This window comes from Candidatus Palauibacter soopunensis (assembly GCF_947581735.1).
Lineage (GTDB): Bacteria > Gemmatimonadota > Gemmatimonadetes > Palauibacterales > Palauibacteraceae > Palauibacter > Palauibacter soopunensis.
Map to the genome: position 1 here is coordinate 1 of NZ_CANPVT010000024.1, position 113,870 is coordinate 113,870.

General features: G+C 68.9%; 111 protein-coding genes, 1 tRNA gene, 1 other RNA gene and 2 pseudogenes (1 of these 115 running past the window's edge). 21 read left to right on the forward strand and 94 right to left on the reverse strand.

What is annotated here, in order from left to right:
- The 3 genes from RN901_RS07180 to RN901_RS07190 form a co-directional block, all read right to left on the reverse strand.
- A partial coding sequence (locus RN901_RS07180; protein ID WP_310757430.1) for a thioredoxin domain-containing protein occupies positions 1–514 on the reverse strand: 514 nt, incomplete at its 3' end.
- Positions 511–1,770, reverse strand: a complete 1,260-nt coding sequence (locus tag RN901_RS07185) for a hypothetical protein (protein WP_310757432.1) — start codon at positions 1,768–1,770, stop codon at positions 511–513. The genes RN901_RS07185 and RN901_RS07180, both read right to left, overlap by 4 nt.
- A gap of 30 nt (positions 1,771–1,800) precedes the next feature.
- Positions 1,801–2,049 (reverse strand): hypothetical protein, encoded by a 249-nt coding sequence (locus RN901_RS07190; protein ID WP_310757434.1) that lies wholly within the window; start codon positions 2,047–2,049, stop codon positions 1,801–1,803.
- Positions 2,050–2,372: 323 nt separating this feature from the next.
- Between RN901_RS07190 and RN901_RS07195 the strand changes: the two genes are divergently transcribed.
- The 4 genes from RN901_RS07195 to RN901_RS07210 are packed head-to-tail and all read left to right on the forward strand — an operon-like array spanning position 2,373 to position 6,033.
- Complete coding sequence (locus RN901_RS07195; protein ID WP_310757436.1) at positions 2,373–3,245, forward strand: NmrA family NAD(P)-binding protein; 873 nt, start codon at positions 2,373–2,375, stop codon at positions 3,243–3,245.
- Between the two features lie 4 nt (positions 3,246–3,249).
- The gene (locus RN901_RS07200; RefSeq protein ID WP_310757438.1) at positions 3,250–3,819 is read left to right on the forward strand and encodes a hypothetical protein; all 570 of its coding nucleotides are present in this window, start codon (positions 3,250–3,252) and stop codon (positions 3,817–3,819) included.
- A gap of 7 nt (positions 3,820–3,826) precedes the next feature.
- Entirely contained in the window at positions 3,827–5,152 is a 1,326-nt protein-coding gene (locus RN901_RS07205; RefSeq protein WP_310757440.1) for an SPFH domain-containing protein, read from the forward strand.
- A complete protein-coding gene (locus RN901_RS07210; protein WP_310757443.1) occupies positions 5,149–6,033 on the forward strand; it encodes an outer membrane beta-barrel protein in 885 nt (294 codons plus the stop codon). Before RN901_RS07205 ends, RN901_RS07210 begins: the two co-directional genes overlap by 4 nt.
- Positions 6,034–6,219: 186 nt before the next feature.
- Here the strand turns inward: RN901_RS07210 and RN901_RS07215 are convergent, their stop codons facing one another.
- From RN901_RS07215 to RN901_RS07240, 6 genes are all read right to left on the reverse strand, one after another.
- Positions 6,220–6,603, reverse strand: coding sequence for a hypothetical protein (locus RN901_RS07215; RefSeq protein ID WP_310757445.1), 384 nt, complete (start codon positions 6,601–6,603; stop codon positions 6,220–6,222).
- 533 nt (positions 6,604–7,136) lie between these two features.
- Positions 7,137–7,982 carry a hypothetical protein gene (locus RN901_RS07220; RefSeq protein ID WP_310757447.1) on the reverse strand — a complete coding sequence of 282 codons (846 nt, stop codon included), beginning with the start codon at positions 7,980–7,982 and terminating at the stop codon, positions 7,137–7,139.
- Positions 7,983–7,987: 5 nt separating this feature from the next.
- Positions 7,988–8,224: a hypothetical protein gene (locus tag RN901_RS07225; RefSeq protein ID WP_310757449.1), complete on the reverse strand. Its 237-nt coding sequence runs from the start codon at positions 8,222–8,224 to the stop codon at positions 7,988–7,990.
- Between the two features lie 12 nt (positions 8,225–8,236).
- Positions 8,237–8,770, reverse strand: a complete 534-nt coding sequence (locus RN901_RS07230; protein WP_310757451.1) for a hypothetical protein — start codon at positions 8,768–8,770, stop codon at positions 8,237–8,239.
- A 14-nt stretch (positions 8,771–8,784) separates the two neighbouring features.
- Entirely contained in the window at positions 8,785–10,158 is a 1,374-nt protein-coding gene (locus RN901_RS07235) for a DNA methyltransferase (protein WP_310757453.1), read from the reverse strand.
- A gap of 223 nt (positions 10,159–10,381) precedes the next feature.
- On the reverse strand, positions 10,382–11,374 hold the full coding sequence (locus tag RN901_RS07240) for an IS1595 family transposase (RefSeq protein WP_310757455.1): 993 nt from the start codon (positions 11,372–11,374) through the stop codon (positions 10,382–10,384).
- Between the two features lie 128 nt (positions 11,375–11,502).
- On the opposite strand from RN901_RS07240, the gene RN901_RS07245 reads away from it, so the two are divergent.
- Positions 11,503–12,054 (forward strand): hypothetical protein, encoded by a 552-nt coding sequence (locus tag RN901_RS07245; protein ID WP_310757456.1) that lies wholly within the window; start codon positions 11,503–11,505, stop codon positions 12,052–12,054.
- A 94-nt stretch (positions 12,055–12,148) separates the two neighbouring features.
- On the opposite strand, the gene RN901_RS07250 is transcribed toward RN901_RS07245, so the two are convergent.
- The 8 genes from RN901_RS07250 to RN901_RS07285 form a co-directional block, all read right to left on the reverse strand.
- Positions 12,149–12,556: a hypothetical protein gene (locus RN901_RS07250; RefSeq protein WP_310757458.1), complete on the reverse strand. Its 408-nt coding sequence runs from the start codon at positions 12,554–12,556 to the stop codon at positions 12,149–12,151.
- A gap of 144 nt (positions 12,557–12,700) precedes the next feature.
- Positions 12,701–13,204 carry a sigma-70 family RNA polymerase sigma factor gene (locus tag RN901_RS07255; protein ID WP_310757460.1) on the reverse strand — a complete coding sequence of 168 codons (504 nt, stop codon included), beginning with the start codon at positions 13,202–13,204 and terminating at the stop codon, positions 12,701–12,703.
- Positions 13,205–13,737: 533 nt separating this feature from the next.
- Positions 13,738–14,943: a carboxypeptidase regulatory-like domain-containing protein gene (locus tag RN901_RS07260; RefSeq protein WP_310757462.1), complete on the reverse strand. Its 1,206-nt coding sequence runs from the start codon at positions 14,941–14,943 to the stop codon at positions 13,738–13,740.
- A gap of 98 nt (positions 14,944–15,041) precedes the next feature.
- A complete protein-coding gene (locus RN901_RS07265) occupies positions 15,042–16,007 on the reverse strand; it encodes a carboxypeptidase regulatory-like domain-containing protein (protein WP_310757463.1) in 966 nt (321 codons plus the stop codon).
- Between the two features lie 229 nt (positions 16,008–16,236).
- The gene (locus RN901_RS07270; RefSeq protein ID WP_310757466.1) at positions 16,237–17,520 is read right to left on the reverse strand and encodes a TRAP transporter large permease; all 1,284 of its coding nucleotides are present in this window, start codon (positions 17,518–17,520) and stop codon (positions 16,237–16,239) included.
- Positions 17,517–17,984 carry a TRAP transporter small permease subunit gene (locus RN901_RS07275; RefSeq protein WP_310757468.1) on the reverse strand — a complete coding sequence of 156 codons (468 nt, stop codon included), beginning with the start codon at positions 17,982–17,984 and terminating at the stop codon, positions 17,517–17,519. The genes RN901_RS07270 and RN901_RS07275 overlap by 4 nt, the downstream gene beginning before the upstream one ends.
- A gap of 28 nt (positions 17,985–18,012) precedes the next feature.
- A complete protein-coding gene (locus RN901_RS07280) occupies positions 18,013–19,050 on the reverse strand; it encodes a TRAP transporter substrate-binding protein (protein WP_310757470.1) in 1,038 nt (345 codons plus the stop codon).
- Positions 19,047–20,225, reverse strand: coding sequence for an aminotransferase class V-fold PLP-dependent enzyme (locus tag RN901_RS07285; RefSeq protein WP_310757472.1), 1,179 nt, complete (start codon positions 20,223–20,225; stop codon positions 19,047–19,049). The genes RN901_RS07280 and RN901_RS07285 overlap by 4 nt, the downstream gene beginning before the upstream one ends.
- A 50-nt stretch (positions 20,226–20,275) precedes the next feature.
- Between RN901_RS07285 and RN901_RS07290 the strand changes: the two genes are divergently transcribed.
- Positions 20,276–23,242 carry an FAD-linked oxidase C-terminal domain-containing protein gene (locus RN901_RS07290; RefSeq protein ID WP_310757474.1) on the forward strand — a complete coding sequence of 989 codons (2,967 nt, stop codon included), beginning with the start codon at positions 20,276–20,278 and terminating at the stop codon, positions 23,240–23,242.
- Between the two features lie 95 nt (positions 23,243–23,337).
- Here RN901_RS07290 and RN901_RS07295 read toward each other — a convergent pair whose 3' ends face one another.
- Positions 23,338–23,781: a thioesterase family protein gene (locus tag RN901_RS07295; RefSeq protein WP_310757475.1), complete on the reverse strand. Its 444-nt coding sequence runs from the start codon at positions 23,779–23,781 to the stop codon at positions 23,338–23,340.
- 78 nt (positions 23,782–23,859) lie between these two features.
- On the opposite strand from RN901_RS07295, the gene RN901_RS07300 reads away from it, so the two are divergent.
- Positions 23,860–24,543: a hypothetical protein gene (locus RN901_RS07300; RefSeq protein ID WP_310757477.1), complete on the forward strand. Its 684-nt coding sequence runs from the start codon at positions 23,860–23,862 to the stop codon at positions 24,541–24,543.
- A gap of 25 nt (positions 24,544–24,568) precedes the next feature.
- Here the strand turns inward: RN901_RS07300 and RN901_RS07305 are convergent, their stop codons facing one another.
- From RN901_RS07305 to RN901_RS07420, 24 genes are all read right to left on the reverse strand, one after another.
- Positions 24,569–24,796 (reverse strand): hypothetical protein, encoded by a 228-nt coding sequence (locus tag RN901_RS07305; RefSeq protein WP_310757479.1) that lies wholly within the window; start codon positions 24,794–24,796, stop codon positions 24,569–24,571.
- 39 nt (positions 24,797–24,835) lie between these two features.
- Positions 24,836–25,360, reverse strand: coding sequence for a RidA family protein (locus RN901_RS07310; RefSeq protein ID WP_310757481.1), 525 nt, complete (start codon positions 25,358–25,360; stop codon positions 24,836–24,838).
- A 43-nt stretch (positions 25,361–25,403) separates the two neighbouring features.
- Positions 25,404–26,705: an asparagine--tRNA ligase gene (asnS, locus tag RN901_RS07315; protein WP_310789912.1), complete on the reverse strand. Its 1,302-nt coding sequence runs from the start codon at positions 26,703–26,705 to the stop codon at positions 25,404–25,406.
- Between the two features lie 81 nt (positions 26,706–26,786).
- The gene (gene recG / locus RN901_RS07320; RefSeq protein WP_310757485.1) at positions 26,787–28,916 is read right to left on the reverse strand and encodes an ATP-dependent DNA helicase RecG; all 2,130 of its coding nucleotides are present in this window, start codon (positions 28,914–28,916) and stop codon (positions 26,787–26,789) included.
- 4 nt (positions 28,917–28,920) lie between these two features.
- A complete protein-coding gene (gene ftsY, locus RN901_RS07325) occupies positions 28,921–29,862 on the reverse strand; it encodes a signal recognition particle-docking protein FtsY (protein WP_310757487.1) in 942 nt (313 codons plus the stop codon).
- The gene (locus RN901_RS07330; protein WP_310757489.1) at positions 29,859–31,814 is read right to left on the reverse strand and encodes a hypothetical protein; all 1,956 of its coding nucleotides are present in this window, start codon (positions 31,812–31,814) and stop codon (positions 29,859–29,861) included. The genes ftsY and RN901_RS07330 overlap by 4 nt, the downstream gene beginning before the upstream one ends.
- A complete protein-coding gene (locus RN901_RS07335; protein WP_310757491.1) occupies positions 31,811–33,094 on the reverse strand; it encodes a M23 family metallopeptidase in 1,284 nt (427 codons plus the stop codon). Before RN901_RS07335 ends, RN901_RS07330 begins: the two co-directional genes overlap by 4 nt.
- A 6-nt stretch (positions 33,095–33,100) precedes the next feature.
- On the reverse strand, positions 33,101–34,537 hold the full coding sequence (ftsZ, locus tag RN901_RS07340) for a cell division protein FtsZ (protein ID WP_310757493.1): 1,437 nt from the start codon (positions 34,535–34,537) through the stop codon (positions 33,101–33,103).
- 44 nt (positions 34,538–34,581) lie between these two features.
- Positions 34,582–35,808 carry a cell division protein FtsA gene (gene ftsA / locus RN901_RS07345; RefSeq protein WP_310757495.1) on the reverse strand — a complete coding sequence of 409 codons (1,227 nt, stop codon included), beginning with the start codon at positions 35,806–35,808 and terminating at the stop codon, positions 34,582–34,584.
- Positions 35,805–36,569 carry an FtsQ-type POTRA domain-containing protein gene (locus RN901_RS07350; protein ID WP_310757497.1) on the reverse strand — a complete coding sequence of 255 codons (765 nt, stop codon included), beginning with the start codon at positions 36,567–36,569 and terminating at the stop codon, positions 35,805–35,807. The genes ftsA and RN901_RS07350 overlap by 4 nt, the downstream gene beginning before the upstream one ends.
- Positions 36,566–37,459: an FAD-binding protein gene (locus RN901_RS07355; RefSeq protein ID WP_310757499.1), complete on the reverse strand. Its 894-nt coding sequence runs from the start codon at positions 37,457–37,459 to the stop codon at positions 36,566–36,568. The genes RN901_RS07350 and RN901_RS07355 overlap by 4 nt, the downstream gene beginning before the upstream one ends.
- Complete coding sequence (gene murC / locus RN901_RS07360; RefSeq protein ID WP_310757501.1) at positions 37,443–38,861, reverse strand: UDP-N-acetylmuramate--L-alanine ligase; 1,419 nt, start codon at positions 38,859–38,861, stop codon at positions 37,443–37,445. Before murC ends, RN901_RS07355 begins: the two co-directional genes overlap by 17 nt.
- Positions 38,858–40,009: a UDP-N-acetylglucosamine--N-acetylmuramyl-(pentapeptide) pyrophosphoryl-undecaprenol N-acetylglucosamine transferase gene (locus RN901_RS07365; protein ID WP_310757502.1), complete on the reverse strand. Its 1,152-nt coding sequence runs from the start codon at positions 40,007–40,009 to the stop codon at positions 38,858–38,860. The genes murC and RN901_RS07365 overlap by 4 nt, the downstream gene beginning before the upstream one ends.
- A gap of 3 nt (positions 40,010–40,012) precedes the next feature.
- A complete protein-coding gene (locus tag RN901_RS07370) occupies positions 40,013–41,167 on the reverse strand; it encodes a putative peptidoglycan glycosyltransferase FtsW (RefSeq protein WP_310757504.1) in 1,155 nt (384 codons plus the stop codon).
- Positions 41,164–42,573 carry a UDP-N-acetylmuramoyl-L-alanine--D-glutamate ligase gene (gene murD / locus RN901_RS07375; RefSeq protein WP_310757506.1) on the reverse strand — a complete coding sequence of 470 codons (1,410 nt, stop codon included), beginning with the start codon at positions 42,571–42,573 and terminating at the stop codon, positions 41,164–41,166. Before murD ends, RN901_RS07370 begins: the two co-directional genes overlap by 4 nt.
- Positions 42,573–43,679 (reverse strand): phospho-N-acetylmuramoyl-pentapeptide-transferase, encoded by a 1,107-nt coding sequence (gene mraY / locus RN901_RS07380; protein WP_310757508.1) that lies wholly within the window; start codon positions 43,677–43,679, stop codon positions 42,573–42,575. The genes murD and mraY overlap by 1 nt, the downstream gene beginning before the upstream one ends.
- Positions 43,679–45,076 carry a UDP-N-acetylmuramoyl-tripeptide--D-alanyl-D-alanine ligase gene (gene murF, locus RN901_RS07385; protein WP_310757511.1) on the reverse strand — a complete coding sequence of 466 codons (1,398 nt, stop codon included), beginning with the start codon at positions 45,074–45,076 and terminating at the stop codon, positions 43,679–43,681. The genes mraY and murF overlap by 1 nt, the downstream gene beginning before the upstream one ends.
- Positions 45,073–46,467: a UDP-N-acetylmuramoyl-L-alanyl-D-glutamate--2,6-diaminopimelate ligase gene (locus RN901_RS07390; protein WP_310757514.1), complete on the reverse strand. Its 1,395-nt coding sequence runs from the start codon at positions 46,465–46,467 to the stop codon at positions 45,073–45,075. Before RN901_RS07390 ends, murF begins: the two co-directional genes overlap by 4 nt.
- Before the next feature lie 173 nt (positions 46,468–46,640).
- Positions 46,641–48,665: a penicillin-binding transpeptidase domain-containing protein gene (locus RN901_RS07395; protein ID WP_310757516.1), complete on the reverse strand. Its 2,025-nt coding sequence runs from the start codon at positions 48,663–48,665 to the stop codon at positions 46,641–46,643.
- Positions 48,662–48,886, reverse strand: coding sequence for a hypothetical protein (locus RN901_RS07400; protein WP_310757518.1), 225 nt, complete (start codon positions 48,884–48,886; stop codon positions 48,662–48,664). The genes RN901_RS07395 and RN901_RS07400 overlap by 4 nt, the downstream gene beginning before the upstream one ends.
- A gap of 134 nt (positions 48,887–49,020) precedes the next feature.
- Positions 49,021–49,983: a 16S rRNA (cytosine(1402)-N(4))-methyltransferase RsmH gene (gene rsmH, locus RN901_RS07405; RefSeq protein WP_310757520.1), complete on the reverse strand. Its 963-nt coding sequence runs from the start codon at positions 49,981–49,983 to the stop codon at positions 49,021–49,023.
- A 49-nt stretch (positions 49,984–50,032) separates the two neighbouring features.
- Positions 50,033–50,464, reverse strand: coding sequence for a hypothetical protein (locus RN901_RS07410; RefSeq protein WP_310757522.1), 432 nt, complete (start codon positions 50,462–50,464; stop codon positions 50,033–50,035).
- A gap of 177 nt (positions 50,465–50,641) precedes the next feature.
- Positions 50,642–52,432, reverse strand: a complete 1,791-nt coding sequence (locus RN901_RS07415; protein WP_310757524.1) for a tetratricopeptide repeat protein — start codon at positions 52,430–52,432, stop codon at positions 50,642–50,644.
- Between the two features lie 142 nt (positions 52,433–52,574).
- Positions 52,575–53,042 (reverse strand): SRPBCC family protein, encoded by a 468-nt coding sequence (locus tag RN901_RS07420; RefSeq protein ID WP_310757526.1) that lies wholly within the window; start codon positions 53,040–53,042, stop codon positions 52,575–52,577.
- A gap of 175 nt (positions 53,043–53,217) precedes the next feature.
- Here RN901_RS07420 and RN901_RS07425 point away from each other — a divergent pair, with 175 nt between their 5' ends.
- Together RN901_RS07425 and RN901_RS07430 are read left to right on the forward strand one after the other, a co-directional pair.
- On the forward strand, positions 53,218–54,102 hold the full coding sequence (locus RN901_RS07425) for a MoxR family ATPase (RefSeq protein ID WP_310757528.1): 885 nt from the start codon (positions 53,218–53,220) through the stop codon (positions 54,100–54,102).
- Positions 54,099–55,238, forward strand: a complete 1,140-nt coding sequence (locus RN901_RS07430) for a VWA domain-containing protein (protein WP_310757530.1) — start codon at positions 54,099–54,101, stop codon at positions 55,236–55,238. The genes RN901_RS07425 and RN901_RS07430 overlap by 4 nt, the downstream gene beginning before the upstream one ends.
- A gap of 76 nt (positions 55,239–55,314) precedes the next feature.
- Here the strand turns inward: RN901_RS07430 and RN901_RS07435 are convergent, their stop codons facing one another.
- Together RN901_RS07435 and RN901_RS07440 are read right to left on the reverse strand one after the other, a co-directional pair.
- Positions 55,315–55,608, reverse strand: a complete 294-nt coding sequence (locus tag RN901_RS07435) for an HU family DNA-binding protein (RefSeq protein WP_310757532.1) — start codon at positions 55,606–55,608, stop codon at positions 55,315–55,317.
- Positions 55,609–55,720: 112 nt separating this feature from the next.
- A complete protein-coding gene (locus tag RN901_RS07440; protein WP_310757534.1) occupies positions 55,721–56,044 on the reverse strand; it encodes a hypothetical protein in 324 nt (107 codons plus the stop codon).
- A gap of 124 nt (positions 56,045–56,168) precedes the next feature.
- Between RN901_RS07440 and RN901_RS07445 the strand changes: the two genes are divergently transcribed.
- A complete protein-coding gene (locus RN901_RS07445) occupies positions 56,169–57,272 on the forward strand; it encodes a carboxylate-amine ligase (RefSeq protein WP_310757536.1) in 1,104 nt (367 codons plus the stop codon).
- Positions 57,273–57,295: 23 nt separating this feature from the next.
- On the opposite strand, the gene RN901_RS07450 is transcribed toward RN901_RS07445, so the two are convergent.
- The 33 genes from RN901_RS07450 to thpR all read right to left on the reverse strand — a co-directional run bounded on the left by RN901_RS07450 (position 57,296) and on the right by thpR (position 85,503).
- Positions 57,296–57,718, reverse strand: coding sequence for a hypothetical protein (locus RN901_RS07450; protein WP_310757538.1), 423 nt, complete (start codon positions 57,716–57,718; stop codon positions 57,296–57,298).
- Positions 57,718–59,133 carry an aspartate aminotransferase family protein gene (locus tag RN901_RS07455; protein ID WP_310757540.1) on the reverse strand — a complete coding sequence of 472 codons (1,416 nt, stop codon included), beginning with the start codon at positions 59,131–59,133 and terminating at the stop codon, positions 57,718–57,720. The genes RN901_RS07450 and RN901_RS07455 overlap by 1 nt, the downstream gene beginning before the upstream one ends.
- A complete protein-coding gene (locus tag RN901_RS07460) occupies positions 59,130–60,431 on the reverse strand; it encodes a Zn-dependent hydrolase (RefSeq protein ID WP_310757542.1) in 1,302 nt (433 codons plus the stop codon). The genes RN901_RS07455 and RN901_RS07460 overlap by 4 nt, the downstream gene beginning before the upstream one ends.
- Positions 60,428–61,357, reverse strand: coding sequence for a CopD family protein (locus tag RN901_RS07465; protein WP_310757544.1), 930 nt, complete (start codon positions 61,355–61,357; stop codon positions 60,428–60,430). Before RN901_RS07465 ends, RN901_RS07460 begins: the two co-directional genes overlap by 4 nt.
- A 13-nt stretch (positions 61,358–61,370) precedes the next feature.
- Positions 61,371–61,445: transfer RNA gene (locus tag RN901_RS07470), tRNA-Val, on the reverse strand.
- Between the two features lie 11 nt (positions 61,446–61,456).
- Positions 61,457–61,681 (reverse strand): hypothetical protein, encoded by a 225-nt coding sequence (locus tag RN901_RS07475; protein ID WP_310757546.1) that lies wholly within the window; start codon positions 61,679–61,681, stop codon positions 61,457–61,459.
- A 73-nt stretch (positions 61,682–61,754) separates the two neighbouring features.
- Positions 61,755–62,747, reverse strand: a complete 993-nt coding sequence (locus RN901_RS07480; protein ID WP_310757548.1) for an RluA family pseudouridine synthase — start codon at positions 62,745–62,747, stop codon at positions 61,755–61,757.
- Position 62,748: 1 nt separating this feature from the next.
- Positions 62,749–63,306, reverse strand: a complete 558-nt coding sequence (lspA, locus tag RN901_RS07485; protein ID WP_310757550.1) for a signal peptidase II — start codon at positions 63,304–63,306, stop codon at positions 62,749–62,751.
- Entirely contained in the window at positions 63,299–63,676 is a 378-nt protein-coding gene (locus RN901_RS07490; protein WP_310757552.1) for a TraR/DksA family transcriptional regulator, read from the reverse strand. The genes lspA and RN901_RS07490 overlap by 8 nt, the downstream gene beginning before the upstream one ends.
- Positions 63,677–63,681: 5 nt before the next feature.
- Positions 63,682–66,909, reverse strand: a complete 3,228-nt coding sequence (gene ileS / locus RN901_RS07495; protein WP_310757554.1) for an isoleucine--tRNA ligase — start codon at positions 66,907–66,909, stop codon at positions 63,682–63,684.
- A gap of 78 nt (positions 66,910–66,987) precedes the next feature.
- The gene (locus RN901_RS07500) at positions 66,988–67,614 is read right to left on the reverse strand and encodes a DivIVA domain-containing protein (protein WP_310757555.1); all 627 of its coding nucleotides are present in this window, start codon (positions 67,612–67,614) and stop codon (positions 66,988–66,990) included.
- On the reverse strand, positions 67,611–68,273 hold the full coding sequence (locus RN901_RS07505; protein ID WP_310757557.1) for a YggS family pyridoxal phosphate-dependent enzyme: 663 nt from the start codon (positions 68,271–68,273) through the stop codon (positions 67,611–67,613). Before RN901_RS07505 ends, RN901_RS07500 begins: the two co-directional genes overlap by 4 nt.
- 89 nt (positions 68,274–68,362) lie before the next feature.
- Positions 68,363–69,025, reverse strand: a complete 663-nt coding sequence (locus RN901_RS07510) for an energy transducer TonB (protein WP_310757560.1) — start codon at positions 69,023–69,025, stop codon at positions 68,363–68,365.
- A 41-nt stretch (positions 69,026–69,066) separates the two neighbouring features.
- Entirely contained in the window at positions 69,067–69,513 is a 447-nt protein-coding gene (locus RN901_RS07515) for a biopolymer transporter ExbD (RefSeq protein WP_310757561.1), read from the reverse strand.
- Positions 69,514–69,936 carry a biopolymer transporter ExbD gene (locus RN901_RS07520; protein WP_310757563.1) on the reverse strand — a complete coding sequence of 141 codons (423 nt, stop codon included), beginning with the start codon at positions 69,934–69,936 and terminating at the stop codon, positions 69,514–69,516. It abuts the gene before it with no gap.
- A gap of 48 nt (positions 69,937–69,984) precedes the next feature.
- Positions 69,985–70,650 (reverse strand): MotA/TolQ/ExbB proton channel family protein, encoded by a 666-nt coding sequence (locus RN901_RS07525; RefSeq protein ID WP_310757565.1) that lies wholly within the window; start codon positions 70,648–70,650, stop codon positions 69,985–69,987.
- A gap of 61 nt (positions 70,651–70,711) precedes the next feature.
- A complete protein-coding gene (gene cdaA / locus RN901_RS07530; RefSeq protein ID WP_310757567.1) occupies positions 70,712–71,581 on the reverse strand; it encodes a diadenylate cyclase CdaA in 870 nt (289 codons plus the stop codon).
- A complete protein-coding gene (folP, locus tag RN901_RS07535) occupies positions 71,581–72,426 on the reverse strand; it encodes a dihydropteroate synthase (protein ID WP_310757569.1) in 846 nt (281 codons plus the stop codon). The genes cdaA and folP overlap by 1 nt, the downstream gene beginning before the upstream one ends.
- A gap of 87 nt (positions 72,427–72,513) precedes the next feature.
- Complete coding sequence (gene ftsH / locus RN901_RS07540; RefSeq protein ID WP_310757571.1) at positions 72,514–74,514, reverse strand: ATP-dependent zinc metalloprotease FtsH; 2,001 nt, start codon at positions 74,512–74,514, stop codon at positions 72,514–72,516.
- 61 nt (positions 74,515–74,575) lie between these two features.
- Positions 74,576–75,139, reverse strand: coding sequence for a hypoxanthine phosphoribosyltransferase (gene hpt / locus RN901_RS07545; RefSeq protein WP_310757573.1), 564 nt, complete (start codon positions 75,137–75,139; stop codon positions 74,576–74,578).
- Positions 75,120–76,493 (reverse strand): tRNA lysidine(34) synthetase TilS, encoded by a 1,374-nt coding sequence (tilS, locus tag RN901_RS07550; protein WP_310757575.1) that lies wholly within the window; start codon positions 76,491–76,493, stop codon positions 75,120–75,122. The genes hpt and tilS overlap by 20 nt, the downstream gene beginning before the upstream one ends.
- Before the next feature lie 38 nt (positions 76,494–76,531).
- Positions 76,532–76,783 carry a hypothetical protein gene (locus RN901_RS07555; protein WP_310757577.1) on the reverse strand — a complete coding sequence of 84 codons (252 nt, stop codon included), beginning with the start codon at positions 76,781–76,783 and terminating at the stop codon, positions 76,532–76,534.
- Positions 76,780–77,337: a ribosome recycling factor gene (frr, locus tag RN901_RS07560; RefSeq protein ID WP_310757579.1), complete on the reverse strand. Its 558-nt coding sequence runs from the start codon at positions 77,335–77,337 to the stop codon at positions 76,780–76,782. Before frr ends, RN901_RS07555 begins: the two co-directional genes overlap by 4 nt.
- A gap of 22 nt (positions 77,338–77,359) precedes the next feature.
- Entirely contained in the window at positions 77,360–78,064 is a 705-nt protein-coding gene (pyrH, locus tag RN901_RS07565; RefSeq protein ID WP_345782368.1) for a UMP kinase, read from the reverse strand.
- 35 nt (positions 78,065–78,099) lie between these two features.
- The gene (tsf, locus tag RN901_RS07570) at positions 78,100–78,948 is read right to left on the reverse strand and encodes a translation elongation factor Ts (RefSeq protein ID WP_310757581.1); all 849 of its coding nucleotides are present in this window, start codon (positions 78,946–78,948) and stop codon (positions 78,100–78,102) included.
- 53 nt (positions 78,949–79,001) lie between these two features.
- Positions 79,002–80,057, reverse strand: a complete 1,056-nt coding sequence (gene rpsB, locus RN901_RS07575; RefSeq protein ID WP_310757583.1) for a 30S ribosomal protein S2 — start codon at positions 80,055–80,057, stop codon at positions 79,002–79,004.
- Positions 80,058–80,080: 23 nt separating this feature from the next.
- The gene (gene rpsI, locus RN901_RS07580) at positions 80,081–80,476 is read right to left on the reverse strand and encodes a 30S ribosomal protein S9 (RefSeq protein WP_310757585.1); all 396 of its coding nucleotides are present in this window, start codon (positions 80,474–80,476) and stop codon (positions 80,081–80,083) included.
- Positions 80,477–80,512: 36 nt separating this feature from the next.
- A complete protein-coding gene (gene rplM / locus RN901_RS07585; protein ID WP_310757587.1) occupies positions 80,513–80,950 on the reverse strand; it encodes a 50S ribosomal protein L13 in 438 nt (145 codons plus the stop codon).
- Between the two features lie 72 nt (positions 80,951–81,022).
- The gene (locus RN901_RS07590) at positions 81,023–81,778 is read right to left on the reverse strand and encodes a sigma-70 family RNA polymerase sigma factor (protein WP_310757589.1); all 756 of its coding nucleotides are present in this window, start codon (positions 81,776–81,778) and stop codon (positions 81,023–81,025) included.
- Between the two features lie 11 nt (positions 81,779–81,789).
- Complete coding sequence (lepB, locus tag RN901_RS07595) at positions 81,790–82,482, reverse strand: signal peptidase I (RefSeq protein WP_310757591.1); 693 nt, start codon at positions 82,480–82,482, stop codon at positions 81,790–81,792.
- Between the two features lie 186 nt (positions 82,483–82,668).
- On the reverse strand, positions 82,669–84,159 hold the full coding sequence (locus RN901_RS07600) for an aldehyde dehydrogenase family protein (RefSeq protein ID WP_310757593.1): 1,491 nt from the start codon (positions 84,157–84,159) through the stop codon (positions 82,669–82,671).
- A 24-nt stretch (positions 84,160–84,183) separates the two neighbouring features.
- Positions 84,184–84,831, reverse strand: a complete 648-nt coding sequence (locus RN901_RS07605) for a hypothetical protein (RefSeq protein ID WP_310757595.1) — start codon at positions 84,829–84,831, stop codon at positions 84,184–84,186.
- Positions 84,832–84,870: 39 nt separating this feature from the next.
- Complete coding sequence (thpR, locus tag RN901_RS07610) at positions 84,871–85,503, reverse strand: RNA 2',3'-cyclic phosphodiesterase (protein ID WP_310757598.1); 633 nt, start codon at positions 85,501–85,503, stop codon at positions 84,871–84,873.
- On the opposite strand from thpR, the gene RN901_RS07615 reads away from it, so the two are divergent.
- Positions 85,502–86,140: an aminodeoxychorismate/anthranilate synthase component II gene (locus RN901_RS07615; RefSeq protein WP_310757600.1), complete on the forward strand. Its 639-nt coding sequence runs from the start codon at positions 85,502–85,504 to the stop codon at positions 86,138–86,140. The two genes, thpR and RN901_RS07615, sit on opposite strands and share 2 nt — an antisense overlap.
- Here RN901_RS07615 and RN901_RS07620 read toward each other — a convergent pair.
- A complete protein-coding gene (locus tag RN901_RS07620) occupies positions 86,137–87,672 on the reverse strand; it encodes a YifB family Mg chelatase-like AAA ATPase (protein ID WP_310757602.1) in 1,536 nt (511 codons plus the stop codon). The genes RN901_RS07615 and RN901_RS07620 overlap by 4 nt on opposite strands.
- Positions 87,673–87,788: 116 nt before the next feature.
- On the opposite strand from RN901_RS07620, the gene RN901_RS07625 reads away from it, so the two are divergent.
- The 8 genes and pseudogenes from RN901_RS07625 to bshB1 all read left to right on the forward strand — a co-directional run bounded on the left by RN901_RS07625 (position 87,789) and on the right by bshB1 (position 96,406).
- Complete coding sequence (locus RN901_RS07625; protein WP_310757603.1) at positions 87,789–88,496, forward strand: DUF6134 family protein; 708 nt, start codon at positions 87,789–87,791, stop codon at positions 88,494–88,496.
- A gap of 38 nt (positions 88,497–88,534) precedes the next feature.
- Positions 88,535–89,281, forward strand: a complete 747-nt coding sequence (locus RN901_RS07630; RefSeq protein ID WP_310757605.1) for a YIP1 family protein — start codon at positions 88,535–88,537, stop codon at positions 89,279–89,281.
- Between the two features lie 122 nt (positions 89,282–89,403).
- On the forward strand, positions 89,404–90,717 hold the full coding sequence (locus RN901_RS07635; protein WP_310757607.1) for an efflux RND transporter periplasmic adaptor subunit: 1,314 nt from the start codon (positions 89,404–89,406) through the stop codon (positions 90,715–90,717).
- A gap of 14 nt (positions 90,718–90,731) precedes the next feature.
- Positions 90,732–91,397 (forward strand): annotated as a pseudogene (locus RN901_RS07640) (ABC transporter ATP-binding protein); the annotation flags it as partial.
- 327 nt (positions 91,398–91,724) lie between these two features.
- Positions 91,725–92,969 carry an ABC transporter permease gene (locus RN901_RS07645; RefSeq protein ID WP_310757611.1) on the forward strand — a complete coding sequence of 415 codons (1,245 nt, stop codon included), beginning with the start codon at positions 91,725–91,727 and terminating at the stop codon, positions 92,967–92,969.
- A 28-nt stretch (positions 92,970–92,997) separates the two neighbouring features.
- Positions 92,998–94,272, forward strand: coding sequence for an ABC transporter permease (locus RN901_RS07650; RefSeq protein ID WP_310757613.1), 1,275 nt, complete (start codon positions 92,998–93,000; stop codon positions 94,270–94,272).
- A 74-nt stretch (positions 94,273–94,346) separates the two neighbouring features.
- Positions 94,347–95,651: an ABC transporter permease gene (locus tag RN901_RS07655; RefSeq protein ID WP_310757615.1), complete on the forward strand. Its 1,305-nt coding sequence runs from the start codon at positions 94,347–94,349 to the stop codon at positions 95,649–95,651.
- Between the two features lie 29 nt (positions 95,652–95,680).
- Positions 95,681–96,406 (forward strand): bacillithiol biosynthesis deacetylase BshB1, encoded by a 726-nt coding sequence (bshB1, locus tag RN901_RS07660; protein WP_310757617.1) that lies wholly within the window; start codon positions 95,681–95,683, stop codon positions 96,404–96,406.
- A gap of 38 nt (positions 96,407–96,444) precedes the next feature.
- On the opposite strand, the gene RN901_RS07665 is transcribed toward bshB1, so the two are convergent.
- On the reverse strand, positions 96,445–96,738 hold the full coding sequence (locus RN901_RS07665) for a hypothetical protein (RefSeq protein WP_310757619.1): 294 nt from the start codon (positions 96,736–96,738) through the stop codon (positions 96,445–96,447).
- A gap of 188 nt (positions 96,739–96,926) precedes the next feature.
- Here RN901_RS07665 and RN901_RS07670 point away from each other — a divergent pair, with 188 nt between their 5' ends.
- Both RN901_RS07670 and mnmA read left to right on the forward strand, forming a co-directional pair.
- A complete protein-coding gene (locus RN901_RS07670; protein ID WP_310757621.1) occupies positions 96,927–98,099 on the forward strand; it encodes a cysteine desulfurase family protein in 1,173 nt (390 codons plus the stop codon).
- Positions 98,100–98,111: 12 nt separating this feature from the next.
- Entirely contained in the window at positions 98,112–99,209 is a 1,098-nt protein-coding gene (gene mnmA / locus RN901_RS07675) for a tRNA 2-thiouridine(34) synthase MnmA (RefSeq protein WP_310757623.1), read from the forward strand.
- A 30-nt stretch (positions 99,210–99,239) separates the two neighbouring features.
- Here mnmA and dnaJ read toward each other — a convergent pair whose 3' ends face one another.
- From dnaJ to RN901_RS07750, 15 genes and pseudogenes are all read right to left on the reverse strand, one after another.
- On the reverse strand, positions 99,240–100,340 hold the full coding sequence (gene dnaJ / locus RN901_RS07680; protein ID WP_310757625.1) for a molecular chaperone DnaJ: 1,101 nt from the start codon (positions 100,338–100,340) through the stop codon (positions 99,240–99,242).
- Positions 100,341–100,344: 4 nt separating this feature from the next.
- The gene (locus RN901_RS07685; protein ID WP_310757627.1) at positions 100,345–100,992 is read right to left on the reverse strand and encodes a nucleotide exchange factor GrpE; all 648 of its coding nucleotides are present in this window, start codon (positions 100,990–100,992) and stop codon (positions 100,345–100,347) included.
- Between the two features lie 22 nt (positions 100,993–101,014).
- Positions 101,015–101,500, reverse strand: a complete 486-nt coding sequence (locus RN901_RS07690) for a CinA family protein (protein ID WP_310757714.1) — start codon at positions 101,498–101,500, stop codon at positions 101,015–101,017.
- Positions 101,493–102,071, reverse strand: a complete 579-nt coding sequence (locus RN901_RS07695) for a CDP-alcohol phosphatidyltransferase family protein (RefSeq protein WP_345782364.1) — start codon at positions 102,069–102,071, stop codon at positions 101,493–101,495. Before RN901_RS07695 ends, RN901_RS07690 begins: the two co-directional genes overlap by 8 nt.
- A gap of 47 nt (positions 102,072–102,118) precedes the next feature.
- A complete protein-coding gene (locus RN901_RS07700; RefSeq protein WP_310757631.1) occupies positions 102,119–102,469 on the reverse strand; it encodes a hypothetical protein in 351 nt (116 codons plus the stop codon).
- A gap of 5 nt (positions 102,470–102,474) precedes the next feature.
- Positions 102,475–103,062, reverse strand: a complete 588-nt coding sequence (gene recR / locus RN901_RS07705; protein WP_310757633.1) for a recombination mediator RecR — start codon at positions 103,060–103,062, stop codon at positions 102,475–102,477.
- Positions 103,059–103,394, reverse strand: a complete 336-nt coding sequence (locus tag RN901_RS07710; RefSeq protein WP_310757635.1) for a YbaB/EbfC family nucleoid-associated protein — start codon at positions 103,392–103,394, stop codon at positions 103,059–103,061. Before RN901_RS07710 ends, recR begins: the two co-directional genes overlap by 4 nt.
- Positions 103,395–103,404: 10 nt before the next feature.
- The gene (gene dnaX, locus RN901_RS07715) at positions 103,405–105,114 is read right to left on the reverse strand and encodes a DNA polymerase III subunit gamma/tau (RefSeq protein WP_310757637.1); all 1,710 of its coding nucleotides are present in this window, start codon (positions 105,112–105,114) and stop codon (positions 103,405–103,407) included.
- 98 nt (positions 105,115–105,212) lie between these two features.
- Positions 105,213–105,308: signal recognition particle sRNA small type (gene ffs, locus RN901_RS07720), an RNA gene on the reverse strand.
- A 28-nt stretch (positions 105,309–105,336) separates the two neighbouring features.
- A pseudogene (locus RN901_RS07725) lies at positions 105,337–105,687 on the reverse strand (YraN family protein); the annotation flags it as partial.
- A gap of 7 nt (positions 105,688–105,694) precedes the next feature.
- The gene (gene aroF / locus RN901_RS07730; RefSeq protein ID WP_310789925.1) at positions 105,695–106,738 is read right to left on the reverse strand and encodes a 3-deoxy-7-phosphoheptulonate synthase; all 1,044 of its coding nucleotides are present in this window, start codon (positions 106,736–106,738) and stop codon (positions 105,695–105,697) included.
- A 111-nt stretch (positions 106,739–106,849) separates the two neighbouring features.
- A complete protein-coding gene (locus RN901_RS07735) occupies positions 106,850–107,650 on the reverse strand; it encodes a ribonuclease Z (protein ID WP_310757641.1) in 801 nt (266 codons plus the stop codon).
- A complete protein-coding gene (gene smc, locus RN901_RS07740; RefSeq protein WP_310757644.1) occupies positions 107,647–111,162 on the reverse strand; it encodes a chromosome segregation protein SMC in 3,516 nt (1,171 codons plus the stop codon). The genes RN901_RS07735 and smc overlap by 4 nt, the downstream gene beginning before the upstream one ends.
- A 6-nt stretch (positions 111,163–111,168) precedes the next feature.
- Positions 111,169–112,728, reverse strand: coding sequence for an SPOR domain-containing protein (locus tag RN901_RS07745; protein ID WP_310757646.1), 1,560 nt, complete (start codon positions 112,726–112,728; stop codon positions 111,169–111,171).
- Positions 112,725–113,870, reverse strand: partial view of an SPOR domain-containing protein gene (locus tag RN901_RS07750; RefSeq protein ID WP_310757648.1) — the 3' portion only. It continues 447 nt past the right edge of the window; the window shows 1,146 of its 1,593 coding nt (coding positions 448–1,593); its start codon lies off the right edge, out of view; it ends in the stop codon at positions 112,725–112,727. Before RN901_RS07750 ends, RN901_RS07745 begins: the two co-directional genes overlap by 4 nt.

Genomic DNA, 113,870 nt, shown 5'->3' on the forward strand with positions numbered 1-113,870 from the left:
GGGACTCGACTGGAAGACACGAGCGTTCTGTGGAATACAGCCCCGCGGGAACGTCCGCGGCCAGCGCGGAGGATTCCCAGTCCAGTTCTCCCGTCGTCCAGTCCTCGTTCGTCATCAGGTAGTCGTGCATGGGCGCGAACGCGCCCTGCTTCTGCGCGCAGATCGCCGCGCGCGCCGCCTGTGCGGAACGTTCCGAGAGGGGCACGTGCACCAGCACGACCCGGGCGTCACCCGACGCCACCCACGCGTTCACGGTCTCGTGCGACGAGCGGCAGAAGGGGCACAGGTAGTCGCTGAATTCGAAGATCACGTGCGGGGCCGCGTCCTCCCCGAGCACGCTTCTCCGGTCCGCGGCGGCCTCCTTCCACCCCTCCCGGTAGAGCGCGAGCACCTGCCGCTCGGCCTTCCACTCCCGCAGGCGGGCGCCGACGACGCCCGACGGACGGAACGCGATCACCGCCAGCAGGATGAAGCACACGGCGAGACCGATGTCCTGGATCCGGGGCGGCTTCATCTCCCCGGTGCCCTCGCGCCCGCGGGCAGCGGGACGATCAGGATGTGTTCGATATCGAGTTCATCCCGCACCACTCCGACCGCCTCCGTTTCGTCGGCCCACAGCAGATCGAAGCCGCCGGGAAACTCGACGTCGCGGGCGGGGCTTCCCGGCCCGGCGTACACGCTCCAGATCGTGGCCTCTTCTCCGCCGCGCGCGGCGTCCGTTCGCGGCCGGTAACCCGTTACCCAGACGCGGCCGTCGTCGCCCGCAACCACGCTTCCCAGAGGCGGGAAGGAATCGGGAACCGCCCACACATCGAGCGTGGCCGTCATGCGGGTCCGCAGTTGGGCCGGCAGGAGACGGTTCATCTCGGCGCGGAGGGGAGCCAGCGCCACCTCGCGGTCCTCCGCGGTCACGGGAATCGATGGGAGGGAGAACTCGATCGGGGCCAGCGGCATGCCGCCAGGCGTCACCCGCTCCGCGCGCGGACGTCCCGTGGACCCGTAGAGAAGGACCGAATCGCGGGGCAGCACGAACGGCTGAGGCGAGAACGCAATGCGGCCCGAGATGTAGGAGTCTCCGGGATAGCGGAAGACCCGTATCCCCGTGGTCTCCGCGACGGGGTCGAAACCGGTTCCCTCGGCCGACGTGAGGAAGATGACGATCTGCAGGGGATGAGACTCGCCGATCTCGTCGACGCTTCGGTCAGGCCTTTCGACGGCCCACACGAGCCGACCGTCAACCATGGAACCCTGCAATCGCGGGGACTGCAGGGTGTCCCCCGGAAGGATCGGAATCCGGACGCGCCGCACCTCCCCGCCGGCGTACGACCACACGGACACGTCGCCGCGCTCGTCATCGAATACGACCACGGAATCGCCCCGATATCCGAAGAGCGCCGTCAGTTCCCCGAGTTCACGCGGCCCGCCGCCCGCGCCGCCCCGGGTGTCACGCCACGCGCCGTCGAGCGCGAACGTGCGCAGCGTGGCATCGCCCCGGTTCGCCACGATCAGCGCATCGGCCGCCCGGTCCACGACGACACCGGCGATGTCGTGAAAATCCGTCTGCCCCTCCCCGGACGCGCCTCCGAGCCGCACGCGGGGCGGCCCCGCGCGAAGGTGCGCGGGGTCCGCTCCGAAGTCCGTCCTCGGCTCCGCCGAGTCGACCGTGTCGGTCCGGTTTTCGCCGTCCAGACATGCGGCAGCCAGCATCGCGGCCGCACATGTCGTCCAGTACCGGGGCCGCGCGCCGGCCCTCGTCGTCTCGAGCCTCATGTGGTCACCGTCAGAAGAGAGTGGTCGCCGTCAGAAGAGATAGGGATCCGAAGGCGGACCCCACGTGGGGAAGTAGCATTCCCGCACGCACTCGCTGACTTCGTAGTTGCAGCCCCACTCGCCGTCCAGGACGCACTCCGACCATCCTCGATAACACTCCGTCACGCAGTCGTCGCCGCCTCGCGAGGACGCGGCCCGGCCGGGTTGCGCCAGGATGGCCGTGGCCAGCACGAGGTTGAAACCAAGGAGTACCCAGCGTCCCGCTTTCGTCGTCTTCATCGTCCCCTCCCATTCCCGGGTCGTCGGGAGGCCGGGTCGCGGCCGCCGTCGTGCCTGACGCGCTCGTCGCGACCCCTCGGGACGGACCCTCCGTCCCGTGCCTTCCGAGATTCGCCCTCCAGAGTCCGGCCGGCCATCAACGGGCTATCAACTCGCTCGCCGCAGACGGCGGCAAGGTCGCGGCTGGCGACGGCGGGGTCGCGCCGGACGGCACTCGCCTGCCCTTCGCACGCCACGTATCGTCGGAACCTCACGGAATCGCGGGAGTCGGATCGGAGCCGCGGGGAGCCGGACCGGAACCACGGGGATGACAGGAGGCATGGATGGCGGATGTGCTCTGCGTAGGCGGGACGGGGACCGTCGGGAGTCGGGTCGCCGAGGGCCTGGTGGCCCGCGGCGTATCCGTCCGGTGCCTGACGCGCTCGGCGGACCGGGACGGGACGTCCGACGAAGGGGTCGAATTCGTGCGGGGCGACCTGGAGCAGCCCGACACGCTCGGGCCGGCGCTCGAGGGCGTGTCGCGCATGCACCTCCTCACGGCGCTCCACCCGCGCGAGGCGCAACTCGGCATCGCGGCGGTCGATGCGGCCGCGGCGGCCGGCGTCGAGCGGATCGTCTTCCATTCCGCGCACCGCGCGCACGCGGCGCCTCACATCCCCCACTTCGCGAGCAAGATGGAGATCCTGGCCGCGCTCGAAGCTTCCGGCGTGCCGTGGGCGACGATCGAGCCGAACCACTATTTCCAGAACGACCTGTGGCTGCGGCGGTCGCTCGAAGCCGGGATCTATCCCGCGCCGCTCGGGGGCGTGGGGCTGCACCGGGTCGATGTCCGCGACATCGCCGACGCCACCGTGAACGCGCTCCTCGACGATGGCCACGAGGGGATCCGGCATCCCGTGGTCGGGCCCGAACTCCTGACTGGCGCCGATGTCGTCCGCACGTGGAGCGAACGTCTCGACTGCGAGATCGAGTACGCGGGTGACGACCTCGACGCGTGGGAGGCGCGCGCGGGCCGACACCTGCCGGACTGGCTCGTGCGGGACCTGCGGGCCATGTCGGAGCACTTCCTGTCCGACGGGCTCATCGCCACGGAGGAAGACTTCGCGACGATGAGCCACGTGCTGGGGCACGCGCCGCGCGTGTTCGAGGATTTCGTGCGGGAGACGGTCGCGGCATGGTCCGACGGAGGCGCATGAAGCCATGTTCACGGTATACATCTTCAGTCTTCTCGTAGGCGGCGGCTTCCTCGCGCTATCCGTGTTCGGCGACTTCCTGGACGGCATGGACATCGACGTGGATGTCGACGCGGATCTGGACGCGGGGGGCGCGGCCGACGTGGCGAGACTCCTTTCGCTGCGGACGATCGTCTACGCCATGTTCGGGTTCGGCGCGACCGGGGCCATCCTGCACTGGTTCACGGCACCGGCCGTCACGGCCGTCATCGCCGGCGTCACGGGACTGGCCTCCGGGGCGTTCATCGGCGCCGCCTTCCGGTACATCAAGCGCTCGGGGTCCGGCACCGCACTCGGTGAGCGTTCGCTGGCCGGGTTGACCGGCGAAGTCACGATGGAAATAGCGCCGGACAGCGCGGGTACGGTGAAGGTGTCGCGCGGCGAGCGCCGTTTCAGGGTGCGGGCCCGCATGGACTCGACCTGCCCGGACGACCTGCCGCTGCGCGCCGGACAGTCGGTCGTCGTCGTGCGCATGACGGACGGCATCGCGGATGTCGTGCCCGTGGATCCCGAAGACATGAAGCTGCTCGAGGAATGAGGTTGAAATGCAAGACTTTCTGAATCTCCTGGCCGCCCCCGTCGTGATGGCGGGCGTCTTCTTCGTCGTCGTACTCGTGGCGATCATCACGATCAAGAACCTGATCGTGATCGTTCCCCCCAACCGCGCGGCCGTGATCACGGGCCGGAACCGCATGCTGACCGATGGCCAGGCCGTCGGCTACCGCTCCATCTCGGGCGGGCGCACGCTCCGGATCCCGATCATCGAGACGGTCCAGCACATGAACCTCGAGACCATCCCCATCGAGGTCTCCGTCAGCAACGCCTTCTCGAAGGGGAACATCCCGCTCAGCGTGGAGGCGATCGCCAACGTGAAGATCGCCTCGGAGCCCGAGTGGGTGTTCAACAACTCGGTCGAGCGCCTGCTCGGGAAGACGGAGGAGGAAGTTCGGGAACTCGCCCAGGACACGCTCACGGGGAACCTGCGGGGCGTGCTCGCCACGCTCACGCCCGAAGCCGTGAACGAGGACCGGCTGGGCTTCGCCAAGGCGCTGGCGGAGGATGCGGGTGAGGACCTGGCGTCGCTCGGCTTCCACCTCGACGTGCTCAAGATCCAGAACGTGAGCGACGAGCGCGGCTACCTCGACGCGATCGGGCGGGAGAAGTCGGCCGAGGCGATCCGGCAGGCCGAGATCGCCGAAGCGCAGGCGGAGGCCGACACGCGCGAGGCTCAGGCCGAGGCGAGGCGGCGCGCCGAGGTGCGGGAGGCCGCGGCCTCGATCAAGATCGCCGAGGCCCAGAACGAGTTGCGGGTGCGCAAGGCCGAACTGCACCGCGAGGGCGACACGGCCGAGAAGATCGCGCGCGTGAAGGCGCAGGAGGCCGAGGTCGAGGCCGAGAAGATCCTCGAGATGAAGCGCGTGGAGCGCGAGGAGCAGCGCCTGCGGGCGGACGTGATCGAGCCCGCCAAGGCCGACAAGATGGCCGCGTTCGCGCGGGCGGAGGCCGAGGCGGCCCCGATCCTGGAGCGCGGGAAGGCCCAGGTCGAGGTCCTGAAGCGGCTTTATGCCGAGGTCCAGACCGGAGGCGAGGCCGCGTTCGCCGTGTTCATGGCCGAGAAGCTCCCCGAGCTGCTCGAGATCGCCGTTGGCGCCGTGGAAGGCGTGGACATCGACCGCGTCGTCGTGATGGACGGCGGCCAGGGCGAGGGTGTGTCCAACGCGCTCAACCAGCGCGTGAGAGGCGCCTACGGGACCATGGAGGGACTCGCGTCGGTGCTGGGCCTCGACATCCAGGAGGTGCTGCAGCGGGCCGTGGGCTCGGCGGCTGCGGACGGCGGTGAAGCCGCAGCTCCCGAGCTTCCGCCCGCATGACACGAATCGTTCTCGCGCTGGCGCTCGCGTTGGCGGCCAGCGAGGTCACTGCGCAGCCGTACGTCGGGTCGGAGTTGGGGTTCACGCTCGCTCCGGCCATGCGGCTCGTGGGCACGGACAACGACTGGGGCACGCGTTGCGACCTGCTCATCAACCCCGACGGGGTGGAGACGGGATCGGAGTGCGACACGCCACCGCCCCCGACCGAGTGGGCGAACGAATCCGGCCGCACGAGGGGGACCGCGACGGGAATCTCGGCGGGTTACCGGTTCGGCAGATTCCGGGTCGAGGCCGAGTACCGGTACCGCGCCGCGCCGTATCACGACTACGCGCCGACGGAGATCGGCGACGTGGTGACCGCCCAGAAGGCCGACCAGGAACTGGAGAGGGCGATCGGCGGCGCCGGGGACGTGAGCGTACACGGCGTGTTCACGAACCTCGCGGTCGATCTCGGCCCGGGCGGTGCGCGGCTGATGCCGTACGTGGGAGTCGGCGCGGGCGTGCAGCGCATGGCCGTCGACTATCTCAGCCTGTGGAAGCGAAACAACGATCCGGCGCGGATCGCCACCTTCGAGGACCCCCTGCTCCGCGCGAAGCTGGCCGGGACCACGACGCTCGGCACGGCGGTGCTCCACGACACCATGTTCGGCGCCCAGGCGCTGGCGGGCCTCGACTACCGCGTCGCCGACCGGTTCACAGTCGGAACCCGGATACGCTACGCGAAGGCGCTTGGCCCGTTCGAGAGCGAACCTCGCGAGTGGGATCAGCTACGCAGCCACGACTCTACCGTAGGCCGCGGCTCCCGCATCCTGTACACCGTGGAAACGCGCGACACGAGCGCCTTCACGGTGACCCTCAGCCTGAGATACGATCTCGAATAGCGCTCCCTAGTGCATGATTTCGTAGGCGCACGACGTACGGGATGTCGAGCGCGTCCCTTTCCACACTCAAGCTTCGTTAGGCTCGGCAGACCTGCCGAGGCACGCCTAGCTTGACGAGTGCTACGACGAATGCGTGGAGGGCGAGTGCGAACAGCAGTAAATCTACGTTGTTGTTTTTTGGGGGGCTTATATACGTGTCTTGATCCCTTCGCCAACTCGCGGGATCATCAGTGCTGATTCTCTTGGAACTTCGCCATCCATCGAAGGAATCAACTCACCAGCGAACTTGTCTAACCACGGACCCAGTACAAAGTTCGTTATCCACAACCCACAAAACTGACTGCTTGCTTGCTCGTACCATACATCTTGAATCGCATTATACTCACCACCGGGGGAAAAACCTCCACCAAAACCAACGGCCAAATATACCGGCACGTCCAGATTCCACTTGCTTACTTGATGTGCCTTTGCTTTGAGCTTGCGCTGGAATCCATCCTGCCATTGCGAACCCGCGAAAGATATCGCTGGCCATGAACCAATACCACCGTGGGCATTATTCGTCTTGGTCATCCAACTGATCCATAGACCCCAATCCTCAGATTCACATAGGTATCTCGCTACAGGTCCAGTGTAACCCCATCGATTTCGCCACTCTTCATCGGGTCGATGATAACCTTGTTGCTTTTCTCCAGTAGCCAAAAACGTTGCCGCCTGCTCACGTACCGCCCTTTCCATTTTCTTTGGCGAAATGCCGTCGCTGTTCCTTAAGTTACCCTTAGAACTCAAACTGAACCACACACCTAGTGGGTCACCTTCATCAAGACGATCTCTCAACTCATCAAGAAGCGCCGTTTCGCTACCGGACGGCTTGTACTTAGGGGGATTATCACGAATACTTGAAGCATCGCACTTCTACTTATCTTCCAACGGCTTACGAGTACGAAGCAACCGCCGCGCCAACTCTGGCGGGGTAATGCCGCCCAATTCGGGGTTAGGCGACGGCGCGTCCCACCGCTCGTGCCATGCCGTTATTTCTTCGTCCGTCATATGACCCGGCGAGCCGTCTACCCGCTCGTTCTTATCTGTTTCTTTGCTCATCCGTATCACCCTGCAATTTCTTGTCTAATGCGCAACACATCTTTAACGTTATCCTCTACCCGCCCTGTGTCTCTTCTTGAACGATCCCAGATCGCATCGCTCCACTCGTTCAACTCATCAACAGATGGAAGACTCCAGCTTCCTTGATGTCCTAAAGAATAAAACGGGCTCCAGCGCGATCCGTTTAATGACCTTTCACGGTCAAAGGGGAACTGGTGGACATTGTGCGAAAGCAACTCATCCATTTTCTCCGTGTTTTCCCTGTCCCATTCACCGTTCTCATCACGCGTGGCTTCGTACACGCCCCGCTGCACACGCAGCAGGTCGGCGCAATGAAGCGCCGCGTTTATGATAGGATGTAGAGCATTATGCACAAAATTGTCCTGTATCGAATCTTCCGTGCTCTTTCCCACTACGTTCAACACCATAGCGGTTTTTTCGGATATGTTCTTCAGAGCGTCGGAAATCTCCCCGTACGTAACTGAATCCGGGTTCATGTCCCTGTGCGCCACAACCTGATTACGCCACTTCTTGACACGCTCCACAGCCTGAGATGCTTCCTCTAGCAACTCACGTTCCCTAGCATGGCTGTCTTCGCGCAGAAGTCGATACAAGGATGCCGCGTTTTCGCCATCGCGCCACTTCTTCACCAACAACTCCGACGCAGCTAGCGCCGCTTCCTTGTACGCAGACACTACCAAGTCATCGTAGAGCGATGGTCCTATGACGTGTATGAGCAAAGAACGGACGGCAGTACTTTTCAGGAGCATGTCGCCGCGTTGTCTATGCTGATCTAACACGCCCCACTCCTGAAACGATCTCTCTCGCTGCAACTCCGCCTCGTTGCTCATCTTCCTTACTCCACCTTATCGTCTTCCGGCACAAAGTCAGCCGCTTTCGGGCCGCTCTTCCAGACCACCACAAACAGCAACAAGCTGATCGGCAGCGTCATAACCATCTCCGCATCGCCTGTCACCAACGCACCGAGTACCGACCCAACCCCGCCCAACCCGAACAACCACAACAACACTACCTTCGTCAGATACCGCCACGCAGCCTTCTCACGGGTGGTCATCCGGCGCTTTTCGGTCACTTCGCGTCTGCTTCAATTTCTCGGCTCATCGCCGATCTCACGATCTAGGTCCAGCGACTCCAACACATCGGAAATCGCTGCCATGTCAGCGTTCCAAACGCTACCATCATCCAGCCGCGCCCGTGCAACATAGGTTACTGTTATGAGATGCTCGTTGCTATCGTTTTGCGACAACATATTCCATGTCCCATCAAGTGTATGAGGACCGGGAAGCATACCTCGAACTTCCACGTTCGATAGGTTTGACATATGATCCCCAAACACATCGTACAAGACGTGTCGCACTTCAAGTGCCTGCACTGACGTTCCGACTTCAATGTCCGTTGACACTTCATATCGATAACGACGGTCTCGGAAGCGGATGCTCAACTCCGCCGCTTCAACCCTTATCGGACTCGAAGTAATGTTCAACGCGATGCTTTCTCTTTGCAATCTCGAACGATCATTGATCCGATCATGCGACACGCGAGATATCTCATACTCCTGCGCCGTACCTGCCCCCGCCGCAAGAAACATCATAACACACACCAGCCGAAAGACTCTCATCGGGTTACTCCTTGTCAGTTGGACTTGGCCATGTACCCGCGCTTTGCGTTCTCTCGCCGCAACCCGCTCAGCGTGTAGGTATGACTCTTGAGACGATTGCACGGCGAGCACAGCAGAATGCGATTGCTGATATGGTTCAACCCGCCGTCCGCTCGTGGCGTGTTATGGTCCAACTCCAGATAGCGCCTATCATCGAACGTCGGGTCACAGCCCTCGCAGACCTTGCCTCGCTTGCTCAGCAGTACTTCGTACATCGCGGCGCGGCTCATGTACGGCCCTGGCTCCTTCACACGCATCCGCGTACGCAACTTCGGCGCGGCTGTCTCACCGAAGTCTGTCCGCTCGGGTGGTTCGGTCTCGTAGTGTACCTCCCCCGCCGTGAACAACGTGTCTGCCACACCATCCGCACTTAACCATGCCTCTCGGCGTAGGCGGTCGATTACTACTTCATGTGCCCTGTCCCACAAATCTATCGCCACCCACTGCCGATCCATCTGCTCGGCGGCGATTGGCGTTGTAGCACAACCTGCGAAGGGGTCCAATACTATGTCGCCCTCGTTGCTGCTTGCCTCGATCATTCGCTTGTACAACTTCAAGGGCTTCTGAGTCGCAGCACCTGTTTTCTCGGCTGGACTCATGTGCATGGCATCGGGAATATCGTCCCACACATTACCCCATTTCTTACTTTCCCACACATATTCGCCGTCCCACTTCTCGGCAAAATACTTGATCCGTATGTTGTTGTTGCGCGTCACGTAAACACGGTTTTCAGCCCTGAGCCGTTCAATGCTTTCGTCAGTGTAATCGCCCCGTGGTGCCGTCTTAAAACACTCTCCGTCCACAACTCGATATGGCGACTCCTTTAGCGGAACTTTTACTGTGCGGGCGGGATAGTTCCAGCACCGCGTCTTAGCGTGTTTGCTGTAGAACAAGATGCTGTCATTGTTGCGAGCAAATTGCTTAGCAATAGCCTTAGCGCCACGAGCGGTTGTACCGTATACCCACAGAATCTCATTGCGGAAACTCTTCCACCCAAAGATCGCATCCATGCAGGCTTTCAAGTAATGGCTTGCTGTGTAATCGCAGTGTAAGTATATGCTGCCATCGCTCCGCAGTATGCGGTGCATCTCCATCAATCGGACGCTCATAAAGCACATGAACGCGCCCATGCCATCCGAGTGGGCATGACGAGCCGATTCAATGGCCTCCATCAACGGCGGGTTGTCGTCGCTGATCTGGTCCACCCACTCCTGATGAACGTCCCGTTCCCAACTCCATCGATCTTGGAAGCTCCCTCCTGATGCAAGGCTGTCGGGCGTAGCGTGGAAATCGCGGCCTTTGTTGAACGGTGGATCGGTCGCGATAAGGTGAACCGTGTTGCTATTCATGGCGCGGAGGAACTTCAGGTTGTCCCCGTGAAACAGTGTCCGGTTCTCCCAGTTCGGCTCGCCGGGTGCGCCCGGCGGAGCCATCACGAAGCACCTGAAAGGCTAGCATCGACACTGAACTCGGCGACTCGGCGACTCGGCGACTCGGCGACTCGGCGACTCGGCGACTCGGCCCCTGTCGCGAGCCTACGCCGCAACACTTCCCACGTCAACGCTGTACCCGTCATGCCGTCGCCTCCGCTTCCTCGTTGAACGTCAACTCCCTGAACAGGAGCCGCTTGCCTACCATGCCAGCCGCAATGTGCGCCATCTGGTCGATGGTGTCCATGTCCCTGATGTTGTGCCGTCCGGCGAACTCGTAGACGTACCGCTGAAGATGCTTCCAACTCACATGGTGGAACGTTCCGTGATACCCACGCTTCATCATGCTCCAGAAGCTCTCAACGCCGTTCACATGTGCCATGCCGTCCACGTACTCACCAACGCTATGCTTCACTGACTCCCTGTCGGCCAAGCCCTCGTACACCCGCGCTTCGTCCGTGTAGACCTTCGCGCCCTTCTGGCGGCTCGACTCGACCAGCGGGTGTACCGTCGCCTTGTCTACGCTGTCCACCACGACCGCCTTGATCCGCTTCGTCTTCCGGTCCTTCACGGCCACGACCTTCGCCATGTCTACCGGACCCCTGCCGCTCAACGTACGGCGGATCGCCAGCGGCTTGTTCTCACGCCTGCCACCGAAGTAACCCTCGTCTACTTCGATATCGCCAGCGAACCGGTCCAACTCCGCAGCTTCCGCAGCCAACCCCTCGCGAATGCGGTGGAACATGAACCACGCCGCCTGATAGCTGATCTTGAGATCACGATGCAGCTTCATCGCGCTCACGCCCTTCAGACTGGTCGCGCTCAAATAGATCGCCCATGCCCACTTCCTGAGCGGCAAGTTACTGGCTTCCATAGCGCTGCCCGTCTTGAGCGAGAAATATCGCTTGCAATCGCGACAGCGATACGGCATCGGTTTGCCGGACTTCACTCTGTATGCGTTCACTGAACCGCACCGAAGGCAGCACATCTCGCCATCGGGCCAGTAAAGACTCTCGAACCACTTCTCGGCAGCCGCTTCGTCGGGAAACCGCTCAGCCAACTCTATCAGGCTAATACCCTTACGATGCGACCGTCCAACACTTCCCATCCCGCTTGACTTTCTTCCCGTCGCCATCGTACCTTCGTTCTGTCTCCCGTTCGTTTGTTGTGTTGGGAACTGTTCCCGTCCACACATTCAAACTAACGGATAACTAACGAAAATCAATATGTTGACAGACCAACCGAAACCAAGGGATCATTCAAATGCAACAAGAAACTCTGAATCTTGGCGCACTTATCCTTATCTCTATTTCTGGTCCCGTAACTGCCGGACTACTCGCCGGGTTCGTTACTCTTATCCTGAACAAACGAACAACAAAATCCCAACAGGAACGCGACGAAGCACAAGCTCTTCACGATAAGACGCTTGAAGCTGAACAGCGTCTTGCTGCCATCCGTGCACCGCTTTATCGAGATTTACTCAAGCCGTGGGCGCTCTTATGGGCTGGAATCAAGACCGGTCAACAAGACCTGAATAAAGCCCTAAAGCTGATGCAATCATCCGAGTACCTAGAAACACTATTTGCATTCAATACCACAGCACCTGACGAGCTAGTAGAAAGCTACAATGACCTGATGACTACGTTATTCTCTTTGAACGAAGCTACTTCTACCGACGAAGAGAAGAAACAAGCCATTCTCAAAACAGGTGAACTCTTACTCGCTATCCGTCGCGGTTTTGGGATGACCGATACAAAGCTGGACGCCAAGGACATGCTTCGCGCAAAGATTCAAGATATCGACACCATACTCTGACGTACCACGTACATTACGCCACGAACAAAAGCAAGCCAATCACATGTAATACAAAACACAGCGTGTCCTACTGTTCCTACATTTCGACAGTTATTCATGGCAACTTCCCTCCCGATAAGACCACTCGTCCCATCATCAAGTATTCGTGATAATCCCCGTACTTAGGGCTGTGACAAACCGTAGCCTCAACAGCAAACTCACCGGGAACATAGACATCGGGTCCATCATGATCGGCAACGGCAAATCCGCAATCAATGACGTGAGAGAAAATAAATAACTCAAAAAGAACATCAACAAACTGGTGATGTCTACGTGACTTCATGCGTTGTACGGCGTCCAATCTCCTTGCTTCAGTCGGAAGTTGGTGAAGAGTCACATCAACGAAGTTACGCACATCGTTCATCTCGGGATGCCGTTGAACGAATTCAAACGTCGTTTCCTTCGACTCGATTCGCCGGTCACTTTGCTCCACATCTTGCCAAATAGATGTTTGAAATACCAATCTACGTGCTCCTTATCAATCCTATTGCTTCACCGAAGCGGTGCCCAGCGATTTCTGATACCCTCATCAATGATCCTGTTCAACTGCGAACGCGTGATGCTATATGCGCGCTCAGCCGTCTGCATGCGAGCCACGTCATGCGCGTTACCGCCCGGCACGGAAGTCAGGAACTCGCCCTTGCGGCTGTGTGGCCAGGGCCCGCTCGAGCGCGATGATGTCCAGAACAAGGGGCGGACTGCTCGTCAGCTCAGGGTCGATGGGAACCTCGCGACGCCGCTGGCGCGCCCGGACCAACTTCAGGGCCGTTCGAGCCGCGACGATGCGCAGCCACGTTCCGAGCGAACTTCTTCGATCAAAGCGCTTGAGGGCGGTGGGCAGTTTGGCGAAGACTTCCTGCAACACGTCCTTTGCGTCGGGCGACGAGTCGGTAAGGCGGTACGCGACGGCGAACACCGTATCCGAGTGCTCTTCATACAACGCCTGAAGAGCCTCGCGGTCTCCGGTGGCAGCCCGACGGGCGAGTCGCGCTTCCTGACTTGCCTCAATCACTCGATCAACAGTCTTGCTGAGCCCAGCTCGACCTCCACGGCATCGGACGACTCCTGCGGGGAACTTCGACGCGCACCGGCGCTCCTCGCGTCCGGACACTTCACCGGCCCTACCATCTTAGATGCCACGAAACGGCGAAACCTTACATGCGCCGTTCGAACAGCCTTGATCAGCGCGCCGGGGGGCGGTTCGAGGTCGTCCCGTAACATGCGTTATGGCAACAGACTAGGAGATGTTCCGTGCAGGATGGCAGAGTCCGAGGCCGCTGGCCGCCGAGTGCCGGATCGCCAGCAGGGTGTGGGAGGAGATTAACAACGGCTGGCCTGCCCCAGGCTACTGGAGCAGGCCGGCCGTATGCTTCGCGTGGCTCCTCACGGAGCCAACGTGCGCGCGTCTAGTCGAGCCGGATGACGCCGCGGCCGTGGTTGGGTCGCATCTCTTCTCCTTTGGGGTGTGTCGTTCGTTGCCGGGAAAACGCGCCGGAAAACGGCGCTCCCGATGATGTAGACGCCTCGGGTCCGAAAAATCTTACATCGCGTCGGGAGCCGCCGGAGAAAACGCGCCGCCGATAGCGGCGTCTCGGACGCCGCGGCTGCCGGCCTGCGCGCGAGGCGTCGGTCGCGGAGTCGAGCCTACTTCGTCCAGATCATGACGGCGCCGCAGCGGGAGTCGGGCCCGCCGAACTCGGCGGGGAGCGACGCGGCGCCCGTGTACACTTCGATCCCGGCGATCTCCGTCGGGAGGACGAGGTCGTTGATGGATTCCCGGGGCTGCGTTTGGCCGAAAGGTCCCCCCGCTGTGAGGCTCCAGCGCTCACTGCTCCCGCGGATCGCGAGGATGCCGTCGAGGTAGATGTTCAGCTTGCAGCCCTGGTCCGAGAACCCTCGTGAGTGCGTCGTGCTGTAGAGCTTACAGCCGTGCCCCCACACGTCGCAGTTCGCGAGCCGCACGCCGGGAGCGTCCGCGATCATGTGCGTGATACGGGAAGGGTTGCGGCGCTCGATGTCCTCGGCCGTGAAGAACTCGCCGCCTCCCAGCAACTCGCCCCAATACCTGCGTTCATAGAACCCCTTGATCTCCAGGCGCCTGGGTCTCGTGGCCGTGGCGACGATGGGTTCAAGCTCGACGGGGTCCGGCGGGAGGCTCACCTCGACCTGGGTCGTGTGGCCCAGGGTCACGGTCACTGGGTGCGCCAGGGGGGCGTATCCGATGTGACGCACCGACAGTTCGTATTCGCCGATGGGCAGCCCGCTGAAGATGAACCGGCCCCTTCGGTTGGTCTGGACTTCCTGCGCCCGCCCCGCGACTGAGACGGCGGCCGCCACGACAGGCTGGTCAGTCCGGGCGTCGCTTATTTCGCCGATGATGCGTCCCGTCCGCGTCTCTCCGAACAGGAGCCCGAGTTCCAATTCGTGCGCCGCGCCCGCTTCGAGAGCGACGGTCGCCTCCTCGCTGGAAGCGTCGCCGAACTCCGCCCACAACGTGGCCTGTCCCGCGTCCCGGGGCACGCAGAGGAAGAGCCGCCCCTCCGCATCCGCCTCCTCGCGCACGGGTCGGCGGACCGCATCCGTCCAGCGCAGCACGACCGTGGCGCCGGGAATCGCAATCAGCCCCGACTCGTCGGTCACCGCGACGGCAAGCGAGGCCCGCCCGCCGCAGCCGGTGGCTTCCGGCAGCGCCTGCGCCTGCGGAACCTGCCATGCGGCGGCGTCGTCGCTCGTGGCGAAGAGAGTGGCGAGGAGAAGAGAGAGGATGAGAGCCGCCCGGTGAAGCGCGAAGGAGGGCAACGGAGCGGCGCAGGAGCGGGGAGTCCGAGACCGTCCTCGCAGGTCGTGCATGGGCCTTCTCCCTCCCCCGGCGGGGCGCGCGGATGGAGCTACGTTCTCAACCTGTCATATGCGCGGAGCGCACGAAAGTTCACGCGCTACTTCGCCCGCTACTTCGTCCAGATCACGACGGCGCCGCAGCGGGCGTCGGAGCCGGAGAACTCCGCCGGGAGCGACGCCGCGCCCCGGTAGATCTCGATGCCGGCGATCTCGATGGGCAGGACGAAATCGTTGATCGATTCGGGCGGGCGAACCCAGCGTGCCTCGCTCTCACGAATCACGAGGTTGCCGTCCAGATACACGTTCATGAGACACCCGCCGGACGCGAACCCCGTCGACCCCCTGGAGCTGTACAGCTTGCAGCCGTACCCGCGGAGCGTGCAGTTCGCGAGTCGGACCCCGGGTGCATCCGCGATCATGTGCGTGATTCGCACGGGGTTTCGGCGCTCGATGTCTTCGGCCGTGAAGAAGGTGCCGCCGGCGACCTGCTCTCCCCAGTACTTGCGTTCGTAGAACCCCTTGATCTCCAGGCGTCGCGGCCTCGTCGCCGTGGCCACGAGCGGCTCGAGTTCCACCGGGTCCGGCGACAGACGCGCGTCGACCTCGGTCGTGTGGCCGCGGGTCACGGTCACCGAGTGCGTCAGCGGCGAGAATCCGATGTGCCGGAACGAGAGTTCGTGCTCGCCGACGGGCAGCCCGCTGAGCACGAACCGGCCCGTCCGGTTGCTCTGCACGACGGCCGCGCGGCTCCCGACCGAAATCTCGGCCGCAACCACGGGCCGGTGGGTCCGGGCATCGCGCACCTGGCCGACCACGCGGCCCGTCGTCGTCTCTCCGAACAGGAGTCCGAGTTGGACCTCATGTGCCGCCCCCGGTTCGAGGGCAACCACGGTCTCCTCGCTGGAAGCGTCGCCGAACTCCGCCCACAGCGTAGCTTGTCCCGCGTCCGTGGGTACACAGAGGATGAGCCGCCCCTCGCCATCCGCCTCCTCGCGCACGGGCTGGCGGACCGCGTCCGTCCAGCGCAGGACGACCGTGGCGCCGGGAATCGCAATCAGCCCCGAATCGTCGGTCACGGTAATCGCCAGTGAGGCCCGCCCGCCGCATTCTCCGCCCTGCGATGGCGCGGCCTGAAATGCAGCGACTGGATCGGCACCGAAGGCCAGGAATACCGCTATCGAGGTAGCGATCAGGAGCGAGCGACGGGTCGTCGGCGGCATGGTCTTCCTCTCTCTGTCCCGCGTTACACCGACCGAAGCGGATGCCTCCATCCTTGTTGATGGCGCCAGCGCGCAAAACGTCACATCAGTGGTAGAAGACGTTCACGAGGGCGAGGGGGATCGCGGGGACGTACGTCACGAGGAGGAGGACGGCGACGAGGACGGCGACGAAGCGGACGTTGACCTTGCTCACCTCCCAGATGTCCGCCTTGGCGACGGAGCAGGCGGTCACGAGCACGCTCGCCACCGGCGGCGTCTGCTGGCCGATGCCCAGGTTGAGGGTGACGATGAGGCCGAAGTGGACCGGGTCGATGCCCGCCGCGCGCACGAGCGGCATCACGATGGGGACGACGAGGATGATCGCCGCTGCCGAGTGCAGGAAGAGGCCGATGACGAGGAAGAAGACGTTGAGCAGCGCGAGGATGAGCCACTTGTTCTCCGTGAGCCCCATGATCCCGGCCGCGACCTGCTGCGGGAGCCGCTGTTCCGTGAGGTAGTCGCCGAGCAGGGCGGAGGTCGCGACGAGGAGCATGACGACGGCGGTCTGCACGCCGCCCTCGAGCATCGCCTCGCGCAGGTGGGCGAGGTCGAGTTCGCGGTAGATGAGCCCGCCCACGACGAGCGATGCGACGACGGCGAGCCCCGCCCCCTCGGTCGCCGTCACCCAGCCGCTGAAGATCCCGCCGAGGATGATCGCGGGCAGGAGGAGCGCCCAGCCCGCCTCGCGCGCGGTCGTCCACACGCGGCGGAGCTCGAACCGTCCCTCCACTGGGAAGTCGTGGCGGCGGGCGTAGAGCCAGGCCACGAACATCAGAAGCAGGCCGCCGAGCACCCCGGGCACGATGCCGGCGACGAACAGCTCGACGACCGACGCCTCGGCCATGACGCCGTACAGGATCATGGGGATGGACGGGGGGATGATGACGGCGAGCGTGGCCGACGAGGACGTCACGGCCGCGGCGAAGGGCGTCCGGTAGCCGCGTTTCTTCATGGCGGGGATGAGGATGGAGCCGAGCGCGGCGACATCGGCCACGGCGGAGCCCGAGATCTCCGCGAAGAAGAGCGAGGCGGAGATGCCGACCATCGCGAGGCCGCCGCGGATGAACCCGACGATCGCGGAGGCGAAGGCGATGAGCCGGCGCGAGATCCCGGTCGCGTTCATGATCGCGCCGGCGAGGATGAAGAGCGGGATCGCGATGAGCGGGAACGAGGTCGCCCCGTCGAACAGCACGAGGCCGGCGTTGGGGAGCATGGCGACGCCGCCTGAGGCGAGCATGGCGACGAGCGCAACGATGCCGAGCGCGACCGCGATGGGGACGCCGACGGCGATGAGAAGGAGCAGACCGAGGAAGAGAACGAGGAGCGTCACGGCTCCTCCTCCGGGGAAAGGGCGTCCCTCAGCCCCAGAAGTTGCGCGACGATGAAGAGGACGGCCCCGATCGGGATCACGGACTGCGCCAGCGCCGCGGGGACGGAGGGCAGGCTCACGAGCGTCGTCCCCTCGAGCACGCGGACGACCTGCCAGCCCGCCCACGCGACCGCGGCGAAGAAGGCGATGATGGCGCCCTCGGCCGCGAGCACGACGGCGACCCGCGCGCGCCCCGTCAGGCGCTGGGCCAGCGTGGGCACGCCGATGTGCGCCCGGCGCAGCGCGGCGAGCGCGGCCCCGTAGTAGGTGAGCCACGCGAGGAGGATCGACGCGACCTCGTCGTACCACACGAGCGCCGCCCCCGCCTTCCGGAACCCGACGCCCACGACGACGACGATCGCCAGCGCCGCGAGCAGGACGAGCACCGCCCCCTCGAGGAAGCGTCGGACGCCCGTCCTCAGCATGCGAACGGCGACCCGGCGGTCGGGCCGGTTATGAGCCCGCCTCCGCCGACCCAGCCTCCGGAGCGGCCGCGGCCCGCGCCCGATCGATGAGGGACTGTCCGCCTTCGACCGTCGCCGCGAACTCGTCGTACACGGGCTCGCTGGCGGACTCGAAGCGCGCCGGATCCGCCGTGTTGATCTCCATCTCCGTGGCCTCGAGCTCGGCGAGCAACTCCTCGTCCATGCGCGCGGCCGTCTCGTACACGAACGCCTGCATCTCCCGCGCGATCGCCTCCACCTCGGCGCGCACGTCCTCCGGGTGACGCTCCCAGCGCCCGGCGCCCGTCGTGACGAAGGCGGGGCTGTACACGTGTCCCGTGAGGGAGAGGTAGTCCTGCACCTCGTGTAGCTTGGAACTCGTCACCTGAGTGAGCGGGTTCTCCTGTCCGTCCATCACCCCCGTCTGGAGCGCGACGAAGACCTCCGAGAACGGCATCGGCGTCGGGTTCGCGCCCAGCGCCTGGAAGAGCTTCACACGCCACACGCCGCGCGGCGTCCGCAGCTTGATCCCGTCCAGGTCCTCCGGCCCGTGGATGGGCCGGCGGGAGTTGGTGATGTGACGGAATCCGTTCTCCCACACCGCGAGGACCCGGTAACCGGCCTCCTCCGCGCGGGGGGCGAGGTCGGGCCACACCACGGCCTCCTCGATCCGCTTCATGTGCTCGCGGTCTTGGACGAGGTACGGCATCTCGAACAGCCCGAACGCGTCGACCATCGAAGACATGATCGTGGAGGGGATGGACATGTCGAGCGTGCCGAGCCGCAGCCGCTGCAGCATCGCGTCGTCGCCGCCGAGCTGGCTCGCGCCGTAGACGTGGAGTTCGGCCCGGCCGGCGAGCCGTTCGTTCACGCGGCGCGCGAACTCGCTGGCCGTCACGTCGTAGAGCGAGCCGGGGGAGCCGACGTGGCCCAGGGAGAGTTCGACGACCCCCGCTTCCCCGCCCTCTCCTCCGCACCCGAAGCCGGTGAGCGCCGCGGCGACCGACGCGACGGCGAGCAGCGGAGTCCGTCCCGCGGGCCGCTTCATGCCCGGGCCAGGAAGTCGGCGGCGGCCGCCAGGCCGCCGGGTTCGTGCGCGATTCCGCTCAGCTTCAGTCCCATCTCCACCCCGGCCAGCGCTCCCATCAGCGTGAGTTCGTTGAGGTCCCCGAGGTGCCCGATCCGGAACACCTTCCCCCTGAGGGGCCCGAGACCCGTCCCCAGCGACATGTCGAAGCGTTCGAGCACGGCGAGACGGAACGCATCGGCGTCCTCGCCGTCTCCCACCATCACGGTCGTCCCGGCGCTCGACACCGCCGTCGGATCCTGACAGTAGTTGCGCAGACCCCAGGCGGCGACGGCCCGGCGCGTGGCCTCCGCGTGGCGGGCGTGGCGGGCGAAGGTGGCGTCGGCCCCTTCTTCCCGCAGCATCGCGAGCGACGCCTCGAGTCCGTAGAAGAGCGTCGTGGGCGGGGTGTAGGGAAAGTAGCCGCCCTCGTTGTCGCTCAACATCGCCGTCCAGTCGAAGTAGGCGCGCGGCGTCCCGGGGCCGGCGCGGTGGCGGGCGAGCGCCTTCTCGCTCACGGCGCAGAACCCGAGGCCCGGCGGGAGCATCAAGCCCTTCTGGGAGCCGCAGACGGTGACGTCCACGCCCCACTCGGCCTGCCGGAATGGCGTGGCGGCGAGGGAGGAGACGGCGTCGACCATGAGGAGGGCGGGATGGCCGGCTTCGTCGAGCGCCCTCCGCACGGCGGCAATGTCGCTCGTGACACCCGTGGAGGTCTCGTTGTGGACGATGAGCACGGCCTGGATGGCTCGCTCTCCGTCCTCCACATCCTCCGCCAGACGCGCGGCGATGCGGGCGGGGTCCGCCGGTCGCCGCCAGTCTCCGGCCAGGACCTCGACGTCGAACCCGAGGTCGTGGGCGAAGTCTCCCCACTTCGAAGCGAAGAAGCCGTTGTTCCAGAGGAGGACCCGGTCGCCGGGGGAGAGCGCGTTCACGAGGGCGGTCTCCCAGCAGCCGCTGGCGGAGGAGGGAAAGATGAAGACGTGTGCGGGGTCTCCGAACACCCATTTCAACCCGTCGAACAGTCCGAGCACCATCTCCCCGAACTCGGGTCCGCGGTGGTCGATGACGGAGCGGTTCATGGCCCGGAAGACGCGCTCGGGCACGGGGGTCGGGCCCGGAAGCTGGAGGAAGTGTCTGCCGCTGCGGTAGGTCAAGGGTGGCTCGCTCTTGTCAGGTCGGGGCTTCCGCCGATACAACTTGGCTCGTGACCCGCCCAATCTCTCACGACCGCGCCGGTTCGCAACGGCCCCGGCCCGGACCCGACGCTCGACGCGAGGCCCGGCTCGAAGCTCGACTTCGGGCGGGGCTCCGGGGAGAGGTCCGGTTCGACCGCTTCACGCGCGGGCTGTACAGCACGGACGCGTCGATCTACCAGGTGGAGCCGCTGGGGGTCGTGTTCCCGGAATCCGCCGCCGACGTGCGGCGGGCGGTGGAACTCGCGGGGGACCACGGGACTTCGGTCATCGTGCGCGGGGCGGGGACGTCGCAGAGCGGGCAGTCGATCGGGCGGGGCGTGATCCTCGACACGAGCCGGGGGCTGGACGAGGTGCTCGACTTCGAGCCGGCGGCCCGGCGCGTCGTGGTCGAGCCGGGGGTCGTGCTGGACCGGCTGAACGCGTTCCTGCGGCCGCACGGGCTCTTCTTTCCCATCGACGTGGCCACGGCGAGCCGCGCCACGCTCGGGGGCATGGCGGGGAACAACAGCGCGGGGTCGCGCTCGGTGCGCTACGGCCACATGGTCGAGCACGTCCGGGGCATCGAGGCGGTGCTGGCGGACGGCCGGCGGGCCGAATTCCGCCGCGACGCCCCGCCGGGAGGGGCGCCCGGGGCGCCCGGGGGCGGCCTCAGGGCCGACATGCGGGCTCTCTACCGGCGCGAGGCCGACGAACTGGCGCGGCGGGTGCCGGACGTCCCCCGGCACGTGGCCGGCTATGCGCTGCACCGTCTGGGGCGGGAGGGCGCGGGGCTGTCGGACCTGCTCGTGGGTTCGGAGGGGACGCTGGCGCTCTTCACCGCGCTCGAACTCGACCTTCAGCCCATTCCCGCCGTGCGCGCGCTCGGCGTGTGCCGCTTCGACGGTACCGGCGAGGCGCTGGCCGCGGTGCCGGCGATCGTCGCGCTCGAACCGACGGCGGTGGAGCTGTTCGACGCGACCGTGCTCGGGCTGGCCGCGCAGATGCCGAGTTTCGAGCGGGTGCTCCGTCAGCTCGGGGAGGACGGGAGCGGTCCGCCGCGCGATATCCTCGTCGTCGAGTTCGCCGGCGACGATCCGGAGCGGGTCTCGGCCTCCCTCTCGGCGCTCGAGTCCGTGCTGGGCGGGATCGCCGTGGGCGTCACCCGCGCGGAATCCCCCGCCTTCCAGGCCCGCATCTGGGCGATGCGCAAGGCGGGGTTGAGCATTTCCATGTCCCAGCCCGCCGCCCGCAAACCGCTCGCCTTCATCGAGGACTGCGCGGTCCCGCTCGAACGGCTGCCGGAGTGGTATCGCCGGCTCACGGAGATCATCGACCGCCACGCCACCCACGCTGTGTGGTACGCGCACGCGTCGGTGGGCTGTCTCCACGTGCGGCCGGCGCTGGATCTGCGCGACGGGGACGATGTGGAGCGATTGCGCGCGATCGCGGTGGACGCCTTCTCGCTCGCGGGCGAGCTGGGCGGATCCCATTCCGGCGAGCACGGGGACGGCTGGATCCGGTCGGAGTTCCTCGAGCCGATGCTGGGCGCGCGCCTCGTCTCGGCCTTCGGAGAGATCAAGCGCCGCTTCGACCCGGAGGACCGCCTGAACCCCGGGAAGATCGTCGACCCGCCCCGCATGAACGAGCCCTCGCTGCTGCGGGCCCGATATGGGCTGGAGACCCGAAGACTGCCGACGGCGCTCGACTGGGGGGCGTGGGGAGGGTTCTCGCCGGCCGTCGACATGTGCAACAACAACGGCACCTGCCTGAAGCGGAGTCCCGGCGTGATGTGCCCGTCCTTCCGCGCCACGAGCGACGAACGGCATTCCACGCGGGGGCGCGCCAACGCCCTGCGCCTGGCGCTGTCGGGCCAGTTGGGGGAAGACCCGTGGACATCGCCGGAACTGTACGAGGCGATGGACCTCTGCCTGGGCTGCAAGGGCTGCCGCCGCGAGTGTCCGACGGGGGTCGACATGGCGCGCATGAAGGTGGAGTTCCTGCACCGCCTGCACGCCGAGCAACCGCTCTCGCCGCGGGACCGGGCGCTCGCCTATCTGCCCCGCTACGCGCCGCTCGTTTCGCGCCTCGCCCCGCTCGTGAACCTGCGGAACCGGGTCCCCGCGCTCGCCAGGCTCGGAGAGCGCATGGCGGGTTTGGCGGCCGACCGGCCTCTTCCCCGCTGGTCGTCGCGGCCGTTTTCCATGCCCTCCCGGCCGTTTTCCCTGCGCGGCCGGGTCTCCCCTCGGGAGAATGGCGGGTCGCGGATCGCGCTCTTCGTCGACACGTTCACGCGCTACTTCGAGCCGGAGAACGCCCGCGCCGCCGTTCGGGTGCTGTCGCGGGCAGGCTACCAGGTGGAGGAGGCCGTCACGGCGGGGCGACCGCTCTGCTGCGGGCGCACCTTCCTCAACGCCGGCCTGGTCGAGGAGGCGCGGGTCGAACTCGACCGCACCGTCCGGGCGCTGAGCGGCTTCGTGGCGCGCGGGATACCCGTGGTGGGACTCGAACCGTCGTGCCTCCTCACGCTGCGCGACGAACTGCCCGCGCTGGACTCCGGGCCCGACGCCGCGGCGGTCGCGGACCGGGCCCGGCTGCTGACCGAATGGCTCGTCGAAGCGGCGGCGCTCGACCGGCTCGACCTCGCTCCGCTTCCCATCCGGCGCGTCCGCGTCCACGGCCACTGCCACGAGAAGGCCTTCGGCGCGGATGGCCCCACGCTGGACGTCCTCCGCGCGATCCCCGACCTGGAGGTCGAACCCATCCCCGCCGGCTGCTGCGGCATGGCCGGCTCGTTCGGCTACGAGGCGGAACACGCGGAGATCTCCCGCCGCGTCGCCGAACTGGAACTCCTCCCCACCGTCCGCGCCCTCGCCGACGACGAATGGCTCGTCGCCAACGGCACAAGCTGCCGCCACCAGGTCGCCGACCTCGCCGACGCCACGGGCCGCCACGTCGTCACGGTACTCGACGCCGCCGCGGATTTGCGGCGGCAGTAGGTGGACGCGGCGGTTGGAAGGCTGAGGGCGTTGCGCGACCGATACGGCACGCTCTCGATCTCGGAGATTCTCGCGTTTCGCGACGAAGGCCGCCGTTAGCGGCTGGAAGTCAGCATCACCTCCAGCCGGGCCTTGAGCGGGGGAGGGATCTCGATGCCCCGCCAGTCGCGGCTGCCGTGCTCGCGGCGGGCGCAGACGACGGTCCAGTCGCTGCGGGCCACGACTTCCCTCCCCGCGGAGCGGTCGACGGTGAACTCGGCGGCGTAGCGGATCGCCTTGCGGCGCACCTCGCGCACGCGAAGTCTCACGTCGACCTCGTCGCCGTAGCGGACGGCGCCCAGGTAATCGCACGAGACGGAGACGCGCGGCATCCCGAACACGGAATCCTCGCCCCAGCGGAAGCCGACGAGGTCGAACGACCGGTAGAGGGCGTGCTCGGCCTCCTCCATGAACTTCAGGAGCGCCGTGAAGTGGATGAGGTTCGCGGTGTCCGTATCCGCGAACTCCACGCGCCGCGTGTAGACGAACTCGGAAGCCATGCGGCAATCTATCACCCTTCGAACCCTGGCAGCCCGCGACCTGGTCACGACACCAGGGTCGGCGGGCCGGGAGGCGCGGTGTCGGTTGAACCGAGGCACATCACGATCGAACGGCGGGTGCGCTTCGCCGTGCTCGAGCCGCACGAGCGGCCGGTGACCGAAATCTGGTTCGCCCTGCACGGGTACCACCAGCTCGCCCACCGCTTCCTGCGCCCTTTCCAGCCGATTCACGAGGGCGCGCGGTGCATCGTCGCCCCCGAGGGCCTGCACCGTCACTACATCGACCACGATTCGAGGAAGGTGGGCGCCTCTTGGATGACGAGCGAAGACCGTCTCACGGACATCGAGGACTACGTCGGCTACCTCGACCGGCTCCACGCGCACATCCTCGCCGAGGAGTCGCGGCAGACGTCAGGCGGCTCGGCGCCCCCGAGGATCGTCGGACTCGGGTTCTCGCAGGGGGTTCACACGCTGTGCCGCTGGCTCGCGTTCGGCCGCGCCCGCATCGACCGCGCCATCCTGTGGGGCTCCACCGTCCCGCCCGACCTCGACCTGAGCGAGCACGGCGCCACGCTCTCCGCCGCCGACCTCCATCTCGTCGTGGGCGATGAGGACGAATACTTCGACCGGGCCGCCATCGAAGCTCATGAAGCGCGGCTGGGCGCGGCTGGCATCGCCTTCACCTCCCACACATATCCCGGCGGACACCGCCTCGACGTCGGCACGCTGCGGCGCCTCGCCGAGCCCGGAGAGATCGGATAGGACGTTCCCGCGGGAACGTCTCCGGCTAGCGTTCCGGGTCGCGGTCCCCCCGGCGGCGACGGCGGCGGGCCTCGAGGCAGCGGAGGAGGAGGGGGCTCACGAGAGCTGACGTCGTGCCGCCGATGAGGGCGAGGATGCCGACGGGGCCGGGGTTGGAGAACATCGGCGAGCTGATCTGCGTGTTCATCCACATCCCGAGCGCCGCGAACACAACCGCGCCGACGACGAAGCCGAGCCAGGTGAGCCGGATCACGGGGCAGTACGCCGGATCACGGGGCGGTGCGCCGGGCGCCTATGAGCCGCCGTCCCCGTCGCCGCCGCCGGGGAGGCCGATGGTCGCGATGCACTCGATCTCCACGCGCGCGTTCAGCACGAGGCCGCCCACCGCCAGCGCGCTGCGCGCGGGCCGGTCGTTGGGGAAGAACTCCATGTACGTGCGGCTCATGTCTCCGAAGTCCGCGATGTCGGCCAGGAAGACGGTGCACTTCACGACCTCGTCCAGCGACGAGCCGTAGCGCTCGAGCGCGTCCGCGATGTTTCGCATCGTCTGCTGCGTCTCGGGGATGATTCCGCCCTCCACGAGCCCCTCGCCGGGCACGGTGCCGAGCTTGCCGGCGAGGTAGAGTACGTTCCCCACCCGGACGGCCTCGGAGAAGGGCGAGTTGGGCCGTCCGCCCAGGTACTCGACGGAGTGCATCATCTCGGCCATCTGGTTGTGTTCCTGCGCGGCGGGCGCCTCCGCGCATGCCAGGGCGCCGCCGAGCGCCAGAGCCGGTCCGAGACCCAGCGCCGTCATGAGAAGCTGTTTCCGAGTCATACATCCTCCTTCCGGGGCCGGATGCCGGCCCTGCCTAGCGAGATCACGGCGTAATGCGGGTCATCATCCGGGGGAACGCGATCGTCTCGCGCAGGTGGTCGATCCCGCACATCCACGTCACCGTGCGCTCGATCCCGAGCCCGAACCCGCTGTGTGTGAAGGTCCCGTATTTCCGGAGATCCAGATACCAGTCGTAGGACGCCTCCGGGAGCCCTTCCTCGCGAATGCGCGCGAGAAGCTTGTCGTGGTCGTCCTCCCGCTGGCTGCCGCCGATCACCTCGCCGTATCCCTCCGGCGCGAGCATGTCGTTGCACTTCACCGTGCGGGGATCCTCCGGGTTCTCCTTCATGTAGAAGGCCTTGACCCCCTTCGGATAGTCGAACACGAAGAGCGGCTTGTCCCGGCCCTCGACGAGCAGCGTCTCTGCCGTCGCGCCGAGATCCGAACCCCATTCGATGTCGCTGCCCTTCGACTGCAGGAAGGCGACGGCGTCGGTGTAGCTCATCCGGTCGAACGGCGGCTGGATGGCCTCAAGTTTGGAGATGTCGCGGCCCAGCGCCTCGAGCTGGTCGCGCTGGTTGTAGAGGACGCGCTTCACGATCCAGCAGATGAAGCGCTCCTGGAGCGCCATGTTCCCGTCGGAGTCGATCCAGGCGGCCTCGGGTTCCACCATCCAGAACTCGGTCAGGTGCCGGCGCGTCTTCGATTTCTCGGCCCGGAAGGTGGGGCCGAAGCAGTACACCTTGCCGAGCGCCGCGGCCGCGGCCTCCACGTAGAGCTGGCCCGTCTGCGCGAGGTACGCGGTGCCGAGATCGAAGTACTCCGTCTCGAACAGGGTGCCCGCCGACTCGCCGATGGCGCCGGTGAGGATGGGGGTGTCGACGTGAACGAAGCCCTCGTGATGGAGAAAGTCGTGGATCGCGCGGATGACTTCGTCCCGGATGCGCATGATCGCGATCTGCCGCGCGCTCCGGAGCCAGAGGTGGCGGTTCTCCAGGAGAAAGTCGACGCCGTGCTCCTTGGGCTGGATCGGGAAGTCCGTCGACGGGCCCAGCACCTCGAAGCCGGACCCGGTGAGTTCCACGCCGGAGGGGGCGCGGGCATCGGCGCGCACGACGCCCGTTACGGCGACGCAGGCCTCGTGCCCCACCGCGGTCAGCGGTTCCCATATCTCGGGCGGAACCTCGTTGCGGACGAAGACGCACTGGACCTCGTCCGTGCCGTCGCGCAGCACGAGAAACGAGATCTTGCCGCTGGAGCGGAGGCGCCGGACCCAGCCGCGGAGACGGACTTCCTCCCCGATGCGGGCGGGCAACTCGCTGATGGTGACGGTGTGTTCGGACATGTGCGGCGACAAGTTGCGGCTCCCTTCCGGACGGGGCAAACGCAGGACGGGGCGAACGCAGCCGCCGGGGTGCCGGCCGGGTCAGCCGACGTGGTAGAGGGCCTCCCGGCGGGCGTAGCGGAGATCGAGTTCGTGGCGGAACCGGCGGTGGGCTGGCTTTGAGAGCCCCGGGTCCGCGTCGACGATGGCGCGGGCTCTTCGGCGCGCGGCTTCAAGCAGGTCGAAGTCGCGGTCGAGTTGCGCGAACCTGAGGAGCACGGCGCCGTGCTGTTCCTTGCCGAAGAGGTCGCCCTGGCCGCGGATCCTGAGATCCTCCTCGGCGAGTTCGAAGCCGTCGGTCTTCTTCTCGAAGGCGACGAGCCTTTCCGATGGCGTCTCGGAGGCGTGGAAGACGATGCAGTAGGACTGCTCGGCGCCGCGCCCGACGCGTCCCCGCAGCTGATGGAGCTGGGCGAGGCCGAAACGCTCGGCGTCCTCGATCACCATCACGGTCGCGTTGGGGACGTCGATGCCCACCTCGATGACGGTGGTCGCGACGAGGAGGCTCGTGTCGCCCGCGAGGAAGCTCCGCATCGCGTCGTCCTTCTCCGCGGAGGAGAGGCGTCCGTGCAGGAGCCGCACCGTGACGTCCGGAAAACGGGCCTGGAGTTGCTCGAACATGACCGTGGCGGCGCGGGCCTCGAGGACCTCGGACTCCTCGACGAGAGGATAGATGACGTACGCCTGGCGGCCCGCCGCGAGTTGGTCGCCGAGGAAGTCGAACGCGGCATCGCGGCTTTCGGGGCCGCGCACGGCGGTGCGGATCGGCTGTCGGCCGGGGGGGAGTTCGTCGATGATCGAGAGATCGAGGTCGCCGTAGAGGACGAGGGCGAGGCTGCGGGGGATCGGCGTCGCGGACATCACGAGGGCGTCGGGGGCCTCGCCGCTCTCGCGGAGCCGGCGGCGCTGTTCGACGCCGAAGCGGTGCTGTTCGTCGATGACGACGAGCCCCGGGGCCGCGAAATCCACGCCTTCCTGGATCAGGGCGTGCGTCCCGACGATGAGACGGGCGTCGCCGGCGGCGATCCCCTCCAGGGCCTGCCGTCGCGCCTTCCCCGTGACGGCGCCGGTCAGGAGTTCGGGCTCCACGCCGAGCGGGCCGAGCATCTTCTCGAACGTGCGCCGGTGCTGCTCCGCCAGCAGTTCCGTCGGGGCCATGATCGCCGCCTGCCGCCCCGCCTCGATCGCCTTGAGCATGGCGAGCGCGGCCACGACCGTCTTCCCGCTTCCCACATCTCCCTGCAGCAAGCGGTTCATCGGCGAAGGCCGGGCCATGTCGGCTTCGATCTCGGACCAGGCGCGACGCTGGGCCGCGGTGAGTTCGAAGGGGAGCGTCTCCAGGAGAGAGCGGCTGAGCGTGGCCGGGGCGTCGAAGGCCACCCCCCGGACCTCGTGGCGGAGACGCGCCCGGGCGCGGGCGTGGAGAAGCTGGAGAAAGAAGAGTTCCTCGAAGGCGAGGCGCCGCTGGCAGCGCTCGACCCGGGCGACTGCGGGCGGCCGGTGCAGCGTGCGAAGGGCCTCCGCGAGCGGGGGGAGGGAGAGTTCCTCGAGCCAGTCGCCCGGAATCGGGTCTTCGTCCCCCAGGTCGGAGAGAAGACGGGAGAGGTTCAGTTGGATGACGGCGCGGATCTGCCGGTGCGTGAGCCCCTCGGTGGCGGGATAGACGGGAAACACCCGCCCCGTGGCGGGACGCTCTTCGGGGGGTGCGGACGGTTCGGCGGACCTGTCTCCGGGGGCACCGCTCTCGTCGGAGGCGCGGGCCAGCACGATGTGTTCGCGCGGCTGGAGCTGCCGGCCGTGGTAGAAGCGCACGGGTCCGGAGGCGAGCAACAGGTCGCCCTTGTCGATCGTGCGGTCGAGCCACGGGCGTCCCGGCCAGGCACATTCGACGTGGCCGCTCCCGTCCCGGAGCACGGCCCGGAACACGCGCAGCCGGCGGCGCGTGGGGATGACGCCCTTCGAGACGACGCGGCCGATGACCGTCGCATCCTGGCCGACCTTCAACTCGGAGATCGCGTCGACCGTGGTCGCGTCCTCGTACCGGTACGGGAGGTGGTAGAGCAGGTCCTGCCCCGTATGAACGTCGAGTTTCGCGAAGCGCTCCGCCCGCCGGGGGCCCACGCCCTTCAGGTACTGCACGGATCCCCGCAGGATGGAGCGCCCGGCCGTCACGCGATCACGGCTCCGGCGCGAGGATCTTGTCGAGATACCGGTCGGGCGAGAACTCCTCCAGGTCTTCCGGGGACTCCCCGACTCCGAGGAAGCGGACCGGGACGGAGAGTTCGCGCGCGACGGAGATGACCGTGCCGGCGCGCGCCGTGCTGTCGAACTTCGCGAGCACGAGGCCCGTGAGGTCGAGCGACGCCCCGAACTGTCGCGCCTGGTTCATCACGTTCTGTCCGGAGGTGGCGTCGACGACCAGCAGCCGCTCGTACGGCGCGCCCTCCACCTGTCGCCCGAGCACTCGATCGATCTTGACCAGTTCGCGCATCAGATCGTCCTGCGTATGGAGCCGGCCGGCGGTGTCGACCAGCACCCAGGCGGCGTCCCGCGCGCGCGCCGCCGCCACCGCGTCGAACGCCACGGAGGCCGGGTCCGCTCCGGGCGTTCCCCCGACGAAATCGGTCTGCAGCCGTTCCGCCCACGCCCGGAGCTGCTCCTGCGCCCCCGCCCGGAACGTGTCCGCCGCCGCGAGCAGCACGCGGCCGCCGCCGGCCTGCAGGCGTTTGGCCAGCTTCGCCGCCGTCGTCGTCTTCCCCACGCCGTTCACGCCGACGAGGAGGAGGACGCCCGGCCCGTCGCCGCGCGGAGGCGGGCCGGCGAGCGACCCGCCGGCGGGAGGCCCGGCGGCGGCCAGCGTCTCGGCGAGCCGGGCCCTCAGCGTGTCGCGCAGGTCGTCCTCCGTCGCGACCGCGCCGCGGCTCGCCGCCCGCTCGAGCGCTTCGACGAGTTCGAGCGTGGCGTCGACCCCGAAGTCCGCCTCGAGCAGGACTTCCTCCAGGCGCTCGATGGCGGCGCCGTCGAGCCCTCCGTCGACGAGCGTGTTCACGTCCGTGAGCGCGAAGTCGACGATCCGCCGCCACAGGCCGCGTTTCGGGCGGCGGAGAGTTCCGGTCACCGGAGGCCGATCCGGTGCCGCCACACCCACTCCCCGCACAGCAGCAGAACCGCGAGGAGGAACGGCCACACGGGCCGGGGCGAGCGGACCTCGGCCGGCGCGCGGGGAGAGGGCTGCGCTCCGATGGCCATGGGTTCGGACGGCGGCCCGGGGAGAAACTCGCGCGGATCGGGCTCGACATCGACGGGCCGGCGGAGTTCGACGGACCCCTCCGGGCCGGTCGCCGTCACGATCGCGTCGTAGCGACCGGGGGGGAGACCGGAACCGACGAGTTCGGCGGGCGGATCCGCCACGGCTTCGCTCCACACCTCCGCGCCCGTCTCATCGAGCACCTGGATCGTGAGGTCGGAGGATCCGGGACGGATGCGCCACACCTGCGGTTCGCCGGGCGCCGGCGTCCGCGCGAGCGAGGCGAGCCGGGGCGTCGCGTCCTCGACGAGCCAGCCGACGATGCCGCTGAACACGCCCTCGTAGACCCGGCGCGGCTCGTTCCCCCGCAGCGACCAGCGCCACCAGTCGGAAGCCGCGGAAAGCGCCCACCGGCGCGTCCCATCTTCGCCCGCCGTGAGGAGCGGCCTTCCCTCGCCGCGCCGGTTCCGGCTCGCGTTGATCACCGACCATCTCCCCGCGGGCTCCACGGCATAGAGTTCGCGGACCGGGGGCAGAAGATCCAAGTCGGCCTCGGCGAGGAGCGCCGCCGAAGGGCTCGCGGGCACCGGCCCGGCGGGATACCACTCCCCTGGCAGGGGACCCGTGACGCGCGCCCCCACCCCCGGTACGTCACCCGGCCCCCCGGCGAAGAAGAGCGTCCGCGCGTGCGTCCTCAGCGCGCCGGCCAGCCACGGCGGGAGATCGTCCGGCGAGGCCTGGACGGCGAGCAGGCGCGCGCCCCGTACCGCTTCGCGCACCCGCGATGCCTCGACGATGCGGGGACCGGCGCCCATCTCCAGAAAACGGTCATCCGCCAGGCGCAGGTAGCCGCGCGCTCCCCCCAGGACGAGCCGGTCGAGGGCGGGGACGATGAAACGCGCCTCCCAATCGGCGGCCAGCGACACGAGCACGGCCCCGGCGGAGGACTCGGAGACCTCGATCCACGCGCCGGTCCGGTCGGAGACGCCGAAGGGATCCGGCGGATCGACGAGCACGGCTTCATAGCGGCGCCAGGCGGGCTGGGCGCCTTCGTCCCGCGGCACGAAGGCGATTTCGGCGCGACCCGTCCGTCCGGCGGCGGGGCGGGGCGCCCGCACGGTCGCGACGACGGTTCCTTCGCGTTCGAGCTGGAAGCTCACACTGTCGGGCAGCTCGCCCCCGCCGCCCGATCCCCCACCGGCATGGAACTCGAGCGTGGCGCGGACGGTATCGCCGGCTCGGGCCCGCTCGGGCGCCCGCAGCGCCGCGAGCGCCACCCGGGGCTCGACGGCGGCGACGCGGAGTTCACGGACCCCGAGACCCAGACCGGCGGCCGCCTCACGGGCGGCGTCACGATCCGTCAGCTCGCCGTCGGTGAGCACCCAGACGCTGTCGGCTCCACCCAGGCGCGCGGCCTGCAGGGCCGGTTCGAGCCGGCTCGCGTCGTGCGTCGCGCCGAGCGTGTCCAGTGAATCGAGTCGGGCGGGGACGGGGCCGTCTCCAAACAGATAGATCCGGTCGGGGGCGAGTGCGGGCAGAAGCGCCAGGGCCGAGTCGAGCCGCGTTGCCCCTCCGGGTCCTCCGGCGCGGACCGGGAGCGTCATGCTGCGCGAGATGTCGAGTAGCACGACGCGTTCGGGCACTCCGACGCCGCTGCCGCGCAACGCGGGCAGCGCGAGCGCGCCCAGAATGAGGAAGAGGGCCGCCGCCCGGACGGCGGCGGGACCGGTGCGCCCCGCGACACGTTCCTCGCGCGTGCCATAGGCCCAGCCGGCGAGCGCGACTGCGCCAAGCGCGACGAGAAGCCAGAGGCCGGGGCTCAATCCTGTGTGCGGCGAGCGCGCTGCGTGGGATGGACAGGCATCGGAAGGCTTCGCAACTGCGCGAGCATGACATTCCGACCCGCCGCAAACCGCTCGCGCAGTTCAGCGGGGATCGGCTCGGCCCTGGGCAGCTGCAGACGGGCCGGGTTCACCTGCGCGCCGTTCCGCAGAAACTCGTAGTGAAGATGGGGCGCGGTCGCGAGACCGGTGTCGCCCACATACCCGACGACCTGCCCCTGTTCCACCTGGGTCCCGGTCGCGACGCCGCGCGCGACGTTGGTCAGATGCGCATATCGCGTGCGGATATTGTTCGCGTGACGAATCTCGACGGCGTTTCCGTAGTTCCCCCACCACCCTGCCCGAGTCACGCGTCCGGCTCCCGTCGCGCGCACGGGCGTGCCTCTCGGCGCTCCGTAGTCGACGCCGAGATGCGGTCGAGTACGCCGAAGCACCGGGTGGAACCGCCTGAGGTTGAACGCGCTCGTCACACGGACGATGTCCAGCGGCGCGAGCAGAAACTGGCCCCTGAGAGCTTCGCCCGCTTCGTCGTAGTACTCCACGCGATCGGCCGCGGCATGCTCGAATCGCACTCCCGTGAGGACCCGCCGGTCGTTCCGGAAATCCACGGCGAGTACCCTCGCGTCGCGCACGGAGCCATCCGGCCGCACGTCGCGCTCGATGAGAAGCCGGTACGCATCGTTCCGCCGCAGGTCCCGCCAGAAGTCGATCTGCCACGCGAAGACCTGCGCGATCCGGTACGCCACGTCGAAGCGTCCCGCGTCGTCCAGCGCCTCCACGTCGCCCGACAACTCCGCGTCGAACAGGTTCGACTGGATGAGACCCGCGAGGAGAAGCGTGTCTCGTACGACCTGTACGGAGTCCAGCCGGGCCGACCACAACGGCGCAGCTTCGCGGTCGGACCACAGGTGGAGGACGCGGTCGGGGTCGAGGTCGACGCGGATGCGCGCCGGAGACTCACCGGGTCGGCGCACGAAATGAATCGCGACCCCGGGCCGCAGCCGGCGCGGACTCTCGAATTCGCCCATCGCCTCCGCGATGGCATGCGTCGCCGCGGGACCCAGGCCATGGTCCTCGAATACGTCCCCCAGCGTCTCGCCCCGCCGCAGACGATGCACCAGCGTGATGGGCGCAGGCGGCGTCGGCACTTCGACGACCTTGACGTCCTCCGTCCGCTCGGCCCGGGGGCCGAACGCGGCCCAACCGAGGACGAGAACTCCCGCGAGAGCGAATCCCGCCGCAGCAGCAAGTCTTGTTCTCAAGCGTGCTCAGTCCATCTGTCGCCGAATGAAGGTCGGGATCTCGAGATCCTCGAACTCGACGCGTGCATCGGTCCACGAATCGCTGTCCGGCACTTCGGACTCCACGTCGGGCGTCGCTTCTTCCGCCGCGGGATCCGGTGTCGCCGGTTCGGCTTCGTACCCCGGCCCTTCGCGCATCGATCCCTCCGACGCCGGCGGTTCGAGCGCCGGTGCCGGCTCCGGCTCCGGTTCCGGCGCGGATTCGGCCGCGGCCTCGGGCGGCGGCTCGAGCACGGGCTCGGCCGTCGGCTTCTCGGCCGCGAGCGCTTCGAACGCGATGCCCGCCTGCTTCACTTCCAGGTGGGGTTCGACGGGTTCGGGCTCCGGTTGCGCCGACGGCGCCGAACGATCGTCGAAGGCGCCCGGGCGCTCGTACTTCGAGCCGATGACGACCGGGGTCGCGCGAGGCACGGGCGACGGCTTGCGCGCGGGGATCACCCTCTCCGCCACCGGCGCCGGCCCATCTTCCTCCATGTCTCCGAAGCCCGTCGCAATCACCGTCACGCGGATCTTGCCTTCGAGCTGAGGATCGTGCACGACTCCGAAGATCATCTCGCCCTCGTCGCCGGCAGCCTCCTGAATGATCGAGTTGGCCGTCGTGACCTCATCGATCGTCAGGTCCGGACCGCCGCTGATGTTGACGAGAACCCCCGTCGCGCCGTTGATGGATACGTTGTCGAGGAGGGGCGAGCAAATGGCCTGCTGCGCCGCCTCCACAGCGCGGTCTTCGCCCGTCGCGGTACCGGTTCCCATGAGGGCGGCCCCGCGGTTCGACATGACCGTGCGGACGTCCGCGAAGTCCACGTTCACCTCGCCGGTCACGGAGATCAGGTCGGAGATCCCCTGGGTCGCCTGGAGGAGTACCTCGTCCGCCTTCTTCAGCGCCTGGCGGAACGTCATCTCCTTTCCCACGACCGCGAGCAGACGCTCGTTCGGCACGACGATCATCGTGTCCACCGAGCGCCGAAGCTCCCTCAGCCCGATCTCGGCGTACCGCATCCTCTTCTTGCCCTCGAAGTGGAACGGGCGGGTCACGATCGCAATGCAGAGCGACCCCATTTCCCGCGCCATGCCGCCGATGATCGGGGCCGCGCCCGTGCCCGTGCCTCCGCCCATCCCCGCCGTGACGAAGACGAGATCCGCGCCCTCGATCGCCGATCGTATCTCCTCGGCACTCTCGGACATCGCCTGCCGACCGATCTCGGGACGGGCGCCGGCCCCCAGGCCTCGCGTGAGTTCCTTCCCGATCTGGACTCGCAGGTGGGCGCCGGATTCCTTGAGCGCCTGGGCGTCGGTATTGACCGCGATGAACTCCACGCCATCGAGTTCCTCGTCGATCATGCGGTTGACCGCATTGCCGCCGGCGCCACCCACGCCGACGACCTTCATTTTCGCGTTACGCACGCCGTTTTCGTCAAACGCAAAGACCATGTGTCCCCTCCCTCCCATCAGAAAAACTCCCGTAGCCACCCGCCGACTCTTGCGAAGGCGCGGGTCGCTCCCACCAACCCCCCGGCCGAGGCCCGCGATGCGCCGTACAGCGCCAATCCCGCGGCGGTGCTGTAAGAGGGGCGCGCGACGCCCTCCGCCATGCCCCCGAGGCCGAGTGAAGGAATACCGGTGCGAACAGACAGGTTGAAGACCGAACGCGCGAGGTCTTCCGTGTGCGCGAGCGAAACCCCGCCGCCACTCAACACGATTCCCGCCTCAAGTTCGCGCAGCGTTCCGCTCGTCTCCAGTTCCTCGTACACCAGTCCAAGGATTTCGTCCAGCCGTTGTTCGATAATGTGCAGCAGCAACTCGCGTGACACACGTCGAGCGCGCCCGTGCCGAGCCCCCGAGACGTCGAGCAGCTCCTGCGAATCGGCTCGGTCGCGCAGCGCTCCGCCGTGTCGCTCCTTGAGTTGCGCGGCCTCGTCTTCGTGAACGCCCAGGCCGCGAGCGATATCCCGTGTCACGATCGATCCGCCCCACGGCAGCGTCGCCGCGTGAAGGATGCTGTGTCCGCCGTACACGAGCACATCGGTCGTCGCGCCCCCTATCTCGACCAGGGCCACGCCGGCCTCGCGCTCGGCATCCTCAAGCACGGCGAGCGCCGTGGCAAGCGGCGCCATGACCAGCTCGTCCGGACGGTACCCCGCGCGGTCGACGATCTTCGAGATGTCGTGGCAGATCGCCACATCCGCCGTCACGATGCAGAGGTCCGCCTCGAGACGGGTTCCGGCCATGCCGACCGGATCCCGGATCCCGTCACGATGGTCGACGGTGTACCGCTGGGACAGGGCGTGCATCAACTCGTGGCCGGGCGGGATCGGAACGGCCCGGCCCACCTCCTGCACGCGCTTGACGTCGGCGGGCGTGATCTCCGAGCCGGAGACCTGAAGCAGACCCTTCGATCGGGACGTCCGGACACTTCCGCTCGGCACGCTCACGTAGGCGGCTTCGACTTCGCGGCCGGCCGTGGCTTCCGCCTGTCTGACGGCCGTGCGAACGGCCCGGGTCGCCGCCTCGATATCCCCTACGTTCGGGCCGTTCATGCCCTCGGAACGCGTGACCCCCAGGCCGAGAATCTCGAGCGGATCGGTGGGCTGGCGGCCCGGATGCACCGCGGCGACGACCGCACAGGTTTTGGTCGACCCCACATCCACCCCGACAATGCCCGCCCCCTGAATCATCGCTCCTCCACGCGCGTCAGTACAACTTGGCCTCTGAAACGCGCGTCCGCACGTGCGACGCGCCGGTCTTCGATCTGCCCGAGCGCGATCGACACCCGGTCGAGGGCGCACAGGGGCTGATCGCGGGGCAGAAGCACGACCTCCGCCCCGGCGCCCGGCAGGAGCAGGAAACGGTATCCCCCCTCCGCCGCGGGCCCGACCTCGGAGACGAGTGACATGAAGTCGCTCCGCGTCCGATCCATGCGCGCCAGCGCGAAGATGAGTTCCCGCACTCCCGGGTCCGTCACGAAACCGTTCTCCATCTCGACCGGGCCCCGGACGATCGGCAGGTCGAGCGACACGGAGGAGGGTTCGAGCGGCAGCACGTAGCCATCCCCGCTCACGGGACGCAGTTCGGGCGTCGCCACGAGCGCGACCGCGCGTCGCTCCACGACGGCGATTTCGAAGGTGCGGAAGCCCTCTCGGCGGGCGGTGGCCTCGCGAACCATGGGATGGGTGCGGACGCGCTCCTCCCATGTCGCGGGATCGTCCCACACGGACGCGTCCGGCGTGACGGCGAGCGTCCTGATCTCGTCGGGCGGGATGTGATCGGTCCCGGTCACGCGAAGTTCCGATATCTGAAACGCGGGCAGCGTCGCGAGGAGGCGCGGCACCCAGATGGGGACGGAAAGACCGATCGAGGCGACCATCAGGGCGAGGAGGAGCCTGCGGCGTCCGCGGCGCGTGATGCGCCTCGAGCGTGACGTCCCGCGCCTGATCATGCGGCCCCCACCCGGGCGAGTTGCGCGGGATCGAACCCCCACAGGTGGATCTCCGGCTCGAGTGCCACGCGGAGACGCGCCAGCGCGCGGCGGCGAGTTTCCGTCATGAGTCCGATGACGTCGGCCGCGCGGGCGCCACCGAGGTTGACGATGAAGTTCGCGTGCCGTTCGTGGACCTGGGCGCCCCCCGCCCGAACCCCTCTCATTTCCACCTGGTCGACGATCTTCCAGGCCGGGGGATGCGGCGGACCCGGGTTCTTCCACGTCGATCCGACCGAGGGCAGGTCGTACACCTGATCCCGGACCTTTCGCTCGCGGAAACTCAGGTGTGCCTCGCGGACGGCGTCCGCCTCGGCCGGCGTCGCGTCGAGGCGCGCGCGCACGAACACCCAGTCGGCCGGGACGCTCACATGACGGTACTCGGGCTGCGCCTCCTCGGGCCGGACCCGCACGAGTTCGCCTTCCGGCGTCACGGCTTCCGCCCACTCGACCCGATCCCACAGCCCCTCGTCTCGCGATCCGGCGTTCATCCGCAAGCCTCCGCCGAGGGTGCCGGGGACGGCCTCCAGGAAATGGAATCCGGACCGTCCGTGGCGGCGCGCGGCCTGCGCGAGAGCGGGCAGCCGGGCGCCGGCCCCGGCTTCGATGGCGGTCGCTCCGACCCGGACGGTCCCGAAATCGCCCTCGAGAACGAGGACGGGCTCCGCCACCCCGCCGTCCCCGATGAGGAGGTTCGCACCGGTCCCCAGCACGCGGCAGCCGCGGCCCGACGTTTCACGCAGCGCGGCGTCCAGTTCCGCGATCGACCGCGGTCGCGCGAGCCGCGCGGCCGGCCCGCCGATCCGGTAGCGGACCAGGGGCGCGAGCGGGACGTCACGTTCCCACCGCATCGCCCGTCCGCCGCTGGACCGCCGCCTGCGCGAGGTCGGTGACATCGCCGGCGCCCATGAAGACGAGCACCGCTTCTCCGGCGCCGGCCTTCGGCGAAACGAGGTCCAGCGCGCCCTTCCGGTCGATCGACGCCGCGGTCGCGCCGGCCCCGTCGATGATCAACTCCGACGTGACGCCCGGAAGCGGCGCTTCACGCGCGGGATAGATGGGAAGCACGCGCGCTTCGTCCGCGGTCATCAGGGCGCGGGTGAACGCGTCCGCAAAGTCGCGCGTCCGGGTGAACAGATGCGGCTGAAAGACCACCGTCAGCCGGGCGTCGGGATACGCCTCCCGCAGGGCGGCAAGCGACGCCGCGACCTCGGTCGGATGGTGCGCGTAGTCGTCGAAGACCGTGAGGTCGGGCCACGCCGCGATCATCTCGAGTCGGCGCGCCACGCCGCGGAACTCGCTGAGCCCGCGCGCCGCCGCCCGCGGATCGCCGCCGAGCCGGAACGTGGCGAGGAAGGCCGCCGCGGCATTGAGCTGGTTGTGGCGCCCCGGCACGCGGAGCGTGAGATCAACCGTTCCGTCCGGCCAGGAAAGGCGCAGCCCGCGCCGGCCCGCCGCTTCGAGCCGGCACCAGGCTCCGTCCCCGAAGCCGTACCCGAAACCGTGCTCCCCGTCGGAGAACCCGCACGCCTCCGCGAGTCGGCGGGCGCCCTCGTCATCGTGGCAGTAGATAAGACCTTCGGCGCGCCGCGTCCGCCGGGCGAACTCGACGAACGCGGCACGGAGACGCTCCCAGCTTCCGTAGGTGTCGAGATGTTCAGGCTCGAGCGAGCTGATCACGGCGAGAGTGGGATGAAGTTCGAGGAAGGAGCGGTCGAACTCGTCGGCTTCCACGATGGCGGGACCATCTCCCAGCCGTGTGAACCCGTTCCACGCGTCGACCCGGCCGCCGACGAGGACGAGGGGATCGAGCCCGGCCGCGGCCGCCGCGTGTCCGGCCATCGCGGTGATCGTCGTCTTCCCGTGCGTCCCCGCAACCCCGACCATCGCCTGCCCGTTGAGGAGGGCGCCGAGCGCCCGGGCCCTGCGCATCACCGGAATGCCGGCGACCTCCGCCCCGACGACCTCCGGCTGGTCTGCCGGCACGGCCGAACTTCGAACCAGCAGATCGGTCCCCGACAAGTGGGCGGGGGCGTGCTCCCGCTCGACCCGGATCTCGTTCGCGGCTAGGTCGCCGAGGGCATCCGCCGGGGCGCGGTCGCACCCGCTCACGACGTAGCCCGCCCGGTCGAGGAGAAGGGCGAGTCCGCGCATGCCGGCGCCGCCAATCCCCATCAGATGGACGTGTGCCCCCGGCGCCGGGAGGTCCGCGGTCCCCGCCGTGCGGGGCGCCCCCGCCGCCACCCCGCTCATGCGGCGCGCCGGCCCATGAGCGTGAGCATCTCGCGGGCGATGTCGAGGGCCGCATGCGGCCGGCCACGGCTCGCGGCGGCCGCCGACATCCGGGTCAGGCGCGCGTCGTCGGTGAGGATATCGCGACACAGCGACCACAGCTCGCCGGCCTCGAGTCCCTCCTCCTCGCGAACTTCCGCGGCGCCCGCCGCCGCCAGCGCCCGCGCGTTCGTCAGCTGGTGCCCCCCGGCCGAGGTCGGAAGCGGCACGAGCACGGCCGGTCGGCCCGCGGCGCACAATTCGGCCAGCGACATCGCGCCCGCCCGGCACAGCGCAAGCGTCACCCTGTCCAGTTGTCGGCCCAGGTCGTCGATGTAGGAGACGACGCGCACCCGGTCCGCGAAGGGAAGCTCCGACGTGCGCGCGGAGAGTTCGGCCGCGTGCGCGGGTCCGGCGATCCACACGACCGAGACGCCGTCCGGCCACGCGGAGGCGTCCCGCGCCGCCCATTCCAGATCCCGCAGAAAGGCCCGGTTGAGGCCGAGCGCGCCCTGGCTTCCGCCGAAGACGAGGAGGTTGCGGCCCGCGGGCCAATCGAAGCGGGCTGCAGCCGAGCCGCCGGAACTGCCGGCGTCCGTCGCGCCGTCCAGCGAGGGGGCGACCGGGTTCCCCAGCGCGCTCAGGCGCGTGCGCCCCCCGACCCGGAGCCGGTCCTCGGCCTCGGGGTATCCGAGGTGGATCTGATCGACGCCCGGCGCGAACAGGCGCGTCACGAGCCCGGGAGCCGCGTTCTGCTCCTGAATCGCCGTGGGAACTCCGTGCAGGCGGGCTCCCGCAAGCGCGGGCCCCGCCACGTATCCCCCCGTGCCCACGACGAGCCGCGGATCAAAATCCCGGAACGCACGCCGCACGCCGGCGAGGACGGTCGGAGCCGACGCGAACAGACGCCAGTTTCGCCACGGCCGCTGCCGGTACAGCGGTTGGAGCGGCAGGAGCCGGAACTCGTACCCGGCGTCAGGCAGCACGCGGGCCTCCAACCCCCGCCGTCCGCCCAGGAACACGCATTCGACGTCGGGGGCCAGCCGACCGAAGGCCGCCGCCAGGTTCAGGGCGGGGTACAGGTGGCCGCCCGTGCCGCCTCCCGCGAGCAGGATACGAGGCGACGCCATGCGTCAGCATCTCCGCCGTGAAGCCACGTTGATCAGGATGCCCGTGACGCCGAGCGCGATGACGAGCCCCGTGCCGCCGGAACTGATGAAGGGGAGGCTCACCCCCGTCGTGGGCAGCAGCCCCATCGTGATCCCGATGTGTCCGAACGCTCCGATGGCGACGATCGCCGTAAGCCCGATCGCAATCAGGCGCCCGAACAGGTCCGGGGCGGACTTCGCGATCCGGAATCCGAGGTGCGTCCACGCAAGGAAAAGGACGAGCATCGTGACCGCGCCCACGAATCCCCATTCCTCCGCGATAATCGGATAGATGAAGTCGTTCTGCGCTTCGGGCAGGTAGTGAAGCTTCTGTGTGCTTTCGCCGTAGCCCGCGCCGAGGATCCCGCCCGAGCCGATCGCAATCTGCGCCTGCTGCAACTGGTAGCCGGCGCCCGAGGTGTCCGCCTCCGGATTGAGAAACGCGAGGATCCGTGTGAGCTGGTAGCTGTTCGAGCGCACGAGCCACCACACCCCCGCGCCGATGGGCAGCGCGAGGAGGAGGAAGTGCCGGATGCGCATCCCGGCGGCGAAGAGCACGGTCGCGGCCAGCGCAGCCGTGATCAGCGTCGCCGAGAGGTGCGGCTCCGCCGCGATGAGGACGAGGAGGGGGCTCAGGACGAGGAGGAACGGGAGCACTCCGCTCAGGAAGCTGCCGAAGTTCCGTTGCTTGCGAACGGCGAGCGCGGCCGTCCAGAAGACGACCGCGACCTTGGCCAGTTCCGAGGGCTGGAAGGTCGCGGGCCCGAGCATCAGCCAGCGGCGGGATCCGTTCCGGACAGGCGCGATGTCCGTCGTGAACGGGAGGATCATGACGACGAGGAGGGCGGCTACCGCCCCGAGGATCGGCCACGCGAACCGCCGGTAGGTGCGATAGTCGATGAAGGCGGCCACGATCAGCGCCACGAAACCGACGGCGGCGCGAGCCAGCTGGCCCATGAGGACGTGGTTCCCCGGCAGTCCGCTCTGCTGCGCCGCGAAGGAGCTCGCGGAATAGACGGAGAGGAGCCCGAACACGACGAGGACGAGCGTGATCCCGATGAGCGCATTCCGCACCCACGCCGGCGAGCCGGCGAACTCCTGCACGCGCGGGAGTTCCCGTGAGATGGCGTGATCCGTCACGTCGCCCGCTCCGAGTCCGGGCCTTCGTACGATTCGCGGACGCACCGTTCGAATGTCCGGCCCCGCTTCCGGTAGTCCGGGAACATGTCGTAGCTCGAGCAGGCCGGAGAGAAGAGGACGACATCGCCGGGATGGGCGGCTGCGCGAGCACGGCGCACGAGCTGCGGGACTCCGCCGGCGACCTCGATCGGCGCCACGTCGCCCAGTTCCCGGACGATCTGCGGCGCGGCTTCTCCGAACGCGATCAGGGCCCGTGCGTTCTCGCGCAGCGCGGGCGCGAGCGACCGGTACGACTCGCCCTTGTGCCGGCCTCCGAGGAGCGCCACGAGGGGCCGGTCGAACGCGTTGAGCGCGACGCGGGTCGCGGAGACGTTCGTTCCCTTGGAATCGTTGATCCACAGGACGTCCTCGAACTCGCCCACCCTCTGGAGGCGATGGGGAAGTCCCTGGAAGGAAGCGAGTCCGGCTCCGATCGCCGCGGCCTCGCAACCGGCGAGCGCCGCTCCAAGACCCGCCATGAGCGCGTTCATGACATTGTGGACGCCGACGAGTTGCAGTTCGCCGGCCGCGATCCACGGCTGCGGCGCCCCCCCTGCCTCGAGACGCTGGACCAGTCTCCCGGCTTCGTCCAGCCACGCTCCGGGTTCCTCGTGCGGCTCGATCGAGGCGATGTAGCGGCGCCCGGCGGCCGGTTCCGCCATGGCGAGCACATCGTCGTCATCCCCGTTCAGGACCCAGCGGCTGTCCTCGTCGGCGTTCGCGAACAGGCGCGCCTTGTCCTCGTAGTAGCGCTCGATGCTCGAATACCAGTCGAGGTGGTCCGCGGCGAGGTTCACGAGCAGGCCGATCTCGGGCCTGAACGCCTGGAGATCGGCGAGCTGGAAGGAACTCAGCTCGACCACGAGCCAGTCCGGCTGCTGTTTCATCAACGGAATCTCGGAGAGGGGACGGCCGATGTTCCCCGCGGTGAGCGCGTCCACGCCGGCCTGCTGCAGCAGGTGCCCGCAGAGCGCGGTCGTCGTCGTCTTGCCGTTCGTGCCCGTGATGCCGATGACCCTTGAGCGGAGGTGGCGGTAGGCGACCTCGATTTCGGCCACGGTGGGCACCCCCGCGTCCGCCACCGTCCGCCGGATTTCGGCGGTCGGCGATATTCCCGGACTGGTGACGACGAGGTCGGCGTTGAGGATTCTCTCCACGTCGTGCTGTCCCACTTCCGCGTCGATGCCCTCCGCGGTGAGGGCTTCCACGGCCTCGCGCTGCCGGGGACCCTCGAAGGCGTCGCTCGCATATACGTCCGCTCCGAGCGCGTGCAGGAGGCGCGCCGCGGCGGTTCCCGACACTCCGAGTCCGAGAACGGCCACGGGCTCGCCGGGCCCGAAGAGCGGAGGGCGACGGTCGTCCGCCATCAGCGGATCTTGAGCGTCGCGAGGCCGACGAGCGCGCAGATGACGCCGACGATATAGAACCGCGTGACGACCTGCGTCTCGGGCCAGCCGAGTTTCTCGAAGTGGTGATGCAGCGGGGCCATGCGCAGGAGCCGGCGGCCCTCCCCCCACCGACGGCGGCTGAACTTGAACCATCCGGTCTGGAAGATCACGGACAGCCCTTCGAGGACGAACACGCCCCCGACGATGACGAGGAGGAATTCGGACTTCAGGAGCACGGCGACGGCGCCGATCGCGCCTCCGAGCGCGAGGGAACCCGTGTCGCCCATGAAGACCTGCGCCGGATGAGCGTTGAACCAGAGGAAGCCGATCGCCGCCCCCGCCAGCGCGGCGCAGAACACCGACAGCTCCCCGGCCCCGTTCAGGTACAGGACGCCGAGATAGGCCGACGTGTCCACCCGGCCGATCGCGTAGGCGAAGGCGCCGAACGTGAGGGCGGCAATCGCGGCGAGTCCCGTGGCCAGCCCGTCGAGGCCATCCGTCAGGTTCACCGTGTTCGCGCTTCCCGCCACGACGATGGCGACGAACAGCGGGAAGATCGCCGGGGTGAGGACGACGGTCAGATCCTTGAAGAACGGGAGCATCGTCTGCGTCGCCCCGTAGGAGGACAGGGGCTGCCAGAGAAGGAACCCGCCGAGCACCAGGCCCAGCACGAACTGCCAGATGAACTTGTACCGCGCGATCAGGCCCCGCGAATGGCGGCGCACGATCTTCAGGTAGTCGTCCATGAAGCCGATCGCGCCCATCCAGGCGGTGACGACGAGGGCGACCCACACGTAGGTGTTGTCCAGGCGTGCCCAGAGAAGCGTGGGCAGGAGACAGGCGGCGAGGATGATGATGCCGCCCATGGTCGGGGTACCCGCCTTCGCGAGGTGCGCGGCCGGCCCCTCGGCCCGCACGACCTGTCCGATCCCGTGCTTCCGGAGTCTGCGAATCACTCCCGGTCCGATGATGAACGCGGTGAGAAGGGCGGTCACCATGGCGCCGGCCGCGCGGAACGAGATGTACTGGAACACGTTGAACAGGATGTGCTGGTCCGCGAGCGGGAAGAGGAAGTGGTAGAGCATCAGGCGCCCCCTCCGAAACGGGCTTCCAGTTCGTCGATGACCCGCTCGAGCCGGACGCCGCGCGAACCCTTCACGAGCACGACCTCATCTCCTTCCAGCGCGTCCGCGAACGGTCGCACGGCCGCTTCGGGATCCTCCGCCCGGATCAGGGCAGAACCGTGCACGCCGTCGAATGGCGCGTCGCAGAAGAGGCCTGTGGCCGCGATGACGTCGAACCCCGCGGCCCGCATCTCGTCGCCGATCTCGCGGTGCGCCCTGGTCTCCTGGGGGCCGAGTTCGAGCATCGAGCCCGCGAACACGGCGCGGCGGCGGCCCGGGAGCAGATCGCGAGTCTGGGCGATCGCCGCGCGAAACGAATCCGGGTTGGCGTTGTAGCAGTCGGCCAGCACCGTCAGGCGCCCGATGCGGCGCAACGCACCGCGCAGGCCGAGTGGTTCGTAGCGCGACAGCCCTCGGGCGACCGCGTCGCACGGCACCTCCAGCGACTCCGCCAGCGCCGCCGCGATCAGCGCGTCCCGCAGGTGATGCTCGCCGCCCACGCCGAGCGCGACGCGAGCGCCGCCGCGGCGGAACTCGATCCGGTCCGCTTCGACCGTGTACGCCTCGGGTGCGAAGTCGGCCTCCGGTCCGAAGCCGGCCACGATCGCGTCGGGCCGGTGGGCCCGGGCGGCGTCCGCGAGGATGGCGGGTTCCTCTCCCACGACGAGCACGCCGCGGCCCGAGGCGCCGTGCGCCAGCCCCATCTTTTCCCGCAGCACGCCGTCCACATCCCCGAAACACTCGAGGTGCGCGGCGCCGACGGTCGTGATGACGACGTGGTCGGGCCAGGCGATCTCCGCCAGTCGGGCGATCTCACCGGGCTCGCTCGCCCCCACTTCCAGAACCCAGGCGTCCGCGTCGGGAGGGGCGCGCAGGATCGTGAGCGGGAGCCCCACCTGGCTGTTGTAGTTCCCTTCCGTGCGGTACACGCGGCGGGATTCGGAGAGGGCGCAGGCGATCATCTCCTTCACGGTCGTCTTGCCCGAACTGCCCGTGATCGCCACGACGGCGGCGCCGGATTCGCGACGGGCGCGTGCGGCGAGATCGCCGAGCGCCCTCAGAGGGTCGGCGACGGCAAAGTACTCCAGCCCCAGCGCGGGATCTTCCCGTCCGGCACGAACGATCGCGCCCGGCGCGCCCCGGGACGCCGCCTGGGGCAGGAAGTCGGCCGCATCGTGCCGTGCCCCCGTGAGCGCGACGAACAACTCGCCGGGCTTCAGCGTCCTCGAATCGCAGGATACGCCGGTGTACGCCCGCTCTCCGGCGTCGCGGGGGCTCGCGGCGCCGCCGGCGTCCAGGCGGAGCGCCGCCCGAATCCAGCCCGAGCGCAACGGCGGAGCCTGCGTGGCCGCCGTCACGCCGTTTCTCCGGGTAGCCCGGATGTGCCGGGACGTACCGGGAGGAGATCCTCCACGATCCGACGCTCGTCGAAGGGCAGTCGCTCTTCGCCGATGACCTGGACCGTCTCGTGTCCCTTGCCGAGGAGCGCGACCGCATCGGCCGGGCCGGCCTCGGCGAGTCCCCGCGCAATCGCCTCCCGTCGGTCGACGACGATCTCGTAGCTGTCCGGCGGGAGCCCGACGACCATCTGACGGCAGATCTCCGACGGGTCCTCCGACCGGGGATTGTCGCTCGTGACGATCGCGACATCCGCCAGGCGGGCGAGGATGCTCCCCATCTGCGGCCGCTTGCCGGGGTCCCGGTCGCCGCCACAGCCGAGGAGAGCGATGACCCGACCCGGCACGATCGCCCGCAACGAGGAGAGCGCCCGCTCGCACGAATCCGGGTTGTGCGCGAAATCGCGGACGACGAAGACCGGCTCTCGCGACAACACTTCCATGCGCCCCGGCACGGACGGCGCCGCGGAGAGCCGGGCAGCGATCCGTTCGAGCGGCATGCCGAAGCCCCACGCGACGGCGGCGGCCGCGAGGGCGTTCCGCACGTTGAAATCGGCGGGAAGCGGCAGCGACACGGCGGCTGCCTCGCCGGGCGCCCGCAACGTGAAGCGCGCGCCCCCCGCGTAGAGGTCGAGTTCATCCGGCCACAGATCGGCGGTCGACTCGAAGCCGTAGCGGAGCGTCGTGGCGTTCGCCGGCGCGATCTCCTTCCACGCGGGCTCATCGTCGTTCACCGCGCAGACGCCACCCGGCACCAGCAGCTCGAGCAGGCGCAGCTTGGCCTCCCGATACGCCTCGATATCCGGATGATATTCGAGGTGTTCGCGGCTGAAGCTCGTGAAGCCCACGGCATCGAAGGAGAAGCCATCCGCGCGGCGCTGGTCGAGCGCGTGCGACGAAACCTCGAGGACCGCCGCCTCGGCGCCACTCGCCCGCAACGCGGCGAGTTCGAGGGCCAGGTCGATCGGATCGGGGGTCGTCAGCCCCGGGTCCCCGACTTCACCGTCGGTGGATACGGTGCCCAGGGTGCCCAATGCCGCGGCAGGTCCCATGTCGTCCAGGATCCAGCGCGTGAGCCAGGCGGTCGTCGACTTTCCGTTGGTTCCCGTGATGCCGACGAGGCGGAGCGCCTCGCCGGGGTCGCCGGCGAAGAGCGCGGCGAGATGAGATACGGCCGCCCGAGCGTCGCGGACGGCCAGTTGCGGGAGGTCGATACGCGCGACGCGCTCGACTACGGCGGCGCCGGCCCCCGCACGCTTGACCGCGTCCAGGAAGGCGTGGCCATCGACACGCGTCCCCGGAATCGCGCAGAAGAGGTCGCCGGCGCCGACCAGGCGGGAGTCCGAACGCAACGCGGGGAACTCCGCGGGAGGAACGCCTCTCCACCGTGGTTCGAGGCCCGCCTCGTCAAGCCTGCGCTCAACCTGTCGGTTCGTTGTTGGCTGTTGCGGCAAAGTCCAGTGGTTAACCTCCCTCCAGTCTTGTATTCCCGAGACCCGTCTTCGTTCGCGAGAGGCCCTCTCGGCTATCTCAGGACGACGGTCCCACCCCGGAGCAACTCACTCCCGGGCGCGGGGCTCTGTCCCACGACGGCCCCCTGTCCGCGCCACTCCACGCGGAGACCGAGCGCGTGCAGGCGCGCGGCCGCCGCCCGCGCGGACAGTCCGGCCAGGTCCGGCAGCGCGACGACGCCCCTCCCGCTCGTGTCGGTCCCGTCGGGCGTACCGTCCACGCCCGTACCGCTCGAGGCGAAGATGACGGCACCCTCCGGCGAGCCGGCCGCAGGCCCGCCGGACCACGGCCGGGGACGAGCGTCGGAGACGACGAGACGTGGATCCACCTGCACGCCATCAGCCGCGAGCGCCGCCTTGAGGGTCGCCTGGCTTGTAGGCGCCGCGATCGCGCCCCCGTAGTAGACACCGCCCTTCGGGTCTTCGAGTCGCGTGAGGATGACGATTCGCGGGTCATCCGCCGGCGCGAAGCCGACGAAGGAGGCGCGGTACCGTCCCGGTGCGTAGCGGCCGTCCACGGCGAGGCGGGCCGTTCCCGTCTTTCCGGCGACCGCGAACCGCGCCATGCTCGCGAGCGTTCCGGTGCCGTCCCGGACGACCTCCTCCAGCACCCCGCGAACCGCCGCCGCCACTTCCTCGGAAATGACGCGCCTCACCGGAGTCGGGTCGAAGCGGCGCACCAGGTGCCCGGACGGATCCCGTATCTCCCGGACGAGGCTCGGCCGCATCAGCACGCCGCCGTTCGCGATGGCCCCATAGGCCAGGGCGAGTTGCAGGGATGTGGCGGAGATCTCGTACCCGATCGCGTGCGAAGCGGGGCTGAGCGAGGTCCACGACTCGGGCCGGCGGAGGCGCCCCGGCGATTCGGCGAGGTGCCCCAACTGTGTCCGGATGCCGAAACCGAAGTCACGCAGGTAGCGATGCTGGACTGCGGGCGTCAGGCGGGCGGACAGCTTCGCGGCCCCCACGTTGCTCGATTTGGAGATGATCCTTCGCACGCTGAGCGTGTCGTAGCCGTGGACGTCCGAGATCACCCTCGAGCCGATCCGCAGCCGGCCATCCTCGACATCCACGATCTCGTCCAGATCGACGAGATCTTCGCTGAGGAGGGACGCGAGAAGGAACGGCTTCAGCGTGGAGCCGGGTTCGTACGGATCGCTGAGACCCGAGATCCGGTCGGCCGCTCCGTCGGTGCGCTCGCTCGCCAGCGCGAGAATCTCGCCGGTACGCGGATCGAGGAGGACGATGTCGCCCCCGCCCGCCCCCGTCTTCGCGAGCGCGCGCGCAAGTTCGTTCTCGGCGATCCGCTGCAGTTCGGCGTCGAGCGTGAGCACGACATCGTGTCCGGGCACCGCCTCGACGACCTGTCCGCCGGGCGGACGGTAGGCGTTGCGATGGCCATCGAGTCGAACCTCCGCGCGGCCGGGCTGGCCGACGAGCCAGAAGTCGAGATCGGCCTCGAGGCCCGTTCCGCCCCGGCCATCGGACCCCACGGCGCCGATGAGACGGCGGCCCATGCTGCGGGGGTATTCTCTCGCGGACCGGCTCTCGAAGTAGATCCCACGTCCGATCGTCCGCTGTAGCCGAACACGTTCCTCGTCACTCACGTCGCTCGCGACGAGGGACCAACCGCCCGCGGCTTCCGCGATGGCGCTCCGGCGCTCCGGCGCCACCGGCACGACCGAGGCAACCGTCTCGATGGCCTCGGCCCGGTCGACGCGCAGTTCGTCTACGGCCAGAAAGACCTGGTATCGCGTGTCCGGCGCCGCGAGGACGCGGCCGCGACGATCCAGAATCCGCCCGCGTACCGCGGGCAACAACTCCCATTCGGCGCTCTGTGCGACCTGCCTCGCGCGATGCGCCTCGCCTTCGAGGATCTGGAGGTCGCCCAGGCGCACGGCATACGCCAACGCGACGAGGGTGAACGCGACGCCCAGCGCACGATGCCGGGTGCGCTGCGTGCGTGCGAGCGCCGCCTCGCGCGCGTCGCCCGCAAAGCCCTCGAGCTGCGTCGTGCTGTGAATGCCGAAACGCGTCACCTGTCCGCTCCCCTGCCGGAGGCCTCCACTTCTTCTTCAGCCGGCGAGTATCCGGCATCGACCTGCAGCAGTTGCTCTTCCCCTGCCCTCTGCAGTCCAAGTGCTTCCGCCGCGGGTTCTATCCGCGCCGGCGCCGCGAGTGAATCGACCCGCGCCCGCGCCGCGTCGATCCGGTCCGTGACGACCCGATCCTCCGCCTCGATTCCTCGAAGCTCGGCCATCAACCTCCGCCCTTCCTCGCCCCGACGGACCACGCGCGCCAACGAAGCTGCCAGCGCGATGACTGCCACCCCGACAGCCATCCACCGCAGGAGCGTTCTGCGACGGACCCTCCGTACGCTCCCGCTCCCCTGGTTCATGCGCCGCCCGCCTGCTCGTCCGTACCGCGCTTCTCCCACACTCGGAGTCGCGCGCTGCGTGCCCGCGGATTCCGGGCTACCTCCTCGGCCGAGGGGCGCGAAGGCCGGCGCGTCAGCGTCCGACCCAGCGACTGTCCCCGGCACCGGCACTCCGGAAGACCCGGAGGGCAGCGGCAGTCGGCAGACCAGTTTCGAAACGCATCCTTCACCAACCGGTCCTCCAGCGAGTGGTACGACAGCACCGCCAACCGCCCACCCGGAGCGAGCCGGCCCCGTATCCCTTCGAGCCCCTCGCTCAGCGCGGACAACTCGTCGTTGACCGCGATCCGCAGAGCCTGGAACAGCCTGGCTTTCTGCTTCTCCTGCGCCGACCGACCCAGCACCGCCGACAACGCGGCTACGAGGTCGTCACTCGTGCTGAAGGGCCGGATCTTCCTCCGCCGCACCACCTCACGTGAGAGCGTCCGCCACCTACGCTCTTCCCCATCACGGAAGACCCGGCCCAACTCGCGTTCGTCCGCCCGATTCAGCAACTCGGCGGCGGACCTTGTGTCGCGCGCCCTCTCGTCCATCCGCATGCGCAACGGCGTGCCCGGACGGAACGAAAAACCGCGCCTCTGTGTGTCGATCTGGTGCGACGAGACGCCCAGGTCCATCAGGGCTCCCGCCAGACCGTCCATCTCCGCGGCGAACTCCGGACGGGCCACGTCCCTGAAGTTCGCCCGTATCAGCTTCACCCGTTCGCCTGCCGAGGCGAGCCGCCGTTTCGCGGCCTCGATCGCCTCCGCATCCTGATCGATCCCGATCACGCGCACGGCCGATCCGGTCTCCAGCAGCCGGATCGCATGCCCCGCACCGCCGACCGTCGCATCCAGGAAAACGCCTCCGCACTCCGGGCGAAGCCACCGCAGCACCTCATCCGGCATGACCGGAGTGTGCCGAAACGTCTCCTCTGTCACTCCGTCGGCTTCCTCGACTCCCCCCACCGTGCCGTGATCGGAAAACCCGTCATGCGAACACCGTCTCTATCAATCGATCGAAGTCCTCGTCCGTCTCACTCGTCACGCTCTCGAACGTCTCCGGATTCCAGATCTGGACGTGGCTGATCGCGCCCACGACCAGAGCTTCACTTCCGAGCGCGACCGCTTTTCGCATCCTCTCCGGTATCAGGATCCGTCCCTGCGCGTCCGGCGAGACCTGCACGGCGTCCGCCGTCACGCGAAGCACCTGGGGGCGAAAGTGCGGTTGCCGTCTCGACATCTCCCGGAGTTCGTCCTGCACGTCTGCCCAGGCGTCTTCCGGATAGAGCGACAGCGCGTCGGGTTGCGTCTTGAGGAGGACGAACGGCTCCCGTTCCCGGCCCTTTCGAAAAGGCGCCGGTAGGCTGACCCGACCCTGCGAGTCGAGTTGATGTCGATAACTCCCCAGAAAGCCTGGCAAATCGTGCCTTCGACATTCTTCGAGGGTGTCCCTCCCAGAACGACCCGTTTCCACCCACCGAAACCCACCTTATAGGGCATGGCGATGGGTGTCAACCCCTTTTCTCCCCATCTCATACCATCGCGAGGACAAAAAAAGAGCCCGGCCCGCAGCGCAGCGGGCCGGGCTCCTCGGAGTTTATCGGCTGCAGGACGCCTCGATAATCGACTCCTGGCGGTACAGCTGGACATCGATCGCCTCGCGGATCTGCTGCTGGCTGCCGGCCTGGTGGCTCCCCGCCTGTGCCAGGTGCGTGCTCACCCGCTGGAAGGCGTTCAGGGCGCTCCGCGCGGGCGCGCAGGCCTCATCGTCTTCGTTGCGGCTGTCGTAGGCGCTTCCCTGCAGGTAGTAGCCGAACGCGATGAAGAAGTGCATCTGCTCCGACGCGGCCGGATCCTGGACGAACTCCGCGGCGACGGCGAACAGTTCGAGCGCCGTGGCGACCTCACGCACATCGATCGTGGCCGGGTTGGACAGCGCCCTGGACTGCGCCTCGAAGTGATTCGTGTAGGCCAGGCTGAAGATCGCGTTCGCGATCTGATTCGGGTCCGCCCCGTTTTCCACAGCGGCACGGAAGTCCGCGACCGCCCCCTCGACGTCGCCCGTCTGCAGCTTGAGCGCCGCGAGGCGCTGCCGGCCGTTCGGCACGTCCGGGTTGTACGCCAGCGCCTGCTCGAGCTCCGCGACGCCCATCTCCGGATTCTCCATCCGATCGTAGATCGTCGCGCGGGAAGAGTGCACCTGGGCGAGCAATTCCTCGCGGGACATCTCGCCTTCGCCGCTGCCGTCGGAACTTGAAATGGACTCGAGCGCCTGATCCGAGAACGCGAGCGCGGCGTCGTACTCCTCGAGGAGCATGTACGCGTTCGTCGCGTTGGAGAGCGTCGAGGGGTTCACGGCGTCGCCCTGCAGATCCACGAGCTTGCCGGAAGCGTCGACGGCGACCCGGATCATGGCGGCGTCGGTCACGGCCCCGTCGGTCTGTCCGGCCTGCAGAGCCGCGCCCGTCAGGTACTCGAGGAGGTCCACGTTGTCCGGCGCGCGCTCCACGCCGTCCTGGAGGAGTTGCACCGTCTCGGCCCAACTCCCGGCCTGCGTGAGGTCGTAGGCGATCCGCAACCGGATGTCCACTTCGTCCGGCCGGAAGTCGAGATACCGCTGGTAGTAGCGAAGCGACGCGGCGCCGTCGCCCAGCTGCGCGTACGTGAACGCGAGGGATTCCAGGGCTTCGGTGTCCGACGCGTTGTTGTCGACTACGCCCTGCAGGTCGGTGGCCGCGTCGCCCCACGCCTCGTTGAGCATGTGCGCGCGGCCCCGCAGATAGTGCGCCCGGTCGCTGTCGGGGTTGAGCGCCAGGGCCGCGTTGCAGTTGGAGATCGCCTCCATGGGCTGTTCGGAGGCGAGGTAGTCGCCGCAGAACGCAAGCGAACGGAGGTACTCGACGCCCCGCCCGAGCTGTCCCATGATCTGGGCGCCCGCCTCTTCGTGGGAGTCGTCGTCCGCCACCGTGAACGCCGTCATCGGGAGTTCGTCCCCGCTGCGGGGCTCGATGAAGTTGACGTCGACCTCAACCCCTCCGCCGGTCGCGACCGCCGTCCCGACCATGACGAGGGCGGCCTCCATCTGCAGCCCGAGCTGCCGCCAGTCGATCGCGGTCATCGTTCTCTCGTCGAGATCGTAGTCGTCGATCAGATCACGCGCATCATCGCGTTCGATGGCGATGTAGCCGGGGAAAATCTTGAGCCCATCCCGGATTTCTTCGGCGATGCGCTCCCCGAAACGGCGGTCGACCGGCTCGGTCGCCGCGACGGGCGCGACAAGGATCGTCAGGTCGCTCGTCTGCGCTTCGAGCGCCCGAGGCGCCGCCGGAAGGGAGAGGACGGCGACCCCGGCCGCCACCCACGGGAGAATGTTCCGCGTGCTTCTCATCGATTACCTCGGACCGTTCGTGCAACAGACAGCGCACGGATCACAGGGCCGTGCGACACACCAAAACCGGCATTACTTCGAAACAAGGGTATCAAGGTCGATTAATGCAAGCCGCCGCCGCGCGCAAGTCGCGATCCGAGGATCACTGCGCCAGCTTCTCACGCACACAGCCCGTGAAGCGATTGAACATAACATTCGAGACCGATTGAATCACGCCGCCGCGCCCGAACGACGCCAGCCGTCCGGTCAGCGCGATGGACTGCGACACCCATATCCGGGTTCCTCCGACCCCCTCCTCTTCTACAGACCGGAGTTGACTCAACATCGTCATTCTCACGTTGCCGCTGCCGCGGCGATCCCGTCCCTCTCCCGTCATCTTCATGTGATGCCGCCGGGCATCGAGTTCGTCGAAGCGGATCTCGCCCAGGAAGCGGGTCCCGATGGGGCCGAGCTTGAGCCCGATCTCGCCCCGGTACGTACGCTCGTCAACGGCTTCGAGCAGTGTCGCGCCCGGCAGGCACTCGACGATGCGCTCGGGATCCGTCAGAAAGCTCCAGACCTCGTCCACGCTCTGCGGGACATCGAAACTCTTTTCTATCTCGATCGCCATCGTCGTTCCTCGGAGGTTTGCGTGTGCGTGGAGCGAAGCCGGACGGGAACGGATCGCGGGTCGGGCGTCGTCTCCGGGGGAGCGGTTATATTGCCGGGAGCGGCTCTACCGCGGATCGGCTTCCACCGGAAGCTGAGATCGCCGCGTCGCACCCGCAACCGGGGAGGTCGTCGCCTTGCAACCGGACATCGCGAAGATCATCGAGGAACTCGAAGCGGTGGGCTACATCGCCGACCGCGGGATCGCGACGGCCGTCCATCTCGGCCTCGCCATGGAGAAACCGCTCCTCGTCGAGGGGGCCGCCGGCGTCGGCAAGACCGAGATCGCCAAGGCGGTCTCCATGTGGCTCGGGGCGGAACTCATTCGTCTCCAGTGCTACGAGGGGCTCGACCTTCCCACGGCCCTCTACGAGTGGAACTACCAGAAGCAGCTCCTCCACATCCGCCTTCAGGACGGCGACGGCGATGCCGAGGCGGTCCAGCGTACGATCTTCGGGCCGGACTTTCTTCTCGAGCGGCCGCTCCTGCGCGCGATTCGCTGCGAGACGCGTCCGGTCCTTCTCATCGATGAGGTGGACCGGGCGGACGAGGAGTTCGAGGCGTTCCTGCTCGAGTTGCTGTCGGACTTCCAGGTCTCGATTCCGGAACTGGGCACGGTCGAGGCGCGGACGCGGCCCGTCGTCGTGCTCACATCGAACGGGACGCGCGAGCTGTCCGACGCGCTGCGGCGGCGCTGTCTCTATCTGTGGATCGATTATCCGGAGCCGAAGCGAGAGGTCGAGATCCTGCGGCGGCGACGCCCGGACATCGCGGCCGCCCGGGCGCGGGAGGCCGTGAAGCTGGCCCAGCGGCTGCGGCGCGAACGGCTCGCGAAGCCCCCCGGTGTGGCGGAGACGCTGGATTTCGCCGCGGCTCTGGAGCACCTGGGGCCGGACCCCCTGCGCCCGGCGACGGCGCGCGACGCGATCGGGGCGCTCGTGAAGGACCCGAACGACCTCGCCGGGCTGACGGAGGAGCGGCTGGAGGAATTGCTCGCCCCGCCGGGGGACGGGGGGCGTTGACGCCGGAGCGCGTCGTCGACCTGGGCCGGCGACTGCGCGGCGAAGGCGTGGCCTGCGCGCTCTCCGAGTCCACGGCGGCCATCGCCGCGCTCCCGCATATCGACACGGAGGACATGGAGGACGTCAGAGCGGGCCTCCGCGCGGCCTTCTGCTCGAGCGCCGCGGACCTCGAGATCTTCGAGCGCTGCTTCCCCGCGTGGTGGCGGGGAGGGCAACCGTCATCCGCTGTCGAGGATCTCCTGTCGAAGGCCGCGGCGGACCGGGGGGACCGGCCAGCGGCCAGCGCGCTTTCCGTGCCGGACGGGCCCATGGCGGTGGCCCGCGACGATTTCGGGGAGCAGATGCGCGACGAGCCGGACTCCCGGGAGCGCCCGATCGGCGCCGTGTACAGCGCCGCCCACTCGCTCGCGCGGCGCTCCTTCGCCTCGATCGGCGACGAGGAACTGCGCGAGGTCGACGCCTGGCTCGAGCGGCTGATGGTGCGGCTGTCCACGCGACGCAGCCGCCGACTGGAGCCCGGAGGCCGCCGGGGGCCGATCGACGTGCGGAGAACGCTGAGGTCGCTCGTCGCGCACGAGGGCGAGCTCGTTCGCCTGGCGCGGCGGCGACGACGGCACGTACCACCGCAACTGGTCGTCCTGTGCGACGTGAGCGGCTCGATGGAGCGCTACAGTCGCTTCCTGCTGCGTTTCCTTCTGGGGTGCGGCCGAGCGCGAGACATCCAGACCTTCGCGTTCAGCACCCGTCTCACGCACCTCACGCCGTGGCTGGCCGGCGAAGAGATCGATCCCGCGCTGGATCGCCTGCGGGCCCGCGGCTGGTCGAGCGGGACCCGGATCGGCGAGTGCCTGGAGACGTTCGTGACCCGGCACGGCCAGCGGATGCTCAGCCGGCGGACGCTCGTCATCATCCTCTCCGACGGACTCGACCAGGGCGAGGTCGAACCCCTCCGGCGCGCCTTGGGTTGGATTCCGCGGCGCGCGCGCCGGGTGATCTGGCTCAATCCCCTGCTCGAGAGTTCGCGCTACGCGCCCGAAGCCAGGGGCATGCGCACCGCGCTCCCGTACGTGGACTACTTCCAGTCAGGGCACAGCCTCGAAGCGCTGAGGACGCTCCCGGGGCTGCTCAGATTGTGACTGGAGAAGGAAGGAACGGAGTTGGAGACGATCGCGACGGGACCCGGACGACTCCGAGTCCCGTCGCGATGCCGTTCTAGGCTCGGACGCGGTCCTTGAGCCCCTTGCCCGCCTTGAACGTGGGAACGTTCATGGCCGCGATCTGAATCGACGCGCCGGTCTGAGGGTTCCGACCCATGCGCGCCTTGCGGTGCCGGGTCCCGAACGTGCCGAAGCCTGTGACCGTGAAGTCGCGGCCGGCGTCAAGCTCGCCTGCGATGATCCCCTTGCCTGCATCCGTCGAGAAAATGCAGTCGATCACATCCCGCGCGCTGGCTTTGCTCAGGCCGGCCTGCGAGGCGAGCTTCGCCGCGAAATCGTCTTTGGTCATCCTGGGTTCTCCCTGTTGAAAGTAAGCTCCGACCAGCGATCCGGGCGCATAATTCGCCCACCATGGCCGGATTGCAAGTGCGGCGCGCGATTCCGCCCGCGGAAGGGTCCGGCTAGTGGGCGTCCGCCGAGAACACTTTCCGCGTCATCGTGACGCCCGCGAGCTTGAAGACCACCTTCCCGATCCGGCCCAGCAGCATTGTCGGCAGGGCCGTGGGCACGACGGTCCCCCACACCGTGCGCAGGAATCCACTCTCTCCTCCCAGGCCGCCGAGGGCGAGCCGCAGCACCGCGAAGATGCCGAGGAACACGACGAAATTGAGCAGAAGCCCCAGCACCTGGCGGCCGGGTGATCCGGTCTCCGCGTCGTAGAGGCCGCCGAAGAAGACCGCAGCCACAAGCCAGAAGATGCAGATTGCCAAGAGCCAGTCGATCAATGGTGCCTCCGTGTCGGAAAAACAGGTCGGATCGGATCGGGGACGGAGGAACATACATGGCTTCCGGCGATCCTCGAAAGTAGCTTGCCCCCGCGGCTCCGAAACGCTCTCTCGAGAGGGTCACATGAAAGCGCCTTCACTTACGCTCGGGATCGAAGAGGAATACCAGGTCGTCCATCCGGAGACCGGCGAACTCACGTCGTTCATCACCGAGATTCTCGAAGGTGATGAGGAGACGCGCGAGCAGATTCACCCGGAGCTTCATCAGGCCTGCGTGGAGACGGCGAGCGAGGTCTGCCGGGATGTGGCGGAGGCGCGCGAGGAGGTGCTGCGCATGCGCCGCCTCGTCAGCGGCACGGTCGCCGAAAAGGGGCTCGCCATCGTGGCCGCGGGCACCCATCCCTTCTCGACCTGGGAGCAGCAGGACATCACGCCGCTCGCGCGCTACGTCGGGTTGCGCGAGGACCTGCAGCAGGTCGCCGAGCGGAACCTGATCTTCGGCACCCACATCCATGTGGGCATCGAGGACCGGGACTTCATGGTCGACGCGATGAACGTCTCGCGGTACTTCCTCCCCCACGTGCTCGCGCTCTCCACGAGTTCCCCCTTCTGGGAAGGGTCGAAGACGGGGCTGCACTCCTACCGCAGCATCATCTGGCGGAACTTTCCGCGCACGGGCATCCCGATGAGCTTCGGAAGCTGGAACGAGTACGAGCACTTCATCGAGACGATGGTCCGCTCGAACACGATCCCGGATTCGAGCAAGATCTGGTGGGACGTCCGTCCCAATCACAAGTTCCCGACCCTCGAGTTCCGCGTGTGCGACATGTGCACGCGCGTGGAGGAAGTCGTGTGCATCGCCGCCATCTTCCAGGGGATCGTGGCGAAGCTGTGGAAGCTGCGGCGGGACAACCTCACCTTCCGCCAGTACCCCGAAGTCCTGCTCGCGGAGAACAAGTGGCGCGCGGCCAGGTACGGGCTGACCGGCAAGCTCATCGATTTCGGGCGGCAGAGCGAGCATCCGGCGGCGGATCTGATCATCGAGATCATCGAGTGGTTCCTCGACGACGTGGTCGACGAACTCGGCACCCGGGCGGAGGTGGAATACGCGCTCCGGATCCTCCGGGAAGGGTCGAGTTCGCAGCGGCAGATCGCCGTGTACGAGGAGACCGGCGACGTGCGGGCCGTGGTCCGACACCTGATCGCGGAGACCGCCGAAGGCGTCTAGCGGGCCGCCCGCCAGACGCCGGATCAGGGGACGCGGAACTCCGCCTCGGCAAGGATCCAGCTGCAGCGGGAACCCGACGGCGGGCGCTCGACGTGCTCGGCCACGATGTCCGCCCCCATCCGGATCTCGACCCTCACGGCCTTCGGGGGACAACCGCCGGCGCCGGCGCGCACCCAGAGCCGCGCCCCCCGGTTCGCGCCCAGATCCAGTTCCCACTCGCCGACGATGTCGCGGGCGCGGAGTGCGCCTGTCTCGTCGATGTACTGGACGCGGCAGTCGTCGCTCACGCTGCACGAGACGTGGTAGCCGAGCCGGAAGTCATGGCCCGCCGTCTCCGGCCGCGGTCCGCCCTCCGGCCGGTCGCCCCCGCCGGCGCAGGCGGCCGAAATCGCGCACAGCACCGCTCCGAGGGCGGCCCGATGCGCCCGCCGGCCGTGCAGTCCCATCACATCATGCCGAGATCCCGCGCCGTCCGATCGATGCCCGCACGGGCCTTGGTCACGAGCTCGTCGATCTCGTCGCGCGTGATCGTGAGCGGCGGACTCGTGCAGATGACGTCGCGCATGGCGCGGAATACGACCCCCTCGTCATAGAGATGCTCGTGACAGAGGGCTCCCACCTCGCCCATGGGCTCGAACAGCTCCCGGGCCGTCTTGTCCTTCGAGAGTTCGACGCTGGCCACGAGTCCGACGCCCCGCACTTCGCCCACGAGCGGGTGGTCGTTCAATTCCCTCAACCGCGCCTGGAAGTAGGGGCCGGTGTCATCTCTCACGCGGTCGACGACGCCTTCCTCCTGCATGAGCCGGAGATTCTCCAGGGCCACGGCGGCGGAGACCGGATGGCCCGAATAGGTGTACCCGTGCGGGATCACCCCCCCTTCGGCCAGAACGTCGAACACCGCATCGGTCATGAGCACGGCGGACATCGGGAGATAGCCGGAGGTGAGTCCCTTGGCGATCGTCATGAGATCCGCCTCGATCCCGAACTTCTGGGCGCCGAACCACTCGCCCGTGCGGCCGAAGCCGGTGATCACCTCGTCGCAGACCACGAGCACATCGTTCTCGCGGCAGATGCGCTGCACCTCGGGCCAGTAGTTGTCCGGCGGCACGATGACGCCTCCGGCGCCGATGACGGGCTCGCCGATGAACGCCGCCACGCGATCCGCGCCGAGTTCCGCAATCTTCTCCTCCACCGCCCGCGCCGCCCGCGCCCCGGTCTCCTCCGGCGTCTCGTCCTGCGCTCCCATGGCGAACCAGTAAGGGGGCATGACGTGCTCGAAGCCGGGCAGCGGCAGGTCGCCCACCGCGTGCATGGCCTCGAAGCCGCCCAGGCTGGCGGCCGCCATCGTGCTGCCGTGATACGCGTAGGTGCGGCTGATGAACGTCTTCTTTTCGGGTTTCCCGCGGAGGTCCCAGTATCGGCGGACGAGGCGGACGATGGTGTCGTTCGCCTCGGAGCCGGAACTCGAGAAGAAGGTGTGCGCGATCGCGCCGGGCGTGAGTTTCGCGAGGACCCGCGACAGCTCGATCGTGGCCGGGGGCGCCGAACGGAAGAACGTGTTGTAGTAGGGAAGCTCGACCATCTGGTCGTACGCGGCCCTCGCCAGTTCCTCCCGTCCGTAGCCGAGATTCACGCACCACAGGCCACCCATGCCATCGAGGATGCGCCGGCCGTCGGAGTCGATGAGGTGGCGACCCTCGGCGCCCACGATCACGCGCGTCCCCTTCTCGGCCACGATCCGGGGGTCGATGAAGGGGTGGACGTGATGGCGTCGGTCGAGGTCCTGCCATTGAGCCGTGGCGGTCCCGGCGGGGGTCGCCGCGGCAGGGCTCTTCGTGGCGGTGTTCGTCGTGGCGGTCACGCGGCGCCTCCTGGTTGGTTTGTCGGCGCGGACAACATATCAGCCGGCGTCGGCTCCACGAGTCCGAGCGCCGCGTGGAGGAGGACGTTGGCGCCCGCCTCCGCCTGCGCGGGCGTGATGTTCTCCGCCTCGTTGTGACTGATGCCGCCTTCGCAGGGGACGAAGATCATCCCCGTCGGCGCGACGTCGTTCGTGTGCACGGAGTCGTGGCCGGCGCCGGCCACCATCGGCATGGAGGAATAACCGCACAGATCCGCCGCCGCGCGGACTGCGTCGATGCACCGGCCGGAAAACTGGACGGGAGGCGAGCGCCAGACGTCATCGAGCCGCCACGCCGCCCCGCGTTCGAGGCAGGCGTGGTTCGCCGTCTCGCGCAGACACTCTTCCATGTCGTCGAGGGTCGGATCATCGGGGTGACGGAGGTCCACGCTGACGGTGACGCTCCCGGGCACCGTGTTCCGCGACGCCGGCTCTGCCGCCATAACGCCGAAGGTCAGCCGTCCGTGCGGCGCGAAGTCGCGTTCGATGCGGCGATACGCGTCGACGAGGAACCGCCCGAGCACGGCCGCCGGATCCGTCCGCCGGGACATCGGCGTCGACCCCGCGTGCGCCTCTTCTCCCACGATCGTCAGGTCGAACCAGCGGGCGCCCTGTACGCCCGTCACCACGCCGATCTCGCATCCGCTCTCCTCGAGGATCGGGCCCTGCTCGATGTGCAGCTCAAGCGCGGCGGCGATCGGGCGGCCCCCGACGGGAACCGCGCCGCGATAGCCGATGCGGTCGATGGCGTCGGACACCGTGACCCCGTCCGGGTCCGTAGCGCCGAGGGCGTCCGCGAGGTCGAAGCGGGCCGAAAACACGCCCGAGCCCATCATGGCGGGCGGAAAACGGGCGCCTTCCTCGTTCGTCCAGTTCACCACCTCGATCGGACGAGCCGTCCGGACCCCGTGCTCCTCGAGCGTTTCCGCGACCTCCAGCGCCGCGAGGACGCCGAGCGGCCCGTCGAACCGGCCCCCCGTAGGCTGGCTGTCGAGGTGGCTCCCGAGCACGAGAGGGGGTCGGCTCTCGGCCGCCCCGGCGCCGCTTGCTTCCCGGCGGGCGAACATGTTGCCGATCCCGTCGACGGACACCGCGAGGCCCAGCGACTCGGCCCACGACCGGAAGAGATCGCGGGCTCGACGGTCCTCGTCGCTCAGCGCGAGGCGGTGGACGCCCCCGGCAGGAGTGGCTCCGATGCGCGCCATCTCCTCGAGGCGTCCCCAGAGCCGGTCTCCGTTCACCCGGAGTGAGGAGATCAATGGGCGGGGGGTGTCGTACCGGTGAGGATGGCCGTGACGAGGAGAAGCAGGCCCGCCGCGCTCAACTCGACCGTTACGGTCGGCGGGAGGCGGGGCGGATCCCCGGCGTCCGCGACTCGGCCGCGAGCGCGCCGCCAGTTGTACGCGCCGCAACCCACGATCGCGAGGAGGACGAGGAGCTTCAGACTCAGCGTCCGGCCGTAGGGTTCGGTCCAGAGCGCCGAGACCGCCCCGAGATGGAGCCACGCCGCGAAGAGTCCGGTGACCGCGATGACCGCCGCCGAGCCCAGCGCGAGCGGCGAGAAGGCCGAGATCCAGTCGACGACGCGTCGCTTCGATACCGAACCCCCCCGGCGCCGGCCGAAATAAAGGACTCCTGCCATCACGGCCAACGTGCCCAGCCACGCGCCTCCCGCCACCATGTGGAAGATGTCGGCGGTAATCGCGGGAGTGACGAAGTGTTCGGCACCCGCTGCATGCCCGGCCAACGCCGGCGTGTACGCGAGAAGAGCCACACACGCCGTCGCCGCGATCCAGCCGAATTCCGCTCGCGCGCCCCGCGTGGCGGCGAGCGCGAAAGCCAGCCCGGAGAGAACGACCGCGGCGACCTGTGTGAGCCACGCCCGACCCCAGGAAGTCCCGGCCACGAGCAGCCGAACCTCCGCCACCAGGGGTTCGAACGGATCGCGAAAGATGCTCGCCTCCGCCGCGAGGCGACCCAGGGCGCCCGCGCCGGCGAGCAGGACCGCGAGGGCGCCGATCCGCGCGGCCAGCCTTTCGGGCGCCACGCCGCCGGCTTCATCCTCCTCCGGCGCGAACCCGGGGAAACGCCGGAGGACGACCAGCTTGAAGGCCACCGCTCCGACCGCGACGAGGAGGCCCGCGAACAGCGCCCAACGCGAGAGCGTGCCGATCAGAAACCACATGTCGGTAACCAAATGGGCGAAGAGGGATTCGAACCCCCGACCTCCTGCTTGTAAGGCAGGCGCTCTGAACCGGCTGAGCTATTCGCCCCGAATCGCCCGCTAGCTGAGCTTGCGCCAGCCGAGGATCAATCCGGCGGGCAGGAACACCACATAGCCCAGGACGAGCAGGAGCGGTGCGGCCGTCACGGACCCCCGGTCGAGCAGCACGTACCCGGCGGCGATCGACGTGAGGCCGAGCGCGAACGCCACGTAGTTGGCCACTCCGAACTGGAGGCCTCGGGCGGGGGCGTCCCCGCTCCGCCGGTCGCGTCTTCCCTGATTCATGTGCGGACGCTAGACGTCCCTCCGACATGCGTCAACCGCCACGGAGGCGCGTTCCCGGCCCGCCGGGAGCACGTCACGAACTCGCCCGGGCCCATTCCGCGGCCTCCCGGAGCGGCGAAGGCAACGGCGAGGCGAAGGACAGCGCCTCGCCGGTTCCGGGGTGCTCGAACGCGAGGTGCGCGGCGTGCAGGAAGAGCCGCCCGGCCCGGCGCCGGAGCGCGGTGGCCCAGCGGCCGCCCGCGCCGCCGAACCCCCGTTCCCAGTCCGGCCCGTAGATGGGATCCGCGACGACCGGGTGTCCGAGCGATCCGAGGTGTACCCGAATCTGGTGCGTCCTCCCCGTGGCGAGCCGCACGGCGAGCAGTTCCGCGGCGTTCCAGCGTTCCAAGCGCTTGAAGTGCGTCACCGCGGGCCGTCCGGCCTCGCGCACGGCCATCCGCTTCCGGTCGCGCGGGTCGCGCCCGATCGGGCGATCCACCGTGAAGCGTTCTTCGTCGAGGTGTCCCCAGGCCGCCGCGACGTACCCGCGCTCGACCTCGCGGCGCCGGAGCGCGGCGGACAGCGCCCGATGCGCCTCGTCCCGGCGCGCGACGAGCATGAGCCCGCTCGTGTCCTTGTCCAGCCGGTGCACGATCCCGGGCCGGCGGTCTCCCCCGATGCTCGACAGGCCGCCGAGGTGAAAGAGGAGGGCGTTCACGAGCGTGCCTCCCGGATGACCGGGCGCGGGGTGGACGACGAGTCCGGCGGGTTTCTCGACGACCGCGAGGTCGTCGTCCGCGTATCGGATCGCGACGGGGATGTCCTCGGGCTCCAGCCGGGTGGAGACCGGGGGCGGCAGTTCGATCTCGATTCGATCTCCCGCCCGCGGCCGGTACCGCTTCCGCATGACCTGTCCACCGACGGTCACGTGGCCGTCGGCGATGAGTTGCGCGACCCGGGCCCGGCTCAGGGAGAGACGTTCGGCCAGCAGGCGGTCGAGCCGGTCGGGGGCCGCGTCCTCGCCCTCGCCGATCTCGATGAGCCGCCGCCCGCCCGCGCCCTCCGCATCGGATTCGGGCGGACTCACTTCACTCGGGGGTCGCCTCCGCCGCCGCAGCCGCCACTTCCCTCTCGCGCCGGCCCTCGAGCCAGAACGAGATCAGCAGCAGCACCGCGCCGACCGTCACGGCGGAATCCGCGATGTTGAAGATGGGGAAACGGCTGGCCCCGATGCCGAAGTCGAGGAAGTCCACGACCCCCGCTTCCAGCCGGATGCGATCCCAGATGTTGCCGAGCGCGCCGGCCGATACGAGCGAGATGGCGAGGACGCGAAGCCGATCGGAGGACGGGGTGCCGCGATAGAGGACGCCGAGCACGCCGAGCGCGATCAGGGAGAGGATGAGAAAGAAGATCCGGGAATGTTCGCCGATGTCGAGCCCGAAGGCGGCGCCGCGGTTGTGCGTGTAGGTGAAGCGGAAGAAGTCGCCGATCACCGGCGTCCGTTCGTACAGTTCGAACGTGTTCATGACCCACGCCTTGGTCGCGATGTCCAGCGCGAGGATGACCACGATCGGGACGAGCGTCAGCCAGAGGCGGGCGGCGAGATCGCCGTTGCCCGGCAGAGCGGACGACTCCTGGTCACGCACCCGTCTCCTCCTTCTCCTTGCACCGGATACAGAGCCGCGCGTGCGGGAGGGCGTCGAGCCGCTCGAAGCTGATCTCGTCGCCGCAGTGCTCGCACTGGCCGAATTGCTCCGGGTTCCGATAGAGCCGCCTCAGCGCCTCGTCGATGTGGTAGAGCAGCCGACCCTCCTTGCTCGCGAACAGGAACGCCTTCTCCCGCTCCATGGCGTCCGTCCCCTGGTCCGCCATATGGAAGCTGTAGGCGGCCAGATCGCTATCCGCGCCCTGGAGGGAACTCGTGAACGAGTCGTCGTACTGGCCGAGCTCCCGCGTCGCGCGCGACCGGGCCGCCAGCAGTCTCTTCTCGATGTGTTTCCGTTGTTCCGCGTTCATCCTTCTCAAGCGCGTTCGCCGACCCCGCCGATTCCGATGCGGACCTCGACGTCGTCGATCTTCACCACGGCCGTATTCAGGCCTTCCCCGGGGGCCGACCCGGTCTGCACTTCCACAGCCAGCGTCTCGCCGGCGATGTAGTCCGCATGAGTCGAAACGGCCCGTTCCAGATCCCGCGGACCCGCCACGCCGAGGCGGATGCGGTCGGCGACCTCGAGCCCCGCATCGCGCCGCAGCCGCTGGACGCGGTTCACGATCTCCCGCGCGTAACCTTCGTCGCGCAGCGCGTCATCGATATCGGTATCCAGGGCCGCGAGGTAACCGCCTCCGGTCGCCACGGCGAGGTCGGTGAGCGTTTCCTCCTGAATCACGAGGTCTTCGGGCGTCACCCGAACCCGCGCGCCTCCGATCTCGATGTCGAGCGTTCCCCCGTCCCTGAGCCGTCTCAGGGCAGCCGCATCCAGGTTCGCGATCCCGGCCGCGACCGCCGGCGTACGCGCTCCGTGTTTCGGACCCAGCGCCCCGAACCGCGGCTTCGCGTATAGCCGGGTAAGATCTTCGCTGTCCCCCAGCGACACAACCTTTTTTACGTTGAGTTCTTCCATCGCCAGCGCCGCCATCGGGTCCGTGAGCACCCGCCCCTCCGGCAAAACCGCGTGCAAGGTGCGCAGCGGCTGCCGAATCCGGACCCCCGCCTTTTCCCGCGCGGCGCGGCCCAGCGCCACCAGGCGCCGAACGTCGTCCATCGCCTGTTCGAGTTCGGGCTCCGAATGCCCCTCGGGCTTCGGGAAATCCGCCAGGTGGACGGACGTTTCGTCCGTGAGCGCCCGATACAGCCAGTCGGACATGAACGGGGCGTACGGGGCGAGCAGCCGCGCGGTCGTGGCGAGACAATCGTGGAGCGTCGCGAAGGCATCGGCGCTCGCGGCCGCCACCCCCGGCTGCGTCGCCCAAAAGCGGTCGCGGCTCCGGCGCACGTACCAGTTCGACACGTCGTCGAGCACGAACTCCTGGATGGTGCGCGCGCCGGCCGTGAGATCGAACGACTCCAGCGCCTCCCCCACGAGCCGCACGACCCGGTCGAGGCGGGCGAGCACCCAGCGGTCGAGGTCGCCGCGGTCGGAAACGGGGACCGCCGCGGACGCGGCGTGGGACCAGCCCTCCTCGTTCGCATAGAGGGCGAAGAAGCGATACGTGTGACGAAGCGTGGCGAACAGCTTGCGGTCGGTTTCACGCAGCGCCGAAGGGTCCCACCGTTTCGGTACCCACGGGTTGGACCCCGAGAGAAAGTAGAAGCGCGTGACGTCGGCCCCGTAGGTGTCGAGCGCGTCACGCGGATCCACGGCGTTGCCCCGCGACTTCGACATCTTGCGTCCCTTTGCGTCGAGCACCTGGTCGTTGACGACGACGGCCCGGAACGGCGCGCGGTCGAAGAGGATCGTGGACAGCGCGATGAGCGAGTAGAACCAGCCGCGTGTCTGGTCGACGCCCTCGGCGATGTAGTCGGCCGGGAAGTAGCGCTCGAAGGTGTCCCGGTTCTCGAACGGATAGTGCCACTGGGCGTAGGGCATGGATCCGGAGTCGAACCACGCGTCGGCGACTTCCGGCACGCGCCGCATCGTGCCGCCGCACGCGTCGGCCGTGCAGCTCCACTCGTATCCGTCGATCCCCGGGCGGTGGGGATCGAAGTCCTCGGGGAGGCCGCCGACGCGGCGTCCCAGTTCCGCAAAGGACCCGAGCACCTCGCGGTGTCCGTCATCCTCGGAGCAGAGCCAGATGGGGAGGGGGGTTCCCCAGTACCGCTCGCGCGAGAGCGCCCAGTCGACGTTGTTCTGCAACCACTCGCCCATGCGGCCGGATCCCGTCTCGGGCGGATGCCAGTCGATGGACGCGTTGTGCTCGAGCAGGCGCGACTTCACGGCGGTCGTCCGGATGTACCACGAGTCGCGCGCCATGTAGAGAAGCGCGCTGTCGCAGCGCCAACAGTGGGGATAGCTGTGCTCGTACATCTCGCGCAGGTACAGCTGGTCATGCGCGACGGCCCAGTCGCGGAGCGCGCGTTCGGTCTCTCGATCCTTCACGTGCATGCCGGCGAGTCCGCCCGGCACGGCGTCGAGAAAGCGCCCATCTTCGCCGACCGTGTGCTGCATCGGCAGTCCCGCCGCCTCGCCCAGCCGAAAGTCGTCCTCCCCGTACATCACCGCGGTGTGGACGACACCCGTCCCTTCGTCGACCGTGACGAAGTCCGCCTCGAGCACCGTCCACGCGGTATCGGAGCCGGCCCCGTCCACCGCTCCCGGGAAGAGCGGGCGGTAGCGTCGCCCGGCGAGTTCACCGGCGCGCACTTCCCCGACGATCTCGTACGGGTGCCGCAGCACCGCGGAGACGCGGTCGCGGGCCAGGATGAGTACTTCTCCCGGCGACGCCCCGCCGGGCCCGTCGTGCGCCCGCGCGGGAGTCGTGCCACCGTCCGCGCCCTCGGGCAGGACGCGTACGCGGACATAGGGGATGTCGAGCCCCACCGCGAGGCCGAGGTTGCCCGGAAGCGTCCACGGGGTCGTGGTCCAGCTCAGGATCCGCGCGCCGTCCGGGTCGTCCACGAGATGGAACTTGATGAAGACCGCGGGCTCGGTGACGTCCCGGTAGCCCTGAGCCACCTCGTGGCTCGAGAGGCCCGTGCCGCAGCGCGGACACGTCGGGATGACGCGGTATCCTCGGTACAGCAGACCCCGCTTCTCGATCTCCGAGAGCGCCCACCAGCCCGACTCGATGAACTCGCTCGAGTACGTGACGTAGGGGTCGCCGTAGTCCAGCCAGTAGCCGATGTCCCGCGACAGCCGCTCCCAGGCGTCCTGGTAGCGGAACACGTTGTTCCGGCACTTGTCGTTGAACTTTCGGATGCCGTAGCGCTCGATGTCCGGCTTGCCGGAGATGCCGAGCGAACGCTCGACCTCGAGCTCCACCGGCAGCCCATGGGTGTCCCAGCCCGCCTTCCGCGGCACGTGGTAACCGGACATGGTGCGGTATCGCGCCACCGTGTCCTTGATCGTGCGGGCCAGGATGTGATGGACGCCGGGCGCGGCGTTCGCGGTCGGCGGCCCCTCGTAGAACACGAAGTCCGGCGCCTCCGCTCGGGCCGCGAGGCTGCGCTCGAAGGTCTTCTCTTCCTCCCAGCGTCCGAGGACTTCGGCTTCGAGCCCGCGTACGGACTCCGGTATCGGCCGGTAGGCCATGGAGGTGCTCCGTCTGGTTATTCCTGGATCGTCGACGTAGTCGTCGGAACGGCGGGCGCGCGCAGCGGGGCGCTGCGGTCAGGTCGACGCGGCGCCCGAACCGCCGACGTCGACCCGGCTAATCGATGGCGGCGGGGGTTCGGGATTGGATTCCGGAGCCACGGACTCGGCGGCAACGTCGCGGGCCCCGTCTCCTATCGCTCGCAGCCGTTCGATGAACCCATCGAGATCGCTCGATCCCTCCCCGAACCGTTCATCTTCGAAGTCGAGGTATTCGTCGAAGCGCTCGAACAGTTTCCGCAGCGAGGCGAGAAAGCGGCCCCGGGTCGCCTTCAGGTCTTCGACCTTCTCGTGGCAGAGGCGGACGGCGCGCTCCGCGTCGGCGAGAACCGCACCCGCGCGAATCTCGGCCTCGCGGACCCGCACGCCCGCATCGCGCTCGGACTGCAGGCGGGCTTCCTCGCGCAGCTCCTGTGCGGCCAGAAGCGCTTCGTTGAGCGCCCTCTCGCGGGCCCTGTAGCTCTCCAACTGGTGTTTCTGCTGCTCGATCCGGTCGCTGAGTACGACCTGCTCGCGCACGTACCGTTCGAGGCAATCCGCCACGACCGCGAGAAACGCATCGACCTGCTGTGCGTCGTATCCGCGCACGGAACGCCTGAAGTCGTCCTTCTTCTTGCGGACGTCGAGCGGTGTCAGGTCGATCATCTCTCCCCCAGTAGCACCGTGCCGAGCCGCACCCGCGTGCTCCCCTCCTCGATCGCGATCTCGAAGTCGTTGCTCATCCCCATCGAGAGCGCCCGGCCCTCGAAGCCCGGGATCTCCGCCCGGCAGCGCTCCAGCAGCCGCGCGGCGCCACGAAACGCGGGCCGGACCACGGCTTCGTCCGCCGTGAAGGGCGCCATCGTCATCAGTCCGGCCACGCGCAGACCGGGCAGCTCACAGATCTCGGCCGCGGCGTCGAGCGCCGCATCCGGGCCCAGGCCGGCCTTCGCGGCCTCCCCCGACGTGTTCACCTGCACGAGCACTTCGACCGGCTTGCAACCCTCCTCCTCGATGATCCGGCTCAGCGCGCCCGCGAGCCGCACGCTGTCCACGGACTCGACGACATCGAACAGCCGGACCGCGCGCCGCGCCTTGTTGCGCTGCAGCCGACCGATCAGGTGCCACGCGACGCCGGGCGTCGGCCCCAGCTCCGACCGCTTGGCTTCGGCCTCCTGCACCCGGTTTTCGCCGATCCGGCCCACGCCGAGCGCCTTCACGATCTCGATCCCCCGAGCGGGATGTCCCTTCGTCACGGGGAGGATCTCGACGTCGCTCGCGCGCCGTCCGGCCCGACTCGCCGCGGCCTCGATGCGCTCCGTCACCCTGGCCAGCCGGGCCTCGACCTGAGAGCGCCCGGCGTCGCGTTGGCGTCGCCGGGCGCTCTGTCGTCGCCTCGAGTCCGCGGGACGGGCTAGATCACCTGGAACGTCACCCACTGCGAGACCCAGACCGCCGTGACCTTGTCGCGGTTCTTTGCAGGCGTGAATCGCATCTGCTGCACGACTTTCCCCGCGGCCTCGTCGAGCAGGCCGTTACCGGAGGAGGTTTTGACCTCGAAGTTCTCGACGGCCCCGCCCTCCGTCACGTAGAGCCAGAGTTCGACGCGACCGCCGATGCCGGCATCCTTCAGCGTGCGCGGATACTCCCGCTGCAGAATCTGCTGAATCTCACCCCCGTTCAGCATCACCGGAGGCGTATCGTACGCGATGAAGGACGGCCGGTCCGCCGGGCTCCCGGTCTCGGGAGGCGGAGGCAGGGCGTTGTCCGTCGTGAACGACTCGAACGTCGTTTCCGCGATCGTGATGTCCTCGGAGATGTCGACCGAGGCGACCCGCGGGGTGGCCGGACGGGCGATCTGCTCCGGCGGCGGCGGGATCTTCACCTCGGGCGGCAACGCCACCGCCTCGATTTCATCGACCACGACGCCCAGGTCCGCGGCCTCGAACGGACGTACGAGGACGAACAGCCCGAAGTGGAGCGTGACGGCAACCATCAGGCCGATCTGTGTCCAGTTGGTGCTCGCTCGCTTGAACTGATCGTTCGCGGTGAGCCGAATGCCGGTCTCTTCCATCATTTCTCTCCCGGTCTCCAGAAGCCCGTGGTGTGCCGCTACCGCTAGCGCCGTGCCCGCATGGCGCGCTGCTCGAGTCGCGTGGCGAAGGTGACGCGAACCGCGCCGGACGCCTGCAATTCTTCCGTAATCGTATTGATCTGCTGATAAGGTACCTCGGAGTCGCCGCGAATCGCGATCACGAGTTCACGGTTCTCCGCGTAGATCGGCCGAACGGTTTCCGAGATGTCCTCGAACGGCGTCAGCACGTCGTTGATCCAGACCGACCCGTCGCGCTGAACCCAGAGGTGGAGGATGTTCTGCCGTTTCTCGTCGATCTTCTCCGTGGCCTCGGCGGTCGTCCACTCGATCTGCCGGTTCCGGTCCTTCCGGAAGACGGTCGTGACCATGAAGAAGATGAGCAGGAGGAACGCGATGTCGGCCATGGACGAGGTGGGGATCGACCCGTCCGACCCGGACTTTTTCTTGAAGCCGCTGTCCTTGATGGCCATCTAGTTCTCCATCTCCTGTAGCGAGATTCGCTCGGCGCCCGCCAGCTTCACCTCATCGAGCACGTTGACCATGTGACGGTAGGGCGCGTTGGGGTGCGTCTGAATGGCGGCGATGAGGTTCTCGTTGCCCGCCAGTTCGGTGCGCAGGATGTTCGCCACCTGCGTGTGCGCCACGACCTGTTCCTGTTCGCTCTCGCCCCGGCGCACGATGACGCGGCCGTCAGGCTGCACGATGAAGAAGATCAGGTTCCGCCCCGACACATCCTGCTCCTCGGACTGTTCCGGGAGCACGATCGGCAGTCCCCGCTCCTCGTTGAACACCGTCGTCGTGAGGAAGAAGACCAGGAGGAGGAACGCGATGTCCGCCATCGAAGAGGTCGGGATCTCGTCCGACACCTTCTGCTTGCGTTTCATGATCGCCATTGTGGACTTCTTTCTCCGTTTGTCGCCCCGGGGTACGACCCGGGCTCGTCAGCTCGCCCGCGCGCCCCGGTCCTCGAGGTCCCAGATGAGCCCGAGCACCTCCTGCGCCCCTTCCTCCATGTCGAGGATGAGACGATCGATGCGGGTGACGAAAAAGTTGTAGCCGATGTTGACGGGGATCGCGATCGAAAGCCCCGTCGCGGTCGTAATGAGCGCCACCTTGATGCCGCCGGCGACGAGGCCCGGCTCGACCTGTCCCGCGATCTCGATGGCCTGGAAGGCGAGAATCATCCCGATCACGGTTCCGAGGAACCCCAGCATGGGGGCGACGTTGGCGATCGTGCCCAGGACCGTGAGGCCGCGTTCGAGGAAGTCGAGCTCGATCACGCCCGTCGTGGCGATCGCCTTCTGGATGTCCTTTCCATCGGAGCGCGCATCGCCGCCGCGGTCGCGGAGCCGGCGCAGACCGGCGAGGAGGATGGCCGCGACGGGTCCCCGTGTTTCTTCAGCCGTCGTGATCGCTTCGCCGAGGCGGCCGCTCACGCCGAGGTTCTCGATCTCCTGGAGCAGCTTCTTCGAGTCGCGGTGGGCAATCGTGAGGGTCCACGCCTTGGCCAGCATCACGCCGATCGCGATCAGCGAGCAGAGGACGAGGGGGTACATCATGAACCCGCCATCGGTGAACAGAGTCAGCAGCTCGTACTGATTGCCCATATCGCCTGCCCGTGAGGGATTTGTCGCCCGATTCCCGGCCTGGTCGTAACTCGCAAAAAGTTTAGGGGACGGACGGAGCCTCGTCAAACCGTTTGGGACCATCCGGCCGATCCGCGGACTCCGCGTCGAGATCGGCGCCGGGGCGGCTCAGTTCGGGCGCCGGGACGTCGGCGGCCAGGTGGTCCCGGAGCTGGTGCGCCGCGAGGTTCCGGCGCAGGACGCCGCGACGGGCGAGCGAAATCTGGCTTGTCTCCTCGGACACCACGACAACGTACGCGTCGGTCTCCTCGGAAAGGCCGAGCGTGGCGCGGTGCCGGGTCCCCAGCGTCCGGTCGCTGAGGGGATACTGCGTGAGCGGGAGATGGACGCCGGCGGCGACGATCTGCCCGTCGCGCACGACGACCGCCCCATCGTGGAGGGGCGACTTGGGCGTGAACAGAGACACGAGCAGGCTGGACGACACGTCGGCCCGGAGGCGCGTCCCCGTCTTCTCTATATACTCTTCGAGAGACAGTTCGCGTTCGATCGCGATGATCGCCCCCGTCCGGGTGCGGGACAGTTCGGCGGCCGCCTTCGCGATCTCATCCGCGACCGCCTCGCTCCGCTCCTGCAGGCGCGTGAGCGCGCTCAGCACGCGGCTGCGGCCGAGCCGGGCGAGCGCGTTCCGCAGTTCGGGGTGAAAGACGACGATGAGCGCGAAGGCGCCGTAGGTGAAGGCCTGCGAGAGAATCGACCGGATGAGGTCGAGGCTCAGCCAGCCCGCCGCCGCGTATACCGCCGCGAGCAGGACGAGGCCGAACAGCATCTGGAACGCCCTCGTGCCGGACCAGAGGATGAGCACCCGGTAGATGAGGACCGCGACGACGGTGATCTCGAAGACGTCCAGAAGATCGATCTGAAGGAGGCCCAGGTAGTTCCAGAAGGCATCCATCAGTTGCGGCCTCCAGCCGCGCGCGGACGGGCGGACGGACGGGCGCCGCGAACGTCGCCGGCGCGACGGGCATCGATCGCTCCCTCGACGTCGAGCGCCTGACGCATTTCACGCACATCGTGCACGCGGAGCACATCGGCGCCGCGCCGCGCCGCGGCCAGACACGCCGTGACGGAGGCGGTCACGCGCTCGGCCGGCCCCACATCGAGCAGCGCTCCGAGAAAGGACTTGCGCGACGGGCCGACCCACACCGCCGCTCCGAGCGATGCGATCTCGTCGAGCCGCGCCAGCAGCTCGAGATTGCCGCCCAGGGACTTGCCGAAGCCGATCCCCGGGTCGACCGCGATCTGATCCGGCTCGCAGCCGGCCTCGAGCGCCGTCCGCCGGGCCTCGGCGAGGGCGCCGCGGACCTCCGCCGCGACGTCGCCGTAGGCGGTGTCGAGCTGCATGGTGCGTGGCGTGCCGCGCATGTGCATGAGAACGAGCCCGACGCCCGTCCGGGCCGCGAGCCTCGCCAACGCCGGATCGGCGCGCAGGGCCGTCACGTCGTTGATCGCCGCGGCGCCCGCGTCCACCGCCCGCTCCGCCACCTCGAGCTTGTGCGTATCCACGGAAACGGGGATCGGGAGGTCACGCAGTCCGCGGAGTACCGGTTCGAGCCTGGCCCACTCCTCGTCCGCCGGCACCGGATCGGCGCCGGGGCGGGTGGACTCGGCTCCGATATCGAGGATCGCCGCTCCCTCTTCCGCGATTTGCCGGCCTCTCGCAATCGCCTTCCGAGGCTGCTCGAACCGGCCGCCATCCGAAAACGAATCGGGCGTGACGTTCAGGATCCCCGCGATCACGGGTGATTTCAGAGAGATCTCGCGATCGCCTGTCCGCCAGGTGCGCGCCGGCCCGACCGTCGAGAGCCCCATCCGCGCGCCGGGCTGCTAAGCCGGAGCCGGGGCGGGCTCGCCGCCCGCACCCTCCAGGGGACGCTCGCGCTGCGGCGCCGGTTCGATGGCCGCCGGCTGCGGCGCCGGCGGGGCGGGTTCCGACACCAAGGCCGGCAACTCCTTGCCCTCCTCGAGCAGCTTGATGTCTTCCGAATCCAGCGTTTCCCGCTCCAGCAGCGCCTCCGCGATCGCCTCGAGCAGCGCCTGATTCTCGTCGAGGACGACTCGCGTGGCGTCATACGATTCATCGAGGATGCGCTTGATCTCGCCGTCCACGAGTTCGGCCGTCTTCTCGCTGACCTCGCGGCGTTGAGAGAGGTCCCGGCCCAGAAAGACTTCCTGTTCCCGGTCCCCCACCGACATCGCGCCCACGGCCGGCGACATCCCGAACTGCGTGACCATGCGGCGCGCGAGATCCGTCGCGCGCTCAATGTCGTTGCCCGCGCCGGTCGTGATCTTGCCGTCGCCGAACATCGTTTCTTCGGCCACGCGCCCGCCGAACAGCATCTTGAGCTGGCCCTCGAGCCACTCCTTGGTGTAGTTGTGGCGGTCCTCCTCGGGGAGCGAGGCCGTGATGCCGAGGGCACGTCCGCGCGGGACGATCGTCACCTTGTGGAGCGGGTCCAGGCCCGGGACGCGGAGGGCAACCACGGCATGCCCCGCCTCGTGGTAGGCCGTGACCCGGCGCTCTTCCTCGGAGATCACCATGCTCCGGCGCTCGGTGCCGAGCATGACCTTGTCCTTGGCCCGCTCGAACTCCTCCATGTAGACGCGATCCTTGTCGTCCCGCGCCGCGATGAGCGCGGCCTCGTTGACGACGTTCTCGATATCCGCGCCGGAGAGCCCCGGAGTCCCCTTCGCCAGCACCGCGAGGTCGACATCGTCGGCAAGCGGGATGTCCTGCGTGTGCACCTGGAAGATGCCCTCGCGCCCCTTGATATCGGGATTGTCGACGACGATCTGGCGGTCGAAGCGACCCGGACGCAGGAGCGCGGGATCGAGCACATCGGGCCGGTTCGTCGCCGCGAGGAGGATCACCCCTTCGTTCGATTCGAACCCGTCCATTTCCACGAGCAGCTGGTTGAGGGTCTGTTCCCGCTCGTCGTGCCCGCCCCCGAGACCGGCCCCCCGGTGGCGCCCGACCGCGTCGATCTCATCGATGAAGATGATGCAGGGCGCCTGGGCCTTCCCCTGCTCGAAGAGGTCGCGCACGCGGGAAGCGCCCACGCCGACGAACATCTCCACGAAGTCGGAGCCGGACATCGAGAAGAACGGTCGTCCGGCCTCCCCGGCCACGGCTCTCGCGAGGAGCGTTTTTCCGGTCCCCGGCGGCCCGACGAGGAGCGCGCCCTTCGGCAGGCGCCCCCCCAGGCGCGAGAACTTCCGCGGATCCTTGAGGAACTCGATGATCTCCTGCAGTTCGTCCTTCGCTTCATCGCACCCCGCGACGTCGGCGAAGGTGATCTTCGGCGTGTCTCCGCTCAGGAGTCGGGCCTTCGACTTCCCGAAACTGAACGCCCGCGACCCTCCGGCCTGCATCTGCCGGATGACGAACAGCCAGAGCCCGATGATGAAGATCCAGGGAAGGATCGAGATGAATACGTTGAGCCAGTTGCTCCGCGCGGGAAGCGTCTCGATCGTGATGTCGGCCTCGAGGAGTTCGCTCATGAGCGCGTCGCTGATCTCCCGCGTCGGCAACAGGAGATGGAAGTTCGCGATTTCCGCCTCGTCGACGGTGATCGCACTCCTGAGGCTGCCCTCGACCTCGCCGGTGCCGAGGCGCACCTGAATCGACTCGATGTTCCGCTGGGTGATCTGCTGGCGGAACTGCGTATAGCTCAGCGTCTCCCGGCTCTCCCTGGCGCCCCCCATGAACTGGAGGAGGGCGACGGGAATCAGAATCAGCAGGGCCCAGAACGACGCCGTCCTGAGCCAGCGATGCATGCGGCCCGAAGGGTCGCTGCCGTCCGGCCTCTGCGGCTGGTCTTGTCTCATTTTTATCTATTCCGGCCTGTTCCGGCTCCGATGTCTCGCCTGCGGCTGTCTCGCGTACGGCTCACGTACGAAGAGACGCGATAAACGGAAGGTGACGAAAATCCTCCGCCTGATCCAATCCATACCCCACAAGGAACTCATTTGGTGCATCGAAGCCAACCCACCGCGGCTCCCACTCGAGATCCGGCGCGATGCGCTTGTGGAGGAGCGCGCAGATCTCGAGAGAAGCGGGACCTCGCTCGACGATCCCGCCGCACAACTGATTCAACGTGGTGCCGCTGTCGACGATGTCTTCGACGATGATGATGTGCCGGCCGGCCATCGGAGCCCGCGGATCGTAGAGCAGTTCCACGATGCCCGAACTCTTCGTGCCCTTGCCATAGCTCGACGCGACGAGGAAGTCGACCTGCAGCGGACGCCGGATCTGACGGACCAGGTCGCCGAGGAACACGAACGAGCCCTTGAGCAGGCCCAGCAGCAGTACATCGGCGTCCCGCGGGTATGCGGCGGCGATATCCGCACCCATGCGGGCGACGCGGTCCGCGATCTCCGCTGCGGAGTAGACGATGTGCTCGAGGGCCTCGCTCCCGGTGTACGCCGTGAACTCACGTTCCGCGGCGTTCATCGTGCCGATCCCGGCGCTTTGTGAATCCAATGGCGAACCACGCTCCTCCGGGGTCGGCCGGCTCCACCGCCGCCCGGGAGTGTCCGGCTACCCACAGCACTCTCCGGTCGGCGTCCACGACGACCGGCACGCCTGAACGATTCGAGGCCGGCACGCGGCGCTCCATCAGGAGCTTCGCGACCTTTCGCGACCCGGCCCGCGTGCGGATCCGGTCTCCGGGTCGCGGCCCCCGTACACGGATCGGAAATCGGACCCGGTCAACTGGGAAAGAGGTCGCCCAGCGTTCCGTGCCTTCGAGGGCGCTCCAGCACACCTCCCAGGCGCTCCCGCCGAGGCGGATCGGCCCCCGACCCGCCCGCCGCGCCCGCGCTCGATCAATGTCGAGTTCGCGGTCGAGCGGCACCTCTCGCGCGCACCGTACGTGAATCCGGTCGAACTCCCGCTCGACCCGCAGGCCCGCCGCGATGTCCACCCCGCGACCGCTCTCCCCCGTGTCTACGAAGGATGCGCCCACGTGGGTTCCGCGCCGGGACAGCTGGAAGCCCATGTCCCGGGCGAGCTGCCGCAACATGCGCCCGCGAGCCGCCCGATCATACCCCAGCAGTCGGGACCGGGCAATTTGCGCTCCGTCGGCGCTTTCCCGGTATCCCGCGGCGGAGAGGAACCGCCTGGCGCCCGCTTCCAGCCCGCCTTCGGCCACGAGGGCATTCCGTCCGAGTTCCGCCAGCAGCCGGCGGACGGACGGCTCCTCATCGGCCAGCGCCGGCAGCAGCCCGTACCGCACCCGCGAGCGCCGGTAACGAGGATTCCGGTTCGCGGGGTCCTTCACCCACTCCCGTCCGGTGGCCCGCAGATAGCTTCTCAGGTCGGCGCGCGCGAAGCCGAGCAGCGGACGCACGAAGGCGCCGCGGCGCACCGGGATGCCGGCCAGCCCGCGAAAGCCGGGGCCGCGCAGGAGGTGCAGCAACACCGTCTCCACGTGGTCATCGCGCTGGTGGGCGAGGGCAACGCGATCCGCCCCGGCCCGACGCCGTGCCTCGGCCAGGAAGGCATATCGGGCCGCCCGCCACTCCGCAGGGCCGCCCGTGAGTCCGTTCGCGCGGCCCACGTCGCACGGCACTTCGGCCTGGCGGCAGAGTTCCGCCGCTCTCGCGGCCCATGCGGCGCTGTCCGGCTGAATGCCATGGTCGAAATGGGCCGCGCTCAGCTTCAGCGGCCAGGACTCGCCAAGCGCGCGGAGGAGATGCAGGAGCGCGAGCGAGTCCGATCCGCCGGAAAAGGCCACGAGGACGCACGAGCCTCGCGGCAGAAGCTCCGGAGCCGCCCGGAGCACACCCCGCAGGCGCGCCGCCACGCCGGCGCCCGCGGCTGACGGGGCTTCAGCGCGGAGCGTCAGGACTCTCCGGGAGGGGGGCGGTCGCGCCACGCCGCCGGGCCACGGCGGAAGTCCAGTTGCTCGGCCACGGAGACGCCGAACTTCGGTCGCGCCGGCAACTCCCCGAACGCGATCTCGCGCGGGGCGCCGGGAGAGGGATCCTCGGCGGCGGTCCCGGATCGGCCGAGCTTGCGCCCGTGCTCCCAGACGCGATCCCGCCCGGTGACGTATGCGCGCAGCGCGCCCGCGACGCTCTTCGATCCGTTCAAACCTCCATCACCTCCGCTTCCCTGCGCGCGAGCATCGCGTCGATCTTCCCGACGTATTCGTCGGTATGCGTCTGAACTTCGGTCATCGTGCGGCGGGCGATGTCTTCACCGACTTCCCCGTCCCGCTGCATCTTGAGAAGTCGGTCGCGCGCTTCGTGTCTCGCGTGCCGAATCGACACCCGCCCCTCCTCCGCCATGCGGTGGAGGATCTTGACGAGGTCGCGCCGGCGCTCCTCGGTCAGCGGTGGAATGGGCACCCGGACGACGGCGCCGTCCACGGAAGGGTTGAGCCCCAGGTCGCCGCTCTGGATCGCGCGCGCGACATCGCGGGCGATGTTCGGGTCGTACGGCTGTACGAGAAGCATGGTCGGCTCGGGGGCGCTGACGTTCGCCACCTGCCGCAGTTGCACGATCGAGCCGTACGCCTCGACCCTCACGCCGTCGAGGATCGCGGTCGTCGCCTTGCCCGTACGAACGGTGGCGAATTCGCGCGCGATCGCCTCGATCGCGCTTTCCATCGCCAGGACCGCATTCTCCAGCGTCTCCTCCGGCACCGTCCCCTCCGATCGTGGCTACCTACCCGACGAGCGTCCCGATCCTCTCGCCTTGCAACGCTGCCAGGATTGCACCCGGCCGCTTGATGTTCAAGACGACGATGGGCAGCGCGTTTTCCTTGCACAGGGAGATCGCCGCCGCGTCCATGACGGCGAGTTCACGCGTCATCACCTCGAGATAGCCGATCTCGTCGATGAGCGAGGCCTCCGGGTCGGTCTCCGGATCCGCGGTGTACACGCCGTCGACCCGCGTCGCCTTCATGATCACGTCGGCTTCCATCTCGATCGCCCGGAGCACGGCCGCCGTATCGGTGGAAAAATACGGGTTTCCCGTACCTCCGGCGAAGATCACGACCCTTCTCTTCTCGAGATGGCGCAGCGCGCGACGCCGGATGTAGGGCTCCGCGAGTTCTTCCATCCGGATGGCGGACATGACCCGCGTCTCCACGCCGGACTGTTCGAGCATGTCCTGCAGCGCCATCGCGTTGATCACGGTCGCGAGCATGCCCATGTAATCCGCGCTCACGCGATCCATGCCGCGCTCGCTCGCGACCGTGCCGCGCATGATGTTCCCGCCGCCCACGACGAGTCCCAGGCTCACGCCGCTCTGGTGGACGCGACGGATTTCACGCGTGAGTTCCTCGATGACCGGCGGGTCGATGCCGAACCCGCGATTCCCGGCGAGCGACTCGCCGGAGAGCTTCACGAGGGCGCGGCGATACTTCAGGTCGCCCGCGTCCCCGGGAATCCGGCCCGCGGAACTCAGCCGCCCACCTCGAAGCGGACGAACCGCCGAACCGCCAGATCCTGCCCCGCGTTGCGCAGGACGTCCTTCACCGTCAGGTCCGGATCCCGCACGTAGGCCTGCCAGAGGAGCGCGTTCTCCTCGTAGAACTTGCGCATGCGGCCCTCCACGATCTTCTCCGTGATCGAGGCCGGCTTGCCCTGCTCCAGCGCCTGTTCGGTCAGCAGCTTGCGCTCGCGTTCGACCTCCGCCTCCGGAATGTCGTCCGGCGACACGCCCCGGGGGTTCGTGGCCGCGGCGTGCATCGCGATCCCGCGCGCCGCCTCCAGCGCCGCCTCGCCGGAGTCCGAGACCTCCACCAGCACGCCGATGCGATTCCCGAAGTGGACGTAGGACGCGAAGGCCCCGTCCGCGCCGAGATCGAAGCGCACCGCGCGTCCGACCTGGACGTTCTCCCCGACCTGCACCCGCAGCTCGTTGAGGTGGCTCTCGACCGCCTCTCCCCCCTCGAGCTGGAGCAGCGCCGCGCCCTGGACGGTCTCCCCATCCTGCACCGGGAGGTCGAACAGCCGGTCCGCCAGCTCCCGCGAGAAATCCTCGAACGCCTCGCTGCGCGCGACGAAGTCGGTTTCGCTCAGCACCTCGACCATCGAGGCGGCGCCGTCGCGCAGGGCGATGCGGATCGTGCCTTCCGACACCGTGCGCGCCTCGCGCTTCGCCGCCTTCGCCGCGCCCGCCTTCCTGAGCAGGTCGATGGCCCGCTCCGTATCTCCCTCCGATTCGATGAGCGCGCGCTTGCAGTCCATCATCCCGGCGCCTGTCCGGTCGCGGAGAGCCTTCACCGCCCCGGCCGTGATCTGCGTCATGGTCTCCATGTCTCCTTCCCAAAAAAAAGGGCCACCGAAGTGGCCCCTTGCGGTCACTTCTCTTCCGACTCCACCTCTCCGACGACTGCCGCTTCGGCATCCTCCGATCCGGCGTCCGCCGCGGGCTCCGGGTTCTCGTCCGCCGCGGGCTCCGGGTTGTCGGCCACCTCGGCCTCCGCCGCGGGCTCGGGATTGTCGGCTACTTCGGCATCGCTCTCGGCAGCCTTCGCATCGCTCTCGGCCGGCTCGGCTTCCCCGTCGGCGCCCTCTATCACGGCCGGGTGGTGCAGCCGCTGAGCGATGACCTCCGGACGCGGCTTTCGCCTCGGCCTGCGGCGGCGCGAACTGCCGGCAGCGTCGGCGACCCCGCCGGCGTCGCTCGAATACGTGTACGCCTGCGACTCGGCCTCTTCCCGTCCCGCCTCCGGAATCTCGCGCCGCGACGCCTCCACGACATCGGCGACCGAGCGCGTGATCAACGAGACGGAGCGAATCGCGTCATCGTTGCCCGCGATGGCGATCGTGAGGAGATCGGGGTCCGCATTCGTGTCCGCGATCGCGACGACCGGGATGCCGAGGCGGTTCGCCTCGCGCACCGCGATGTCCTCGCGGGTCGAATCCACGACGAACACGAGCCCGGGCAGCCGCGACATCTCCTTGATGCCGGACAGATAGCGGTCGAGCTTCTGGCGCTCCCGCTCGAGGAGCAGCCGCTCCTTCTTCGTGTAGAACTCGAACGCCCCCTCCTCGACGCCCCGCTCGAGCTCCTTCAGGCGTGCGATGTTCTTCTTGATCGTCTGGAAGTTGGTGAGCATCCCGCCGAGCCACCGTTCCGTGACGTAGAAGGAACCGCACCGCTCGGCCTCTCCCCGCACGACGCGGGCGAGCTGGGGCTTCGTGCAGACGAAGAGCACGGACTTGCCCCCGACGATCGTCTCGCGCACGAGTTCGTGAGCCCGTTCGAGCTCCCGCTGCGTCTTCTTGAGATCGATAAGGTAGATTCCGCCGCACTCGGCGAAGATGTATTTCCGCATCTTCGGGTTCCAGCGGTGTGTCTGGTGCCCGAAGTGTACGCCCGCCTTCAAGAGGTCCTGCAGCTCGACGCCCATGCGCTCGGCTTTCCGCCTTCCCGCTATCGTTTGGAGAACTGGAAGCGCTTGCGCGCCTTGGGACGACCCGGCTTCTTCCGCTCGACGATGCGGGGATCGCGGGTCAGCATGCCGTGGGACCGCAGGGTGCGCCGTCGGTCCTCATCCATCGCGAGCAGGGCGCGCGCGATGCCCAGGCGGGTGGCCTCCGCCTGGCCGGTGATTCCTCCCCCGCGAACCCGGACGGCGATGTCGTACGACGCTCGCGTGCCGGTAACGTCGAGCGGCGCCGCGACGAGCGAACGGTGCCGCGGGATCGTGAAATACTCTTCGAACGCCCGGCCGTTCACATTCACGACGCCCACGCCACGCTTCATCGTGATGCGGGACACCGACTTCTTCCGACGTCCGACCGACTGGACCTGTTCCGTTTCCGCCAACTCTCGTCTCCCTGGCAGTCGCTGTGCGCGCCGTCGCTATTCCGCGATCGTTTCGAAGGGGCGGGGGTGCTGAGGCGCGTGCGGATGCTCCGGCCCCGCGTACACTCTCAACTTTCCGAGCATCTGCCGGCCGAGCGTGTTCTTCGGCAGCATGCCCTTCACGGCCAGCTTGATCACCCGGTCGGGGTGTCGATCGAGCATGCGCCGGAAGGGGATGAAGCGCTCTCCGCCCATATAGCCGGAATGCCGGAAGTATTCCTTCTGATCCGCCTTGTTCCCGGTCAGCCGCACACGCTCCGCGTTCACTACGACGACGTAGTCGCCGGTGTCGAGGTGCGTGCTGTAGATCGGCTTGTGTTTTCCGCGAAGGACGCTCGCGATCCTCGTCGCGAGACGGCCGAGAACCTGATCCGCGGCGTCGACCACGTACCAGTCCCGTTCGATCTCCCCCGCCTTCACCGAGTACGTCTTCATTCGTTCTGCCCACCTCAAAAAAACCGCCCGGCGGGACGGATGCCGAGCGCGTGAAAATGATAGCCCGTGAAGCTATTCAGCGCCTCGCACGAAGTCAATCGCGTGGAAAGGCGCATCCTGGCTTTCGGCGCGGGGCGCGCCGTCGTTGACGAAGCGAACGAGCCCGGACCGCTCGGCGCCCGCGCGCAGCCGCGAGAGGCCGCGCTCCTTGAGCCGGCGTGTCCGCTCGCGGGACACGTCGAGCGCCGCCGAAATCTCGGCGGGCGTCTGCGGTCTCCTGAACCCGAGACCGAAGTAGCGGCGCACGACCTCCGATTCGAGCGGCGGGAGGTCGGCCAGACTCGTCTCGATGGCCGCCCGCAGCCGCTCCCGAATCAGCCCGGCTCCGGGTTCGGGCGCGTGTTCGTCGGGCAGCAGTTCCTCGAAGGTGCAGGCGCGGCCGGGAGCCATCTCGTCGAGGGAGAAGCGGTGCGCGACGGGTTCGCCGGGCACCCGGTGATCGCCCTGATCGACGATGGCCTGCCTCATGGCCCGCCGCACCCAGTAGTGTGCGTAGCTGATGAAACGGACGCCGCGCTCCGGATCGAAGCGATCCGCGGCGCGCACGAGCCCCAGGTTCCCCTCGTTCACGAGATCGGCCAGCGGGACGCCACGGCCGCGGTAGCCGCGCGCGACCGACACGACGAAGCGGAGATTCGCGCTGACGAGCCGCCTCCGCGCCGCCTGGTCGCCGGCCCGACTCCGCCGCGCCAGTTCCACTTCGGTCTTCGCGTCGAGCAGGCTCTCGCGACCGATGTCCGCCAGGTAGCGTTCGAATATGCGGACCATCCGGGTCGACCTCAGTCGACGCCGCGCAGAATCCGGTCCCAGCGGATCTCGGTGAGCCAGGCCAGGGGGCCCTGCGGCTCGCGCGCGTACGAATAGTACACGAGGAAGGGTCTTCCCCGTATCGCATCCCTGGGCACGAAGCCCCAGTAGCGGGAATCCTCGGAGTTCGACCGGTTGTCGCCCATGACGAAGTAGCTGTCCTCCGGCACGACGAGAGGCCCCCAGTTGTTTCGCGTCGTCACGGCCCCGGAGCGGCGCGCGCCATCGGTCAGGTACCGGCGCTGCCAGGCGAACTTCGGGCTCGGGGCGTCGGGGAAGTTCGACGCCGCCTTCACATAGGGTTCCTCGAACGGGACTCCGTTCACGAAGAGCCGTGCCCGCCGCATGCGCAGGGTGTCTCCCGGCATCCCGACGATTCGCTTCACGTAGTTCGTGCGCGGGGGCTGCTCGGCGGAGTCGGGCGGCTCGAACACGATGACGTCACCGCGCGAGGGCTCGCCGAACGCGGGAAACTCCAGGTCGGTACCGGGGATTTCGGCTCCGTACACCATCTTGTTGACGAGGAGAAAGTCGCCGATCAGAAGCGTGTTCTCCATGGAGGCGGTCGGGATCTGGAAGGCCTCCACGACGAAGGTCCGGATGAAGAGAAACAGGACGAGGGCGATGAAGATGGACTTCGTCCACTCCCACATCCATCGGCCCACGGACGCGTCGCGACCCCGGCGCCCCCGCCCCGTGGGAGCGCGAAACCTGCGGACGGTTCTCTCAGTCGATTGTTTTTCCATCCCACCCTTCCCTGTTCCACAACCCGGTGACTGGCGGTCCCGCGAGCGGGCCGGCCGCACCCTCTGATGTACGGGCGATGCTCAACGGGGTCTCACCTCCCTGCCTCACCAGTCGACGTCGATCTGCGCGCGCTGCAGCGTGCCGCTGTAATCGACGTACGCCACCTTCGTTTCCGTGTAGAACTCGTAGACTTCCCACCCCCCTTCACGGTGCCCGTTGCCCGTGTTCTTGACGCCGCCGAAGGGGAGGTGCGCCTCCGCGCCGATGGTGGGCGCGTTCACATAGGTGATCCCGTTGTCGAGTTCCTCCACGGCGCGGAAGGATGCGGTCACGTCCCGCGTGTAGATCGACGACGAGAGTCCGTAGGGAACTTCGTTGTTGATGTCGAAAGCTTCGTCGATCGTGTCGAAGCGGATCACCGAGAGCACCGGCCCGAAAATCTCCTCGCGCGCGGCCCGGTGTTCCCGGTCGACGCCCGCGAGGACCGTCGGCTCGAAGAACCAGCCGTCGCCGAGGCCGCTCTCCGCCGGCCGTCCGCCCCCCGTCGCGACCGTCGCCCCCTCGTCGCGGGCGATCGCGATGTAGCGTTCGCACTTCTCGCGCGCGGCCTCGTGGATGAGGGGGCCCACGTCGACGCCGGCCTCCTGCCCGTCGCCGAGGCGGAGGGAGCGCGCTTCGTAGCACAGTCTCTCCACGAACTCGTCGTGGACCTCGCTCTGCACCAGGAGTCGGCTCGTCGCGGTGCAGCGCTGTCCCGTCGTGCCGAAGGCGCCCCACAGCACGCCCTCGAGGGCAAGGTCGAGATCCGCGTCCGCCATGACGATCTGTGCGTTCTTGCCGCCCATCTCGAGGGAGAGGCGCTTGTGCATGCGGCCCGCGACCTCGCCGATCCGGCTGCCCGTCTCCGTGGATCCGGTGAAGGAGAGGCCGGGGACGCCGGGGTGTTCGACGATGGCGTTCCCGATCGTCTCGCCGCGGCCGTGCAGCAACTGCACGCACTCGGGCGGCAGGCCGGCCTCGAGCAGGATTTCCACGAACCGGTGCGCGCTGTGGGGCACATCCTCCGAGGGCTTGTAGATGATGCTGTTCCCGCACAGCAGCGCGGGAAAGATCTTCCAGCTCGGGACCGCGACCGGGAAGTTGAAGGGGGTGATGATCCCGAACACGCCGATCGGACGCCGGAATGACATGGCCCACTTGCTCCTCAGCTCGGAGGGCGCCGTGCGTCCGAAGAGGCGCCGGCCCTCGACCGCCGCGTAGTAGGCCGTGTCGATGGCCTCCTGGACGTCGCCGCGCGTTTCGTCGAGCACCTTCCCCATCTCGCGCGTGGCCGTGCGCGCGAGGTCCTCCTTGTGCCGCGTGAGGAGGTCCCCCGCAGTCTTCAGGACCAGGCCCCGCTCCGGGGCCGGCGTCCTGGACCAGCGCTCGAAGCCGCGCTGCGCCGAGGCCACGGCCGCGTCCAGTTCCGCCGCGCCGGTGTCAGGGAAGAGGCCGATGAGGTCCGACGTGCGCGCCGGGTTTCGGTTCTCGATGTATGCGCCCGTGGCGGGCGCAGTCCACTCACCCGCGATGTAGTTGAGGAACTTCTCAGCCATGGCCGGAGGAACTCCGCGCTTGGATTAGCGATCCATGAGGAGGACGACCTCCTCGTTTTCCACCCGGACGTCGACGACGGTCTCGGGGATGTCGAAGAGCACGGTTCGTCCGTCCGCACGCAACCCCATTTGCTGCGCGGCCATGCCCAGCATCATCGGGGGCACCGGGAGGATGCCCGCCTGGAGACTCACGAGGTCGAGGCGTCCTTCGCCGCTCTCCCCCACTCGCGGGAGGACCTCTCCGGCGACCCGGGCGGAATCCCCGAGCGTCCTCGCCAGGCTCGACGCCATGTCCGCGGCGATCGGGAGTTGCGTGAAGTTGAGCATGACGGTGAAGGCGACGGTCGAGTCGCGCAGTTCGACGGCGGGCTCGCCGACGCCGGCCGGCAGCAGGGAGGTCAGCCGGTAGCGTACGTAGCTCTGGAGTTCCGTCTCTGTGAACCGCGTCTCGGCCGCCCCGCCGCCGGCCGCCAGCTCCCGCAGGGCCGCGTCCACCCGCGCCGCCGCCTCGGGACCGAATTCCGGCGTGGATTCCGCGACGACGATTTCATCCGCGCCCGCGTTCGCGAGCCACGCTTCGATGTCTCCGCGAAAGATCCAGCCGACGATCAGCAGAATCAGAAGGAAGATGAGAAAGCCCAGGCCCTTGAAGAGCTTTCGGAAAACACCCATGTCGACCGCCTCCGACCGGAATCGGGGAAAGAGGAAAAGCTAGCGCCGTGCGCGGCGGGCGTCATCGGTGCCGCCCGCGTCATCGGCGCCGCCCGCCAGCCGGGAGGCGGCGACTTCCGTGTGCCGCGCGCCGCGGGGGAGAAGTTCGCTCCGCATCAGTGACACGCGCCGAACGTCCACCGTGGTCTCGAAGCGGACGCGCGCGATGGCGCCCGCCAAACCTACGGGTGGCGGGGGGCGGCGGATTCGTCCCACCGTCACGTGCGGGCGGAAGCGGCGCGGGTCGGGGGCCACGCCGGCGCGGACCACGGCTTCCTCCACGGAGCGCTGCAGCGCGGCGAGGTCGGGCGTCTCCTCGACACCGACCCAGACGACGCGCGCGCGACGGTGGGAGGGGAAGACGCCGGCACCGCCCAGCCGGATCGGGAAGCCCGGCTGCGCCTCCGTCGCGGCGGCGATCTCCCGCGCGAGCGGCGCCTCGAGGCCGCGGTCGACCTCCCCGATGAAGCGCAGCGTGAGGTGCAGTTGCTCCGCGCGCACCGGCCGCACGCCCTCGAGCGCCCGCAGCGCCGCGGTCGCGCGTGCCAGGTCGGCGCGGATCGCGGAGGGGAGGAGGATGGCCACGAAGAGCCTCGACCGGACGTCGGGGGCGACATATCCTGCGCCTGCCATGATCCTCCTCATCGACAACTACGATTCGTTCGCCTTCAACCTCTCTAGGTACCTCGAGGAACTTGGGGAGACGGTGCGGGTGCGGCGCAACGATGACGTCGATCCGGGAACGCTGGGGGACGAAGGCTTCTCGCACATCGTCATCTCGCCGGGTCCCTGCACGCCCGCCGAAGCCGGCGTTTCCGTCGAGGTGATCCGGGCGGTGGGCGCGGAGATCCCGATTCTCGGCGTCTGTCTCGGACACCAGTGTATCGCCGCGGCGACCGGCGGACGCGTCGTCCGGGCCGCGCGTCCGATGCACGGCCGCCTGTCGGCGATCCGGCACGAAGGGCGCGGGCTGTTCGCGGGCCTCCCCTCGCCGCTCGAGGTCACCCGCTACCATTCGCTGGTCGTGGATCCCGGCGAGCCGGGGGCCGGCCTGCGGGTCACGGCCCGTACGGAGGAGGGCGAAGTCATGGCCCTCGAGCACGCGTCGTGGCCCCTGTGGGGCGTGCAGTTCCACCCCGAAGCCGTACTCACGGCGGGGGGACGCCGCCTGCTCGAGAACTTCCTCGCGCTCGGAAGGGGGGATGTTCCCGCCTCTGAGCCCGTGGAGGCGGCCCCCTGCCCCGAACTCCCGGCCGACGCGCTGCCCTAGCAGGGTCCGCGGAAACGAATCGCCTCGGCGACGTGGTCCTCGGATACGCCGACCCGTTCCTCCAAATCCGCGATAGTGCGTGAGACGCGAAGCGCGCGGTGGTAGCCGCGGGCCGTGAGGCCGAGATGCGTCACGGCCTTCCGCAGGAGCGAACGGCCGCCCCGGTCGACCCGGCACGCCTCCTCGAGACGGACCGGCGGGATCCGCGCGTTGGTCGTTCCGTGGCGGCGGGCCGCGCGGGCACGGGCCTTCGACACCCGGGCCCGCACGACGGCGCTCGTCTCGCCGGGTGCCGCGTCCGCGAGTTGCTCCCAGCGCAGGGCCGGAACGTCGACGAGCATATCGATCCGGTCGAGAAGCGGCCCGCTGACCCGGCGGCGGTAGCGCAGCACCGTGTCCTCGGGACAGCGGCAGCGGCCCGGCACGCCCAGGAAGCCGCACGGACACGGGTTCATCGCGGCCACGAGCGTGAACTCGGAGGGAAAGCTGGCCGACCCGGCGGCGCGGACGATCCGCACCTGTCCCTCCTCGATCGGCTGGCGCAGCGCCTCCAGCGTGCGGCGCCCGAACTCCGGAAGTTCATCGAGAAAGAGCACGCCGTGATGCGCGAGAGAGGCCTCGCCCGGCCGCGGACGAGTCCCGCCGCCGATGAGCCCGGCCTCGCTGATCGAATGGTGCGGCGCGCGGAAGGGCCGGGCCCGCTTGAGCCCCGAGCCGTCGGCCACGAGGCCGGCGACGCTGTGAATCACCGTCACGTCCACCGCCTCTCTGACGTCGAGGACAGGGAGGAGACCGGGGAGGCAGCGCGCGAGACTCGTCTTTCCGGAGCCCGGGCAGCCCGAAAGGAGGAGGTTGTGCCCTCCGGCGGCCGCGATCTCCAGCGCCCGCTTGGCGACGGGCTGCCCCTTCACGGCGGACAGATCGAACCCGCCGTCGTCCGGCCCGCGGCCGCCCGTCGTCCCAACGGCGGGAGACACGAGAGCCAGTGGTGCGCGGAGCCGGACTTCGCCATTCAGAGCAGCGAGAATATGGGTCAGCGACTCCGAGCCACCCACGGCGATCCCTTCCGCCGCCGCCGCTTCCCGCAGGTTCGCGACCGGCAGGAGGAGGCGCGCGACGCGCGGGTTCGCGGCCGCGAAGAGCGCGATCGGAAGGGCGCCCCGGATGGACCGCAGGGAACCGTCGAGCCCGAGTTCGCCCACGGCCAGCGTCCCGTCGAGGGCATCCTGAGGGAGGTCCCCCTTCGCGCACAGGATTCCGAGCATGATCGGCAGGTCCAGCGCGGCCCCGGTCTTGGGAAGATCCGCCGGCGCCAGGTTCACCGTGATGCGAAGCCCGGGAACGTGAAGGCCCAACTGCGCCGCCGCGGCCCGGATTCGCTCGCGGCCCTCGCGCACCGCGCTCTGCGCGAGACCGACGATCTGCATGATCGGCGTCCCCCTGATCAGCGACACCTCCACGCTCACCGGCCGCACGTCGAGCCCCATCACCGCCGCCGACATTACCGAGGCCGACCCCACCCACTCCGGCATTCTTCTTTCGCTCCCGTCCGCGCAGCCTTGTAACTTCACCGTGAGTCATGATCGGGGCCGGTCTCAACCGGTCCTCAAGAACGGCCCAGGAACAAGGCGGAAGAGTGGAGAAGAGGGTGAGATGCGGCGCCGCTCGAACGCAGCGGGGCTTTTGCCGCGGGCTGCTCGGAGTGCTCCTGCTGAGTCCGCTGCTCGCCGCCCTGCCGAATCCCCTCCCGCTGGCCGCGCAGGAACTGGACTCCGGCCACCTCTACCTGCGCGAAGCGGGGCGCCGCGTGGGGACGGAGCGCTTCCGGGTCTGGCAGACCGGATCCACGGTTAACGCGTTCGCCACCGTCGAGATGGTGCAGCGGGCCGCATGGCAGATACGCCTGCAGATGGATCTCAACCTGCTTCCGGTGAAATATGAGATTCGCGACGGGGTATCGGCTCTCGTGAGCGGGGAGCGTTTCCCCGACCGGATCCGCTTCCACTTCGCGACGCCGGACGGCGAGCGCTGGAAGGAGTACCCGGTCCAGGATGTGGCCGCGATCCTGCAGCCGGGGATCGCGCATCACTATCTCGTGCTCGTGCGTGCGCTCAGAGAAGCGCCGGATGGGCGGCTGAAGGCGATCCTGCCCCTCGATGGCCGGACCGTGACCGTGCGCCTCGCGGCGCGGACGGAGGAACGGGTTTCGCTCGACGAGGAGTCGGTGGACGCGACCCGCTACGATGTGGACATGGAAGGCGCCCGGCACCAGGTGTGGCTCGACGCGGACGACCGGCTGCTCCGCGTCCTGGACGCCGCGGGACGCGAGGCCCTGCGCGCCCCGGCCGGGAGCTGAGACAGGCTGCCGGGAGCTGAGACAGACTGGAGGAGAAGATGGAACACCATCCGGAATCGTCCGAGGCATCGGTGGAGGAGCACGGGATCCCCTCGCTGCCCGTGCGCATCGTGCAGGTCTTCGTCTCGCCGGCGAAGCTGTTCGACGCCCTGCGTCACCAGCCCGCCTGGATGGGCGCCGTTCTGGCGCTGATCGGCGTGAGCATTGCGCTTCAGTTCCTTACGCCGGTCGTCGTCCCCGAGGACGTCTTGCGGAGGGCGGCGGAGGCCCGGATCTCGGACTTCATACCGGCGGGAACCGACCCCGCGGTGCTGGAGCAGCAGGTCGATGCGGCCGTTTCGCCCGGAGCGGTCGGGGTCATCGCGGGTGCGGTCATCGCGACGCCTCTCATACTCTCGCTCATCGCGGGACTTCTCCTCATCGCGTTCAACGTCATCATGGGGGGCGAGGCCAGCTTCAGGCAGCTGTTCAGCGCCGGCGCGCACGCCATGTACGTCTACACGGCGGGAGGGATCGTCTCCATCGGCCTGATGGCGGCCGGCGCGGAGATCGTGACCCTCACGCCCGGTCTCTTCCTGCCCGAGATGGAGGGGTTCATCGGCAGGTTCCTAAACGGAATCAACATCTTCTCTGTTTGGACGTGCGGGGTGCTCGGGGTGGCGGTGAGCCGCTTCTATCCGGGGCGGTCCGTGGCGGCGGGCACGACGTATCTGCTCGTGCTCTACCTGATCCTGGTGGCGGCGCTCGCGGGGTTCGCGGGTCTCCTCGCCGGTCTGGCGGGCTAGCAAGTGAAACCGCGCACGTCGCGCCAACGTACCCGTGACGTACCCATGACGTACCCCCGGGCGCGGGCCATGCGGTTGCCCGAACCGCCCGCCGAGTCTCGAAATAAAGGTCCTTGTACAGGATGAAGAAAGCGATCATCGCGGTCGTCGTGGTTGTACTTCTCGCGACCATGGGATTCCTCGCCACGCAGCGGGAGGGGCGCGGCGCCGTCGAGGTCCGCGTGGAGGCCGTCGGGCTGCGGGATCTCATCGACGACGTCTCCGCGACGGGCCACATAGAACCGAAGACGCACGTGGACATCACCACGGACGTCGCCGGGCGGATCATCGAACTCCCGGTGGAGGAAGGGCAGGACGTGGAGGAGGGAGACCTCCTGCTTCAGATCGATCCGGCCCTCTTCAGGGCGGCCGTGGAACGGGCCGAGGCCGGTCTCGCCCAGGCGCAGGCCAACCTCGCCCAGCAGGGGGCGACCTACCGGCAGGCGCAGCGGGACGCGGACCGGCTCACGGCGTTGCAGGCGCGGGGGACCGACTTCGTGACCGAGGCGGAAGTCGAGCAGGCGGTGACGAACGCCGACGTCCAGAACCGGCTGCTCGAGGCCTCGGAGCACCAGGTCCACCAGGCCGAGGCGAGCCTCGACCAGGAACGGGACCGGCTCGGGAAGACGACGATCCGGGCGCCCATGTCGGGCCGGATCACGCGGCTCAACGTCGAGCGCGGCGAGACCGCGATCGTCGGGACGATGAACAATCCGGGCAGCCTGCTCCTCACCGTCGCGGACCTTTCCGTCATGGAGGCCGTGATCGAGGTGGACGAAACGGACGTGCCCGATATCACCATCGGCGACTCGGCCTACGTGGAGATCGACGCCTTCCCGAACCGGCGCTTCGTGGGAACCGTCACCGAGATCGGCAACAGCTCGATCGTCCCCCTGAATCCGGCCACGTCCGGCGGTTCGGCCCAGGCGATCGACTTCGAGGTGCGCATCGAACTTCGTGAGCCGCCCGAAGGGATCAGGCCGGACCTGTCGGCCACGGCCGACGTGATCACGGCCACCCGCGACCAGGTACCCAGCATCCCGATCACGGCGCTCACGCTGATGGATGCGGACGAGTACGAGGAGATCCCGAACGAGAACCTGCCGAGCGCTCCGCGATCCGACGCGGCGCGGGACATCGAGGGCGTCTTCGTCGTGGAGGGCGACATCGTCCGCTTCCGGCCCGTGGAGATCGGTATCGCGGGCGAGAACTACTTCGAGGTCATGTCCGGGATCGAACTCGGGACGACCGTCGTCTCGGGCTCGTTCCAGGCGATCCGCGAACTCAGCGACGGGAGCCGGATCCGGATCGACGCGCCGGCCGGTGGCGGCGCGGCCAACCGCGAAGACGGTAGCGGGGGGAGCGACGCCGCGGTCAACGGAGAGGACGGACGATGAGCGGGAACGGACACATGAAGTCGATCATCGTCACGCGCGATCTGAGGAAGGAGTACGTGATGGGCACGGAGACGGTGCACGCGCTGGCGGGCGTGGACATCGAGATTCTCCGCAACGAGTACGTGTCGATCATGGGGCCGTCGGGTTCGGGCAAGTCGACGCTCATGAACATGATCGGCTGCCTCGATTCCCCGACGAGCGGGGAGTACGTGCTCAACGGACAGGCGGTCCAGGACCTGAGCGACGACAGCCTGGCCCGGATTCGAAACCGGGAGATCGGTTTCGTGTTCCAGACGTTCAACCTCCTGCCGCGGGCGACGGCGCTGCACAACGTGGAGCTGCCGCTCATCTACGCGGGCGTGTCGAGCCGGGACCGGCAGCAGAGGGCGGAGCAGGCGCTCGAGGTCGTTCAGCTGGCCGACCGGATGGACCACAAACCGAACGAGCTGTCCGGCGGTCAGCGCCAGCGCGTGGCCATCGCGAGGGCGCTCGTCAACGACCCCTCGATCCTCCTCGCGGACGAGCCGACAGGGAACCTCGACTCCTCGACCTCCGAGGAGATCATGGATGTGTTCGACACGCTGCACGAGAACGGCCAGACCATCATCATGGTCACGCACGAGTACGACATCGCGGCCCGCTCGCAGCGCGTGATCACGCTCGTCGACGGCAAGGTCGAGGCGCAGATGTCGGTGGACGAATACCTCGCGCGCGGCATCCAGCAGCCCACGGCGGCTTCGGTCGCGGACGGCGCATCGGCGAGCCCGGAGGCCCAGCCGGCGCCGGAGGCGACGCCCGAGCCGACACCGCCCCCTGAGACCGCTCCGTCGCCGCCCCCGGAGATCACCCCGTCGGCACCGCCACCGACGGCCGCTCCGATGGACCCGGTGCCGCCCGAGGCCGCCCCTCCGGCCCCGGGAACGCCGCGCCCCATCTCGAACCCGTGGGCGCCCCCGCCCACGCCGCCCGTCGATGGCGGCCGCTAGCGGCCGAGCGACGTTCCGCCGATGAGATTCTGGGAGGGCATTCGCCTTTCGCTCCAACAGGTATGGGCGCAGAAGCTGAAGTCGTTCTTCGCGCTCCTCGGCATCATCATCGGGATCACCTTCCTCATGGCGGTCATCACGATCGTCGAGGGCATGAACAGCTACGTACGGGACGACTTCGCGGGTTCCCTCTTCGGCGTGAACACGTTCACCGTCGTGCGACGGCCGCAGATTCAGACCGGCCGTGTCGATGAGGCCGAGCGACGCCGGCAGCGCCGCAATCCCCAACTCACGATGGAGGACGTGGCGGTGGTGCAGGCCGCGGCGCCCGACGCCCAATACCTGGCCTACTATGCGCGAGATGTCGCGGGCTCGGCTCGCTACGGGCAGTACGAGCGGCGCAATGTCCTCATGGTCGGGGGTTCGCCGGAGTACGAGGCGGTCCAGGGGTGGAAGGTGGTGGATGGGCGGGGCCTGACGCCGATCGATGACCAGCAGGCGCTCCCGGTCGCCGTCATCGGCGCCCAGATCGCCGAACGGCTCTTCCCCACGACCTCGCCCATCGACAAGCGCATCCGGGCGGGCGGGCACGGTTTCAGGGTCGTCGGCGTGCTGGAGGCGCAGGGCGGCCTCGCGGGGAATCTGCGCGATGCGGCCATACTCGTTCCCTTCGAGACGTTTCAGCGCACCGTGGCGCGCCGGCGGCTGGAGGTCGACGGGATCACCGTCAAGATGGGGTCGATCGACGAACTGGAACCGGCCATGGCGGAGGTGGAGGGCGCGATGCGCTCCAACCGGCGCCTGCGGCCCTCCGAGCCGAACAATTTCGGCATCGACACTTCGGGTGGACTGCTCGATGCGTGGGAGACGATCAACCGGGTTCTGATGACGGCGCTGCCCGGCCTGGTCGGGATCTCGCTGGTGGTGGGCGGCATCGTGATCATGAACATCATGCTGCTCTCGGTCACGGACCGGACGCGGGAGATCGGGCTCCGCAAGTCCCTCGGCGCGAAGCGGCGGGACGTCCTGTTCCAGTTCCTGACCGAGGCATCGACCCTCTCGATTCTGGGGGCGGCATTGGGTATCGGCTCCGGATTCGGGATGGCGCTGCTCGTCGAACAACTCACGCCGCTGCCGGCCGCCGTATCGGTGCCGGCGATGATCATCTCCCTCATTCTCGGGCTCGGGGTAGGGATCGTTTCCGGCCTCTATCCCGCCTATCGAGCCGCCCGGCTCGACCCGATCGAAGCCCTCAGGTTCGAGTGAGGTTGCGGTGAGCCCGGGAGGACGGCGCATGCGAGGCATGGGGTTCATCGCGACGGTCACAGAAGGGATCGCCGTCGCCTTCGACTCGCTCGGGGCGAACAAGGTGCGGAGCGGTCTCACGATCCTCGGCGTGACGATCGGAGTCCTCGTCGTCATGGTGATGGCGGCGGTGATCACCGGGATCAACCGGAGCTTCTCGGAGCTGATGGCCCCGGAGGGGATCACGACGTTCTGGGTGGCGCACTTCGACTTTTCCTCGATGCAAATCAGCGGCCCGCTCGAAGAAGGGGAGGACGCTTTCTTCAGGAACCCCCCGCTGAAACCGGAATGGGCGAAGGAACTGGGTCGGGTCGAGGGGATCCAGAGCGCGGCGCCCATCGTGGATCTGGCGGGGTCGGGCTACGAGGCCTCCTCCGAGGGCGACCGGGTCGAGATCGGACTCTACGGGGTGGGCGCCGACTATATCGAGATCTCTGGCGGCGATATCATCTCCGGCCGCTGGTTCACCCAGTCGGAGGCCGAGCGGCGCGCGGCGGTCACCGTGATCGACTCGGCCACCGCCGTGGAGCTGTTCGGGACCCGGGATCCGATCGGACGGGACATTCGCGTCAGCAGGGGCAGCGAGAACGCGAGGGTTCGCGTGGTCGGCATCTACAGGGTGCCCGCCAACCTCTTCGCCGGCCTCGTCTCGCACTACGTGTGGATGCCCTTCGCGACGGCGGACAAGCTGCTGCGGGTGTGGGACCGGCAGATCAGTTTCGTCGTGCGGCCGGAACCGGAAACGGAGCTGCAGACCGCGCTCGACGCGACCCGCGCCCGCATGCGGCAACTGCGGGGACTGCAGGTCGGCGAGGAAGACGACTTCGCCATCATGACCCCCGATCAGATGATGGAGCTGTGGGGCCAGCTGACGAACGTGCTGTTCGCCGCAATGGTCGGCCTGTCGAGCATCGGGCTCATGGTCGGTGGCGTCGGCGTCATCGGCATCATGATGATCTCCGTCACGGAGCGGACCCGGGAGATCGGGCTCCGCAAGGCGATGGGCGGGCGCCGCCGCGACATCATGTGGCAGTTCCTCGTCGAAGCGGCCACGCTCACGCTGCTGGGCGGGGCGACCGGCATGCTGCTCGGGGGCGGGCTCGTGTGGGTCGTGAACCAGGCCACGCCGCTCACCGCCGTCGTGCCGCTGTGGTCGATCGTGGCCGCGCTGGCCGCCTCGATCCTGACCGGCGTCGGCTTCGGACTCTACCCCGCCTCCCGGGCCGCGGGTCTGGACCCCATCGACGCGTTGCGTTACGAGTAGTCATCTCCCGCGGCAGGAAACGCGCGACCTGACTCCGGCAGGCGATCGAAGCCGCGGGCGACGGGGAGGCGCGTATGACCGCTCGGGCACGCGGCGGCATGGGGTTCCTTTCGACGGTCACCGAAGGGATCGCGGTCGCCTTCGACTCGATCAGGGCCAACAAGGTTCGGAGCGGCCTCACGATCCTGGGCGTCACCATCGGCGTGCTCGTCGTGATGGTGATGGCGGCCGCGATCACCGGCATCAACCAGAGCTTCGAAGACGCGATGTCCCCGAACGGCGTCGAGACGTTTTACGTGGCGCACTGGGACTTCACGTCGGCGGGCTTCGGTGGCGGCCCTCTGGGCGAGGAGGAGCCGGACCTCTTCAGGAACAAGCCGCTCGATCCGCGGTGGGCCAGGGACCTCGGGCGCATCCCGGGCATCCGAAGCGCGTCGCCGTTCGTCGAACTCACCGGCGATTTCGGTCCGGGGGCCTTCGAGGCGAGCGTCGGGTCGGACCGGGTCGAGATCTCGTTCTACGGCGTCGGGGCCGACTATCTCGAGATCTACAGCGGCGACATCATCTCGGGACGTTGGTTCACGCACCCCGAGGCCGAACGGCGGGCGCCCGTCGCCGTGATCGATTCCACCGTGGCGGCCGACCTGTTCGGGTCGCTCGATCCGCTCGGCCGCGAGATCCGGATCGGCGAAGGCAGCCGCGGAGCCATGTTTCGCGTGGTCGGCGTGTACCGGGTGCCGGCCAACCTGTTCGCCGGCCTCGCGTCGCACTACGTGTGGGTACCGTTCGCGAGCGCGGACAAGCTGCTGCCCGTCTGGGACCGGGCCGTCAGCATCATCGTGCGGCCGGAACCCGAAGCCGACCTTCAGATAGCGCTCGACGCGACGCACGCGCGGATGCGGCAGCTTCGCCAACTGGAGCCGAGCGAGGAGGACGACTTCGCGGTGCTGAGCCAGGAGCAATTGCTGAGTCTCTGGGGTCAGCTGACGAACGTCCTGTTCGCGGCGATGCTCGGGTTGTCGAGCATCGGGCTCATGGTCGGCGGCGTGGGGGTCATCGGCATCATGATGATCTCCGTGACGGAGCGGACTCGCGAGATCGGGCTGCGGAAAGCGATGGGCGGGCGACGCCGGGACATCATGTGGCAGTTCCTGGTCGAAGCGGCCACGCTCACGCTGCTCGGCGGCGCGACGGGGATGCTGCTGGGTGGCGCGATGGTATGGGCCGTGAATCAGTTGACGCCGCTGCCGGCGGTCGTGCCGCTGTGGTCGATCCTGGCCGCCCTTGCGGCATCGGTGCTGACCGGGATCGGTTTCGGGCTCTACCCGGCCTCCCGGGCCGCGGGGTTGGACCCCATCGACGCGCTGCGCTACGAGTAGGCGGCTGAAAGCGAGCGGCTGACCACCCGATGACCGAATCACCGCTGGACCTCCTTGCCATCGCGGCGCATCCGGACGACGCCGAGCTCACCTGCGGCGGGACGCTGGCGCGCGCCGCCGAACAGGGTCGCCGGACCGGAATCCTGGACCTGACGCGGGGCGAGATGGGCTCGCGCGGGACGCCCGAGTTGCGGGCGGAGGAGGCGGGCCGGGCGGCGGCGGCGCTTGGCGTCGGGGTGCGGGTCAACGCCGGGCTGCCGGATGCGCGGCTCGAAAACTCGCTGGAGGCGCGGGGCGTCGTCGTGGAGCACCTGAGGCGTCTCGCCCCCCGGACGGTGATCCTTCCCTATCCGCGCGGCCGCCATCCCGATCACCGGGTCGCCTCGGAACTCGCGCGCGACGCCTGTTTCCTCGCGGGACTGCGGGAGTACGAAGGCGGACCGGGGCGGCGGCCGGAGAAGGTCCTCTATGCGATGGCGTACCGGGAGGATGCGGTGAAGCCGACCTTCGTCGTACCGCTCACGGAAGCGCAGTTCCAGCGGAAGGTCGAGGCGGTGCGGTGCTACGCGTCACAGTTCGAGGGCGCGACGGCGGCGGGCGAGATCTTCCCCACCGGACAGCCGCTCGTCGAACGCATCGAAACCGCGTCGCGGCACTACGGTTCGCTGGTCCGGGCCCCGCACGGCGAACCGTTCCATACCGATGAGACGATGCGCGTGAGCGATGTCACACGCCTCGGAGTTCGCTCGTTATAGAAAGGCGCCTTTCACGGACGCCGGGCGCCTTGAAGGCGTCAGCCGCAGCGAACCTCGACGAGGAGGCGCTTCCAGCTCGGGACCGACTCGGCGCCCACCTTGATCACCTGCACGCGTGCCGCGCCGCCGCGCCGCATCCACGGGGCGAGCCAGGCGCCGATCTCCCGGGGAAGGTGGCCGACGGGGTCACCATCGCGGATATGGACCCACACATCGTCGGGTTCGCCTCCGGGCGGGTCGGGAATCAGGAGGAGTTCCTCCTTCGGGCCTACGGCGTCGAGGTGGCGGGCGCGGTCTTCGAAGGCGAGTCCGTGGACGGTGGTGCGGAACACCGGGGCCCCGCGCGGCGGTATGCTCTGTGGGTCGGACGTGGGCCCCGTGGGGTTTGGCGCCGGCGGGGTGCCCCCCGGCGCGGAACGTGGTGGTTCCATGTACTCCATCCCGAGTTGCGGCGTCGTTTGAAGCTTCGACACAATAGACCCTCTTTGCTCGGCGGGCGAATCCTGACCGAAAAAGGGCGATGATACAGCCGGAAGAAGAGCGGCTTTACCTCGATTACGCGGCGACCTGGCCCATGCGGCCGGAGGTGTGGGATGCCATGGGAGCGGAGCTGCGGGACGGCTTCAATCCCGCGAGCGCGCACGCCCCCGGGCGCCGGGCGCATCGCTGCCTGGAGGTCGCGCGCGGGCGGATCGCGGATCTGCTCGGGGGCCCGCGCTCGTCCATCTACTTCACGGGCGGCGGCACGCAGTCGGACAACCTCGCGATCCTCGGCTTCGTCCGGGCGAACCCGGGGCGCAGCCCGCGCGTGTTCGTGTCCGCGATCGAGCACAAGGCGTGCCTCGAGGCGGCGGACCGCGGGGCCGTTGAGGGGGCCCGCGCGGCGCGGATTCCCGTGGACCGCTCGGGGACGATCGATCTCGCGTGGCTGCGGCGGGAACTCGCGGCGGACCCGGACGCGCCGACGCTGATTTCGGTGATGTGGGCGAACAACGAGATCGGCACGGTCCAGGCGATGGGGGACATCGTCGAACTGGGCCACGAATACGGGGCCCTCGTACACACGGACGCCGTGCAGGCGCTGGGGAAGGTGGACTGCGATCTCGAGCGGACGCCGGTCGATCTCCTGTCGGCGACGGCGCACAAGCTCGGCGGGCCCGTGGGGATCGGCCTCCTCTACCGGCGGCCGGGGGTGACGCTGGAGCCGCTGAGCTATGGCGGCGGCCAGGAACGGTCCATGTGGCCGGGCACGCAGAACCCGGTCGGCGCGACGGGCTTCGCGGCCGCGCTCGCGCTCGCGCTCGAGGACCGCGAGGCGGCGGTCGCGCGCTGGACCGGCTTGCGCGATCACCTCGAGGCGCGGATCCGGGCGGAGATTCCGGATGCCCGGATCCATGCCGGGGACGCGCCGCTGCGGATGCCGAATCTCGTCAGCGTCGGGATTCCGGGGTGTGACAGCGGAGCCGTGCTCGTTTCCCTCGACTTCGAGGGGATCGCGGTCTCGGGCGGGTCGGCGTGCGGCTCCGACTCGAGCGTCGGCTCCGACGTGCTGGACGCAATCGGGATCACCAGCGATGTCCCGTATGCGGCCGTGCGCTTCAGCTTCGGCCACGACACGTCCCGGGCGGACGTCGACGCGGCGGCGGATGCGCTCGCGCGGGTCGCCGCGCGGGTCGTCGCCATTACGGCCTGAGATCGCGCGTCCATGATCGCCCCGACCCGCCTCGCGGACTCCGTGCTCGTCGCCATGTCGGGCGGCGTGGACTCTTCGCTCACCGCGGCGCTGCTCGCGCGCGAGGGCCGTCCGATCATCGGCGTGACGATGAAGACCTTCTGCTACACCGGCAGCGAGGGCCCGACGCGCACCTGCTGCGGCCTCGACGGGATCGCGGACGCCAAGTCCGTCGCGGCCCAGCTCGACATGCCGCACCACGTGTTCGATGTCGAGGAGGAGTTCACGCGCGACGTGATCGACGACTTCGTGTCGGAGTACGCGGCCGGCCGCACGCCGATCCCGTGCGTCCGCTGCAACAGCTTCACGAAGTTCCGGGACCTCCTCGTGCGGGCGGACGCGCTGGGCTGCCGCTGGCTGGCGACGGGGCACTACGCGCGCGTGATCCGGCCCCGCTCCGGGCCGCCGGAACTCCACCTCGGCGCGGACGACCACAAGGACCAGACCTACTTCCTGTGGGGGATGCCGCGCGAGGCGCTCGACCGCCTTCTCCTGCCGGTCGGCGAGCTCACGAAGCCGCAGGTCCGCGCGGAGGCGCGGCGGCTCGGCCTCGACACGGCGGACAAGCCGGAGTCGTTCGAGATCTGCTTCGTCCCCGACAACGACTACGCCGGGGTCCTGCGCCGGTACCTGCCGGAAGACCACCCTGCCCTCTCGCCCGGCGCCATCCGCTTGGAGGACGGCTCGGACGCGGGGGAACACCCGGGCTACGCGCACTACACGGTGGGGCAGCGCAAGGGGCTTCCGGGCGGTTTCGCCGAGCCGATGTTCGTGCTCGAGATCCGGCCGGAGTCGCGCGACGTCATCATCGGGCCGCGGACCTCCCTGGCTCGCTCGCGCATCGGCGCCCGGGGCGTGAACTGGCTCGCCGAGCCTCCGGCCAGTGGCGAGCGCATCGGCGTTCGGATCCGGCACGGGGCCGCGATCGTCGACGCGGATGTCATCGAGGCGACGCCGGCCGGATTCTCGCTGGAGCTGCCCGTCCCGCAGTCGGCGATCACGCCCGGACAGAGCGCCGTGCTCTACCGGGACGACCTCGTCCTCGGCGGCGGCGTCATCGTCTCGAACTGACGGTGGGCGGCGAGGCAGCCGACCCGCGGGTCAGTAGGAGAGGCCCTCCTGCTGCGCGAGGTCCTTCACCTTCCGCAGGCCCTCGCCGGAGAGGTCGGGCGTCTCCACGACGACCTTGACGAGCTGGTCGCCCCGGTTCTCGCCGCGCCGGATGCCCTGGCCGCGAATCCGGAACGTGGTCCCGCTCTGCGTACCCGGCGGGATTCTGAGCACGACCTTGTTCCCGCCGATCGTCCTCACCTTGACCTTCGAGCCGAGAATCGCCTGCGCCACGTTGATCGGCACCTCGCAGGCGAGATCGAGCCCGTCGCGGGTGAAGAAGCGGTCGAGGTCGACCTGGAACTTGATGATGAGGTCGCCCGCGGGGCCACCGCCCGGACCGCGCTCGCCCTTGCCGGAGATGCGGACGCGCGAACCGTTCTCGACTCCCGCGGGCACCTTGACGCTGAGCTTGCGCCGCGTGTTCACCTGGCCGCGCCCGGAGCAACTCGAGCACGGCGTCTCCGGCACCATCCCGCGCCGCACGCACACGGGACACGGGCGCGTGACGGAGAACCCGCCCTGCCCGAACGTGACTTCGCCCCGGCCGTCACACTCGGGGCAGCGTTTCAGCGACGTGCCGGGAGCGGCGCCGTCCCCGTCGCACGTCGCGCACTCCTCGTTGATCGGCACCGTGACCGAGACCCGGCCACCGCGCGCCGCGGTGCGGAGCCGAACCGTGACCAGGTATTCGACGTTGCGGCCGCGCTTCGGCCCCTCCTTCTCCGGCTTCGCCTTCTTCCCGAAATCGAAGATCGACGAGAAGATGCCGCCGATGCCGCCCAGGTCGGACAGGTCCTCGAACTTGAAGTTGCCCGCGCCCCCGGGCGCTCCGCCCGCCTGGCCGGGCCCGAACGCTCCGATGCCGCCGTACTTCCGCACGCGATCGTACTTCTTGCGCTTGTCGGGATCGGAGAGGACGCCGTGCGCCTCCGACACCTCCTTGAACTTCTCCGTCGACGTCGGATCGCCCGCGTTCGCGTCCGGGTGGTGCTCCTTCGCGAGCCTGCGGTAGGCCTTCCGGATCTCGTCCGCGCTCGCGTTCTCCGCGACCCCGAGAATCTTGTAGTAGTCCTTCGCCTGCGTCGCCATCGGATCAGGAAGCTTCGGTTTCGTGGCGGTAGACCGTGACGCGCGCGGGGCGGAGCAGCCGGTCGCCGAGCCGGTATCCGATGAGGACGACGTGCGACACGAGTTCGTCCTGCTCCGGGTCGTCGGTCGGGGTCATCATGAGCGCGTCGTGGAGGTTGGGGTCGAAGCGCTCGTCCACGGGGTTCACCGGCTCCACTCCGGCGTCGGAGAGGACCTTCGCGAACTTCCGGGCCACGAGCCCGATGCCCTCGTGCAGCGCCTCGGTCGTCGTGCCCTCGAGCGGCGACTCGGCCACGCGCTGCAGGTCATCGATCAGTTCGAGGAGCTTGCCGGCGAGTTCCGCCCGCGCCCGCTCTCCCGCATCGCCCAACTCCCGTCTCGTCCGGCGCCGGAAGTTGTCGAACTCCGCCGCGAGCCGGAGGTGGCGGTCCTGCAGGGACGCGAGTTCTCCGGCCGGCCCCGGGTCCTCGCCGGACTCGGGCGGGTGGACTTCGTCCACGTGCCCGGGCGTCTCCGATTCCGAGGCGGCCTCGGGCGCGTCCGGCTCGGCGGCGGCGTCCTCCGGAGCGGCATCTTCCGGAGCGCCGTCCCCCGGAACGGCATCCTCCGGCGCCGCGCTCTCCATCTCCTGCTCCAGATCCCTCGTTCCCATCGAATATCCTCGAGTATGCTCGTCAGAGCCGTGAATCCAGCCAGCGTATCGCTTCCAGCGCGGCCGCTTCCCGGATCTCGTCCCGGCTTCCCGCGAAACGGTGACGCCGCGCGTCGCGAGAGGGGCCGTCGTGCGCGATCCACACGGTGCCCACGGGTTTGTCGGCGGATCCGCCCGAGGGCCCGGCGATGCCCGTGACCGCGATGGACCAGGTGCTCTCCGCCACGCGCCGTGCCCCGGCAGCCATCTCCTCCGCCACGGCCCGCGAGACGGCGCCGTGCCGGCGGAGCGAGGCCTCCGACACGTTCAGCAGCGCCCTCTTGGCGGCGTCATCGTAGCTTATCAGCCCACCCCACAACACCTCCGAAGCTCCGGGTACGGAGGTGAGGGCGGCGCCGATCAGGCCGCCGGTGCAACTCTCGGCGAGCACCAGCGTGTGACCCCTCTCCCGCAGGCCTTCGATGAGCGTCGCGGCGGCCTCGAACAGCGACGGACCGCGCTTACGAATGGCGACCCGCCATGACGCGCGAGAACATGCCCAGGTAGGTCACGGCGGAGGCCAGGGTGAGCAGCACGGCGAGGGTGAGGAAGGTCGTGGTGAACCAGCCGTGGAAGGTGGAGAACGCCTGCCACGCCCAGCCGCCCGGGGCCACGAAGCCGGGGGTCAGGAACGCGACCCAGAGGATCGCGGAGCCGATGAAGATGTTCTGCGCGAGCGCCTTCCTCTTGCCCAGGATCTGCGCCGCGACGATGCGGCCCCGCCGCGCGGCGAAGGAGCGGAGCAGCGTGATCAGCGCCTCGCGCCCCAGGAAGATGACGATGGCCCAGAGCGGGATGACGCTGAACACGGGGAGAGACGGGGTTCCCGCCTGCCCGAGATTGATGCTGTAGACGGGGATGAGGGCGGCGACGAGCAGCAGCTTGTCGGCCAGCGGGTCGACGATCTTGCCGAAGGAGGTCACCTGGCCGCGGGCCCGGGCCAGGTGTCCGTCCCACAGATCCGAGAGCGCGGCGAAGACGAACACGACGAACGCGATCATGCGAGGCGCCGGCCGGGGCTGCAGGAGCAGCGCCGTCACGACGGGAGCCGCGAGGATCCGGCCGGTGGTAATCGCGTTCGGGAGATTCAGTGTGGGTCTCCGCTCTCCAGTGTGGCGTCGCTCGCGAGCACGCTCTCGAGACTCTCCAGGACCGCCATGGCGCGCTTGCGGAGGAGCGGCCGCTCCTCCCATGCAAGATAGTCTCTCAGCAGCGGCAGATCGTCCACGGACGGGTGCGATTTCAGGTATCCGAGGGCGCCCAGGCGCCGGAGCGGGTGCGGACTGAACAGTTCGCGCCGGTGGCGGCGCATCTGGTCCCGCGCCAGGTAGATCCCGAGGCCGACGGCCGCGGCGGCGCCCAGCAGGGCGGCGGCAGCGATCTTCCAGCCCGTCGCGGACCGGCGGTCCGCTTCCTCGTATTCGATTCGAGTCATCATCGGCACTACATCTCCCGTCGGCCGGCGAAGGCTTCGGCGATCGTCACTCCGTCGGCGTACTCGAGGTCCCCCCCCACGGGCAGCCCGCGGGCGAGCCGCGTGACCGTGACGTCGGCGGCCGAGGCGAGCAGGCGCTGCAGGTACGTCGCCGTCGCCTCGCCTTCGACGCTCGCGTTCGTCGCGATGATCACCTCCCGGACCGGGGTGTCGAGACGCCGAAGCAGGGCCTTGATGTTCAGGTCTTCGGGTCCGACCCCATCGAGAGGGGACAATCGTCCGCCAAGTACATGATACATACCCCCGAAGTTCCCCGAGTTCTCGATCGCCGGAATGTCCGAGGCTTCCTCCACGACGCACACCTGTGCCGGATCGCGCCGCGGACTGCGGCAGTATTCGCACGGCTCCATGTCGCTGAGGTTGCCGCAGTCGCCACACACGCGGACCTCCGCCGCGACCCGTTCCAGGGCCCGCGCCAGCCGCCGGGCATCGTCCTTCGAACTCTTGAGAAGATGATACGTGAGCCGCCGCGCGGTCTTGCGGCCGATCCCGGGGAGCCGGCCAAGCTCGCCGACGAGGGCTTCGATCGCGTTCACGGGCGGCCGAGGAAGTTGCCGATGCCCGGCAACGGCAGGCCTCCCGCCGCCTGACGCATCTCGCTCTCCATTCGGTCCTTGGCCCGGCGCTGCGCCGCGGAGGCCGCGGCGACGATGAGGTCCTCGAGCATCTCGACCTCTGCCGGGTCCACGACGGCGGGGTCGATGGAGACGCTCTTGATGTTGCCCTGGCCGTCCACCGTCACCTCGACCATCCCGCCGCCCGAAGCCGCCGTCATCGTCTCGCGCTCGAGCTTCTCCTGCATCTCGCTCATGCGCGACTGCATCTGCTTGCTGAGTTGAATCAACTGCTGGATGTCTACGCCGTCCACTCCGATTCTCCTACTCCTTCAGGGTGAGGTCGAGTTCCTTCACGGCCTCCCGCAGCTGCGGGTTTCCGTCGAGCAGCCGCTCGACCCGCGTGCGGGCCGCTTCCCCCGCAGTCATGCGGCCGCCGTTGTGGTCGACGATCGCGAACCGGACGGCCGGCAACCCCAGGCGCTCCGCGAGATTCGCGCGCAGAGGGTCGGAACGCGACTCGTCCTTGAACAGTTTCTCGAGTTCCTCCCGCAGCCCGGCGGGCACGCGGAGCCGAACCTCGTCCTTCACGAGGCCGTCGACCTCGGCGCCGCGCAGAGCCAGCCCGGGCACGCCGCCCAGTCCCGGCGTCTCGGCGACCGCCGCGGCCCACGCGTCGCGGACGCGGGCTGCGGACGCCGAGCCGGAGCGACTGGGCGGCGGCGGGGCTTCCGGCGGGGCCGGCTCCGGCGGCGGACGCTTCGGCGGCGGGGACGGGTCCGCGGGAGCGGCGGCGGGCGGCGAAGGACGCTTCTCGCGCGGGCGCGGGGGCCGCTCCGGCGGTCGCGGACGGGGCGCGGGCTCGCGGGCCGGGGCGCCCAGCGCCGCGAGGAGTTCTTCGAGTTCGACGGTCGATTCCATGCGGACGAGACGCAGAAGCAGGACCTCGAGCTGGATGCGCGGCTGCGAGGACCGGTGAAGCATGCCGGAGGCCTCGAACTCGCTGAGTGCGGCCAGCATCCTCAGCAGGTCCGCCGGGACCAGGGCCTCGGCGGCGGCGAGGAAACGCTCGCGCGACTCGGGCAGGAGTTCGACCGCCTCGGCCTCCGGATCGAGCCTCAGCACGAGGAGGGTTCGCAGCGCGTCACCGAGTCCGCGCAGAAACTCCGCGGGGTCGTGCCCGTCGTCGAGGAGGTCCTGGACGAAGGCGAACACGCCGGCCCGGTCCCCGTTCGCCGCGATCTCGAAGAACGCCAGATATCGATCTTCGTCGACGAGCCCGAGCATGCGGCGGACGTCCGCGATCTCGACCGCGTCTCCCCTGAAGGAGAGCACCTGGTCGAGGGACGAAAGCGCGTCCCGGACGCCGCCTTCGGCCCGGCGCGCGATCGCCCGCAGCGCCCCCGGCTCGGCGGGGATCCCCTCCGCCTCGAGCACGGTCTCCAGCCGGCTCGCGATGTCCGGCACGGACACCCGCCGGAAGTCGAATCGCTGGCAGCGGGACATGACGGGGGCCGCGCCGCGCTCGATCTTCTGCGGCTCGGTGGTGGCGAAGGCGAAGATCACGCGCGGTGGCGGCTCCTCGAGGATCTTCAGGAGCGCGTTCCACGCGTCTCGCGTGAGCATGTGCGCTTCGTCGAGGATGTAGATCTTGTAGCGCTCCTCGCTCGTGGGAGCGTACGCGGCCCGGCGGCGGAGATCCCGCGCGTCCTCGACGCCCCGGTGGCTCGCCGCATCGATTTCCACGACGTCGAGCGAGGCGCCTCCGGACCAGATCCGCTCGCACGACGTACACGCGCCGCACGGTTCGCCGGCGGAGCGGTCGGGGCAATTCAGGGCCATCGCGAGGATGCGCGCCGTCGTCGTCTTCCCGACGCCGCGCGGGCCGCAGAAGAGATATGCGTGGCCGACCCGTCCGGACTCGATCGCGGCCTTCAGCGTGGGCCCGATGTGGTCCTGCCCGATCAGCTCCGAGAAGCCTCGGGGCCGGTAGGTTCTGGCCAGCGCGGTGCGGTACAAGGGCTCGTGAGCCATCTGGGTCGGCCGGGTCACGGCCCCGGCCGGCTTCGACTCCTTCGGGTCTGAGGGCGCCCGCGTCTCGCGACGCGAGGACGCCGCCGACATCGGGCGAACGACCCCAGGCGGGCCGTGGCGACCGTCACACGCTTACCGCTGCTACCTTCACGGTCCTGACGGGATTCACGCGCTCCGGCCCCACGGGCCTGGGGCACCGTTATCTTACATGTATCGCTGGCGTCACGCATCGTCGCCGTAGAAGGCGTCCGGGATGTGCCGGACCCGGCATCTCCCGCGGCGATCGACCTCCACCGCGACAATGTCGAAGCGGGCTTCCGGGGCGGCGCCGGGATGCCGGCTGAGCCACGCTCCGGCCGCTCGGCGGATCCGCCCCCGCTGCGCCCGCGAGAGCGCCTCCTCGGGCGCCTGTACGCCGGGGCGGCGGGTCTTCACTTCGACGAAGGCCACCGTGTCCCCGTCCCTGACGACCAGGTCGATCTCCAGCCGCCCCACGCGCCAGTTGCGGTCGAGGATCTCGTATCCCTCGTCCGCCAGGTGGCGCGCGGCGATCCGCTCTCCGAGGCTGCCGAGGCCGCGGTCAGCCGTGGGCGGGGACCGGGGCGCGCGCGATCCGGCGGCCGATGGCGTTCGCGATGGGGTGAAGCTCGGCCATCAGCGCATCGAACTGATCGAGCGTGAGCGACTGCTGGCCGTCGGACGCCGCCGTCGGCGGATCCGGGTGGACCTCCAGGATCAGCGCGTCCGCGCCCGCCGCGACCGCGGCCCGCGCCAACGGTCCGACCTTCGACCGGGCCCCCGTGCCGTGGCTGGGGTCCGCGACGACCGGGAGGTGCGACAACTCGTGGATCGTCACGATGGCGGTGAGGTCGAAGAGGTTCCGCGCGTGCGTGTCGAAGTTGCGGACGCCGCGCTCGCACAGCATCACCCGCGATTCACCCTCGGCGACGATGTACTCCGCCGCGAGCAGCAACTCCTTGATCGTCGCGGACATCCCCCGCTTGAGGAGCACCGGTTTGCCGGCGCGGCCCGCCGCCCGCAGCAGGGAGTAGTTCTGCATGTTCCGCGCGCCGATCTGGATGACATCGGCGTATTCCGCGACGAGGCCCATGCTCTCCGTGTCCAGCGCCTCGGTGACGACCGCGAGGCCCGTCTCCTCCCGCGCGCGGGCGAGCAACTGCAACCCCTCTTCGCCCAGCCCCTGGAAGGAATAGGGCGAGGTCCGCGGCTTGAAGGCTCCGCCGCGCAGCACGGTCGCCCCGGCTTCCGCGACCCGGTGGGCGGTCTCCAGAATCTGCTCGCGCGATTCCACGGAGCACGGACCGGCCATGACGACGACATCCTTTTCGCCGATCCGCACGCCGTTGGACAACTCGATGACCGTGTTCTCGGGCCACCATTCCCGGCTGACCTGCTTGTACGGCGGCGACACGTGGATGACGCGGAGCACGCCATCGATCCCCACGAGCCGGCTCTCCTCGACGCGTCCATCGTTGCCGACCAGACCCACGGTCGTGCGCTGGGCGCCGGGCATGGGCCGGGCCCGATATCCCATATCTTCGATCGCGCGGACCACGTCCTCGACCTGCCCGTCCGTGGCGCCGTGCTTCATGACCACCAGCATCGTTCCCCCTGTGAGTGACTCTCGCCCGCAACGCGCGCGACGGCGCGGCGGGGCCGTGACTCTCCGGTCCGCTCCCCGCGGCGCCGGCAGGAGCAGGATACTCCACTGGCGTCACCCGTTCGTCAACGAGACCCGGAGTCCCTCCGTGGCGACGCGCGTAGCGCCGGCGTATCCGGCCTCGGCCACGAGACGGGGAACGTCGTGGCCTGTTCGGAGGTGCGGGTAGACGTGCGTGAGCACGAGAAGACGCGGGCACGCGGCGGCCGCCAACTCGGCGACGCGGGCGGGCGACAGGTGGTTGTCCGTCGCCTGCGCGTCGGGGAGCGAGCACTCGCAGACGAGGGCGCTCACGCCACGCATGAACGAGCCCAGTTCCGTGGACGGCCCCGTGTCGCCCGTGTACCCGAAGCTGAACGACTCGCCGTCGAGCCGCCACGCCACGCTCTCGTCGGTGTGCGGCGTCTTGTGGGCTTCGAGCCGCGGACCTCCACTCAGATCGCGGGCCTCGCCCGGCGAGAGTTCCTCGATGAGGACGGAGAAACCGGGATTCAGGACGAAGTCGCCATAGGCCCCCGCAAGCTTCTCGAAGAACCGGCGCGTGCCCGCGGGGCCCCACACCGTGAGCGGCCGGCCGCGGGGCCGGGGGAGGCCGTGTTTCAGCGCGAAGAAGAGTCCCGGCAGCGCGCCGACGTGATCCGCGTGAAAGTGGGTGATCGCAAGGTCGGTGATCTTCCCCCAGGGCAGACCGAGCCGGGCAAGCGCCTGCAGCGCTCCGGGACCGCAGTCGAAGAGGACGCGTGTGCGCGCCGCGGATTCCGTGCCCGGGGACGAGATCCAGTAGGAGGAGGCCGCCCGGTCCGCTTCGGGGACGACCGTCCCGCACCCGACGACGGTGAGTTCCGCTTCGCTCACGCCACCTGCGTGGCGGAGTTGAACTCCACGCCGACGATCGAGGAGACGCCCGCCTCCTGCATCGTCACGCCGTAGATCCAGTCGGCGTTCTCGATGGTCCGCGGATTGTGCGTGATGACGATGAACTGCGTCTCCTCCTTGAATTCCTTCAGCATGCCGACGAACCGCAGGATGTTCGTTTCGTCCAGCGGCGCGTCGACCTCGTCCAGCAGGCAGAAGGGGCTCGGCTTCGCGAGGTAGATCGCGAACAGCAGGGCGAGCGCGGTCAGGGCCCGTTCACCGCCGGAAAGCAGGTGGATCCGCTGCGTCTTCTTGCCGCGGGGGCTGGCGGAGATCTCGATCGGGGAATCCAGGGCGTCGTCGGGATTCTCGAACCGCAGGTCGCACTGTCCGCCCTCGAACAGGGAGTCGAAGGTGCGGTGGAAGTTCGTCCTCACCTGCTCGAACGTCTCCATGAGCGCGGAGGTCGCCTCCCGGTTGATCCGGCGGATCGAGGTGCGGAGGTCGTCGCGCGCGCGGGTCAGGTCGTCGCGCTGTCCGGTCAGGAATTCGAGACGCTTCTGTTCTTCCTCGTATTCCTGCTGCGCGAGAAGATTGACGGCGCCGATGCGGGCGATCGAGCGCCGCACGCGCTCCAGCTCGGGTTCCCATTCGGCGGGGTCCGCATCGTCGACGGGGTCGACGCGCTCCCGGAGTTCCGCGAGCGGCGCGTCCCACTCCGCCTCGACGCGGCCCCGAATCGCGGACTCCAGGGCCTCGAGTTGCGTAATCTCCAGTTCGAGCTGATGCCGGGCGTCCACGCGCTCGCGCTCGCGCCGCCGCGCCTCGCTCAGTTCCGACTCGAGCCGGTCCAGTTGTCCGCGGCGTTCGGTGATTCGTCGCTCCAGCGCGGCGAGGTCCGCTTCGTGCCGCGTCCTGGTTTCGAGCGCGGCGCCGATGGACGCCTCCACTTCCTCCGACTGCGCCCGGCTGTCGGCGATCACCGCCTGAAGCCCGTCCACTTCCCGCACCAGCGTCCGCGACCGCTCCTCCGCGTCGTCCGCGGCCTCGGCGAGGCGGCTCTCCACGCCGCGTCGATTCTCGACCTCGGCTTCCCGCCGCGCCTGCGCCAGCTCCGCGTTGTGCAGTTCGGCTTTCCCCGCTTCGGCGGCCGCGCGGGCGACACCGGCCTCCTTTCGTGCCTCCTCGTACGCGGAGGACAACCGCGAGACCTTCCGGTCGAGGTCGCCGCCGCGGGCGTCGTCGTCCGCCGAGAGCGACACCTCATCCTCGCTGAACGCTTCGAGTTGTTCGATGCGGCCGGCGAGTTCGCGACGCTCCTCGTCCAGCCGGACGAGCCGCGCCTCCGCGGAGGTCCGGTCGGCTTCGGCTTCGCGGCGGGTCGACTCCGCATCGGACACCGAGCGCTGCAGCGCGTCCACCTGCGTGAGCGCCTCGGCGGCTCCGGCCCCCAACGCCTCCACGTCCTCCCGCGACCGCGCGCGATCCTCCTCCAGCGCCTCCACTTCCTCGCGCAGAGCCCGGAGTTCGGCCCGCCGGCTCAGGAGTCCCTCCGAGGTGGCGCCTCCCAGGTAGACCCCGCCCCACCGATCCTGGCGCCGCCCCTCCGGGTCCACCCAGGGGTGCGGGCGCGGCGTCAAGTCGCCTGCCGGGGGGGCCGCGATGCCCGCGAGCAGCGCCTCCACCCAGACGGCGCCGGCCCCTTTCGCGTCAACGTGTCGCAGGAGCGGCGCGTCGGCCTCCGCCGGCCCCGGGAGCGGGCCCGGATCGAGCGGGAGCACGAGGATGCCTTCCTCTCCGTCGCGCCGTTCGAGCCACGCCTCGACCGCGCGGACCGCGGACCAGTCGCGCACGACGACCGCGTGCAGGTACGGGCCGAGATGAGACTCGACCGCGGATGCCCACGGAGCGGATACCTCCATGAACTCCGACAGCGCGCCGTGAAGCCCGGGGATCGCGCTCCGGTCCTTCAGCAGCCGGGCGACGGCGTCGGGGAGCAGGGCGCTCGACCCCACCAGGGAACCGAGACTCGAGGTGCGGGCGCGCGCCGTGGCGAGGCGGCCCTCGAGGTCGGCCGCCTCCTCGCGGGCCCGACGCAGCGCTCCGTCCGCGGAGGAGGCGGCGTCACGCGCCGCCTCCAGCCGTTCGCGCGCTTCCTCCAGCGTCCGGCCCGCCTGCGCCTCGCGTTCCGACGCACTCTCCGCCTCCGTTCGAAGCCCGTCCTCCTGGGCGGCCAGCGCATCGAGGGCGGGCCGTCGCCGCTCGAGTTCCTCGCTGCGGTCGCGGGCCCGCACTTCCTTCACGCTGAGTTCGATCCTCCAGCGCTCCACCTCGCGGTGCGCCTCTTCGAGCGCTTCCCTCGCGTCAGCGCGCTCGCGCGCGGCAGCATCGGCCGTCTCGGCCAGGGTCTCCGCGTGACGCTCGAGTCGAGCCGCCGCGGCGGCGCCCTCGGCGGCGAGCGACTGCCCCTCCTTCAGGGCCAACCGTGCTTCCGCCACGCGCTCACGGAGGTCCTCGCGCCGGCGTTTGTTTCGGCGCACTTCCTCCTCGAGGGTCCCCAGCCGGTCGCGCGCGCTCGAAGCTCTCGCCTCGGCAAGGAGGCGGGTCCGTTCCTGCTCCTCCACGGCGCGCCGGGCCTCCTCGAGGCGCCGCGCGAGACCGGCCCGTTCCCGCTCCATGTCGGTGTACTCCAGGCGAAGCGTCTCCGCCCGGGTCTCCGCCGTACCCAGATCCACGTGATCCGGCCCCGTGTCCGGCTCGAGGCGCTCGAGTTCCGCCCGTGCCTCGGCCAGCCGACCGGTCGTCTCCTCGAGCTTGGCGTCCGCGACCGCGACCTCGAGTTGCAGGAGCCGGGCTCGCAGCGTCGCGTGCCGCTCCGCCCGTCCGCGCTGCTGCGCGAGCGAGCGGACCTTCGACCCCACCTCGACCAGCACGTCATCGAGCCGCTGCAGATCGCTGTCCGCCTGTTCGAGCCGGCGGGTCGCGATCCGGCGGCGGTCCTTGTAGCGGCCGATGCCGGCCGCTTCCTCGAACAGCGTGCGGCGCTCCTCGGCGCGGTCCGAGAGGATCGCGTCGACCATGCGGCCCTCGATCATCGCGTAGGCGTTCGAGCCCAGCCCGGTGTCCCGGCACAGATCCAGGATGTCCTTGAGCCGGCAGGCCGTTCCGTTGAGCGTGTATTCGCTCTCGCCTCCGCGGTAGACCGTGCGGCCGATGGCGACGTCGGCGTAGGGCACCGGGAGCACGCCGTCCTCGTTCGAGAGTTCGAGCAGGACTTCGGCCCGGTGGATGGGCTGCCGCGCCTCCGTGCCCCCGAAGATCGCCTCCTCCATGCGGGACCCGCGGATGGCGGTGGGACGCTGTTCGCCCAGAACCCAGCGCAGCGCGTCGGAGAGGTTCGATTTTCCGCAGCCGTTCGGGCCGACGACGGCGGTGATGCCGTCGTGCAATTCAATCCGCGTCCGGTCGGCGAACGACTTGAATCCGCGCAGCGTCAGAGCCTTGATCTTCACGCGCGCTCAGGGGGTTGAAGGGGCGGCGGCGCCGCGCCTCGTGGTGAGCGTCGCGATTTCGCCGGCGGCGTCCAGGGCATCGCTCATCGGGGCGGCCGCCTCCTCGTTCTCGTACGCGCCGCCATATACCCGGAAGACGGGCATGCCGTCGAGCGTCGTCTCCAGGCTGTAGGCGGGGATGCCGAGCGATGCGAGTTCGGCAATCCGCGCCTCCATCGCCGGGCGATCCGTGAACACGCCGAGATCGTAGGCGAGGCTCACGGGACGGAGGAGCCATGTATTCGCCTCCTCGGCCACGCCGGCCGCCACAAGTTCGTCCATGAGGACGGAAGCCTCCGCCTCGCTCGCGACGGCGCCGGCGAGGATCCGTTGATACCGAACCTCCCGAATCGTCGTGGGAGCCATGAAGTACAGCACGCCTCCGTGAAGCGCGCGGATTTCCGCCACGCGCTCCGACGCCTCGGCCGGATCCACGAAGCTCCCCAGGAGCACGGAGTACGGTCGCTCGGCGGCCGATTCGAACGCGGCGGCGACCGCGGTGTCATCCGGCGGCTGCGGGGTGGAGGCCGGCGCGGCGACGTCCGCCGGAGCCGCCGGGGTGCCCCCGTCCTCGGCCACCGGACTCCCATCTTCGGCGGCCGGACTCCCATCCTCGGCGACCGGGTCCCCAGCCTCGGCAACCGGGCCATCCTCGACGGGCGTCGTCACCGCCGCCGGAGCCTCGTCCGAACCCCCGATCATCGACCCGACACGGGAAATCGCGCGGTCGAACCACCCGTTCCGGTACGCCCACCCATTCCCGACCACCAACGCCGCGATGACCAGCGCCGCGACGAGCGGCCCGCGCGGGCGGCGGCTCGGGGTCTTTCCGGGCGTCGGCCGCGCATCCGCCTGAGCTGTGTCCGCCGGAGCCGCGTCGGGCTCGGGCTCCGGGGCCGGCTCGAGCGCGGGTTCCGGTAGGGGCTCGGGTTCCGGTAGGGGTTCGGCCTCCTCTTCCACGGGCTCCGCGGGGGGGGCCACCCGCAGATCGCTCGACTCGAAGGGCACGTGGCCGTAGCAGCGCAGGCCGTGATCCTCGTCGGGGACCCTTCCCACGGCGATGTACCCGTCGAGAAGATCGAGCAGACCCGGGGAGGGCCGTCCGCGTTCGGACATGACGATGAAGAGCGTCCCGTCCTGCTCCTTCACGCGAGCAACGAAGCGCCCGAGCGCGGGGGATTCCAGCAGACCGACGACGCCTTCCGGCACCTGTCCCGCCGGGAGATAAACGTAGGGACAATCCGCGCGCCGCACGGCTACCCGGGCCAGCGCGGACTGCCCCGCGAGGAACTCCGCCATGCCGCGGGAGTCGGCCCGTTCGGCCGCGCCGGCCAGCTCATCGAGGGGCGATGGCTCCGTTTCGGAGTTCAGGACGAGCGTCCGTCCCCGGCGGCGGGCGAAGGAGGTCGCGATCGCGTCAACCGCCGTCGCGCTCCTCTCGGCCTCCGAGCGCTCGAACACGAGCGCCACGACCCGCGCATCCCCGGGCAGTTCCCACGTGAACGGGGCCGGGGCGCCGCTGCTCACGGGCCTCGCCTCCTCGCCTGATCTCCCTCCTCGTGAACCCACGCGTCGATCCCCCTCTCCCGCCTCAACTCGAGCGCCGCCTCCTCCGCATCGGGGCGCGTCTCATACGGGCCCACCAGGAGCCGATACCAGATGTCGCTCGCTTCGTCCACCCGGCGCAACACGTGCGTCGCATAGCCCGAGCCGTCGAGGAGTTGGCGGGTCGGTCCGAGCTCGGCCAATTGCCGCGAGGAGAGGGCGACCGCGTAGAAGCCGCCGGGAAGTTCGGGCAGCGGCGTCGCCGCCGGCTCATCCGGGACTGGTGTGACCTCCTCCCCCGCCGCCGGATCACCGGGGGGGTCCGGAGTCCCGTTCGACAGCCTTCCCACCCTCCCCACCGTCAACAGTCCGATGCGGCCGGGCGCGACGCTGTCGGCGAGCGCGTCCAGCGCCTCTTCGGCATCTTCCAGCGTGTCCTCGGGCACGACGGCGGCGGACGCGACGGGCAGGCGGCGCCCCCATCGGAACGGGAGCCACCAGGCGTCGGCGGGGCCCTCGACGGCGGCGACGTCGCCGTCCGGGCGAAGGAGGCCGAGGCCGCTCTCCGCGGACAACAGGACCGCTCCACCCGGCAGCGCGAGCGGCAGGTCCGCCCGCCACTCTCCGGGCACCGCGTCCAGACCGGCTTCCCCCGCCCTCGCGGACCACGCGTTCGAGCCGTCCCAGGCCACGAGGCGGTCGCCAGTCATGCCGGGCCGCAGCGTCTCGAGAGGCGCCTCCGGTCGCGACGAGCCGACTTCGCGCCAGTCGTAGCGATCGATGACGACGAAACGCGGCCGGTCGACCGACGCCGCGAACACGCGGTGCTGCGAGGGAGAGATGGCCAGGGCCGACGGCGCGCCGCCGATCTCCGCCCCTTCGGCCGGCTCGAGTTCGGGAATCGACCACTCCGTGAGTCCCCGGCCATCCTCGGACGCCGTCACGATCGTCCGACCCCAGCCGGCGAGCGTGACGGGGCCTCTCGCGCCGACGGCCCGCGTCGTCGCGGGCCGCGATTCCCCGGCTTCCCATACCGCGAGTTCAGGTCCGTCCGCGCCTTCGACGAGGGCGACGACCCGGTCGCCGGCGGCGGGGGCCGCCCAGAGCACGACGCCGTCGGCCGC

Coding starts and splice junctions, on each gene's coding strand:
- RN901_RS07205 (WP_310757440.1), top strand. CDS start 3,827: ATGCAAGACTTTCTGAATCTCCTGGCCGCCCCCGTCGTGATGGCGGGC.
- RN901_RS07280 (WP_310757470.1), bottom strand. CDS start 19,050: ATGAAGCGGCCCGCGGGACGGACTCCGCTGCTCGCCGTCGCGTCGGTC.
- RN901_RS07605 (WP_310757595.1), bottom strand. CDS start 84,831: ATGGGTGTTTTCCGAAAGCTCTTCAAGGGCCTGGGCTTTCTCATCTTC.
- RN901_RS07190 (WP_310757434.1), bottom strand. CDS start 2,049: ATGAAGACGACGAAAGCGGGACGCTGGGTACTCCTTGGTTTCAACCTC.
- RN901_RS07520 (WP_310757563.1), bottom strand. CDS start 69,936: ATGGCGATCATGAAACGCAAGCAGAAGGTGTCGGACGAGATCCCGACC.
- RN901_RS07295 (WP_310757475.1), bottom strand. CDS start 23,781: ATGGCTTCCGAGTTCGTCTACACGCGGCGCGTGGAGTTCGCGGATACG.
- RN901_RS07685 (WP_310757627.1), bottom strand. CDS start 100,992: ATGGGAACGAGGGATCTGGAGCAGGAGATGGAGAGCGCGGCGCCGGAG.
- RN901_RS07655 (WP_310757615.1), top strand. CDS start 94,347: ATGACCGCTCGGGCACGCGGCGGCATGGGGTTCCTTTCGACGGTCACC.
- RN901_RS07310 (WP_310757481.1), bottom strand. CDS start 25,360: ATGACTCGGAAACAGCTTCTCATGACGGCGCTGGGTCTCGGACCGGCT.
- murD (WP_310757506.1), bottom strand. CDS start 42,573: ATGGCGGACGACCGTCGCCCTCCGCTCTTCGGGCCCGGCGAGCCCGTG.
- RN901_RS07510 (WP_310757560.1), bottom strand. CDS start 69,025: ATGATGGAAGAGACCGGCATTCGGCTCACCGCGAACGATCAGTTCAAG.
- RN901_RS07220 (WP_310757447.1), bottom strand. CDS start 7,982: ATGAGCAACGAGGCGGAGTTGCAGCGAGAGAGATCGTTTCAGGAGTGG.
- hpt (WP_310757573.1), bottom strand. CDS start 75,139: ATGAACGCCGCGGAACGTGAGTTCACGGCGTACACCGGGAGCGAGGCC.
- RN901_RS07365 (WP_310757502.1), bottom strand. CDS start 40,009: ATGGCGTCGCCTCGTATCCTGCTCGCGGGAGGCGGCACGGGCGGCCAC.
- RN901_RS07650 (WP_310757613.1), top strand. CDS start 92,998: ATGCGAGGCATGGGGTTCATCGCGACGGTCACAGAAGGGATCGCCGTC.
- mnmA (WP_310757623.1), top strand. CDS start 98,112: ATGATCGCCCCGACCCGCCTCGCGGACTCCGTGCTCGTCGCCATGTCG.
- RN901_RS07195 (WP_310757436.1), top strand. CDS start 2,373: ATGGCGGATGTGCTCTGCGTAGGCGGGACGGGGACCGTCGGGAGTCGG.
- RN901_RS07230 (WP_310757451.1), bottom strand. CDS start 8,770: ATGAGAGTCTTTCGGCTGGTGTGTGTTATGATGTTTCTTGCGGCGGGG.
- RN901_RS07515 (WP_310757561.1), bottom strand. CDS start 69,513: ATGGCCATCAAGGACAGCGGCTTCAAGAAAAAGTCCGGGTCGGACGGG.
- ftsH (WP_310757571.1), bottom strand. CDS start 74,514: ATGAGACAAGACCAGCCGCAGAGGCCGGACGGCAGCGACCCTTCGGGC.
- RN901_RS07445 (WP_310757536.1), top strand. CDS start 56,169: ATGAAAGCGCCTTCACTTACGCTCGGGATCGAAGAGGAATACCAGGTC.
- RN901_RS07355 (WP_310757499.1), bottom strand. CDS start 37,459: ATGCGGTGGGAACGTGACGTCCCGCTCGCGCCCCTGGTCCGCTACCGG.
- rpsB (WP_310757583.1), bottom strand. CDS start 80,057: ATGGGCGTCGAGCTGCAGGACCTCTTGAAGGCGGGCGTACACTTCGGG.
- RN901_RS07435 (WP_310757532.1), bottom strand. CDS start 55,608: ATGACCAAAGACGATTTCGCGGCGAAGCTCGCCTCGCAGGCCGGCCTG.
- dnaX (WP_310757637.1), bottom strand. CDS start 105,114: ATGGCTCACGAGCCCTTGTACCGCACCGCGCTGGCCAGAACCTACCGG.
- RN901_RS07260 (WP_310757462.1), bottom strand. CDS start 14,943: ATGCACGACCTGCGAGGACGGTCTCGGACTCCCCGCTCCTGCGCCGCT.
- RN901_RS07420 (WP_310757526.1), bottom strand. CDS start 53,042: ATGGCGATCGAGATAGAAAAGAGTTTCGATGTCCCGCAGAGCGTGGAC.
- aroF (WP_310789925.1), bottom strand. CDS start 106,738: ATGCTGGTGGTCATGAAGCACGGCGCCACGGACGGGCAGGTCGAGGAC.
- RN901_RS07525 (WP_310757565.1), bottom strand. CDS start 70,650: ATGGGCAATCAGTACGAGCTGCTGACTCTGTTCACCGATGGCGGGTTC.
- RN901_RS07600 (WP_310757593.1), bottom strand. CDS start 84,159: ATGGCTGAGAAGTTCCTCAACTACATCGCGGGTGAGTGGACTGCGCCC.
- RN901_RS07590 (WP_310757589.1), bottom strand. CDS start 81,778: ATGGTCCGCATATTCGAACGCTACCTGGCGGACATCGGTCGCGAGAGC.
- ileS (WP_310757554.1), bottom strand. CDS start 66,909: ATGGCCTACCGGCCGATACCGGAGTCCGTACGCGGGCTCGAAGCCGAA.
- RN901_RS07475 (WP_310757546.1), bottom strand. CDS start 61,681: ATGAATCAGGGAAGACGCGACCGGCGGAGCGGGGACGCCCCCGCCCGA.
- RN901_RS07615 (WP_310757600.1), top strand. CDS start 85,502: ATGATCCTCCTCATCGACAACTACGATTCGTTCGCCTTCAACCTCTCT.
- RN901_RS07635 (WP_310757607.1), top strand. CDS start 89,404: ATGAAGAAAGCGATCATCGCGGTCGTCGTGGTTGTACTTCTCGCGACC.
- asnS (WP_310789912.1), bottom strand. CDS start 26,705: ATGTCCGAACACACCGTCACCATCAGCGAGTTGCCCGCCCGCATCGGG.
- tsf (WP_310757581.1), bottom strand. CDS start 78,948: ATGACGCAGATCACGGCCGGGGCGGTGAAGGCTCTCCGCGACCGGACA.
- RN901_RS07235 (WP_310757453.1), bottom strand. CDS start 10,158: ATGAATAGCAACACGGTTCACCTTATCGCGACCGATCCACCGTTCAAC.
- RN901_RS07215 (WP_310757445.1), bottom strand. CDS start 6,603: ATGACCAAGACGAATAATGCCCACGGTGGTATTGGTTCATGGCCAGCG.
- RN901_RS07465 (WP_310757544.1), bottom strand. CDS start 61,357: ATGTGGTTTCTGATCGGCACGCTCTCGCGTTGGGCGCTGTTCGCGGGC.
- RN901_RS07350 (WP_310757497.1), bottom strand. CDS start 36,569: ATGATCAGGCGCGGGACGTCACGCTCGAGGCGCATCACGCGCCGCGGA.
- RN901_RS07415 (WP_310757524.1), bottom strand. CDS start 52,432: ATGAGAAGCACGCGGAACATTCTCCCGTGGGTGGCGGCCGGGGTCGCC.
- RN901_RS07200 (WP_310757438.1), top strand. CDS start 3,250: ATGTTCACGGTATACATCTTCAGTCTTCTCGTAGGCGGCGGCTTCCTC.
- ftsA (WP_310757495.1), bottom strand. CDS start 35,808: ATGATTCAGGGGGCGGGCATTGTCGGGGTGGATGTGGGGTCGACCAAA.
- rplM (WP_310757587.1), bottom strand. CDS start 80,950: ATGAAGACGTACTCGGTGAAGGCGGGGGAGATCGAACGGGACTGGTAC.
- mraY (WP_310757508.1), bottom strand. CDS start 43,679: ATGCTCTACCACTTCCTCTTCCCGCTCGCGGACCAGCACATCCTGTTC.
- murC (WP_310757501.1), bottom strand. CDS start 38,861: ATGAGCGGGGTGGCGGCGGGGGCGCCCCGCACGGCGGGGACCGCGGAC.
- RN901_RS07670 (WP_310757621.1), top strand. CDS start 96,927: ATGATACAGCCGGAAGAAGAGCGGCTTTACCTCGATTACGCGGCGACC.
- RN901_RS07500 (WP_310757555.1), bottom strand. CDS start 67,614: ATGATCGACCTGACACCGCTCGACGTCCGCAAGAAGAAGGACGACTTC.
- bshB1 (WP_310757617.1), top strand. CDS start 95,681: ATGACCGAATCACCGCTGGACCTCCTTGCCATCGCGGCGCATCCGGAC.
- RN901_RS07245 (WP_310757456.1), top strand. CDS start 11,503: ATGCAACAAGAAACTCTGAATCTTGGCGCACTTATCCTTATCTCTATT.
- RN901_RS07240 (WP_310757455.1), bottom strand. CDS start 11,374: ATGGCGACGGGAAGAAAGTCAAGCGGGATGGGAAGTGTTGGACGGTCG.
- RN901_RS07210 (WP_310757443.1), top strand. CDS start 5,149: ATGACACGAATCGTTCTCGCGCTGGCGCTCGCGTTGGCGGCCAGCGAG.
- RN901_RS07490 (WP_310757552.1), bottom strand. CDS start 63,676: ATGAACGCGGAACAACGGAAACACATCGAGAAGAGACTGCTGGCGGCC.
- RN901_RS07450 (WP_310757538.1), bottom strand. CDS start 57,718: ATGGGACTGCACGGCCGGCGGGCGCATCGGGCCGCCCTCGGAGCGGTG.
- RN901_RS07185 (WP_310757432.1), bottom strand. CDS start 1,770: ATGAGGCTCGAGACGACGAGGGCCGGCGCGCGGCCCCGGTACTGGACG.
- RN901_RS07400 (WP_310757518.1), bottom strand. CDS start 48,886: ATGGCCGAGCTTCGAGGAATCGAGGCGGAGGATCGGGTCGTCACGGAC.
- thpR (WP_310757598.1), bottom strand. CDS start 85,503: ATGGCAGGCGCAGGATATGTCGCCCCCGACGTCCGGTCGAGGCTCTTC.
- RN901_RS07630 (WP_310757605.1), top strand. CDS start 88,535: ATGGAACACCATCCGGAATCGTCCGAGGCATCGGTGGAGGAGCACGGG.
- RN901_RS07645 (WP_310757611.1), top strand. CDS start 91,725: ATGAGATTCTGGGAGGGCATTCGCCTTTCGCTCCAACAGGTATGGGCG.
- RN901_RS07275 (WP_310757468.1), bottom strand. CDS start 17,984: ATGCTGAGGACGGGCGTCCGACGCTTCCTCGAGGGGGCGGTGCTCGTC.
- RN901_RS07620 (WP_310757602.1), bottom strand. CDS start 87,672: ATGCCGGAGTGGGTGGGGTCGGCCTCGGTAATGTCGGCGGCGGTGATG.
- dnaJ (WP_310757625.1), bottom strand. CDS start 100,340: ATGGCGACGCAGGCGAAGGACTACTACAAGATTCTCGGGGTCGCGGAG.
- cdaA (WP_310757567.1), bottom strand. CDS start 71,581: ATGGATGCCTTCTGGAACTACCTGGGCCTCCTTCAGATCGATCTTCTG.
- RN901_RS07700 (WP_310757631.1), bottom strand. CDS start 102,469: ATGATGACTCGAATCGAATACGAGGAAGCGGACCGCCGGTCCGCGACG.